Source organism: Croceicoccus marinus, from assembly GCF_001661675.2.
In the GTDB taxonomy this organism is placed as follows: domain Bacteria; phylum Pseudomonadota; class Alphaproteobacteria; order Sphingomonadales; family Sphingomonadaceae; genus Croceicoccus; species Croceicoccus marinus.
Map to the genome: position 1 here is coordinate 2,519,205 of NZ_CP019602.1, position 115,343 is coordinate 2,634,547.

102 protein-coding genes and 4 pseudogenes (1 of these 106 only partly in view) are annotated in these 115,343 nt (G+C 64.2%); 53 read left to right on the forward strand and 53 right to left on the reverse strand.

The genetic code is table 11. The features are described 5' to 3' along the window. The 5 genes in view from polA to arfB are tightly spaced (each overlapping or abutting the next) and all read left to right on the forward strand, a layout consistent with a single transcriptional unit that may run on beyond the window. A protein-coding gene (polA, locus tag A9D14_RS11965; RefSeq protein WP_066849094.1) for a DNA polymerase I crosses the window boundary here: on the forward strand, positions 1-480 show its final stretch. It extends 2,412 nt beyond the left edge of the window; 480 of the gene's 2,892 nt are visible here — the last part of the coding sequence; its start codon lies off the left edge, out of view; it ends in the stop codon at positions 478-480. Continuing rightward, on the forward strand, positions 477-1,139 hold the full coding sequence (locus A9D14_RS11970) for an aminotransferase class IV (RefSeq protein WP_066846743.1): 663 nt from the start codon (positions 477-479) through the stop codon (positions 1,137-1,139). The genes polA and A9D14_RS11970 overlap by 4 nt, the downstream gene beginning before the upstream one ends. Continuing rightward, entirely contained in the window at positions 1,136-2,347 is a 1,212-nt protein-coding gene (locus A9D14_RS11975; RefSeq protein ID WP_066846745.1) for a pyridoxal phosphate-dependent aminotransferase, read from the forward strand. Before A9D14_RS11970 ends, A9D14_RS11975 begins: the two co-directional genes overlap by 4 nt. After that, entirely contained in the window at positions 2,344-3,045 is a 702-nt protein-coding gene (locus tag A9D14_RS11980; RefSeq protein WP_066846748.1) for an RluA family pseudouridine synthase, read from the forward strand. Before A9D14_RS11975 ends, A9D14_RS11980 begins: the two co-directional genes overlap by 4 nt. Beyond that, positions 3,027-3,443 (forward strand): alternative ribosome rescue aminoacyl-tRNA hydrolase ArfB, encoded by a 417-nt coding sequence (gene arfB / locus A9D14_RS11985; RefSeq protein ID WP_066846751.1) that lies wholly within the window; start codon positions 3,027-3,029, stop codon positions 3,441-3,443. Before A9D14_RS11980 ends, arfB begins: the two co-directional genes overlap by 19 nt. Here arfB and murA read toward each other — a convergent pair. Next, positions 3,440-4,723: a UDP-N-acetylglucosamine 1-carboxyvinyltransferase gene (gene murA / locus A9D14_RS11990; protein ID WP_066846754.1), complete on the reverse strand. Its 1,284-nt coding sequence runs from the start codon at positions 4,721-4,723 to the stop codon at positions 3,440-3,442. The genes arfB and murA overlap by 4 nt on opposite strands. Positions 4,724-4,864: 141 nt before the next feature. Between murA and galU the strand changes: the two genes are divergently transcribed. Beyond that, entirely contained in the window at positions 4,865-5,758 is an 894-nt protein-coding gene (gene galU / locus A9D14_RS11995) for a UTP--glucose-1-phosphate uridylyltransferase GalU (RefSeq protein ID WP_066846757.1), read from the forward strand. A 153-nt stretch (positions 5,759-5,911) separates the two neighbouring features. After that, positions 5,912-7,252, forward strand: coding sequence for a PAS domain-containing protein (locus tag A9D14_RS12000; protein WP_066846760.1), 1,341 nt, complete (start codon positions 5,912-5,914; stop codon positions 7,250-7,252). A gap of 84 nt (positions 7,253-7,336) precedes the next feature. Here the strand turns inward: A9D14_RS12000 and A9D14_RS12005 are convergent, their stop codons facing one another. The 12 genes from A9D14_RS12005 to hisS form a co-directional block, all read right to left on the reverse strand. Then, on the reverse strand, positions 7,337-8,083 hold the full coding sequence (locus tag A9D14_RS12005) for a M23 family metallopeptidase (RefSeq protein ID WP_066846763.1): 747 nt from the start codon (positions 8,081-8,083) through the stop codon (positions 7,337-7,339). Between the two features lie 208 nt (positions 8,084-8,291). Beyond that, the gene (locus A9D14_RS12010; protein WP_066846765.1) at positions 8,292-9,080 is read right to left on the reverse strand and encodes a ferritin-like domain-containing protein; all 789 of its coding nucleotides are present in this window, start codon (positions 9,078-9,080) and stop codon (positions 8,292-8,294) included. Continuing rightward, a complete protein-coding gene (locus A9D14_RS12015; RefSeq protein ID WP_066846768.1) occupies positions 9,080-9,580 on the reverse strand; it encodes a peroxiredoxin in 501 nt (166 codons plus the stop codon). The genes A9D14_RS12010 and A9D14_RS12015 overlap by 1 nt, the downstream gene beginning before the upstream one ends. Positions 9,581-9,582: 2 nt before the next feature. Next, on the reverse strand, positions 9,583-12,303 hold the full coding sequence (gene glnE / locus A9D14_RS12020; protein WP_066849095.1) for a bifunctional [glutamate--ammonia ligase]-adenylyl-L-tyrosine phosphorylase/[glutamate--ammonia-ligase] adenylyltransferase: 2,721 nt from the start codon (positions 12,301-12,303) through the stop codon (positions 9,583-9,585). 57 nt (positions 12,304-12,360) lie between these two features. After that, a complete protein-coding gene (locus A9D14_RS12025) occupies positions 12,361-14,061 on the reverse strand; it encodes a bifunctional metallophosphatase/5'-nucleotidase (RefSeq protein ID WP_066846771.1) in 1,701 nt (566 codons plus the stop codon). Between the two features lie 42 nt (positions 14,062-14,103). Further along, on the reverse strand, positions 14,104-14,790 hold the full coding sequence (locus A9D14_RS12030; RefSeq protein ID WP_066846774.1) for a lysozyme: 687 nt from the start codon (positions 14,788-14,790) through the stop codon (positions 14,104-14,106). 72 nt (positions 14,791-14,862) lie between these two features. Further along, the gene (metK, locus tag A9D14_RS12035; RefSeq protein ID WP_066846777.1) at positions 14,863-16,122 is read right to left on the reverse strand and encodes a methionine adenosyltransferase; all 1,260 of its coding nucleotides are present in this window, start codon (positions 16,120-16,122) and stop codon (positions 14,863-14,865) included. Between the two features lie 69 nt (positions 16,123-16,191). Then, on the reverse strand, positions 16,192-17,796 hold the full coding sequence (gene lnt / locus A9D14_RS12040) for an apolipoprotein N-acyltransferase (RefSeq protein WP_083987900.1): 1,605 nt from the start codon (positions 17,794-17,796) through the stop codon (positions 16,192-16,194). Between the two features lie 52 nt (positions 17,797-17,848). Further along, positions 17,849-18,544 carry a DUF4167 domain-containing protein gene (locus tag A9D14_RS12045; RefSeq protein ID WP_066846780.1) on the reverse strand — a complete coding sequence of 232 codons (696 nt, stop codon included), beginning with the start codon at positions 18,542-18,544 and terminating at the stop codon, positions 17,849-17,851. Positions 18,545-18,818: 274 nt separating this feature from the next. Continuing rightward, positions 18,819-19,685 (reverse strand): peptide chain release factor N(5)-glutamine methyltransferase, encoded by an 867-nt coding sequence (gene prmC, locus A9D14_RS12050; protein WP_066846782.1) that lies wholly within the window; start codon positions 19,683-19,685, stop codon positions 18,819-18,821. Beyond that, positions 19,682-20,749 carry a peptide chain release factor 1 gene (gene prfA, locus A9D14_RS12055; protein ID WP_066846785.1) on the reverse strand — a complete coding sequence of 356 codons (1,068 nt, stop codon included), beginning with the start codon at positions 20,747-20,749 and terminating at the stop codon, positions 19,682-19,684. Before prfA ends, prmC begins: the two co-directional genes overlap by 4 nt. A 7-nt stretch (positions 20,750-20,756) precedes the next feature. Continuing rightward, positions 20,757-21,980, reverse strand: coding sequence for a histidine--tRNA ligase (gene hisS / locus A9D14_RS12060; protein ID WP_066846788.1), 1,224 nt, complete (start codon positions 21,978-21,980; stop codon positions 20,757-20,759). Between the two features lie 111 nt (positions 21,981-22,091). On the opposite strand from hisS, the gene A9D14_RS12065 reads away from it, so the two are divergent. Together A9D14_RS12065 and ppa are read left to right on the forward strand one after the other, a co-directional pair. After that, positions 22,092-24,065: a M61 family metallopeptidase gene (locus A9D14_RS12065; protein ID WP_066846792.1), complete on the forward strand. Its 1,974-nt coding sequence runs from the start codon at positions 22,092-22,094 to the stop codon at positions 24,063-24,065. Positions 24,066-24,293: 228 nt separating this feature from the next. After that, entirely contained in the window at positions 24,294-24,833 is a 540-nt protein-coding gene (gene ppa / locus A9D14_RS12070) for an inorganic diphosphatase (RefSeq protein ID WP_066846794.1), read from the forward strand. A gap of 75 nt (positions 24,834-24,908) precedes the next feature. Here the strand turns inward: ppa and A9D14_RS12075 are convergent, their stop codons facing one another. Together A9D14_RS12075 and A9D14_RS12080 are read right to left on the reverse strand one after the other, a co-directional pair. Then, positions 24,909-26,285, reverse strand: a complete 1,377-nt coding sequence (locus A9D14_RS12075; RefSeq protein WP_066849097.1) for a mechanosensitive ion channel family protein — start codon at positions 26,283-26,285, stop codon at positions 24,909-24,911. 13 nt (positions 26,286-26,298) lie between these two features. Further along, entirely contained in the window at positions 26,299-27,642 is a 1,344-nt protein-coding gene (locus A9D14_RS12080) for a TldD/PmbA family protein (protein ID WP_066846799.1), read from the reverse strand. Between the two features lie 103 nt (positions 27,643-27,745). On the opposite strand from A9D14_RS12080, the gene lptB reads away from it, so the two are divergent. From lptB to ctrA, 3 genes are all read left to right on the forward strand, one after another. Continuing rightward, positions 27,746-28,678, forward strand: a complete 933-nt coding sequence (gene lptB / locus A9D14_RS12085; protein WP_232468540.1) for an LPS export ABC transporter ATP-binding protein — start codon at positions 27,746-27,748, stop codon at positions 28,676-28,678. Positions 28,679-28,716: 38 nt separating this feature from the next. Further along, positions 28,717-30,183: an RNA polymerase factor sigma-54 gene (gene rpoN / locus A9D14_RS12090; protein WP_066846802.1), complete on the forward strand. Its 1,467-nt coding sequence runs from the start codon at positions 28,717-28,719 to the stop codon at positions 30,181-30,183. Between the two features lie 238 nt (positions 30,184-30,421). Continuing rightward, a complete protein-coding gene (ctrA, locus tag A9D14_RS12095) occupies positions 30,422-31,117 on the forward strand; it encodes a response regulator transcription factor CtrA (protein ID WP_066846804.1) in 696 nt (231 codons plus the stop codon). 71 nt (positions 31,118-31,188) lie between these two features. Here ctrA and phbB read toward each other — a convergent pair whose 3' ends face one another. Further along, complete coding sequence (gene phbB, locus A9D14_RS12100) at positions 31,189-31,911, reverse strand: acetoacetyl-CoA reductase (protein ID WP_066846805.1); 723 nt, start codon at positions 31,909-31,911, stop codon at positions 31,189-31,191. A 183-nt stretch (positions 31,912-32,094) separates the two neighbouring features. After that, on the reverse strand, positions 32,095-32,868 hold the full coding sequence (locus tag A9D14_RS12105) for a Rho GTPase-activating protein (RefSeq protein WP_232468542.1): 774 nt from the start codon (positions 32,866-32,868) through the stop codon (positions 32,095-32,097). A 699-nt stretch (positions 32,869-33,567) separates the two neighbouring features. Here A9D14_RS12105 and A9D14_RS12110 point away from each other — a divergent pair. Genes A9D14_RS12110 through holA form a run of 4 tightly spaced genes read left to right on the forward strand, consistent with a single transcriptional unit; the run spans position 33,568 to position 38,078 of the window. Then, on the forward strand, positions 33,568-33,966 hold the full coding sequence (locus A9D14_RS12110; RefSeq protein WP_332459784.1) for a DUF3576 domain-containing protein: 399 nt from the start codon (positions 33,568-33,570) through the stop codon (positions 33,964-33,966). Positions 33,967-34,010: 44 nt separating this feature from the next. Continuing rightward, positions 34,011-36,533, forward strand: coding sequence for a leucine--tRNA ligase (leuS, locus tag A9D14_RS12115; protein ID WP_066846809.1), 2,523 nt, complete (start codon positions 34,011-34,013; stop codon positions 36,531-36,533). Further along, positions 36,533-37,057 carry an LPS assembly lipoprotein LptE gene (gene lptE, locus A9D14_RS12120; protein WP_066846811.1) on the forward strand — a complete coding sequence of 175 codons (525 nt, stop codon included), beginning with the start codon at positions 36,533-36,535 and terminating at the stop codon, positions 37,055-37,057. The genes leuS and lptE overlap by 1 nt, the downstream gene beginning before the upstream one ends. After that, positions 37,044-38,078: a DNA polymerase III subunit delta gene (gene holA / locus A9D14_RS12125; RefSeq protein WP_066846814.1), complete on the forward strand. Its 1,035-nt coding sequence runs from the start codon at positions 37,044-37,046 to the stop codon at positions 38,076-38,078. The genes lptE and holA overlap by 14 nt, the downstream gene beginning before the upstream one ends. A 10-nt stretch (positions 38,079-38,088) precedes the next feature. Here the strand turns inward: holA and A9D14_RS12130 are convergent, their stop codons facing one another. From A9D14_RS12130 to A9D14_RS12140, 3 genes are read right to left on the reverse strand one after another with little or no spacing between them, the layout of a single operon-like run. Continuing rightward, complete coding sequence (locus A9D14_RS12130; protein ID WP_066849107.1) at positions 38,089-38,652, reverse strand: LptA/OstA family protein; 564 nt, start codon at positions 38,650-38,652, stop codon at positions 38,089-38,091. A gap of 10 nt (positions 38,653-38,662) precedes the next feature. Then, entirely contained in the window at positions 38,663-39,307 is a 645-nt protein-coding gene (lptC, locus tag A9D14_RS12135; RefSeq protein WP_066846816.1) for an LPS export ABC transporter periplasmic protein LptC, read from the reverse strand. Positions 39,308-39,332: 25 nt separating this feature from the next. Continuing rightward, positions 39,333-39,953, reverse strand: a complete 621-nt coding sequence (locus A9D14_RS12140; protein ID WP_066846819.1) for a ribonuclease D — start codon at positions 39,951-39,953, stop codon at positions 39,333-39,335. 119 nt (positions 39,954-40,072) lie between these two features. Here A9D14_RS12140 and A9D14_RS12145 point away from each other — a divergent pair, with 119 nt between their 5' ends. After that, entirely contained in the window at positions 40,073-40,750 is a 678-nt protein-coding gene (locus tag A9D14_RS12145; protein WP_066846822.1) for a uracil-DNA glycosylase, read from the forward strand. A 157-nt stretch (positions 40,751-40,907) separates the two neighbouring features. Here A9D14_RS12145 and A9D14_RS12150 read toward each other — a convergent pair whose 3' ends face one another. The 4 genes from A9D14_RS12150 to A9D14_RS12165 all read right to left on the reverse strand — a co-directional run bounded on the left by A9D14_RS12150 (position 40,908) and on the right by A9D14_RS12165 (position 49,799). Then, the gene (locus tag A9D14_RS12150) at positions 40,908-42,344 is read right to left on the reverse strand and encodes a glutamate synthase subunit beta (RefSeq protein WP_066846825.1); all 1,437 of its coding nucleotides are present in this window, start codon (positions 42,342-42,344) and stop codon (positions 40,908-40,910) included. 11 nt (positions 42,345-42,355) lie between these two features. Beyond that, on the reverse strand, positions 42,356-47,008 hold the full coding sequence (gene gltB / locus A9D14_RS12155) for a glutamate synthase large subunit (RefSeq protein ID WP_066846828.1): 4,653 nt from the start codon (positions 47,006-47,008) through the stop codon (positions 42,356-42,358). Positions 47,009-47,212: 204 nt separating this feature from the next. After that, positions 47,213-48,415, reverse strand: a complete 1,203-nt coding sequence (locus A9D14_RS12160) for a hypothetical protein (protein WP_157668218.1) — start codon at positions 48,413-48,415, stop codon at positions 47,213-47,215. 139 nt (positions 48,416-48,554) lie between these two features. After that, positions 48,555-49,799 (reverse strand): polyhydroxyalkanoate depolymerase, encoded by a 1,245-nt coding sequence (locus A9D14_RS12165; RefSeq protein WP_083987904.1) that lies wholly within the window; start codon positions 49,797-49,799, stop codon positions 48,555-48,557. A 260-nt stretch (positions 49,800-50,059) separates the two neighbouring features. On the opposite strand from A9D14_RS12165, the gene A9D14_RS12170 reads away from it, so the two are divergent. The 8 genes from A9D14_RS12170 (at position 50,060) to ribA (ending at position 56,455) form a co-directional block, all read left to right on the forward strand. Continuing rightward, on the forward strand, positions 50,060-51,907 hold the full coding sequence (locus A9D14_RS12170) for an ABC transporter transmembrane domain-containing protein (protein ID WP_083987905.1): 1,848 nt from the start codon (positions 50,060-50,062) through the stop codon (positions 51,905-51,907). Positions 51,908-51,974: 67 nt separating this feature from the next. After that, positions 51,975-52,229, forward strand: a complete 255-nt coding sequence (locus tag A9D14_RS12175; protein ID WP_066846843.1) for a GlsB/YeaQ/YmgE family stress response membrane protein — start codon at positions 51,975-51,977, stop codon at positions 52,227-52,229. Positions 52,230-52,348: 119 nt separating this feature from the next. Then, positions 52,349-52,594 (forward strand): hypothetical protein, encoded by a 246-nt coding sequence (locus A9D14_RS12180; RefSeq protein WP_066846846.1) that lies wholly within the window; start codon positions 52,349-52,351, stop codon positions 52,592-52,594. A gap of 150 nt (positions 52,595-52,744) precedes the next feature. After that, complete coding sequence (locus A9D14_RS12185) at positions 52,745-53,062, forward strand: hypothetical protein (protein ID WP_066846849.1); 318 nt, start codon at positions 52,745-52,747, stop codon at positions 53,060-53,062. A 221-nt stretch (positions 53,063-53,283) separates the two neighbouring features. Then, complete coding sequence (gene rpmG / locus A9D14_RS12190) at positions 53,284-53,451, forward strand: 50S ribosomal protein L33 (protein ID WP_047822680.1); 168 nt, start codon at positions 53,284-53,286, stop codon at positions 53,449-53,451. A gap of 222 nt (positions 53,452-53,673) precedes the next feature. Beyond that, entirely contained in the window at positions 53,674-54,258 is a 585-nt protein-coding gene (locus A9D14_RS12195) for a LolA family protein (protein ID WP_232468544.1), read from the forward strand. A 321-nt stretch (positions 54,259-54,579) separates the two neighbouring features. Further along, positions 54,580-55,374 (forward strand): exodeoxyribonuclease III, encoded by a 795-nt coding sequence (locus A9D14_RS12200; protein WP_066849110.1) that lies wholly within the window; start codon positions 54,580-54,582, stop codon positions 55,372-55,374. Positions 55,375-55,381: 7 nt separating this feature from the next. Continuing rightward, on the forward strand, positions 55,382-56,455 hold the full coding sequence (gene ribA, locus A9D14_RS12205) for a GTP cyclohydrolase II (RefSeq protein ID WP_066846855.1): 1,074 nt from the start codon (positions 55,382-55,384) through the stop codon (positions 56,453-56,455). A 237-nt stretch (positions 56,456-56,692) separates the two neighbouring features. Here the strand turns inward: ribA and A9D14_RS12210 are convergent, their stop codons facing one another. The 8 genes from A9D14_RS12210 to A9D14_RS12245 all read right to left on the reverse strand — a co-directional run bounded on the left by A9D14_RS12210 (position 56,693) and on the right by A9D14_RS12245 (position 66,996). Further along, positions 56,693-57,367: a potassium channel family protein gene (locus A9D14_RS12210; RefSeq protein WP_232468546.1), complete on the reverse strand. Its 675-nt coding sequence runs from the start codon at positions 57,365-57,367 to the stop codon at positions 56,693-56,695. Further along, positions 57,360-58,688 (reverse strand): TrkH family potassium uptake protein, encoded by a 1,329-nt coding sequence (locus tag A9D14_RS12215; RefSeq protein WP_066846858.1) that lies wholly within the window; start codon positions 58,686-58,688, stop codon positions 57,360-57,362. Before A9D14_RS12215 ends, A9D14_RS12210 begins: the two co-directional genes overlap by 8 nt. A 175-nt stretch (positions 58,689-58,863) precedes the next feature. Further along, complete coding sequence (locus A9D14_RS12220) at positions 58,864-59,388, reverse strand: Flp family type IVb pilin (RefSeq protein ID WP_157668219.1); 525 nt, start codon at positions 59,386-59,388, stop codon at positions 58,864-58,866. A 91-nt stretch (positions 59,389-59,479) separates the two neighbouring features. After that, on the reverse strand, positions 59,480-61,258 hold the full coding sequence (recQ, locus tag A9D14_RS12225; protein ID WP_066846864.1) for a DNA helicase RecQ: 1,779 nt from the start codon (positions 61,256-61,258) through the stop codon (positions 59,480-59,482). A gap of 56 nt (positions 61,259-61,314) precedes the next feature. After that, the gene (gene metH, locus A9D14_RS12230) at positions 61,315-63,948 is read right to left on the reverse strand and encodes a methionine synthase (protein WP_066846866.1); all 2,634 of its coding nucleotides are present in this window, start codon (positions 63,946-63,948) and stop codon (positions 61,315-61,317) included. A gap of 20 nt (positions 63,949-63,968) precedes the next feature. Further along, positions 63,969-65,045, reverse strand: coding sequence for a homocysteine S-methyltransferase family protein (locus tag A9D14_RS12235; protein ID WP_083987906.1), 1,077 nt, complete (start codon positions 65,043-65,045; stop codon positions 63,969-63,971). Next, positions 65,042-65,947: a methylenetetrahydrofolate reductase gene (gene metF / locus A9D14_RS12240; protein WP_066846871.1), complete on the reverse strand. Its 906-nt coding sequence runs from the start codon at positions 65,945-65,947 to the stop codon at positions 65,042-65,044. Before metF ends, A9D14_RS12235 begins: the two co-directional genes overlap by 4 nt. Continuing rightward, on the reverse strand, positions 65,944-66,996 hold the full coding sequence (locus A9D14_RS12245) for an ArsR/SmtB family transcription factor (protein ID WP_066846873.1): 1,053 nt from the start codon (positions 66,994-66,996) through the stop codon (positions 65,944-65,946). Before A9D14_RS12245 ends, metF begins: the two co-directional genes overlap by 4 nt. A 128-nt stretch (positions 66,997-67,124) precedes the next feature. Between A9D14_RS12245 and A9D14_RS12250 the strand changes: the two genes are divergently transcribed. The 3 genes from A9D14_RS12250 to A9D14_RS12260 all read left to right on the forward strand — a co-directional run bounded on the left by A9D14_RS12250 (position 67,125) and on the right by A9D14_RS12260 (position 68,007). Next, entirely contained in the window at positions 67,125-67,442 is a 318-nt protein-coding gene (locus A9D14_RS12250; RefSeq protein WP_066846875.1) for a hypothetical protein, read from the forward strand. Further along, complete coding sequence (locus A9D14_RS12255) at positions 67,442-67,678, forward strand: hypothetical protein (protein ID WP_066846877.1); 237 nt, start codon at positions 67,442-67,444, stop codon at positions 67,676-67,678. Before A9D14_RS12250 ends, A9D14_RS12255 begins: the two co-directional genes overlap by 1 nt. Before the next feature lie 74 nt (positions 67,679-67,752). Next, positions 67,753-68,007, forward strand: coding sequence for a hypothetical protein (locus A9D14_RS12260; RefSeq protein WP_066846879.1), 255 nt, complete (start codon positions 67,753-67,755; stop codon positions 68,005-68,007). Here the strand turns inward: A9D14_RS12260 and A9D14_RS12265 are convergent. Then, positions 68,001-68,273 (reverse strand): ribbon-helix-helix domain-containing protein, encoded by a 273-nt coding sequence (locus A9D14_RS12265; RefSeq protein WP_066846882.1) that lies wholly within the window; start codon positions 68,271-68,273, stop codon positions 68,001-68,003. The genes A9D14_RS12260 and A9D14_RS12265 overlap by 7 nt on opposite strands. An 82-nt stretch (positions 68,274-68,355) precedes the next feature. On the opposite strand from A9D14_RS12265, the gene trmB reads away from it, so the two are divergent. Both trmB and A9D14_RS12275 read left to right on the forward strand, forming a co-directional pair. Next, positions 68,356-69,057 (forward strand): tRNA (guanine(46)-N(7))-methyltransferase TrmB, encoded by a 702-nt coding sequence (trmB, locus tag A9D14_RS12270; protein ID WP_066846885.1) that lies wholly within the window; start codon positions 68,356-68,358, stop codon positions 69,055-69,057. A gap of 136 nt (positions 69,058-69,193) precedes the next feature. Next, the gene (locus A9D14_RS12275; protein WP_066846887.1) at positions 69,194-69,955 is read left to right on the forward strand and encodes a sulfite exporter TauE/SafE family protein; all 762 of its coding nucleotides are present in this window, start codon (positions 69,194-69,196) and stop codon (positions 69,953-69,955) included. 483 nt (positions 69,956-70,438) lie between these two features. On the opposite strand, the gene A9D14_RS12285 is transcribed toward A9D14_RS12275, so the two are convergent. Further along, a complete protein-coding gene (locus A9D14_RS12285; RefSeq protein ID WP_066849117.1) occupies positions 70,439-70,633 on the reverse strand; it encodes a YdcH family protein in 195 nt (64 codons plus the stop codon). A 274-nt stretch (positions 70,634-70,907) separates the two neighbouring features. Here A9D14_RS12285 and A9D14_RS12290 point away from each other — a divergent pair, with 274 nt between their 5' ends. The 6 genes from A9D14_RS12290 (at position 70,908) to ftsH (ending at position 78,600) form a co-directional block, all read left to right on the forward strand. Next, positions 70,908-71,063 carry a YdcH family protein gene (locus A9D14_RS12290; RefSeq protein WP_083987907.1) on the forward strand — a complete coding sequence of 52 codons (156 nt, stop codon included), beginning with the start codon at positions 70,908-70,910 and terminating at the stop codon, positions 71,061-71,063. A gap of 148 nt (positions 71,064-71,211) precedes the next feature. Continuing rightward, entirely contained in the window at positions 71,212-73,485 is a 2,274-nt protein-coding gene (gene ptsP, locus A9D14_RS12295) for a phosphoenolpyruvate--protein phosphotransferase (RefSeq protein ID WP_066846893.1), read from the forward strand. 221 nt (positions 73,486-73,706) lie between these two features. Further along, positions 73,707-74,543 carry a helix-turn-helix domain-containing protein gene (locus A9D14_RS12300; protein WP_066846897.1) on the forward strand — a complete coding sequence of 279 codons (837 nt, stop codon included), beginning with the start codon at positions 73,707-73,709 and terminating at the stop codon, positions 74,541-74,543. Between the two features lie 118 nt (positions 74,544-74,661). Continuing rightward, positions 74,662-75,576: a tetratricopeptide repeat protein gene (locus A9D14_RS12305; RefSeq protein ID WP_066846900.1), complete on the forward strand. Its 915-nt coding sequence runs from the start codon at positions 74,662-74,664 to the stop codon at positions 75,574-75,576. Continuing rightward, positions 75,557-76,576 (forward strand): tRNA lysidine(34) synthetase TilS, encoded by a 1,020-nt coding sequence (tilS, locus tag A9D14_RS12310; protein ID WP_232468558.1) that lies wholly within the window; start codon positions 75,557-75,559, stop codon positions 76,574-76,576. The genes A9D14_RS12305 and tilS overlap by 20 nt, the downstream gene beginning before the upstream one ends. A gap of 86 nt (positions 76,577-76,662) precedes the next feature. After that, a complete protein-coding gene (ftsH, locus tag A9D14_RS12315; RefSeq protein WP_066846902.1) occupies positions 76,663-78,600 on the forward strand; it encodes an ATP-dependent zinc metalloprotease FtsH in 1,938 nt (645 codons plus the stop codon). 61 nt (positions 78,601-78,661) lie between these two features. On the opposite strand, the gene A9D14_RS12320 is transcribed toward ftsH, so the two are convergent. The 3 genes from A9D14_RS12320 to rpoZ form a co-directional block, all read right to left on the reverse strand. Continuing rightward, the gene (locus tag A9D14_RS12320; RefSeq protein ID WP_066846905.1) at positions 78,662-79,135 is read right to left on the reverse strand and encodes a GNAT family N-acetyltransferase; all 474 of its coding nucleotides are present in this window, start codon (positions 79,133-79,135) and stop codon (positions 78,662-78,664) included. Beyond that, a complete protein-coding gene (locus A9D14_RS12325) occupies positions 79,132-80,181 on the reverse strand; it encodes a DUF3667 domain-containing protein (protein WP_066846916.1) in 1,050 nt (349 codons plus the stop codon). Before A9D14_RS12325 ends, A9D14_RS12320 begins: the two co-directional genes overlap by 4 nt. A gap of 116 nt (positions 80,182-80,297) precedes the next feature. Beyond that, positions 80,298-80,642 (reverse strand): DNA-directed RNA polymerase subunit omega, encoded by a 345-nt coding sequence (gene rpoZ / locus A9D14_RS12330; RefSeq protein WP_066846919.1) that lies wholly within the window; start codon positions 80,640-80,642, stop codon positions 80,298-80,300. Between the two features lie 122 nt (positions 80,643-80,764). On the opposite strand from rpoZ, the gene A9D14_RS12335 reads away from it, so the two are divergent. The 4 genes from A9D14_RS12335 to A9D14_RS12350 all read left to right on the forward strand — a co-directional run bounded on the left by A9D14_RS12335 (position 80,765) and on the right by A9D14_RS12350 (position 83,737). Continuing rightward, positions 80,765-81,949: a phospholipase D-like domain-containing protein gene (locus tag A9D14_RS12335; RefSeq protein WP_066846921.1), complete on the forward strand. Its 1,185-nt coding sequence runs from the start codon at positions 80,765-80,767 to the stop codon at positions 81,947-81,949. Between the two features lie 278 nt (positions 81,950-82,227). Next, positions 82,228-82,785 carry a hypothetical protein gene (locus tag A9D14_RS12340; RefSeq protein ID WP_066846926.1) on the forward strand — a complete coding sequence of 186 codons (558 nt, stop codon included), beginning with the start codon at positions 82,228-82,230 and terminating at the stop codon, positions 82,783-82,785. After that, a complete protein-coding gene (locus A9D14_RS12345; protein WP_066846927.1) occupies positions 82,785-83,084 on the forward strand; it encodes a transcriptional regulator in 300 nt (99 codons plus the stop codon). Before A9D14_RS12340 ends, A9D14_RS12345 begins: the two co-directional genes overlap by 1 nt. A 110-nt stretch (positions 83,085-83,194) precedes the next feature. Next, positions 83,195-83,737, forward strand: a complete 543-nt coding sequence (locus A9D14_RS12350; protein ID WP_066846931.1) for a hypothetical protein — start codon at positions 83,195-83,197, stop codon at positions 83,735-83,737. A gap of 107 nt (positions 83,738-83,844) precedes the next feature. Here A9D14_RS12350 and A9D14_RS12355 read toward each other — a convergent pair whose 3' ends face one another. The 3 genes from A9D14_RS12355 to dapB all read right to left on the reverse strand — a co-directional run bounded on the left by A9D14_RS12355 (position 83,845) and on the right by dapB (position 86,217). Next, positions 83,845-84,702 (reverse strand): MipA/OmpV family protein, encoded by an 858-nt coding sequence (locus A9D14_RS12355; protein ID WP_066846934.1) that lies wholly within the window; start codon positions 84,700-84,702, stop codon positions 83,845-83,847. A 109-nt stretch (positions 84,703-84,811) separates the two neighbouring features. Continuing rightward, positions 84,812-85,489: an endonuclease III gene (gene nth, locus A9D14_RS12360; RefSeq protein ID WP_066846936.1), complete on the reverse strand. Its 678-nt coding sequence runs from the start codon at positions 85,487-85,489 to the stop codon at positions 84,812-84,814. Beyond that, positions 85,489-86,217: a 4-hydroxy-tetrahydrodipicolinate reductase gene (gene dapB, locus A9D14_RS12365; protein ID WP_066846939.1), complete on the reverse strand. Its 729-nt coding sequence runs from the start codon at positions 86,215-86,217 to the stop codon at positions 85,489-85,491. The genes nth and dapB overlap by 1 nt, the downstream gene beginning before the upstream one ends. 35 nt (positions 86,218-86,252) lie before the next feature. Here dapB and A9D14_RS12370 point away from each other — a divergent pair. From A9D14_RS12370 to A9D14_RS12385, 6 genes and pseudogenes are all read left to right on the forward strand, one after another. After that, positions 86,253-86,711 (forward strand): annotated as a pseudogene (locus A9D14_RS12370) (Sir2 family NAD-dependent protein deacetylase); the annotation flags it as partial. A gap of 112 nt (positions 86,712-86,823) precedes the next feature. After that, positions 86,824-87,963 carry a site-specific integrase gene (locus tag A9D14_RS19540; protein ID WP_157668220.1) on the forward strand — a complete coding sequence of 380 codons (1,140 nt, stop codon included), beginning with the start codon at positions 86,824-86,826 and terminating at the stop codon, positions 87,961-87,963. 44 nt (positions 87,964-88,007) lie between these two features. Next, on the forward strand, positions 88,008-89,087 hold the full coding sequence (locus A9D14_RS12375; protein WP_066846942.1) for an IS5 family transposase: 1,080 nt from the start codon (positions 88,008-88,010) through the stop codon (positions 89,085-89,087). A 305-nt stretch (positions 89,088-89,392) separates the two neighbouring features. Then, complete coding sequence (locus A9D14_RS12380) at positions 89,393-90,919, forward strand: site-specific integrase (RefSeq protein WP_083987908.1); 1,527 nt, start codon at positions 89,393-89,395, stop codon at positions 90,917-90,919. Then, positions 90,916-93,375 (forward strand): hypothetical protein, encoded by a 2,460-nt coding sequence (locus tag A9D14_RS19545; RefSeq protein ID WP_157668221.1) that lies wholly within the window; start codon positions 90,916-90,918, stop codon positions 93,373-93,375. Before A9D14_RS12380 ends, A9D14_RS19545 begins: the two co-directional genes overlap by 4 nt. Continuing rightward, positions 93,368-93,829: a hypothetical protein gene (locus A9D14_RS12385; protein ID WP_066846945.1), complete on the forward strand. Its 462-nt coding sequence runs from the start codon at positions 93,368-93,370 to the stop codon at positions 93,827-93,829. The genes A9D14_RS19545 and A9D14_RS12385 overlap by 8 nt, the downstream gene beginning before the upstream one ends. 118 nt (positions 93,830-93,947) lie before the next feature. Here the strand turns inward: A9D14_RS12385 and A9D14_RS12390 are convergent. Together A9D14_RS12390 and A9D14_RS12395 are read right to left on the reverse strand one after the other, a co-directional pair. Next, positions 93,948-94,406, reverse strand: a pseudogene (locus A9D14_RS12390) (integrase core domain-containing protein); the annotation flags it as partial. A gap of 57 nt (positions 94,407-94,463) precedes the next feature. Further along, a pseudogene (locus tag A9D14_RS12395) lies at positions 94,464-94,727 on the reverse strand (transposase domain-containing protein); the annotation flags it as partial. A gap of 72 nt (positions 94,728-94,799) precedes the next feature. Between A9D14_RS12395 and A9D14_RS12400 the strand changes: the two are divergent. Then, entirely contained in the window at positions 94,800-95,879 is a 1,080-nt protein-coding gene (locus A9D14_RS12400) for a transposase (protein WP_066846364.1), read from the forward strand. 146 nt (positions 95,880-96,025) lie between these two features. On the opposite strand, the pseudogene tnpC reads toward A9D14_RS12400, so the two are convergent. The 4 genes and pseudogenes from tnpC to A9D14_RS12420 all read right to left on the reverse strand — a co-directional run. After that, positions 96,026-97,429, reverse strand: a pseudogene (gene tnpC / locus A9D14_RS12405) (IS66 family transposase); the annotation flags it as partial. Positions 97,430-97,489: 60 nt separating this feature from the next. Then, on the reverse strand, positions 97,490-97,831 hold the full coding sequence (tnpB, locus tag A9D14_RS12410) for an IS66 family insertion sequence element accessory protein TnpB (RefSeq protein ID WP_066846946.1): 342 nt from the start codon (positions 97,829-97,831) through the stop codon (positions 97,490-97,492). Then, positions 97,828-98,202, reverse strand: coding sequence for an IS66-like element accessory protein TnpA (gene tnpA / locus A9D14_RS12415; protein WP_066848315.1), 375 nt, complete (start codon positions 98,200-98,202; stop codon positions 97,828-97,830). Before tnpA ends, tnpB begins: the two co-directional genes overlap by 4 nt. 285 nt (positions 98,203-98,487) lie before the next feature. Next, on the reverse strand, positions 98,488-99,576 hold the full coding sequence (locus tag A9D14_RS12420) for an IS5 family transposase (protein WP_066849123.1): 1,089 nt from the start codon (positions 99,574-99,576) through the stop codon (positions 98,488-98,490). A gap of 77 nt (positions 99,577-99,653) precedes the next feature. Between A9D14_RS12420 and A9D14_RS19550 the strand changes: the two genes are divergently transcribed. Together A9D14_RS19550 and A9D14_RS12425 are read left to right on the forward strand one after the other, a co-directional pair. Next, the gene (locus A9D14_RS19550) at positions 99,654-100,208 is read left to right on the forward strand and encodes a hypothetical protein (RefSeq protein WP_157668223.1); all 555 of its coding nucleotides are present in this window, start codon (positions 99,654-99,656) and stop codon (positions 100,206-100,208) included. 174 nt (positions 100,209-100,382) lie between these two features. Continuing rightward, positions 100,383-100,829: a hypothetical protein gene (locus A9D14_RS12425; protein WP_232468566.1), complete on the forward strand. Its 447-nt coding sequence runs from the start codon at positions 100,383-100,385 to the stop codon at positions 100,827-100,829. Between the two features lie 136 nt (positions 100,830-100,965). On the opposite strand, the gene A9D14_RS19555 is transcribed toward A9D14_RS12425, so the two are convergent. From A9D14_RS19555 to A9D14_RS12455, 6 genes are all read right to left on the reverse strand, one after another. Beyond that, positions 100,966-101,268 carry a MafI family immunity protein gene (locus A9D14_RS19555; RefSeq protein WP_157668224.1) on the reverse strand — a complete coding sequence of 101 codons (303 nt, stop codon included), beginning with the start codon at positions 101,266-101,268 and terminating at the stop codon, positions 100,966-100,968. A gap of 442 nt (positions 101,269-101,710) precedes the next feature. Then, positions 101,711-102,700 (reverse strand): phytanoyl-CoA dioxygenase family protein, encoded by a 990-nt coding sequence (locus tag A9D14_RS12430; protein ID WP_232468568.1) that lies wholly within the window; start codon positions 102,698-102,700, stop codon positions 101,711-101,713. A 15-nt stretch (positions 102,701-102,715) separates the two neighbouring features. Next, complete coding sequence (locus tag A9D14_RS12435) at positions 102,716-103,801, reverse strand: TylF/MycF/NovP-related O-methyltransferase (protein ID WP_157668225.1); 1,086 nt, start codon at positions 103,799-103,801, stop codon at positions 102,716-102,718. 1,131 nt (positions 103,802-104,932) lie between these two features. Then, on the reverse strand, positions 104,933-105,526 hold the full coding sequence (locus A9D14_RS12440; protein WP_157668226.1) for a hypothetical protein: 594 nt from the start codon (positions 105,524-105,526) through the stop codon (positions 104,933-104,935). 621 nt (positions 105,527-106,147) lie between these two features. Continuing rightward, complete coding sequence (locus A9D14_RS12450) at positions 106,148-106,792, reverse strand: hypothetical protein (RefSeq protein WP_087910515.1); 645 nt, start codon at positions 106,790-106,792, stop codon at positions 106,148-106,150. Between the two features lie 155 nt (positions 106,793-106,947). Continuing rightward, positions 106,948-108,507, reverse strand: coding sequence for an integrase catalytic domain-containing protein (locus A9D14_RS12455; RefSeq protein ID WP_083987911.1), 1,560 nt, complete (start codon positions 108,505-108,507; stop codon positions 106,948-106,950). A 149-nt stretch (positions 108,508-108,656) separates the two neighbouring features. Here A9D14_RS12455 and istA point away from each other — a divergent pair, with 149 nt between their 5' ends. The 4 genes from istA to A9D14_RS12475 all read left to right on the forward strand — a co-directional run bounded on the left by istA (position 108,657) and on the right by A9D14_RS12475 (position 113,960). After that, complete coding sequence (istA, locus tag A9D14_RS12460) at positions 108,657-110,159, forward strand: IS21 family transposase (protein WP_066846961.1); 1,503 nt, start codon at positions 108,657-108,659, stop codon at positions 110,157-110,159. Continuing rightward, positions 110,156-110,992, forward strand: a complete 837-nt coding sequence (istB, locus tag A9D14_RS12465; RefSeq protein ID WP_066846964.1) for an IS21-like element helper ATPase IstB — start codon at positions 110,156-110,158, stop codon at positions 110,990-110,992. Before istA ends, istB begins: the two co-directional genes overlap by 4 nt. 93 nt (positions 110,993-111,085) lie before the next feature. Further along, a complete protein-coding gene (locus A9D14_RS12470; protein WP_083987911.1) occupies positions 111,086-112,645 on the forward strand; it encodes an integrase catalytic domain-containing protein in 1,560 nt (519 codons plus the stop codon). 277 nt (positions 112,646-112,922) lie between these two features. Further along, positions 112,923-113,960 (forward strand): IS110 family RNA-guided transposase, encoded by a 1,038-nt coding sequence (locus A9D14_RS12475; protein ID WP_066849131.1) that lies wholly within the window; start codon positions 112,923-112,925, stop codon positions 113,958-113,960. Between the two features lie 310 nt (positions 113,961-114,270). Here A9D14_RS12475 and A9D14_RS12480 read toward each other — a convergent pair whose 3' ends face one another. Then, a complete protein-coding gene (locus A9D14_RS12480; RefSeq protein ID WP_066561326.1) occupies positions 114,271-115,092 on the reverse strand; it encodes an IS5 family transposase in 822 nt (273 codons plus the stop codon). Positions 115,093-115,343 lie beyond the last annotated feature (251 nt).

A 115,343-nucleotide genomic window follows, 5' to 3' on the forward strand; every position in this document is an offset into this window, starting at 1 on the left:
GGCCGCCTCGGCACCGATGCGGAGGAGGCGCAGGCCGTGATCGACCGCTATTTCGAACGCTTCCCCGGCATCCAGAAATATATCGTACATACGCTGGAGCGGGTGCGCGAGACCGGCTATTCGGAAACGCTGTTCGGGCGAAAGACCCATTTCCGCAACATCAATTCCAAGAACCCCAACGAACGCGCCGGCGCCGAACGCGCCGCGATCAACGCGCCGATCCAGGGCACCAGCGCCGACATCATCAAGCGCGCGATGGTGCGCATGATGCCCGCGCTGCATGACGCCGGGCTCGGCCATGCCAGGATGCTGCTGCAGGTGCATGACGAACTGGTCTTCGAACTGCCCGAAGGCGACGTGGCCGCCGCCTCTCCGGTGATCGAGCGGGTGATGGCCGACGCCGCGCTGCCCTCGGTCGAACTCTCGGTGCCGCTGGGGATCGAGATCGGTACCGGCCACAGCTGGGGGGCAGCGCATTGAGCATCAACCAGCCCTTGCCTCTGCCCGCACTCGCGCCCGACACGATGCTGATCGAGACGATGGGATACGATCCGCAAAAGGGCGTGCCGATGATCGAATTCCATCTCGAGCGGCTGAAGGAAAGCGCGTCGGAGCTGGGCTTCGAATGCGATCGCCATGCCATCAGGAACGAGGTGCAGGCGGTCTGCTTCACCCACCGCGAACCGGCACGGCTCAAGATCGAACTGCAGCGCACCGGCCGTTTCGCGATCCGGCTGGGACGGCGTCCGGCCCCCATGGCCGAACCCGTGCCGGTGTCGCTGGTGACGCTGGACGTCCAGCCCGGCGATCCGCGGCTGCGCCACAAGACCAGCGAGCGCGATTTCTATGACGCAGCCCGCCGCCAGGCCGCCGCCAGGGGGGCAGAGGAAGCCATCCTGGTGCGTCCCGACGGGATGGTGACCGAGGGCAGCTTCACCAGCGTCTTCGTCGAACGCGGCGACATGCTGCTGACCCCGCCGCTCGGGCTTGGCCTGCTGCCCGGGGTCCTGCGCCGCTCTCTGATCGAGGACGAGCGCGCGAAGGAAGCCGAACTGCGGGTCGAGGATCTGGACGAGGGGCTGATGATCGGCAATTCTCTGCGGGGCCTGATGCGCGCCCGGCTGATTGCCCCCGCATGAGCCAGCCGCAACTGTCACAGGCCCTGCAGCGCATCCAGCCGTCGCCGACCACGGCGATGACAGACCGCGCGACGGCCATGCGCGAAGCGGGGCGCGACATCATCTCGCTGTCGGTGGGCGAACCCGATCTGCCCACCCCGCCCCATGTCATCGCGGCGATGCAGCAGGCGCTGCGCGATGGCCAGACGCGCTATACCCCGGTTGGCGGGACCAGCGCGATGAAGCGCGCCGCCGCGCTGCATTTCGCCCGCGACCTGAACATCGCGGCCACCCCCGCCAACACCACGATCAGCGCGGGCGGCAAGCAGGCGATCTTCCACGCGCTTTGCGCCACGATCGATCCCGGCGACGAGGTCGTGATCCCCGCCCCCTGGTGGGTCAGCTATCCCGAGATTGCGCGCTTCGCCGGTGCGACGGTCGTGCCGCTGCCGACCACGCCCGCCAGCGCCTTCCGCTTCACGGCGCAGGCACTTGAGGCTGCGATCACCCCGCGCACCCGCTGGCTGCTGTTGAACAGCCCGGGCAATCCGACCGGCGCGGTGTTCCCGGCGGACGAACTGCGCGCCATCGCCGAAGTGCTGGACCGCCACCCCCGCGTGCTGGTGATGAGCGACGATATCTATGCCCCGCTGCGCTATAGCGGCGGCGATCATGCAACCCTGGCCGCGCTGCGCCCCGACCTGGCGGCCAATGGCGACAAGGGCCGCGTGCTGACCATATCGGGCGTATCGAAAAGCCACGCGATGACCGGCCTGCGCATCGGCTTTGCCACCGGCCCCGAATGGCTGATCCGCGCGATGGAACGGCTGCAGTCGCACAGCAGCGGCAATCCCTGTTCGATCAGCCAGGCGGGCGCGGTCGCCGCGATGGAGGGGCCGCAGGACTTCCTTGCCGATTGGCGCCAAATTTTTCGCCGCCGCCGCGACCTGGTGTGCGCAGCGGTTAACGCCATGCCGGGCCTGTCGACACCGGTGCCCGACGGGGCGTTCTATTGCCTGGTCGATGCAGCGCCGCTAATCGGCGGCGATATGCCCGACGATGGCGCGCTGGCGCTGCATCTGCTGGACCACGGGGTCGCCGTCGTGCCGGCCTCTGCCTTTGGCGGCGCGCATTGCGGGCTGTCCGGCTTCCGCATCAGCTTCGCGGCGGGCGAGGACACATTGCGCGAAGCCCTGCAACGCATCGAAACGGCGGTCACCAAGCTATGAATACTATCGAAATCCTGTTCGAGGACGGCGAAGCGCTGGTCATCGACAAGCCCGCCGGCCTTCCTGTCGAGCGTCCGCGCGCGGGCGGGCCTAGCCTTGAAGATCATCTCGACACGCTGCGGCTGGGATTCCAGCGCGAACCCGTGCCGGTGCACCGGATCGACACCGACACGTCGGGCTGCCTGCTGCTGGCGCGCAATCCCAAGGCGCTGAAACGCTTTTCCGCCGCGTTCGAGGCGCGGGCGGTGACCAAGCACTACATCGGCCTGGTCGCGGGCGAACTGGCGGATGAAGAGGGCACCATCGCGCTGTCGCTGTCCAAGATCAGCAGCGCCGAAAAGGGCTGGCGCATGATCGCGGCGAAAAAAGGCAAGCCTTCGGTCACCCACTGGAAGAAGCTGGGCGTGAAGGATGGCGTCACTGCGGTCGCTTTCGCGCCGGAAACCGGCCGCACCCACCAGATCCGCATTCATGCATTGGCAGGTCTGGGTTTCCCGCTGCTCGGCGATCCGGTCTATGGCGATGGAAAGGGCGCAGGCCGCACCATGCTGCATGCGTCCGAACTGGTCGTGCAGCGCGAAGGCAAGGACCCGATCAGCGCGATCGCACCCTTGCCCGCCGATTTCGCGCGGCTCTGCCCCGACATTCCGGAATCGATCGAATGGCCAGCGGGTAAAGAATGGCCGGCGGAGGCATAATCGATCGGGCCCACGCACTGGTCGAGGAGCGGTTCGTCACCGCCTCCGGCCCTGGTGGGCAGAACGTCAACAAGGTGGCGACCGCGGTGCAGCTGCGCGTCAATATCTATGCGCTGAACCTGCCGCAGCCCATCTTCCACCGCCTTCAGCGCATCGCGGGCAGCAAGCTGACCGCCAGCGGCGACCTGCTGATCGAGGCGAAGCGTTTCCGCACGCAGGACGCCAACCGCAGCGACGCGCGCGACCGGCTGACCGAACTGCTCGAACAGGCACTGGTGCAGCCGAAGAAGCGCGCCAAGACCCGCGTAAACCGCGTGGGCAAGGTGAAGCGGCTGAAATCGAAGAAGGAGCGCGGCGAGGTGAAGGCGAAGCGTGGGGCGGTGAAGAGCTGGGATTAATCCCCGCCAACGCGCTCCACCTGCGCGCCGACCAGTTGCAGCTTTTCCTCCAGCCGTTCGTACCCTCGGTCGAGGTGGTAGAGGCGGTGCACTGTCGTCTCGCCCTCGGCGGCCAGCCCCGCGATCACCAGCGACATGGATGCGCGCAGGTCGGTCGCCATCACTTCCGCGCCGGTCAGTTTCTTCACGCCATGGACCACCGCCGTGCGGCCGTTGGTCTCGATATGCGCGCCCATGCGGTTCAGCTCGGGCACGTGCATGTAGCGGTTCTCGAAGATGGTCTCGTTCAGCACGCTGGTACCCTCGGCGAGACACAGCAGCGCCATCATCTGCGCCTGCATGTCGGTGGCAAAGCCGGGGAACGGCGCGGTCGAGATGTTGATGGCTTTCAGCGGGCCGTTGGGGGCAATATGGATGCCGTCCTTGCGCTCCTCCACCACCACGCCAGCATTGCGCAGCGCATGGGTGGTGGCGCGCATGTCGTGCGCGTCGGCGCCCTTCAGGAACACCTCGCCCCCGGTGATCGCGGCGGCACAGGCATAGCTGCCCGCCTCGATCCGGTCGGCCATCACGCGATAGGTCGCACCGTGCAGCCGGTCGACGCCGTGGATCGTCAGTTCCGATTCGCCGATGCCCTCGATCTCGGCCCCCATCGCGGCAAGCAGGCGGCACAGATCGACGATCTCGGGCTCGCGCGCGGCGTTTTCCAGCCGCGTGGTGCCCCTGGCCAGGACCGCGGCCATCAGTGCATTCTCGGTCGCGCCGACCGAAACGACCGGGAAGGTGAAATCGCCGCCCGGCAGCCCGCCATCGGGCGCATGGGCGCGCACATATCCTGCGGCCAGCTCGATCTCGGCCCCCATCGCTTCCAGCGCTTTCAGATGAAGGTCGATGGGCCGGTTGCCGATCGCGCAGCCGCCCGGCAGCGACACGGTCGCCTCGCCCGCGCGGGCCAGCAGCGGGCCGAGCACCAGGATCGAGGCGCGCATCTTGCGCACGATGTCATAGGGCGCGACCGTGCTGGTCAGCCGCGTCGCCTGCAGCGTCATCACCCGCCCGAAATCCTGCGGCCGCGAACCGGCGATGGCGGTGGACACGCCGAAGCCGTTCAGCAGATGCTGGAACTGGTCGATGTCGGCCAGCCGCGGCAGGTTGCGCAATGTGACCGGTTCCTCGGTCAGCAAGGCGCAGGGAAGCAGGGTGAGAGCGGCATTTTTCGCGCCGGAAATCGGCAGCGTACCCGAAAGGCGCTTGCCGCCTTGAATGACTATCTTGTCCATCGGCCCGCTTTAGCCCGAAATAGACCGATCGCAAGCCGTATGGGAGCACCGTTCCACCGGACACAGACTTGCAACCTTCATGGCCCAATGCCTAGAAAACACGAGATTTCGCTTTTGCAGCACAAAGGAACGATGGCACCCATGCCCGAAACCGCCCCTACGCCTGGCCGCAAGCCTATCCGCAAGGCCGTCTTCCCCGTCGCCGGTCTCGGCACGCGCTTCCTGCCCGCCACCAAGGCGATTCCCAAGGAATTGCTGCCCATCGTCGACCGCCCGCTGATCCAGTACGCAGTGGACGAGGCGCGCGAGGCCGGGATCGAGCAGATGATCTTCGTCACCGGCCGCGGCAAGACCGCGCTGGTCGAGAATTTCGACATCGCCTTCGAGCTCGAGGCGACCATGAAGGAGCGCGGCAAGGATTTGTCGGTGCTCGACCCCACGCGCTTCCGGCCCGGCGACCTGATCACCGTGCGCCAGCAGGAGCCGATGGGCCTGGGCCACGCGATCTGGTGCGCGCGCGCCATCGTCGGCGACGAACCCTTCGCCATCCTGCTTCCCGACGAGCTGATGTGGGGCAAGCCCGGCTGCATGAAGCAGATGGTCGAGGCCTATAACGAGGTTGGCGGCAATCTGGTGTCGGTGCTGGAAGTGCCGCACGACCAGGTCTCGTCCTATGGCGTGATCGATCCGGGCGCGGCAAGCGGCGCCCTGACCGAGGTGAAGGGGCTGGTCGAAAAGCCGCCCGTCGACCAGGCGCCGTCGAACAAGATCGTGTCGGGCCGCTACATCCTTCAGCCCGAGGTGATGAAGACGCTGGAAACGCAGGGCAAGGGCGCCGGCGGAGAGATCCAGCTGACCGACGCCATGGCCAAGATGATCGGCAACCAGCCGTTCCATGCGGTCACGTTCGAGGGCAAGCGTTACGACTGTGGGTCCAAGACCGGCTTTGTCGAAGCGACGCTGGCGCTGGCGCTGGAACGCGACGACATGGGCGCCGAAGTGCGCGCCATTGCCGAGCGGCTGCTGGCCGAGTGATGTTGCGTCCGTTCCGATGCGGTATCTGACTGTTCCGCTTCGGGAATTAGGGACTTACCCCTAGGTCGACATTCGGATTGCCTTGGCTAGCCATGCCCACAGCATGGCCGCGGGCCGCACTTGAAGCGGCCCGCGATAAAAGGCCTGTCTACAATGGCTACGCCGACCGAAACGACCGGTGGGGAACATGCAAACGGAACGGAGGCCACCGCTACCGATACGCGGACGGGCGCGACCGGATGGGCACGCCTTCCGCGGATCGAAGGCCGCTGCCTGACCGTCCTGCTGATGGCGATCACGGTGCTGGCCGCTGCGGCGATCTTCGCCCAGTCGGTCCTGCCCCCGATATGCCTTGCGACACCGCTGGCGGTGCTGGTGGCGCTGACGGGTGGACTGCGGCGCACGCTCGCCGCGACTGCGATCATCGCGGGCGTGGCATTCCTTGCCGCCCGGCTGGACCTGGGTCCGATCACCGATGCGTCCATGTTCATGGCGTTCTGCGCCGTGCTGGCCGCCACGGCGCTTCCTCTGGCGGGCTGGGCCGATCGCGCCCGGCGCGACCGCACGGCCCTGGCCATCGCCCGGGACGAAAGCCAGCGGCTACGCGACACGATCGACGAGGTGATCTTCGAGATCGACCGCGCGGGGTGCTGGTCGTCGCTGAATGCGGCATGGGAACGCATCACCGGCTTCAGCCGCACGGAAAGCCTGGGCCGCCCGGTCGAGGATTTCCTCGAAGCACTGGAATGCGATGCCGAGCGCGAAAGGTTCAGCCGCCTGATCAGCGGCGAGCGCGGCCTCGTCACCTCGCTCCACACGATCCGCCGCCCGGATGGCGACACCCGCCATGTCGAGGTCAGGATGCGCGGCGCCTTCGACCTGCAGGGCCGCCCCGTGGGGCTGGTCGGCCATATTCGCGACATCACCCAGGCCGCCCGCTATCGCCACGCGCTCGACGATGCGGAGCGCCGCTTCTCGACGCTGGCCAATGCCGCCCCGGTCGGGATCTGGCGCACCAATGCGCGCGGTGACACCCTGTTCGTCAATCATGCCTTCAAGCAGATGACCGGGCTGCGCGATGGGCAGTGGGAAGGATCGCACTGGATCACCGCCATCCACCCCGACGACTTCGAACGGGTGGTGACCATGTGGAAGGCCGCGCTAAAGGCCGAGGCCGCGTTTCGCGCCGAATGGCGCTGGCGCGGACCCGATGGCGCAGTCGTCTGGGTGGCGACCAGCGGCGCTCCGCAACTGGACGAGGATGGTCGGTTGACGGGCTATATCGGCATGAACGTCGATATCACCGAACAGCGCGGCGCCGAGGCCCAGCTTGCCGAGAACGAGCACCGCATGCGCGCCGTGTTCGAAAGAATCGGCGGCGCCGCCGATCCGGCTGCCGATCAGGCACAGTGGGACGGGCTGGCTACCCAGCTGCGGCAGATGACCGGGCCGCAAGGCCGCCGCCCGGCCAGCCGCAAGATGTGGGCGGCCTGAAGCCTGGCCTTGCGATGGCGCACGAAAAAGGGCCCGGCAGATCCGCTCTGCCGGGCCCTTTTTTCTTGGCTCGAATCGTTTCGCTTACTCGGGACCGCCCGCGCCGGTGTTGGTGGCCGAAGCGAAGGCTTCCATGAAGGTGTCGGCGTGCAGATAGGGGGTCGGATCGACCGCTTCGCCCGCGATGCGCACTTCGTAATGAAGATGCGGGCCGGTCGAACGGCCGGTGCTGCCGACGAAGCCGATCAGGTCGCCCTTCTTGACTTCCTGCCCGGGGGACACGTTCAGCTTCGACATATGGCCATAGCGGGTCTCAAGGTCGCCGCCATGCTCGATCTTGATGAAATTGCCATAGCCGCCGTACCATTCGGCCATGTCGATGGTGCCATCGGCGGTCGCATAGATCGGCGTACCGGTGGGCGCGGCCAGGTCGATGCCCTTGTGATTGGCCCGGCGCCCCGTCACCGGGTGATCGCGCAGACCATAGTCGCTGGTGAAGCGGGCAGTCGTCAGCGGCATGCGCGACGGGATGTTGATCGCCTGGCGTCCGACTACCGGTACAGGCACTTCCTGGGCCACTTCCACCGACTTCCAGCGGGCGAACAGGTTGCGATAGCGCGGATCCGATTTCTCGGCACTGGTTTCGGCGGTCGTCGCATTGACGGTCGAGGCAACCTCGGTCGAAGCGGCAGCCGCCGCCATGGTTGCGGTATTGCTTCCGGGCTGCGCCAGCGCAGCGGTCGGGGTCATCGCCGCCGACAGCGTCGCGATGGTGCCCAGCGCAACGAAACGGGCGCTACCGAGAAGAAAGAAACGATTACAACCAAGCATATTGCCGAACCTCTGTTTCTCGGCATCGTGCCCCCAAATTCCGTCCGGGCTGACGATGCCGGGTGATCCCTCCGGCACAGCTCTGGCGAGGCCCGGTCCCATCGAAGGGCACGCATCCGGATCAACGCAGACAAGCTGCTTCAAAATTTCGAGAAGGTCGGAACCCCCCGCCGTTCTCATGCGTACTGGCTAGGGTAAAAAAGGTTAATCAGACAATACCAGCGCGGAACCCGCGCGATAGACCGGCAGACTCCCGCGCTGAGTCGTTGAACGGTGGCTTAATCGTTCCCTGGAAGCAGCTTTTCACAAGAAATTGCCATTTTTCGACAGGGTCTTCGTCTCTGTCACGGCACAGTTGAACGAAATGGCTGGTTCCGAAACGCACGTGGCGAATCTCGTCGTCAAGGATTCGCGACAGGATTCGTGCCCCGTTCTCGTCACCTTGCGCGTGCACCCGGTCCCGCATCGCGGGCGTGATATCCAGCCCCCGCGCTTCCAGCACCATCGGCACGATCGCCAGCCGCGCCGCCACATCGTGCTTCGTCTCGCTTGCCGACTCCCACAGCCCGCCATGCGCGGGCAATTCGCCATACGCGCTGCCCAGCGTCTTCAGCTTGCGGTCGAGCAAGGCGAAATGCATCGCCTCGTCCGCGGCGACCGACAGGAAATCACCGACAAAGCCGGGGTCCATCTGCCCACCGAACCGCCCCGCCATGTCGAGCGCGAGGTCGATGGCGACGAATTCGATATGCGCCAGCGAATGCCACAGCGCGATGCGCGCCCTGTCCGATCCGCCGCGCCCGCGCTTGGGCATCCGGTTCGGCGGCAGCAGTTCGGGCCGTTCGGGGCGCGCAGGCTCGTCGGGCATGGCGATGTCGAAACGCGCCGCCAGACGTCCCAGTCGCCAGTCGCGTGCAACTTCGCGCGCGGCCATCGCCTTGGCGCTCGGCTCGCCCGTCAGCAGCGCATCGCGGATGGCCTGCGCCACGCTGCGCATCAGCCCAGCGCCTTCGCCGCCTCCAGCACCGCTTCGGCATGGCCCTTGACCTTCACCTTGCGCCAGACCTGCGCGATGGTGCCGTCGGCGTTCACAAGGAAGGTGGTGCGCTCCATCCCCATATAGGTGCGGCCGTACATGCTCTTCTCGGTCCAGATGCCCAGCGCTTCGGCCAGCCCGTCGGTGCCGCTGTCCGGCGCCGTATCGCTGGCGAGCGGTATCGTCAGCGCCTGCTTCTCGATGAATTTCAGATGGCTTTTGGGCGGATCCTTGCTGACGCCCAGCAGCGCGATGCCGGCCTTGTCGAAATCGGGCTTCAGCGCCGAGAAATCCTTCGCCTCGCTGGTGCAGCCGGGGGTGTTGTCCTTGGGATAGAAGAACAGCACGGCGGGCCTGCCCGCGAAATCGGCGATCGACACGCTGCCGCCATCGGGTGTTTCCAGCGAATGCGCGGGAAAGGCATCGCCCTCGCCGGGCCGGTCGGTGCTGGTGGCGGTCATCGTCAAAGCTCCAGTGTTTCGTCGAAGGTTTTCGCCCAGGCCTGTGCCACCGCGTGGCGCGCCTTGTCGAGCGCGGCGAGCAATGCGTCCCAACCGTCCTCCTCTTGGCAATCGGCCTCAAGGCAATTGGCGACCAGCACGCCGCGCGCGGCCTCGGGCAGTTCCATGCCGTCGGGCGCGACCAGCCGCAGCGATACGAGCAGCCGGGTCAGCAGGTCTTGCGCCGCCACCAGATCGCCCGATACCAGCCCTGCCCCCGCCAGCGCTGCCACCGCCGCGCGCAGATGCGGGTCCAGGAACGCGCCGTCCGGCCCGCCCCCTTCGCGCAATTGCAGGTAATGGGTCAGGAATTCCAGGTCGACCAGACCGCCGCGCAGCAGCTTGACGTCCAGCGGGCCCGCGGGCGGCTTGTGGCGCGCCATCTCGGCCCGCATCTCCAGCACCGCGCCTTTCAGCGCCGCCGGATCGCGCTTCATCGCGACCAGCTCGCGAACGAAGCCCGCCAGCACCTCGGGCGCTTCGGGGGGCCCATGCAGCACGCGCGCACGCATCAGCGCCATGTGCTCCCACGTCCAGGCCTGCTCGCGCTGATAGCGGGCGAAGCTGTCGGTGCTGACCGCCAGCAGCCCCTGCGCGCCCGAAGGACGCAGCCGCGTATCGACTTCGTACAGCGCCCCTTCCGCCGTCGGGACGGACAGCGCAGCGCTGACCCGCTGGGCCAGCCGGTTGAAATATTGCGTGGCGCCCAACGGCCTGCGCCCGCGCGATTCCGCCGCATAGTCGCCGGTAAACAGATAGACGAGGTCGAGGTCGCTGGCATGGGTCAAGACGCCGCCGCCCAGCCGCCCGAAACCCAGCACGACCAGCTGGCCGCCTTTGATCCTGCCATGCTCCTCGGCGAAATTATCCGCCGCGGCGCCGGCCAGCACGTCGATGGCGGCCTCTGCCGTGCGCGACAGGCCCGCGGCGATTTCCAGCGGGTCATGCGCGTGGTCGATCAGTTGCACGCCCAGCGCGAAGCGCCGCTCGCTGACTTCGCGGCGCACGCGGTCGAGCAGCCGCTCGTAATTCGGCGCATCGGCGTGATATTCACGTTTCAGCGCCTCCACCGACGGCGGCAGGGCAAAGGCGGTGCGGTCGATCAGCGCGTCGAGCAAGTCGCTGCGCCGCGCCAGCGCATCGGCCAGCGCGGGCGACAGCGCCAGCACCCGCGCCAGCGTGTCGAGCAGGCCGGGCCGCGCGGCCAGCAGCTTGAACAGGTTGAAGGCCGAGGGGAGCCTTGCCAGCATCTGTTCCCAGCGCGTGATCGCCCGCTCCGGCAAGGGCGCCCCCGCCAGCGCGGCCAGCAGCGCAGGCTCGATCTCGGCAAAGGCGGCCAGCGCGGCATCGGATCGCAGCGACTTGACCCTTCCGTCCTTCCAGCCCGCGATCCGCTCGGCCAGCGCGGCAGGTTCGTCGAACCCCAGCTGCGCCAGATGCGCCGGAGCGGAGGCCGCCGGCTGGGCCTTCCCGCCATGCATCTCGAGCAGATGGTCGAACCGCTCCGCCACCTTCGTCGTCACATCGTCCAGTTCGGCGACCAGCGCCGCGCCGTCGGCAAGCCCGTCCAGCCGCGCGACATTATCCATTTCCTCCTGCGTGGCAGGCAGCGCATGGGTCTGGCGGTCGCGCACCATCTGCAGCCGGTGCTCGATGACGCGCAGCCGGTCATAGCTCTCGCCCAGTTCGTTTGCGTCGGCTGCACCGATGATCCCGGCTTGCGCCAGAGCGTCCAGCGCATGCCGCGTGCCGCGCACCCGCAATTCGGGGATGCGCCCGCCGTGGATCAGCTGATGGGTCTGGGCATAGAACTCGACCTCGCGGATCCCGCCGCGACCGCGCTTGAGGTCGTATCCCGGCCCGGGGCGCGGCGGACCGTCATAGCTTTCGCGGATCCGCCGAACGAGGCGCGAAATCTCGTCGATGGCGCCGAAGTCCAGCGACTTGCGCCATACGAACGACCGGATCGCATGGAGGAACCGCTCGCCCGCCGCGACATCGCCCGACGCGCTGCGCGCCCGGATGAACGCCGCCCGCTCCCACGCCAGAGCCGAGCTTTCGTAATGCGTCAGCGCCGCATCATAGCTGATGGCAAGCGGGCTGACCTCGCTCGCCGGACGCAGGCGAAGATCGACGCGCAGCACGTAACCTTCCGCCGTTGCCGATCCCATGGTCTGAACCAGCCGCCGTGCTGCCATTTGCGCGGCTTCTGCTGGCTCGTCACGGTCGCGGCGGGGGATGGTTTGGGGATCGTAGAGCAGGATAGGGTCGATGTCGGAGGAATAGTTGAGCTCTCCCGCCCCCTGCTTGCCCAGCGCAAGCGCCACCATGCCGATCGGCGCATCGCCCCACACGTCATAGTCGGGAACGCGGGCTCCGACCGCATCGCGCATCGCGGTGTCGAGCGCGCGATCCGCAAAACCGCTGAGTTCCGCCATTACGCGCGAAAGCGGAAAGGCGCCTGCCAGATCGCCCACGCCCAGCACCAGTGCCAGGGCGCGCCGCTGCCGCCGCAGGCGCACGCCGACATCCGGATCGCCGCGCGCCAGCGCCAGCTTCAGCGCCGCCTCCGCCTCGCCGCGGGCAAGCAGGGCGGCGATATCCTCCTCGCGCCCCAGCAGGTCGGACAGGAACGGGGCATGCGTGCGTGCACGGTGAAGCGCGTCATCCCATTCGGCGGACATTATTTCCTCTACCATCGGCCTGATGTGGCGCGCCTGGCGGCTGCAGGCAAGCCGCGGCTATTCGCCGATGATCGTGATCCGGTCGGTCGCGGGCAGTTCCCGCCCGCCTTCGCCATCGATCCAGGCCTCGAACGCGTCGAGGTCCACCGGGCCGATCGTCTTGTCCTCGGGCTGCGAGAATACCGTGAAGCGGTCGCCGCCGCCCGCGAGGAAATTGTTCACCGTCACCCGGTAGCGGACATCGGGATCGATCGGCTGGCCGTTCAGCCGCAGGTCCGACACGCGCTGCCCCGCCGGCTTCGTCCGGTCGAGCGTATAGGTAAAGCCTTCGGACACCGACAGGATCTCGGGCGAATCGGGCATCGTGAACTGCTGATCGAGCGCGGCGGCGATCTGCGCACCGGTCAGATCCATCGTCACCAGCACATTGCCGAACGGCTGCACCGCATAGATCTGCCCAAAGGTCACGGCGCCGTCCGCGCTTTCGGGCACCAGGTCGGCGCGCACTCCGCCCTCGTTCATGAAGGCGATCTGCGCGCCGTTCGCGCGCGTCGCGGCGAGCTGCGCGTCCGCGATCAGATTGCCCAGCGCGTTTTCCCAGCCATCCTCCCTCGCCGGACCGGATATGCGCCCCGCGGGCCGCTCGGACGCCGCGCGGGAAGCATCCTGATAGCGCGCGACATAGGCTTCGATTTCGGGATCGGGCGCGAAACGGCGGAAGTTCGGATCCTCGGACTGGACCAGCACCATTTCGGCAGCCTTCACCCGCACGTCATGCTGCGCGGGATCGACCGTCACCACCAGATCTGCGACCATGCCCGACCCATAGCCGGTGCTGGTCACCAGAAAGTCGCGCGCCGGATCGAACTGGCTGTATTCGCAGATGTAATAGCGATGCGTATGGCCCGATATGACGAGATCCACGCGCGGATCCAGCCGCTTCAGAATATCGTCGAGCGGGCCGATCGCGCCGCCGCAATCATCGCCCGCATCATAGAAACCGTCGCGTTCGAAACCCTGGTGGATGGCGACGACGATCGCATCCACGCCCTGTTCCAGCAGCCGGGGCACCAGTGCATTGACCGCATCCGCCTCGTCGCCAAAGCGCAGCCCCTCGATCCCGGCGGGCGGCACCAGCGCGGGCACGTCGCGCAGCGGCAGGCCGATGACCGCGACGGCCACTTCGCGCTCTCCCGAACCGAAGCGTCTGATGCCATAGGCGGGCAGCAGGGCGGATCCGCCGGGCATCGTTACATTGGCGGCAAGGAACTGGAAATTTGCGCCCCTGAACGGATTGTCGATCTGGCATGGTTGGCGCAGGCCGAACTGCTCGCAGCCGCCGTTCTGCATGCGCAGCAATTCGCGCCAGCCGCGATCGAGTTCGTGATTGCCGACCGCGTTGAAATCCAGCCCGATGCGATTCATCACCTCGACCGATGGCTCGTCGAGGAACAAAGAAGAGACGAGCGGGCTGGCACTGATCAGGTCGCCGGCCGAGATCACCAGCGAATCGCTGTTCTGCGCCCGCAATTGCCGCACCGCCGTGGCCAGCACCGCCGCGCCGCCGACCGGGGAATCGAATACGCTGCCATCCGGCGTCAGTGGCCCGGCATCGCTCTTGCGCTTATGCGGCAGCAGATTGCCGTGGAAGTCGTTGATGGCGATGATCCGGACGGTAACCGGGGCCGGCGAAGGGGCCACGCTGGCGCAGGCAGCAAGACCGAATGCAAGCAGCGAAGCGAAAAGGGGGCGAATCATGCCCCCCTGTCTAGCGGCACCGCAGCACGGCGCCAGTGGCGATCAGCCGAACCCGAAGATCCGGCGCAGCCATGACAGCTGCGGCTCGGCGTTGCAGGCCGAAGCGGAGGGCGCGGCGGGTTCGGGGGCAGCCGGTGCTTCGGCCGGCGCGTCGCCTTCATCTGCCAGCACATTGGCCAGCAGGTCGGCGACCGCTACGCGCTTGCCGTTGACCGGGCGATAGGACGGCTTGGCGACCGCATAGACCAGCGCCTTGCCGTCCTCGCTCCAGATGCCGTCGAAGAACAGTGCCTGCTCCTTGCGGCGGCGGCCCAGCAGCGAAGCGGGCTTGGCCCAGTTGAGCATCGCCGCGCGGGCACCTTCGCGGTCGCCCGCCATGACCAGCTTCATCCATTCGGCCCGCGCGATGCCGCCTGTATTCCAGTGGAACGACAGCGCGGCGGCCAGCTCATGCTCCGGCGGCCGGTACGAGCCGAAGGCGGCCAGGACGGCGGGCAGGTAATTGCGGCGCAGCGCCCAGACGAACACCGCCATGCAATGCGACAGCGACTGCGGATTATCGCGATAACGCCCGACCTTGTGGCCCGACGCATCGGTCAGCCCGACACTCCATGTCCAGACGCCGACCGAATCGAGATAGGCTTCGCAGACGATCCCCTCATGCGCGATCAGTTCGGCGGCGATGCGCGGCGTGATGTCGGGGGCGGCGGGGTCATAGGGCTTGGACATGAAGGGCGGCTCCTTGCTGGAAGCCGCCCTGCTGCCCGTCTGACGGTGAGTAGGAAAATAAAAGCTGGCGGATCAGGCCGTGACGGGGGTCTTCAGCGCTGCCTTCAGCTCCTCGACCAGGTCGGTCTGTTCCCATGGGAACATGCCGTCCGCAGCCGTCCGGCCGAAATGACCATAGGCCGCCGACGACCGGTAGATCGGGCGATTGAGCTGCAGCCGCGTACGAATACCGCGCGGCGTAAGCCCGCCCAGCGATTCGATTCCGCGGATCGCATCTTCCAGCGCGGCATCGCTGACGCCCTCGGCGCAGGTGCCGTGCGTATCGACATAGATCGACAGCGGATGCGCCACGCCGATCGCATAGGACAGCTGCATCGTGCAGCGCTTCGCCAGGCCCGCCGCGACGATGTTCTTGGCCAGATAGCGCGCGATATAGGCCGCCGAACGGTCGACCTTGGTCGGATCCTTGCCCGAAAACGCGCCGCCCCCGTGCGGAGCCGCGCCGCCATAGGTGTCGACGATGATCTTGCGGCCCGTCAGGCCAGCATCGCCGTCGGGTCCGCCGATCTCGAACGCGCCGGTCGGGTTGATGTGATAGACCGTTTCGTCGGACAGCAGGTTGTGGGGCATGATCTCGGCCACGACCTTCTTCACATAGGCCTTCAGCTCGGCTTCCTTCTCGCCGGTGTGATAGCCCGGCTTGTGCTGGGTAGAGACCACGATGGCGGTACAGGCGGAAGGCTTGCCGTCCTCGAACCGCAGCGTCACCTGGCTCTTGGCATCAGGCTCAAGGAACGGCGCGTCGCCCGATTTGCGGTCGTTTGCTAGCCGCTGAAGGATCTTGTGGCTGTAATCCAGCGTCGCCGGCATCAGGTCCGGCGTCTCGTCGCAGGCAAAGCCGAACATGATGCCCTGGTCGCCCGCGCCTTCGTCCTTGTTGGTCGCCTCGTCAGCGTCCACGCCCTGCGCGATCTCGGCCGACTGGCCGTGCAGGTGATTTTCGAACGTCAGCGTTTCCCAGTGGAAACCGGTCTGCTCGTAACCGATCTCCTTGACGGTGCGTCGTACCGCCGCCTCGATCTCGTCACGCGCGCCGGGGGCCCAGTAGTTGTTGAACTTCCACTCCTCCCGGTCCTTGTCGTACATCGGCTTGCAGCGGATCTCGCCCGACAGCACGACGCGCTGGGTCGTCGTCATCGTCTCGCACGCCACGCGCGCTTCCGGATCCTTTGCGAGCATCAGGTCGACGATGGCGTCGGATATCTGGTCCGATACCTTGTCGGGGTGACCCTCAGAGACGCTTTCCGAGGTGAAGAGGAAGTTCTGACGCATGGATTGTCCCGGTATTGTGAAGGGCGCGCGGCGCCCGGATGCACGTATAAAGAGTTCTTTATATCTGCATTAAACCCCGCGCCGCCGCAAGGCAACAAGCGCAATCCCAAAGAGTAACAGCCCCCAGGCCAGCGAAAGCCCCAGTCCCAGACGGGCGAAGGGCGTGGGCGACAGGGCGGGCGGCACCTCGCCCTCGATCGCGGCGGCCTGGTGGCGCGGGACATGCGCGCGGACTATGCCGCCCGCGTCGATCACCGCGCTGATCCCGGTGGTGGTTGCGCGCATGACGGGCAGCCCCTCCTCGATCGCGCGCAGCCGTGCCTGCGCCAGGTGCTGCGGCGGTCCCCACGCACCGAACCAGCCGTCGTTGGATGGATTGATGATGTAATCGGGCCGGTTTTCAGGATCGACGACCTCGCCCGAGAAGATGATTTCATAGCAGATCTGCACGCCCGCCTTGCCCCAGCGCCCCAGGTCGAGCGTCCGCGGTCCGGGACCGGCGCGGAAGTCCAGCGTGCCGGGCACCAGGCGCGTCAGGCCGATCGGTTCCAGCAGCAGGCGAAGCGGCAGATATTCGCCGAACGGCACAAGGTGCGCCTTGGCATAGCCGCCGACGATGTCCCCGTCGGGAGCGATCGCGGTCACCACGTTTTCCGCGCCCGTCGCCCGGTATTCCTCGGGCGAGATGACAAGGTCGATGGTACCGGTCAGCAGCAGCGAACCCGGACCGAGCAGGGTCGCGATGCGCGCGCGGGCAATCTCGGGATCGGCGGCGAAGGTCGCCTGCTGGTAATAGCGGCGCGGATAACCCGGCCGCAGATAATCGGGCACGCCCGATTCGGGCCAGATCACCAGCCGTGTCTCATCCTCTGCTGCGGGCAGGCCGGACAGCTGGACCGTCTTGACGAAATTGCGCTCGAACCACGGCGGCTCGTTCAGGACTTCCTGCCGAATGTCAGGCTGGACCAGCCGGAACGCTAGCGTGCCTGGGCGCTGCCCAACCATGGGCCAAGGTGCCAGCATCATCGCGACCGGCAGTGCGGCAAGGATCACTGCCGCAAGCGAAACACGCAATCGCCGGACGGCAAGCCACCAGCATCCCGCCAGAAGCACGACGAGGCCGGAAAGCGCATAGGTACCAAGGAATTGGGCCGTGATCGCCAGCCCCGGCCGTTCGAACCCGCCAACCGCGATCGCCGCCAGCGGGTTCCAGGCAAAGCCGGTGAAGACCGTGGCGCGCAGGAACTCGCCCAGGATCCACAAAGACGCGAAAGCGAACAGGAAAGCGACGGGAGAAAGACGATCCCGCGCGCGGCGATGAATGGTCAGTCCCCATGCCGCCAGCATCGTGAGGCCCGGATAGACCGCCAGGAACGCGGAAAGCAGGACCACGCCGACCCAGCCGAGCCATGCCGGCATCGCCGCCTGATAGGTGAATGCGGTGGCGATCCAGTTGAGGCCGAGTGCGAAATGCCCCAGCCCGAACAGCCAGCCGGTACGAAACGCCCGCCCTGCGGTCGGTGCGCTGAAGCCCAGCGCGATCAATCCGGCCAGCGCCGCAAGCGCCACCGGCCACCAGCCGAGCGGCACGAAACCGGTCGCCGAGGCCAGACCGCAGCCAAGCGCAACCGCCGGCCTGGACCAGCGCGCGCCGGTCACAGGCCGGGCGCGCATGGGCAGAACTTTCGCTTTGGTCGCTTGCATGCCGGAACGGCCCGCCGGTGGCTTAGCCGTTCACGGCCTGCTGCATGTCGCTGTCGTCGCTTTCCGCGGCTTCGGATGCCTTGGGCTTGCGCGGACGGCGCGTACGCTTGGGCTTTTCGGCCGCCGCGTCGTCGGATCCGGTGTCGCCGATCGCGGGCGGCAGCGCCTGCGGATCGAGGCCGCCTGCGTTGTCGACCGACCCTTCCGTCTCGTCGCTGTCGGCGGTTTCGTCGCTGCGCGAACGACGCGGGCGGCGTTGGCGATTGTCGCGGACGAACGGATTGTCGTCGGACGAATCGCGGCGCGAACGATTGTCGCGGTCGCCATCGTTGCCGCGACTGTCGTTTGCGCGGCTATCGTTGCCTCGATTGTCACCGCCACGATTGTCGCTGCCGCGGTTGTCGTTCTCGTCGTCGTTCGAATCGTCGTCGTTGTCGCGGTCGCCGCGCGCGTCGTCGCGCTTCTGGCGTTGCTCGTCCTGACGCGGTTTGCCGTCGGCGATGACGCGGAAATAATGGTCGGCGAACTGCAGATAATATTCGGCCTGGACACGATCGCCGTTGCGCGATGCTTCCTCGGCAAGCTTTTTATACTTGTCGAGAAGTTGCGGCGCATTGCCGCGCGCCCGGCTGTCGATCCGGTTCAGATTCTGCCCGCCACCCTGCGACCGATTATTATTGCGGCCACGGCGGCGGTTATTGCCACGATTGCTGTTCAATTGAGTTCTTTCCTCTGTCCGGCGCGCTGCGGAATTGCCGCTCGCGTCGCTAACTCAGCCGGAAAACCCGAAGCCAAATGCGCCGGGTAATGCCTCCTCCTTCAGCGGCATGACGCTACGAAGAGCGCCAGACCGCCCCCTCCGTCTTGCCGAAGCCGCATCACTGCGACCGCGGTCTCACAGATAAAGAGGAGTGAAAAACGATGGGACTATAGCCGTCCGATCGCTCGTCAGAGGCAGGGTTATCGATAAAACCGCTCAGTGCCAAGTGTTTTTACCCGGCATCCCCCGATTCGTGCCACATCGAGACTGCACGGGGGCGGTGCGCCAGATCCTGATGGACCTCGGCCCGCAGGCCAGCGGCTTCGGCGATGCCGCTTACCGCCTCGCCCTGGCGCGAGCCGATTTCGAACGCCGCCCATCCGCCGGGGGCCAGCAGTTGGGAAAGCGCGGGTATCAGGATGCGGTAGTCATCCAGTCCGTCCTTCCCGGCGAACAGGGCGCCATGCGGATCGCTCGCCGCGACATCGGCGGCCAGATCGGGATCGCCCGTCCCGACATAGGGCGGGTTGGCGAGGACGAGATCGAAGCGGCCCAGGTCGTCCATCCAGCCGCTGCGCGTCCAGTCTCCAGCCATCATCCTGGCACGATTCGGCACCTTTTGTGCCGCCATATTGCCGCGCGCGACCGCCAATGCGGCAGGGCTGCGTTCTATCCCCACGCCTTCGGCCTGCGGCCAGACCGACAGCGCCGCCAGCAGCAAGGCGCCCGATCCCGTTCCGCAATCGAGGATGCGCCGCGGCGGGCGGCTGGCCAGTTTCTCGCGCGCGATGTCGATCAGCAGTTCGGTATCGGATCGCGGCACCAGCACGTCGGGCGTCACCCGCAGGGTCAGGCCATAGAACTCGGTCTCGCCGGTCACATGCGCCAGCGGCTCGCCCCTAGCACGGCGGGCGACCAGCGCATCGAATGTGGCGGGCGCGGGATCGGCCATGTGGCGCAGCAGCACATCCGATCGCGAACAGCCGAGGGCATGCGCCATCAGCCATTCGGCCTCGAGCCGGGCGGCATCGGTGGCGGAGGCCAGAAGCGCAGCCGCCTGACGCAGGGCGGCGGCGACGGTGTCAGCCACGCGGCTTATCCATTCTGCGCGGCAAGGCGTTTCGCCTGGTCCTCGGCGATCAGCGCGCCGATCAGTTCGCCAAGGCCGGTGCCTTCCAGCACTTCGGGCAGCTTGTGAAGCGTCAGCCCGATGCGGTGATCGGTCACGCGGCCCTGCGGGAAATTATAAGTGCGGATGCGTTCCGACCGGTCGCCGCTGCCGACCATCGCCTTGCGCGCCTCGGCCTCCTCGCCGTGGGCTTCCTCGCGCATCTTCTCGTACAGCCGTGCGCGCAGCACCTGCATCGCCTTGGCGCGGTTCTTGTGCTGGCTGCGCTCGTCCTGCTGGGTGACGACGAGGCCGCTGGGAAGATGGGTGATCCGCACCGCCGAATCGGTGGTGTTGACGTGCTGTCCGCCAGCACCGCTGGCGCGGTAGATGTCGATCTTGAGGTCGCCCGGATCGATCTGCACATCGACCTCGTCCGGTTCGGGGAGCACGGCGACGGTGGCGGCACTGGTGTGGATGCGCCCGCCGCTTTCGGTGACGGGCACGCGCTGCACGCGGTGGACGCCGCTTTCGAATTTCAGCTTGGCGAACACGCCCTGCCCGCTGACATTGGCGACGACTTCCTTGAAGCCGCCGATGTCGCTGGCGTTCGCGCTGATCGTCTCGACCTTCCAGCCCTGCTCCGCGGCGAAGCGTTCGTACATGCGGAACAGGTCGGCGGCGAACAGCGCAGCCTCGTCCCCGCCGGTGCCGGCGCGAATTTCCAGCATGGCGGGGCGGCTGTCGGCGGCATCGCGCGGCAGCAGCGCGACCGCCAGCTTCGCCTCGGCAGCGGGCAGTTCGCGTTCGATCCGGTCGATATCGTCAGCGGCCATCGCCTTCATCTCGGGGTCGGACAGCATGGCGCTGAGTTCGGCGAGTTCGGCGCGCATCGCGGCCACGTCCGCCGCCTCGCGCGCGACGGGTTCCAGCTCGGCATAATCGCGGCTGGCGGTCACGAAGGCCTCGCCCTCCAGCGTGCCGGACGCGAGCCGCGCTTCAAGCTCGGCAAAGCGCTGCGCGATCTGGGACAGGCGTTCGTCAGAGACATTCATGGGCAGATCAGTCCGCCAGCGCCTGTTCGATCCGCGCGGTCGTCTCGTCCTCGGCACGGATGCGGCGGGCAACCTCGCCCTCGCGCAGGGCAAAGGCGACGATGGCCCCGGCCCCGATCTTCACCGCCTTGTCGAAGCGTTTGCGGGGGCTGCCGCTGGCGATCATCTCGGCCGAAATGCCCGCCCGGCGCAGCCTGCCGATCGCGGCAGTCGCTTCGCGAATCGCGGCATCGTCCTCGGCCACCACGATGGCGTCGGCGACGGCGCCCGTGTCCCGCTCGCCCACCAGCATCGCCAGCCGCTCGATCCCCGCGGCCCAGCCGACCGCCGGCGTCGGCGGACCGCCCAGCGCCTCGATCAACCCGTCATAGCGGCCGCCGCCCAGCACGGTGCCCTGCGCGCCCAGCCGGTCGGTCACGAATTCGAAGGCGGTGTGGCGGTAATAATCCAGCCCGCGCACGAGCGAGGCCGCGCGCGTCCACGCCACGCCCGCCGCGTCCAGCCCATCGGTGACGGCGCCGAAGAAATCCTGCGCCTCGCCCGATAGATAATCGTCGATTCGGGGTGCGTCGCCGACGAAGACCTTGTCGCGCGGATCCTTCGAATCGAGGATGCGCAGCGGATTGCGCTGCAGCCGGTCCTGCGAATCCTCGGACAATTCGGCACGATGCGCCTCGAAATATTCGACCAGCGCGGCGCGCCATGCATCGCGGCTGTCGGCATCGCCCAAAGTGTTGAGTTGCAGCGTCACCCCGTCCGCGATGCCCAGTTCTTTCAGCAACTGGTCGGCAAAGGCCAGCAATTCGACATCTGCCTGAGGCTCAGCCGCGCCGATGATCTCGGCATCGATCTGGTGGAACTGGCGGTAGCGGCCCTTCTGCGGGCGTTCATAGCGGAACAGCGGCCCGTGGGTCGCCAGCCTGACCGGCGCATATTGCTTCCAGCCGTTGGTCAGATAGGCCCGCGCGATCCCGGCAGTGAATTCGGGCCGCAAGGTCAGCGATTCGCCGCCGCGATCCTCGAACGAATACATTTCCTTCGAGACGACATCGGTCGTCTCGCCCAGCGAGCGCGAGAAGACCGGCGTCTTTTCGAACACCGGCATCTCGACGCGGCGAAAGCGGTACAGCCTGCGAAGCCGCTCAAACGTGGCGACCACGAAGGCGAAGCTCTCGGCTTCCTCGAAGATGTCCTGGGTGCCGCGGATGGCCTGGGGAATTTCAATGGTCATGATGGCTGCGCCCTTAGCGGCAAGCGGGGGCGCTGAAAAGCCGCCGCGCCCGCGAACAAGCGATGCGATGAAGGTTGCATTTGATACGACGAAGCGTCAATTCAGCAGCCCATGACGACCATCACCCTCCGCGCGCGCGCTGCGCTGCTCGCTTCCGCTCCCATGCTCCTTGGCATTCTCCCGCTCGCGATCGCGCCGGCCCAGGCGCAGGCGGTCCGCTCCGCGCCGACCGCGATGCCGATCGCGCCCAGCGTGCCCGATGCGGTCGACACGCCCTATCCCGGCACGATCCGGATCGACGTCGACGCGACCGACCTTGCCCACCGCGTGTTCCGCACGAAGCAGGTCATCCCCGTCGCGCCCGGCACCCGGACGCTGACGCTGCTCTATCCCGAATGGCTGCCCGGCCATCACGGCCCCGACGGCACCATCGATGCGCTGAACGGCCTGCGCTTCTACGTCGACGGCAAGCCGGTTCCGTGGACCCGCGACAATGTCGAGGTCTATGCGTTTCACATCGCCCTGCCTGCAGGCGCGCGCGAGGTTACGGCGGAGATCGTCTATACCTCGCCCGTCACCGGCAGCGAGGGGCGCGTCGTGATGACCGACGATCTGATGAACCTGCAGTTCAACCAGATGACTTTGTATCCCGCGGGCCATTACGTGCGCCAGATCCGGGTGAAGCCCAGCGTTACCATGCCCGAAGGCTGGGCGACCGCCACCGCTCTCGACGGGCAGACGCAGGTGGGCAACGTGGTCAGCTTTGCCGAGACCGATTACCAGACGCTGGTCGACAGCCCGATCTTTGCGGGCCAGCACCACAAGAGCTGGACCATTGCCGACGGTGTCACGATCGAGGCTTTCGCGCATGATCCCGAGGATCTGGTCATGCCCGAGGGCGAGCAGGAAGCCCTGTCGGCGATGATGGACGAGGCCTATCTGCTGTTCGGGTCGCGTCCGTTCGACCACTACGAATTCCTGATTGCGCTGTCGGACGAGCTGGGCGGCATCGGTCTCGAGCACCACCGCTCGACCGAAATCACGCTGAGCCCTGGCACGTTCAAGAGCTGGGAGGACGGGCAGTATCCGCCCGAGTTCGGCTTCTCGGTCGACGTAATCCCGCATGAGCTGGTGCATAGCTGGAACGGCAAGTACCGCCGCCCGGCGCTGAGCTGGACGCCCGATTACCGCCAGCCGATGCGCAACGACCTGCTGTGGGTGTACGAGGGGATGACCCAGTACTGGGACCTGCCGCTGGCCGCGCGTTCGGGCGTCAACACCAAGGAAATGACCTTGGGCGAGATCGCCTCGGCCGCGGGTAGCTATACGATCGAGCCGGGCCGCGAATGGCGCGCGCTGGTCGATACCACCCACGATCCGATCACGGCCAATCGCAAGCCCAAGCCCTACTCCACCTTCTCGCGCGGGGAGGAATATTACAACGAGGGCGCGCTGATCTGGCTTGAGGCGGACATGATGATCCGCACCGAGACCAATGGCGCGAAATCGCTTGAGGATTTCGCGCGGCGTTTCTTCGCGGCGCAGGACGGCGATTATGGCGAGCGGACCTACAGCTTCGACCAGCTGGTCGCCGATCTCAACGCGGTCTATCCGCATGACTGGGCCAGCTTCCTGCGCGAGCGGGTCTATACCGCGGGTGCCCCCGCCCCGACGCGCGGCATCGAGCTGGGCGGATACGAGCTGGTGTTCAAGGAAGAACCCAACCCGTTCCGGGCGGGCATCCAGGAAGAATACGACTATCTGCACCTGTATTATTCGCTGGGCATGTCGGTAAACGACGACGGCAAGGTGCGCGGCGTGGTGTGGGACGGGATCGCGTTCGACAACGACATCATCACGGGCCAGACGATCGAGGCGGTGAACGGCACCGCCTATTCGCCCGAGGTGATGAAGGACGCGATCACTAAAGCGAAGGACGGCACCTCGATCGAGCTGCTGGTGAAGCGCGGCGAGGACTATCGCACCGTCTCCATCGACTATACCGGCGGGCTGCGCTGGCCATGGCTGGTGAAGGCCGGCAAGGGCGAGACGCTGCTGGACCGGTTCCTCGAATCGAAGCGCTGAACGGGCGGACCGCGGTCAGGCCCTGCCTGGTCTGTTCGCGGCCGCGGCAATTCGGCGCAGCCGCCGGGCGGTGGCCGGCAGAGGGTTGGCGAAGCGGGGTTAACCCCCTTGGCCATGGCGCATCGCGGCGCTAGAGGGCGCAGGCAATTCAGCAACTGGTGGACCGGCTTGTGCATCGCAGCGCGGCGGTCTTCCGGATCAGATCATAGCAGCGAAGGCCAAGAACCCATGCGTATCGACATGATCCCCACCGGGGATAATCCGCCCAACAGTCTGAATGTCGTGATCGAGGTGCCGACGGGCGGCGAGCCCGTGAAGTACGAGTTCGACGAGGATTCGGGCGCGCTGTTCGTGGACCGCATCCTGCACACGCCGATGCGCTATCCCGCCAATTACGGTTTCGTGCCGCACACGCTGTCGCCCGATGGCGATCCGCTGGACGCGCTGGTCGTGGCGCGCAGCCCGTTCATTCCGGGCTGCGTCGTGCGCGCCCGTCCGATCGCCGTGCTGAATCTCGAGGATGAGCATGGCGGCGACGAGAAGCTGGTCTGCGTGCCGGTGGATTCGACCTTCCCCTATTACACCAAGGTGGAAGAGCTCGACGATCTGCCCGAGATCGTGCTGAAGCAGATCGAGCATTTCTTCACGCACTACAAGGATCTGGAAAGCGAGAAATGGGTGCGCGTCGGCACCTGGGGCGGCGCCGAGGAAGCGCGCCGCGTCATCCGCGAAGCGATCGAGCGGGCCAAGGACGCCAAGTCCGCCTGATCCGCCCGATCACCAATTCACGAGTTCAGGGGAGCCGTCCGGACCGCCGGGCGGCTCCTTTCGTTTCGGGCCCGCCTATTCGATGGGCCGGCCCGAATCGAGCAGGTCGTCGCCGGTTTCCGCGCGTTCGCGGTCGACCAGCTGGGCGACATGGGATTCGGGGCGCAGATCGGTCGCGGCATTGTCGATGGTCCGCTGCTGCCGCGCCGCAGGCGAAGGCGAGCCTTCGCCCCGTTCCGGTGCGATGGTGGTGACCGGCGCGCTGCGCGGGTCCATGCGCAGGCGGTAGATCGGCTCGGGCAAGGCGAAGCCTGCATCCTCCAGCGCCAGCTTGCCCGCGCGGATCGCAAGGCTGCGGCCCTTCAGGAAATCGGTCTCCTCCTGGTCAAGCCAGGCGAGGAAGCGGATCACGATGTTCGAATCGCCCACCTGCATGATGTGGGCGACGGGCGCCGGATCGCTCAGCACGAAGTCCAGCGCGCACAGCGCCTCGACGCCCACCTTCATCGCATCGACGGGATCGTCGTCGGCATCCACGCCCAGGTCGAATTCGAACCGCCTTTGCGGATTGCGGGTGTAGTTCAGGATCACCGCCTTGAAGACGGTGGCGTTGGGGATGCGCAGATGATTGCCGTCAAGCGTCATCAATATGGTCGCGCGGCTGGTGAGGCGCACCACGCGCCCCTCGTCATCGCCGATCACGACATGGTCGTTGGCCCGGAACGGCTGGCGCAGCGACAGCATGACCGACGAGATGTAATTGTCGATCGTGTCGCGCACGGCAAAGCCGATGGCGATGCCGATCACGCCGCCGATGCCCAGGAGCGCCCCCAGCAGCGCCGTCGCGCCCAGGATTTTCAGCGCCAGATAGATGCCGAACAGCACGCCGACAAATTGCACGGCGCTTCCCAGCAGCTCGGCGACGAAACCGTTGGGCGACACGCGCCGCCACAGCGACCGGCGATTGGACAGCCAGCTCGTCAGCCAGATCACGAAAATGGCCACGACCAGCGCCACGCCCAGCAGCGGCAGAGCGCGCAGCAGGCCGCGCGCCTGGCCCATGATGGTCTCGACCGCGGGGGCGATATTGGTCGAGACGGCGACATCGCGCTCGATCTGGTTGTCGACGGTGACCACGCCCGCGACCCGGCCCGCGATCGCGGCGGCCTGCTCGACCTGTTCGGGCTGGGCGACGGTGCCGGACAGGGTGACGACGCCCTGCTCGACCGCGACCTCTACGCGCGAGAGCGTGTCGATGGCCGCATAGATGCCGCGGATGCGCTCGGCGATGCGCTGGTCCTCGTTCGCGTCGCGCTCCGCCTCGATCGCGCCATTGGCGGCGGGTTCGGCAGTTTCGGCGGCGGGTTCCTCGGCAGCGCCGGCCAGTATCGCGGCCGCACCGGCGGGAAACGAGGACAAAAGCAGGAGCGGCGCCGCGAGCGCCGTTACCATGCGCCGCATCGCCCTAGTCCCCCGCAACCGTCATGCCGTCGATCCGCAGGGTGGGCACGTTGATGGCCTGGATGATCTCGAGGTCGTCGGCGGCTCTCATGCGGGCGAACATGTCCTTCATGTTAGCCGCGATGGTGATTCCCGCAACCGGGCCCGCGACCTGCCCGTCGACGATGCGAAAACCCGATGCGCCCCGGCTGTAGTCGCCGGTGACCACGCTGAAGCCCTGGCCGATCAGCTCGGTTACCCAGACGCCGTCGGCGATGTCGGCGATCATGTCGGTGACGCTTTCCCTTCCGGGCAGCAGCGTCACGTTCGAGGCCGCCACGCCGGGCGATCCGCCGCCGCCGCGCGCGGCATGGCCGGTCGGCCTGCGCCCCAGCTTGCGCGCCGATGCGGAATCGAGCAGCCAGCCGGCCAGCACGCCATCCTCGACCAGGCGGCTGGCCGCGGCGGGCAGCCCTTCCCCGTCGAACGGATGCGACCGCATGCCGCGCGGCAGCAGCGGATCGTCGGCGATGGTGATGCCCGGCGCGAAGATCCGGTGGCCTTCGCAGTCGGCAAGAAAGCTCGCCCCGCGCGCGATTTCCGATCCCGAGATCGCGTGGACCAGATGCCCGATCAGCGAGCGGCCGACGCGCGGATCGAACACGACCGGCATCTGCCCGCTCTTCATCGAGGCGGGATTCAGCCGCTCGACCGCTCGGCTGCCTGCCAGCCGCCCGATTTCGGCTGGGGGAAGCAGGTCTTCGCCATGATGCGCCGAGCGCCAGGCCATGCCGCGCTCCATGCCGCTGCCCTGGCCAGCGACGACCGCGCCGGACCGCGAATGGTTCGCTTGTTCATATGCGCCAGCGAAGCCGTGGCTGGTGACCAGCGCGACCACGCCCCTGCCATAGGAGGCGCTGGCCCCCTCGCTGTTGGTCACGCCGGCAATGGCGCGCGCGGCATCCTCGATCTCGAGCGCGGTCTGGCGCAGTGCCTCGGGGCCGGGCGCATCGGACACGAGATCGAGATCGGCAGGCGTGCCCTGCATCAGCATGTCTTCGGGGGCCAGCCCGGCGAACGGATCTTCGGGCGCGCCGCGCGCCATCAGCACCGCGCGTTCGGCCAGCTCGTCCAGCGATGCGGGATCGAGCGCGCTGGAGCTTACCGTCGCGCTGCGCTTGCCGACGAAGACGCGCAGGCCCAGGTGCTCCGCCTCGGACCGGTCGACGCCTTCCAGCGCGCCCAGCCGCATCTCCACCGATTGCGAGCTTTTGCCCAGATAGACGGCATCGCCCGCATCGGCGCCCAGCGCTTTCGCACGCGCGAGCAGAGCGGCGCAGCGGTCCTTGGCCTCGTCGGGCCTCAACATTCCGGAAATCCTGTCATGATCGAGGCGATAGGAGGGCAAGGTCCGGCGGGCAAGGCCATGCCCGCTGCGGCAGGCGAAATCGCCGCTTTTCGCGCTGATCGGGATGCAATTACCCTGCCAGTCGGTCCACTATGGTCGGCAACGGGGCTTCAATCGGCGCGCCAAGATGGTATTGAGGGGGCATGACGCGGCGCCCGGCACCGGGCACGCACGACAGCAACGGCATTTTTCGGCGGGAGCCTGTATCATCGACACGCAAACCACGCTCGACCCCTCGATCGACCCGGCGGAGACCGCGGCCCCGCCCGTTCCGCAAGGCGGGCTGGAAGTGGTGTCGATCGCCAAGAGCTATGACAAGCGCACGGTCCTGTCCGACATCTCGCTGACGGTGGCGAAGGGCGAGGTGCTGGGCCTGCTTGGCCCCAATGGCGCGGGCAAGACGACGTGCTTCTATTCGGTGATGGGGCTGGTTAAGCCCGATTCGGGCCGCATCCTGCTGGACGGCGAGGATATCACCAACCTGCCGATGTATCGCCGCGCGATCCTGGGGCTGGGCTATCTGCCGCAGGAAACGTCGATCTTTCGCGGCATGACGGTGGAGCAGAACATTTCCTGCGTGCTGGAACTGTCCGAACCCGATGCCGCCAGCCGCGCGCGCGAGCTGGAGCGGCTGCTGGACGAGTTCGGCCTGACGCGGCTGCGCGAAAGCCCCGCCATGGCGCTGTCGGGCGGTGAGCGCAGGCGCTGCGAGATTGCCCGCGCACTGGCCGCCAAGCCATCGATCATGCTGCTGGACGAGCCCTTTGCCGGCATCGATCCGCTGTCGATCAGCGACATTCGCGATCTTGTCATCGACTTGCGGAACCGCGGCATCGGCGTGCTGATCACCGATCATAACGTGCGCGAGACGCTTGAGATCGTGGACCGCGCCGCGATCATCTATGGCGGGCAGGTGCTGTTCGCGGGAAGCCCGGAGGATCTGGTCGCCAATGACGAAGTGCGGCGCCTCTACCTGGGCGAAGGCTTTACGCTGTGAGCTGATCGGCCCGACACGATGATCCTCGACCTTCAGCCATGACCCTCGCGCCCCGCCTCGATCTGCGCCAGTCGCAATCGCTGGTGATGACGCCGCAGCTGAAGCAGGCGATCGGCCTGCTGCAGCTGTCGAACCTGGAGCTTGAGGCGGTGCTGATGGATGCGGCGTCGGCCAATCCGCTGCTGCGCGTTTCAGGGCAGGAGGGCGAGAAGGAAGCCAAGGCCGACCCCAAGGCGGAGGAGCCTGCGGAAGCGGGATCGGCGGACGGCGAAAGCGCGCTCGACATTTCGGCAGAGCTGATCGACCGCGACCGCGACACCGGCGACTTTCCGGATTTCGGCTCGACCGGCGGCGGTTTCGATGGCGAGTTCGGTAATGATTTCGCGCCCGGCGGCGGGCCGACCCTGTCCGAACATCTGCACGACCAGCTTTGCATGGCGCATGGCACGCCGGTGCAGCTATTCATCGCGCGCCAGATCATCGGGCGGCTGGACGAGGCGGGCTATCTGACCGTCCCGCTCGAGGAGCTGGCCAACGACCTGGGCGTGTCGGTGGATGACGCGGAAGCGGCGCTGCGCATGGTCCAGTCGCTGGAGCCGACAGGGGTAGGCGCGCGCGACCTGGCCGAATGCATTTCGCTGCAACTGGCGGAGCGGGACCGGCTGGATCCCTGCATCAGCCTGATGCTGAACAATCTGGACCTGCTGGCACGGGGAAACCTGGCGCAGCTGAAGCGCATGTGCCGCGCGAGCGACGAGGATATCGCCGAGATGATCGCCGATATCCGCAGCTGCGATCCCCGTCCGGGGCATGTCTTCGGCGTCGAGCCCCCGCCTCCGGTCGTGCCCGACGTGCTGGTGCGCGCCGATGGCGTGGCGGGCTGGCTGGTGTCGCTCAATCGCGAGAACCTGCCCCGGCTGGTCGTCGACCGCGCCTATCACGCGCGGGTCAGCCCTTCGTGCCGCGACAAGGCCGCCAGCAGCTGGCTGGGCGAGCAGCTTGCCGATGCGAACCGGCTGGTACGCGCGCTGGATCAGCGGCAGCGCACGATCCTGACCGTCGCGCGCGAGATCGTGAAGCGGCAGGAGGGCTTCTTCCTGCGCGGCGTGTCGGCCCTTGTGCCGCTGACCCGCCGCGAGGTGGCCGAGGCGACGCAATTGCACGAATCCACCGTCAGCCGCGTCACCGCCAACAAGTTCCTGCATTGCACGCGCGGCTGCTTCGAACTGCGCTTCTTCTTCGCCTCGGGCGTCAGCGCCTCGGGCGGCGGAGAGCAGGAGGGCGACCAGGGCGCCGCCTCTGCCGAGGCGGTGAAGGCCGCGATCAGGGCGCTGATCGATGCGGAGCCTGCCGACGGCATATTGTCCGACGATGCGCTGGTCACCGAACTGAAGAAGCAGGGCTATGAAATCGCCCGCCGCACCGTCGCCAAATATCGCGAGGCGGCGGGGCTGGGATCGTCGGTCCAGCGGCGCCGTCAGAAGGCCCTTGCCCGCGCGGGATGAGGAAGGAGCGGCAGCACCATCAAACTATTGCTTTACTCGATTCGGAAACTGCCCGGATCGATTCGAATTGTGGATTCCGGCCCGGAACCTGTTGCAATCATGACTCAAATTTTTCCGTTAAGAGGTTTTAAGGTTTATTAACCTTTCTGGGTCACTTTTCGTATGGTTAACTGAAGATCGCGTTTACGGTTGGCGTCCAACAGGGTGGATGGGCCGACCATGAAGGGGCTGAAATCATATGCGTATCCTGCTGATCGAAGACGAGCCGACCACGGCCAAGGCTATCGAACTGATGCTCACGACCGAGGGGTTCAACGTCTACCAGACCGACCTAGGGGAAGAGGGTCTCGATCTGGGCAAGCTGTATGACTACGACATCATCCTGCTGGACCTGAACCTGCCCGACATGCACGGCTATGACGTGCTGAAGAAGCTGCGCGTCGCCAAGGTGCAGACGCCGGTACTGATCCTGTCGGGCATTGCCGAAATGGATTCCAAGGTTCGCAGCTTCGGTTTCGGCGCCGACGATTACGTCACCAAGCCGTTCCACCGCGAAGAGCTGGTCGCCCGCATCCATGCGGTGGTGCGCCGTTCCAAGGGCCATTCGCAATCGGTCATCCGCACCGGCAAGCTCTCGGTCAATCTCGACACCAAGACGGTCGAGGTAGACGGCGCGCGCGTGCATCTGACCGGCAAGGAATATGCGATGCTGGAACTGCTCTCGCTGCGCAAGGGCACGACGCTGACCAAGGAAATGTTCCTCAACCATCTGTATAACGGGATGGACGAGCCCGAGCTCAAGATCATCGACGTCTTCATCTGCAAGCTGCGCAAGAAGCTGGCTACGGCCTGCAACGGCGATAACTATATCGAGACCGTGTGGGGTCGCGGCTATGTGCTGCGCGATCCGGGTGCGGAGGCGCAGGCGGCCTGATCGCCGCGACAGTCTTCATGAAAAAAGGGGCAGGCCAGCGCGGCCTGCCCCTTTTTCGTTGCGCGATCGGATCAGTACATGTGCTGGCCGCCGTTGATCGACAGCGTCGAGCCGGTCACGAAAGTCGCATCCTCGGTACAGAAGAAGGCGACGCCGCGCGCAATCTCGTCCGCGTGGCCCAGCCGGCCGACCGGGATCTTGGCGATGATCTTTTCCAGCACCGGTTCCGGCACGGCAGCGACCATGTCGGTATCGATATAGCCTGGCGCGATCGCGTTGACGGTGACGCCATATTTGGCGCCTTCCTGCGCAAGCGCCTTGGTGAAGCCGTGGATGCCGGACTTGGCGGCGGCGTAATTGACCTGGCCGTACTGCCCCGCCTGCCCGTTGACCGAGCCGATGTTGACGATCCGGCCCCATTTACGTTCACGCATGCCAGGGAAGGTGGCCTTGGCCATGTTGAAGCACCCGCCAAGGTTGATACGCATCACCTCGTTCCAGTCTTCCCAGCTCATCTTGTGGAGGACGCCGTCGCGGGTGATGCCCGCATTGTTCACGACGATGTCGATATCGCCGACCTCGGACCTGATTCGCTCGCATCCCGCGATCACGGCGTCGTGATCGCCGACGTCGAACTTGTAGTTCGGAATGCCGGTGCGCTCGGTAAACTCCTGCGCCTTTTGCTCATTCCCGGCGAAATTGGCGGCCACGGAATAGCCCATGTCCTTCAGCGCAAGGCTGATACCTTCGCCGATGCCCCGGGTGCCGCCCGTGACGACTGCCACTCTGCTCATTATAGCTTCCCCTTCAGTGCTCCTCACTCTCCGGCACCAAGCCTAGGCACTCGCCAGAAAGGCGGCAAGCGGATTTGCATGCCGCTTTAACCATCGGTGCAACAGCGATTTTACAGGGACGCGACAGAAACTCTCGCGCAGCGCGAGAAGAACAGGAGGGCCGATCAGGAACGCCGGCGCGTATCAGAAGCGGAAGCGCGTTCCGACATAGACGGACTGGTTGTCCTGCTGCCCGTCCGCAAGCGAACCGATCCGCTCACGCTCTGCCGAATAGCGCACGCCTGCGGTCACGCGCAGGTTGCCCGTCACGCGGTAGGAACCGCTGACATCGACCGATTGCTCGCCATCCGCGAACGTGCGCGGAGCGCGGCCAGCCACGACGCCTTCGTGAAGTTCGACCACGCCACCGAAACGGCTGTCGCCAGACTTCTTCTTGGCAGGGGTGAAGCGCGACAGATCCGGCGCGTCGATCTCGCGCACGCCTTCGGGAAGAAGATTCTTGCCCAGGCCAGGCTCGACCGCGTCGGCGATGTTGGGGGCCTGCGCGAAACTTTGATAACCGCGCGCCATGCCCAGGTTGAACGCCACCGGAGCAACACCGGGAACGCTGATCCCGGGATCGCCGGCCGACTTGCGCTGCGACGCCGCGCGGGCGATCTGCGAATCGACACGCACCGCCACCGTGACGGCGCGGCTGGCTGCTTCCTTCACACCGGCAGGCGTAAAGCGGAACATGCCCGCGTCGTCCTTGCCGCGTTCACGAATGGAAGCCAGCGATGCCAGCAGGCGCGGATCGGCCGAGGCCGGCGTGAAGCCGCCCAGGTCGCCGCCCGCCGCGATGCTGACGCTGCGGCGCGAATCGTCGGCGGCGACGAGATCGGAGACGGCAGCGACGGCGGGCGGAAGCGCGGCAAGAAATGCGCAAGCGGCCGCAGCGGCCATCGCCGCACGCGCCACGCGCTTTCTGCTATGAGCCCCCACCGACACGGTCACGTCAACCTCAATTCATTCCCTGCGATCCGCAACGGGCCGGAGCCCGTGAGGAACCATTTTCCAGGCAGATCCCATGGACCACCTGACCGACGCGTTAACCGCCTTATACCACACGAGCGGGCATTTGCCGCGAAACCCTCGCCCGCTTCCCAGTCCCCCTTCGCAAAATTTGCGGCGACTCGGAAAGCCAGGCGCAAGATGCGGAATGCGAAGCTGTGTATAAAACCAAAAAGCAATGGCTGCAAAGCGATTTACCCTGCCTGCCGCGACTCTTGATGGTTGCTGTTGCATGAAATCGACAGCGGGGCTTTTAGATCCCGGCTCTCGACCGTCGCGTTCGAATGGTAACGCTCCCATCCCTGCGAAGCATCCGCCCTTCCCGCACCGCGTCCAGCGTCCCGTTCAGTCGCCGGTTCAGGCCCCTGTTCAGCCCAGTGTCACACAGGCTGGTGCTGAAAGCTTGCCCGCCGTGCGATCGCGGTGATAGAGCAGCCCCGCCCTGCCGGATGCGCGCCAAACGCGCATCGTCAATTCGGGGCAGAGCAAGCAGAACAGGAAGAATTTCGCATCATGACCGCGACCCCCTCGCTCCCCGCCAATACGGACGTCGCCGCTGGCGCGAACTGGCGCCGGATTTCCGCTCGCGCCGTGATGGCCGCGGGCATGATTGCCGCGCTGGCGGCCTGCGGCGGGGACAGCAAGCGGGTCGAAACCGACCTGGCCGCGTCCAACGTCACCACGATCGGCATCAACGCCTATCTGTGGCGCGCCAGCCTCGACACGCTGTCGTTCATGCCCATGCTGCAGACCGACAGCGCGGGCGGCGTGATCGTGACCGATTGGTACTCCAACCCCCAGAACCCGGCCGAGCGCATGAAGGTGACCGTGTCGATCCTGGACCAGGACCTGCGTGCCGACGCCCTGCGCGTGAACGCCAGCCGCGAGGTGATGAGCGGCGGCCAGTGGGTCGGCGCCCCGGTTCAGGCCGCGACCGTCCAGAAGCTGGAAGACATCATCCTGACCCGCGCGCGCGAGATGCGCCGCGATGCGTTGATGGGCTGACGCTTGCAGGTATCGCGGGCAGGCATCAGGGCAGGTATCACTCAATGACCGAAGAGCGTTTCGATCCGTCCAGCGCCGACGGACGCTGGCAGCGCGCCTGGGACGAGGCGGGGATCTTCCGCGCGGACAGCGCCAGCACCAAGCCCAAAAGCTATGTGCTGGAGATGTTTCCCTATCCCTCGGGCCGCATCCATATCGGCCACGTGCGCAATTACACGATGGGCGACGTGCTGGCGCGCTTCAAGGCGATGACCGGGCACGAGGTGCTGCACCCGATGGGCTGGGACGCGTTCGGCATGCCCGCCGAAAACGCCGCCATGGAAAAGGGCGTGCACCCCGGCGGCTGGACCCGCGACAACATCGCCAACATGAAGGCGCAGCTGCAACGCCTTGGCTTTGCGCTGGACTGGAGCCGCGAGTTCGCGACCTGCGACGCGGAATATTACGGGCAGGAACAGGCACTGTTCCTGAAGCTGTACGAAGCGGGCCTGGTCTATCGCAAGGAATCGGCGGTCAACTGGGATCCGGTCGACATGACCGTGCTGGCGAATGAGCAGGTGATCGACGGGCGCGGCTGGCGTTCGGGCGCGCTGGTCGAGAAGCGCAAGCTTTCGCAGTGGTTCCTGAAGATCACCCAGTTCGCGGACGAGCTGCTGGAAGGGCTGGATGGCCTCGACAAATGGCCCGAGAAGGTCCGGCTGATGCAGGAAAACTGGATCGGCAAGTCGACCGGCCTGCAGGCCCATTTCAAGGGCAGCAATTTCGACGAGACGATCGAGGTCTATACCACGCGCCCCGACACGATCTTCGGCGCCAGCTTCGTCGCGATCGCGGCGGAACATCCGATCGCGCATGCCGTGGCCGCGACCGACCATCAGGCGCAGCAATTCATCGAGAAGTGCCGCGCGGGCGGCACCACCGCGGCGGAGCTGGAGACGGCGGAGAAGCTGGGTTACGACACCGGGCTGACCGTCGCGCATCCCGTCACCGGCCGCGATCTGCCGGTGTGGATCGCCAATTTCGTGCTGATGGACTACGGCACCGGCGCGATCATGGCGGTGCCGGGGCATGACCAGCGCGACTTCGAATTCGCGACCAAATACGGCCTGCCGATCCCGCGCGTCGTCGCGCCGAGCGCCGACGAAGCGGACAAGCCGTTCGCCGGCGAGGCGGAAGCCGGCGAAGGGGTGATCGTCAATTCGGACTTCCTGACCGGCCTGCCGGTGGAGGACGCCAAGCGCGCCATCATCACGCGCGCCGCCGAGGACGGCTGGGGCACGCCCAAGACGCAATACCGCCTGCGCGACTGGGGCGTTTCCCGCCAGCGTTACTGGGGCACGCCGATCCCGTTCATCCATTGCGACAGCTGCGGCGTGGTGCCGGTGCCCGAAGACCGGCTTCCGGTCGTCCTGCCCGAGGATGTCGATTTCAAGACTCCCGGCAACCCCTTGGAGCGCCATCCGACCTGGAAGCACACCGATTGCCCGAAATGCGGCAGCGCGGCGCGGCGCGAGACCGATACGCTGGACACATTCGTCGATTCCAGCTGGTATTTCCTGCGCTTTGCCAGCCAGCCGGGCGACAAGCCCTTCGACAAGGACGAGATCGCGCAGTGGCTGCCCGTCGGCCAGTATATCGGCGGGATCGAGCATGCCATCCTGCACCTGCTCTATGCAAGGTTCTGGACACGGGCGCTGGCGCATTGCGGGTTGATCGACGTGAAGGAGCCCTTCGCGCAATTGTTCACGCAGGGCATGGTCACGCATGAGACCTATAGCCGCGAGGAAAACGGCCGGACCGTCTATTACGCCCCCGCCGAGGTGAACCGGTCCAGCGACAGTGCTGTGCTGGTCGATGGCGGCCAGCCGGTCGAGATCGGCCGCGTGATCAAGATGTCCAAGTCGAAGAAGAACGTCGTCGACCCGGACGAGATCATTGCCCAGTACGGCGCGGATGCGGTGCGCTGGTTCATGCTGTCGGACAGCCCGCCCGAACGCGACCTGCCGTGGAGCGAAGCGGGCATCGAGGGTTGCGGCCGCTTCGTACAGCGGCTGTGGCGCCTGTTCGGCCAATACGACGCCAACGCCACCGGCGACGACAAGGCGGTTGCGCGCAAGCAGCACCAGACCGTCGCCGCCGTGGCCGAGGATATCGAGGCGCTGTCCTTCAACAAGGCGGTCGCCCGCATCTACGAGCTGACCGGCGTGGTCGAAAAGGCTGCCCCCAGCACGAGCCGCAGCGAAGCGATCCTGTCGCTGATGAAGCTGGTCTCGCCCATGATGCCGCATTTGGCCGAAGAGGCATGGTCGCGCGCCGGACAGGCCGGGCTGGTGGCGCAAGCCGCATGGCCCGAAGTCGATCCCGCCCTGCTCGAGGAGGACGAGGTCACCGTCGCGGTGCAGGTCAAAGGCAAGCTGCGCGATACGCTGACCGTGCCCAAGGGCCTGCCGAAAGAGGAACTGGAGGCGCTTGCCCTCGCCAGCGAGAAGGTCCAGCGTAACCTTGAAGGTGCCGAGATCCGCAAGGTGATCGTGGTGCCCGACCGCCTCGTCAATCTGGTCATCTGATGCGTATTTCCGCCCTGCTGCCAGCCCTTGTCATCGGTGCCCTCGCGGTGCCGCTGGGCGGCTGCGCGCTTGCGCCGGTCTATGCAGGTGGCAGTTCGGGGCCAGTGGCGCAGGGGCTGCACGCGGTCGATGTCGCGGCGATTCCCGGACAGGCTGGCTGGCTGATGCGCGACGCACTGCAGCAACGCATGGGTACCGAGGGCGGCGGTTCACGCTATCGGCTGGACGTGGTGCTCGACGACCAGCTGACCGGCCTTGGCCTGCTGGGCGACGACACGATCGGGCGCGAACGCCGCACATTGCGTGCGCGTTATCGGCTGGTCGACCTGTCGAGCGGCGAGACGCTGCTGGACGCGACCGACGGGGCGGACGCTGGCATCGATGTCGTTTCCAGCGAATATGCGACCATCGCCGCCGAGCAGACGGCGCTGGAAAACCTTACGCAGGATGTCGCCGACAGCATCGTGACGCGGATCGCGACCACCCTGCGCCAGCAGATGCGGCCTTCAGTTGAAGATCAATAACGGCAAGTTCGCGCAGACCGCTCCGCGCGCCGTTGGTTCGGCGAAGGTCTTCTTCTTCTGCGGACCGGACGAGGCAGGCGCGCATGGCGCCGCCGCGCGCATCGTCGAATTGCTGCCGGACCCCGGCGAACGCGTCGATATCGAGGGGAGCGAGCTGAAGCGCGACCCCGTGCGCCTGTCGGACGAGACGCGCTCCACATCCCTGTTCGGCGACCGGCGGCACATCATCGTGCGCGCGCAGGGAGAGGAAGCGCATGATGCGCTGAAGATCCTGACCGACGCGCCCGAGGCAGAGGTGGCGCAGGGCTGGCCGGTGATCGTGATCGCCAGCGGCGCGACCGACAAGTCGCGCAGCGCGAAGCTGCTGGAAAAGCGCGACGATGCGCTGGTGGTGATGTTCTACCCGCCCGATTTGCGATCGGTCACAGCAGAGGTTCGCAGGCTTGCCGATGGCGCGGGGCTGCGCATGGGAGCCGAACTGGCGCAGCGGATTGCCGCATCGGTGGCGCTCGATACGCGCATGGCGGCCGCCGAAGTCCACAAGCTGGCGCTGTATCTGGACGCCGACAGCCACGCCCCGCGCAGCGTGACGGCAGAGCATATCGACGCCATCGGGGCCGAGACCGAGGACGACGGCATGATGCCACTGGTCGATGCGGTAATCTCGGGCGATGTGGCGCGGCTGCCGCATGAACTGGCGCGGTTCCGCCAGCATGGGCTGAACCCGGTGGGCACGGTTCTGGCGATGGAGCGGCGGGTGGCGCAGCTTGCCCAGATCGCGGCGCGGATCCGGCCCGGCGAGAACATCGCCAAGGCGGTCGAGAACGATCCGCGCATCTTCTTCAAGGAACGCGCCGCCATCGCGCGTCAGATGCAGCAATGGCACGGTCCGAAGCTGGCGCGGCTGAGCGACCGGCTGATCGCGCTGCACCGCGCGCTGCTGGCCGACAGCCAGGCCGCGCCGCTGCTGTTCGCGGCAGGCTGTACCGAAATCGCGCGCGCTGCGGGCGCCCGCCGCTAGGGCTGCGCGACTAGTTTTCGGGGACCGAGAAGCTGCCCGAGACGCGCCCGTCATTATTGCGCGATCCGCCCACCGCCGAAGAGCTGCCCGCGCTGCTGCCGTCCACGCTGGACAAACCGGTGTTCAGATCGATCACCAGCCGCCCGCCGTTCAGCGTGTCGCCGCCGCGCCGCAGCGCGACGTCGCCGACCAGCGTGATCGTGCGGCGATTGAAGTCATAGACGCCGACATTGCCGCGCGCGGTTTCATTCCCGCGATTGACGGTGACGCCGCCCGTCGCGGTGATCCGCTGGATCCGCAGCGTATCGGTATCGGTGTAATTGACGATGGTGCGCCCCGCCGTCAGCCGCAGGTCGCCCTGGTTGACGACGACATTGCCCGACAGCACGACGCGGTCGGCGCGGTCCTGCAGCTCGATCCGGTCCGCCGCATAGTCGACCGGCTGGCGCGAATTGAAACCCGCGATCGACTGTGCCGACAATTGCTGCGCGCCCAGAACGGCGGCGGCGGTCATGGCAAAGCCGATGGCAGTGCGCTTCGCGATCCGGCGAACGGAGATAGTCTGGTCGTTCATCATATTCCCATCACGGCGTCGTCACCGAACCCGGCTCCATGCGAAGCCTGGCGTCCCCGATAAGCGAAACGGTACGCTCCTGCAAATCGGCCTCCAGCCGGTCGGCGGAGAACGTGCCCATCGGCACGCGCCCGTTCACGCGCCCGTCGCCCACCAGCCTGCGTTCGGGCAGCATCACCGATACGTTGCGCGCGATCATGCGATAGCCGTCCGACGCGGTGAAATTGACCGCGCCGGGAAAGCGCACCGCTTCGCGGTCGAGGTCGTAGGTGCCGTTCTGCGCGGTCAGCACGGCGGGCCCCTCGTTCATCAGCAGGCGTGCGGTCAGATCGTTCATCTCGACCAGACCGCGTTCCTTCGTGCGCTGCGTCGCGCTGCCGGCCTGGACCGAGAAAGGCCGGCCGCTGTTGTCGGCGCCGCGGTACATCGCATTGTCGACCATCATCCGGTTCTCGGTCAGTTCGACGCGGTTGCGATCCAGCAGGAAGCTGACCTCGCCCTGCGAGGCGACCGGTGCCAGCACCATCAGCGCCACCAGCACGCCGATGCAGATCGGCAGCGCGACCAGCAGGAAACGGATCAGCCGGTCGTGCGCGCCGCCCGGCGCCGCCTGCACGCGGCGATTGTGGCGGACGATGGTTGCCTCGGCGCTCATGCTCTATCCGTTTCCCCGAGGCGCATCATGCCTCGTGGCTGAAGATGTCCTTGTCGCCCCAGCCTTCAAGGTCCAGCAGCGCGCGGGCGGGAAGAAAATCGAAACACGCCTGGGCCAGACCGGTACGATGCTCTCTCTCAAGCCGGGTGCGGAAGATCGCCACCATCTCGTGCAGGAAACGCACGTCGCTGGCGGCATAGTCGCGCTGCGCGTCGCTCAGTTCGGGGGCGCCCCAGTCGCTCGACTGCTGCTGCTTCGAGATGTCCTTGCCCAGCAGTTCGCTGACCAGGTTCTTCAGGCCGTGGCGATCGGTATAGGTGCGCGTCAGCTTGCTGGCGATCTTGGTGCAGAATACCGGCGCGGCCATCACGCCCAGATAGTACTGGATCGCGGCCAGGTCGAAGCGGGCGAAATGATAATATTTCTCACGCGAAGGATCGGCCAGAACGGCACACAGATTGGGCGCGTTATACGAGCTGTCGGGGCGGAAGCGAACCAGATGCTCGTCCCCCTGCCCGTCGCTGATCTGCACGAGGCACAGCCGGTCACGCGGCGTGACAAGGCCCATGGTTTCGGTGTCGACCGCAATCGGTCCGGGCGCGAGAACCCCTTCGGGCAGGTCCTCCTCGTGTAGATAGACTGTCATAATTATGTCCTTAGGGCTGAACGCCGGTTTGGGAAAGGGGAGAGAATCGGCCGCTGCGGGGGAAATCGGTGCGCCCGGTGCTGGCGCGGACGGGGCGGCGGGCGCTAGGGGATTGGGCCATGATCGATACTATCCCCTCAAGCTGGGCTCCCATCCTCGACCCGGTCCTGTCGGCTGCGCCGGCTCGGCAGCTGGACAGTTGGTTGCGGGCCGAGGAAAACGAGGGGCGCATTATCTATCCGCCGCGTGGACAGAGGATGAACGCTCTGGCGCTGACCCCGCCGCAGGACGTGAAGGTCGTGATCCTGGGGCAGGACCCCTATCACGGGCCGGGGCAGGCGCACGGTCTGGCCTTTTCGGTGCCGGAGGGAATGAAGCTGCCGCCGTCGCTGCGCAATATCTACAAGGAACTGGAGAGCGATCTGAGCACCGCGCCGCGTGCGGACGGCGACCTGACGCGCTGGGCGCGGCAGGGGGTGCTGCTGCTGAACAACACCTTGACGGTGGAGGCCGCGAAGGCGGGTTCGCATGCGGGGCGCGGCTGGGATGCGATCACCGATGCCTGCGTGCGCGCCATCGCCGAGGCCGATCTGCCCAGCGCCTTCATCCTGTGGGGCAGCCATGCGCAGCGGAAGGCGCGGCGGATCCCCGAACTGGGCGCATCGTCGCACCATCTGATCATCGAAAGCCCGCATCCCAGCCCGCTTTCGGCGCATCGCGGGTTTTTCGGATCGCGCCCCTTCAGCCGGGCCAATGATTTCCTGCGCGAACAGGGACGCCGGCCGATCGACTGGTGACGCCCTCGCCCTCCGCGTAGGACCGTAGGCTTTCCGGCTGCTGCTTCGGACGGGCCGCGCAAGACACTGATCGCGGGCGGCAATGCCCGGCCGCGAATCGGCAAGCACGGCCCGCGTCACCATCGGCGCCCGGGCCGATAGCGACGCGGCAAACCCGCTATTCCGGCAGGTCGCTGGCGCCCATCAGCGCCTCGTCCACCGAGCGCGCGCATTGGCGCCCCTCGCGGATGGCCCAGACGACAAGGCTCTGCCCGCGGCGCATGTCGCCGCATGCCCAGACATTGTCCTCGCTGGTCTTGTAGCTGCGCGTGTCCGCCAGCACATTGCCGCGCGGATCGTATTCGACGCCCGCCTGGTCCAGCATGCCGCCCTTGCGAGCGCCGACGAAGCCCATGGCCAGAAGGATGAGATCGGCCTTCAGCGTGAATTCGCTGCCCGGCACTTCCTTCATCTCGCGCCCCTGCCATTCCAGGCGGACGCATTCCAGGCCGGTGACCTTGCCGTTTTCGCCCACGACACGCTTGGTCAGGATCGCCCAGTCGCGCTCGACGCCTTCCTCGTGGCTGGACGAGGTGCGCAGCTTGAGCGGCCAGTGCGGCCAGGTCATCATCTTGTCCTCCTTTTCGGGAGGTCTGGGCATGATCTCGATCTGGGTGACGCTGGCCGCGCCCTGCCGGTTCGACGTGCCGACGCAGTCCGAACCGGTGTCTCCGCCGCCGATCACGATGACATGCTTGTCGGTCGCCACCAAGGTGCCGCGCGGAGCCGCACGCTCTTCGCTGTCGCCCGCGTTGCGCTTGTTCTGCTGGGTCAGGAATTCCATCGCGAGGCGTACCCCGCTCATCTCCGAACCGGGAATGTCCAGCGTGCGCGCATCTTCCGCGCCGCCCGACAGCACCACCGCGTCGAAGTTTTCCTTCAGCGTCTTCATCGAGATATCGACGCCCACCTCGGTGCTGGTGCGGATCGAGACGCCTTCAGCCTCCATCTGCGCCGCGCGGCGATTGATGAGGTGCTTTTCCATCTTGAAGTCGGGAATGCCGTAGCGCAGCAACCCGCCGATGCGGTCGCTCTTTTCGAACAGCGTGACCGAATGGCCCGCCCGCGCCAGTTGCTGGGCGCAGGCCATGCCTGCGGGGCCCGAACCGACGACGGCCACCGACTTGCCGGTCTTCTTCTCCGGCGGATGCGGGACGATCCAGCCTTCCTGCCAGCCCTTGTCGACGATCGCGCATTCGATCGACTTGATCGTCACCGGCTGGTCGACGATGTTCAGCGTACACGCGGCCTCGCAAGGCGCGGGGCAGACGCGGCCGGTGAATTCGGGGAAGTTGTTGGTGGAGTGCAGGTTGACCAGAGCCTGCTTCCAGTTCCCTTCATAGACCAGGTGGTTCCAGTCCGGGATGATGTTGTTCACCGGACAGCCGTTGTGACAATAGGGAATGCCGCAGTTCATGCAGCGGCTCGCCTGCCCCCTCAGGGCCTGCGGGTCGTGCGGGACCACGAATTCCTTGTAATGCTCCAGACGCTCCGTCGGCGCCTCGTAAGAACGATCCTGGCGGTCCAGTTCCAGGAAGCCGGTTTCCTTGCCCATCGATAGTACCCTTATTCCGCCGCGACAGATTCGGCTTCCAGACGCTCGGCTTCGAGCATCTTGAGCGCGTTCTCATAGTCGCGCGGCATCACCTTCACGAAGCGGGTGACCGCATTGTCGAAATCGTCGAGAATCGCCTTCGCCCGGCTGCTGCCGGTGTGCAGCACATGCCGCTCCAGCAGGATGCGGATGCGCGCGCTGTCGAAATACAGCGGATCGCCCATTCCGTAATTCTCGACCGAATGGCCGCGCTGTTCGGGGCGCTGGCCGCGGGGGACGTCCTCGTCGGTCTTCTGAACTTCTCGCAGATCCACCATCTCGGTGTTGCAGCGCTTCGCGAACTGACCGTCCTCGTCATAGACATAGGCGATGCCGCCCGACATGCCCGCCGCGAAATTGCGCCCCGTGGGGCCCAGCACCAGCACGACGCCGCCGGTCATGTATTCGCAGCCATGGTCGCCGGTGCCTTCGACGACCGCGATCGCTCCCGAATTGCGGACCGCGAAACGCTCGCCGCCGACGCCGTTGAAGAACGCCTCGCCCGCGATCGCGCCATAGAGCACGGTGTTGCCGACGATGATGTTGTTCGTCGGGTCGCGCTCCATGCCGTCCGGCTGCTTCACGATGACGCGCCCGCCCGACAGCCCCTTGCCGACATAGTCGTTGGCATCGCCGGTCAGTTCCAGCGTGATGCCATGCGCCAGCCACGCGGCAAAGCTCTGCCCCGCGACGCCGGTGAAAGACACGCGGATCGTGTTGTCGTCGAGCCCGGCATGACCATAGCGCTTCGCGACCTCGCCAGACAGCATGGTGCCGACGGTGCGATTGACGTTGCGGATCTGGCGCTCAAGCCGGACGCTTTCGCGCTTTTCCAGAGCGGGGGCGGCGGCCTTGATCAGCTCCTGATCCATCGCGGCTTCTAGCCCGTGGTCCTGCGTCTCGGTACGATAGAGCTCGTGCCCGGGGGCCGGCTTGACCTGGTGGAGCAATTTCGACAGGTCGACGCCATGCGCCTTCCAGTGCGAGACGGCGCGCTTCATGTCGATCCGGTCGACGCGGCCGACCATTTCCTCGACCGTGCGGAAGCCCATTTCGGCCATGATCTGGCGTAGTTCCTCGGCGACGAAGAAGAAATAGTTGACCACATGCTCGGGCAGGCCGGTGAAGCGCTTGCGCAGTTCCGGGTTCTGCGTCGCCACGCCCACCGGACAGGTGTTGAGGTGACACTTGCGCATCATGATGCAGCCCGCGGCGATCAGCGGGGCGGTGGCGAAGCCGAACTCGTCCGCGCCCAGCAGTGCGCCGATCGCGACGTCGCGGCCCGTGCGCAGTCCGCCGTCGACCTGGACCGCGATACGCGCGCGCAGATCGTTGAGCAGCAGCGTCTGCTGCGTTTCGGCAAGACCGATCTCCCACGGGGAACCCGCGTGGGTCAGCGAGGTCAGCGGGGATGCACCCGTGCCGCCCTCGTATCCCGAGATGGTGACATGGTCGGCGCGCGCCTTGGACACGCCGGCGGCCACCGTGCCGACGCCCACTTCGGACACCAGTTTGACCGAGATGCGCGACGACGGGTTCACGTTCTTCAGATCGTGGATCAGCTGCGCCAGATCCTCGATCGAATAGATGTCGTGATGCGGCGGCGGCGAGATCAGGCCCACGCCCGGCGTCGAGTGCCGGGTGGCGCCGATGGTCTTGTCGACCTTGTGGCCGGGCAGCTGGCCGCCCTCGCCGGGCTTGGCGCCCTGTGCCATCTTGATCTGGATGTCGTCGGCATTGACCAGATATTCGGTCGTCACGCCGAACCGGCCCGATGCGACCTGCTTGATCGCCGAACGCATCGAATCGCCGTTTTCCAGCGGGGTGAAGCGCTTGGGATCCTCGCCGCCCTCACCCGTGTTCGACTTGCCGCCGATCCGGTTCATGGCCATCGCCAGGGTCGTATGCGCTTCCCAGCTGATCGAGCCATAGCTCATCGCGCCGGTCGCAAAGCGCTTCACGATCTCGGCGGCGGGCTCCACCTCGTCCAGCGGGATCGCCTTGTCTGCCTTCTTCAGATCCATCAGGCCGCGGATCGTCAGCAGCCGTTCTGACTGCTCGTTGATCGACCTGGCGAACTCTTCATAGTTCCTGAAGTCGTTGCCGCGCACGGCGTGCTGCAGGTTCGCGATATTGGTCGGCGTCCAGGCGTGCTCCTCGCCCCGGACGCGATACTGGTAGATGCCGCCGACATCGAGCATCTTCTGATAGATCTGCTCTTCGGAATAGGCGGCGGTGTGGCGGCGCACGGTTTCCTCGGCGACTTCGGCAAGGCCGACGCCCTCGATCGTGGTCGCGGTGCGGGTGAAATACTTGTCGACGAAGGCGGTCGAAAGGCCGACCGCGTCGAAGATCTGCGCGCCGCAGTATGACTGATAGGTGCTGATCCCCATCTTCGACATCACCTTGCGGATGCCTTTGCCGATAGCCTTGATGTAGTTGTATTCCACATCTTCGGTCGACAGCGGCGCCTCGCGGTGGACGCGAATGCTCTCGAGCGTCTCGAACGCCAGATAGGGGTTGATCGCTTCGGCGCCGTAACCCGCCAGCACGCAAAAATGATGCACTTCGCGCGCTTCGCCGGTTTCGACGACAAGCCCGGTCTGCATGCGCAGGCCCTGGCGGACGAGATGATGGTGCACCGCCGAGGTGGCCAGCAGCGCGGGCATCGCGATGCGGTCCGGCCCCTGCGCGCGGTCCGACAGGATCAGGATGTTCTTGTCGGCCAGCACCGCCTCGGTCGCGGCCCAGCACATTTCCTTGATCGCCATCTCCAGCCCCTCGGCGCCGGTGCTGGCGTCCCAGGTCATGTCGATGGTGCCAGTGCGGAACGCGCCGTCGAGGCCCGATTCGACCGAGCGGATCTTGGCGAGATCGCTGTTGGTCAGGATCGGCTGCGTGATTTCAAGCCGCTTGTGCGTGCCCGCATCGCGGCCCAGCAGGTTGGGGCGCGGGCCGATCATCGACAGCAGGCTCATCACCAGCTCCTCGCGGATCGGGTCGATCGGCGGGTTGGTCACCTGCGCGAAGTTCTGCTTGAAGTAATCGTAGAGCAGGCGCGAACGCTTGGACAGCACCGCGATCGGCGTGTCGGTGCCCATCGACCCGATCGGATCGTCGCCGTTGTACAGCATCGGTTCGAGGAACTTGGAAACGTCCTCCTGCGTGTAGCCGAACGCCTGCTGGCGGCGCAGGAACAGCTCGCTGTCCTCCGTGGGATCGATCGGCGCGTCTTCCGCCTCGATCTCGACGATGTCGAGGTCTTCCAGCTTGTACTGCGCGTCGCGCAGCCACTTTTCGTAGGGATGCGCGTTGGACAGGTCGGCCTTCAGCTCCTCGTCCTCGACGATGCGGCCTTCCTCGAGGTCGATCAGCAGCATCTTGCCGGGCTGGAGGCGCCACTTGCGCGTGATGTCGGCTTCTGCGAACGGCAGCACGCCGCTTTCGGACGCGAGGCAGACGAGATCGTCCTTCGTCACGCAATAGCGCGCCGGGCGCAGGCCGTTGCGGTCCAGCGTGGCGGCGATCTGGCGGCCATCGGTAAAGGCGACCGAAGCGGGGCCGTCCCACGGCTCCATCAAGGCGGCATGATATTCGTAGAATGCGCGGCGTGCCGGATCCATCTCGTGGTTCTTGGCCCACGCCTCGGGGATCAGCATCATCATCGCATGGGCCAGGCTGTATCCGCCCGCCAAAAGCAGCTCGAGCGCATTGTCGAGGCAGGCGGTGTCGGACTGGCCATGCGGGATGATCGGCCACATCTTGTCGAGATCGGCGCCCAGCAGCGGCGATTCCATGGTGCGGCGGCGCGCGTTCATCCAGTTGACGTTGCCGCGAACCGTGTTGATCTCGCCATTGTGGGCGATCAGGCGGAACGGCTGCGCCAGCTTCCAGCTGGGGAAGGTGTTGGTGCTGAACCGCTGGTGCACCAGCGCCAGCGCCGATGTGCAGTCGGGATCGCGCAGATCGTCGTAGAAGCTGCCGACCTGGTTCGCCAGCAGCAGCCCCTTGTAGACGATGGTCCGGCTGGAGAAGCTGGGCATGTACAGTTCGGTCAGGCCGGGCAGACCGTGCTTTTCAGCCAAGGTCGCCAGCGGGTTCTGCGTCTGCTTGCGGATCGAGAGCAGCTTGCGCTCGAACGCGTCCTGATCCTCGCAATTGCCGCCGCGGGCGATGATCGCCTGGCGGATCACGGGCATCTGTTCCAGCACGGTCTTGCCCAGACCGTCGAGCGTGGTCGGCACGTCGCGCCAGCCGATCAGCTGTTGGCCTTCCTTGCCGATGAACTTCTCGAACTGCGCCACGACGAAGTCGCGCGAGGGCTGGTCCTGCGGCAGGAAGCACATCGCGACGGCGTAATCGCCCGCGGGCGGAAGCGTCCTGCCCTCACCCTCCGCCCATTTGCGCAGCAGCGCGTCGGGCATCTGGATCAGGATACCCGCACCATCGCCCAGAAGCGGGTCGGCGCCCACCGCGCCGCGGTGGTCCAGATTCTCCAGGATGGTCAGGCCTTGCTGGATAATCGCATTCGATTTCTGACCTTTGATATGGGCGACGAAGCCCACACCACAATTGTCGTGTTCGTTACGCGAGTCGTAGAGGCCTTGAACCGGCGGAAAACCCATTTTCACCTATCCTGTCGGGGCCCGGACATCGATGCCCGGCGTTTATGCGCGAATCAGCCCGCCCTTGAAAGGGCGCAGATATTGCGCGTTCGTTCCCAATGACGACAGGAAGCACTCTTTGCAACTCTGCAGAAGGAAATCTTCTGTCGAGTGGAAACAAAACCGCCGAAAACCGGCGGTTTCACAGCATCTTGTAGGGCGCTATCAGACCCGCTTCAACTCCTCGAGAGCCTCTCGCAGGCGAAAATCCTGGGGTCCGGCACCGTTGGGGATCAGCTGGCGCACACGATCGGCATCCAGCAGCGGCATCGGCGACAGGTTCGCCTCGCCCGGACGGTGGGTCGGGGCCTGCGGGCGGGCCTTGTGCGTCTTGCCCAGCCCGATCGCCATCAGCGAGCCATAGCCCGCGCCATCGTCGTCCGCGTCCTCTTCCTCGTCCGCCTCACCCGCGAACCAGTCGCTTTCCATTCCGCCGGTCAGACCGGGCGCGAAGCGGGGGGCGCTGTGACCGTCATGGCCGGTATCACGCTGACCGGTGTCGCGTTGGCCGGTGTCGCGTTGGCCGGTGTCGCGTTGGCCGGTGTCGCGCTGAAGCGAATAGACGCGGGCGGTCTCGATCGGCTTGGCGGCTTGCGGCCAGGGCTCGGCTTGCTCCGGCTCATAGGGCTCGGACTCAGCCTCCATCGGCGCCTCGACCGGTTCGGATCCGTACGCGAAGCCATGCTTCTGCGGTTCGGCGGCTGCCGGCGGCGCGGTTTCGGCAGGCGGATGATCGTCATGGGCGGGGCTGGCCAGCTTTTGTGTGGCGGATCCGGGCGGGGTCCAATCGTCCTCCGCGTCCCAGTCGTCGGCCAGGGCGGCGTCTTCGTCGGCGCGAACAGCGTCTCCCGGCAGGGCGAAGCGCGCAAGATCGTCGCCGTCATCCTCGAACTTCACCGGCGATTCGATGTCGGCGTAGAAGCCGGTGTTCGGAATCCGCTCGAAAGTAATCTCGTCGTCCTTGGGCGCGGGCGGAATATGGCTGAGATCGTGCTTGGGCAGGCGCTGGCCCGTAGGCGGCGCCGACAGGCGTTCGAGCGGCGTGCCCGTCTTCTTCGCATAGCCCTGCCCCTCGGCAAGGTGGCGGCGCAGGCGCGGGACCGAGGCAGCCGCGTCTTCGCGCGTGCCGACAGCCTCGCCAACTCCTTCGGGCAGGACCCCGGCAATCGCCGCACCGACCAGCAGGCCGAACACCAGGCCCAATGCCGCAAGCGCCATGGCCGCCATGACCGGCGTGACCCCGGCTTCCGCGCCCAGCCCGACATCGGCCAGCAGGCCGGTCAGCACCGTGGGCGGCATCTGCAGCCCGGCAAAGGCCCCGCCGACGGCGCCGCCGGCACGCAATACGAAGGCAATTATGCGAGTCATTCCGTTCATTCGTCCATCATGCACCGGGGCGCACGAAGGCATCTTAAACGGACAAAGTAAACGCGGGCATAATCCGGTGGCTCGCTTCCTCAAGGTCTGGGAAGCCAGGCCACCGTAAACAAAGGGGGATTTGCGTCCGCTAGGCGACCGCCTTCAACCTTGCGCGGGAATGATCTGCCATCCACTGCTCCACGATGGGCGCGATCTGACCGCGCCATTTCGAGCCGTTGAAGATGCCGTAGTGACCGACATCGGGATGGAGGTGATATTTCTTGAGGTCGTCGTCCAGCCCCGGCGTCAGCTTCAGCGCCGAGCGTGTCTGGCCCACGCCCGAAATATCGTCGCGCTCACCCTCGATGCACAGCAGCGCGGTATCGTGGATCTTGCCCAGGTCGATCTTGCTGCCGCGATGGGTCAGCAGTCCGCGGGGCAGCAAATATTCCTTGAACACCGCGTTCACAGTCTGGAGGTAGAATTCCGCCGTCATGTCGCAGACCGACAGATATTCGTCATAGAACGTCTTGGTCGCGTCGGCGCTCTCTCCGTCGCCCGCCACCAGATGCTTGAACATGCCGTAATGGCTCATCAGATGGTTGCTGAGGTTCATCGACATGAAGCCGGAAAGCTGCAGGAAACCGGGATAGACCTCGCGGCCCGCGCCCGGATAATGCATTGGCACCGTCTGGATCAGATATTGCTTGAACCAGTGCATCGGACGACCGACCGCCATCTCGTTCACTTCGGTCGGCCCTTCGCGCGTGTCGATCGGGCCGCCCATCATCGTCAGCGTGGCGGGGCGGCACGGATTGTCCTTTTCCGCCATCACGGCAGTCGCCGCAAAGGCCGGGACCGAGGGCTGGCAGACCGCCATCATGTGCGCGCCGGGGCCGATATGCTCAAGGAACTCGATCACGTAGTCGATATAGTCGTCGAGGTCGAACAGCCCTTCCGACATGGGGACGAGCTTCGCGTCGGCCCAGTCGGTGATATAGACTTCTGCGCCGTGGAGCATGCGCTCGACCGTGCCGCGCAGCAGCGTGGCGTAATGCCCGCTCATCGGCGCGACGATCAGCAGCCTGGGCGCGTCGGAGGGCAGTCCGCCATGTGTGAAGCGCTTGAGATTGCCGAACGGGCGGAACAGGACGTCCGCCTCGGTCACGTCATGCGTCTTGCCGTCGACGGTCACGGTGGGGATGCCGAAAACCGGCTTGCCGCGCGGTTCGGCGGCATGGGCGAACACTTCCAGCGCGGAGGAAATGCTGGGACCCATGCCGATCGAACCCATCGGATTCTTCGGATGGTTGAGCCATTCGGCGGTCACCGAAGCCATGGTGGTCGCCGAAGCGCGCCAAGCCTGCTGGATTTCATAAAGCGAATAGAGCACGTATCAATTCTCCTCGCCGTCCCGTTCCCCCTGCAGCGCGATCCACGCATGTGCAACAAGGGCGGCTGGTCCATCGGCAACGCCGGGCGGAACAGCCGCAATAGACGGCCAATGCCCGCACAGTGTAGATCGTTCCCGAGCCGCGTTGCAATGCAGCAATTCCGGTTCGCCTCGTATTCCGGTCGAAGGAAGCATAATTGCGCGGGGATCAGTCGGCGATAGCGCTTCAATCCCCGTACGCTTTGGTCTAGTCGGCTGCCATGACCGAGCAGACCAGCCTTACGCGATCGGCAGAACCGGCGGGGCAGCCGCCTTCGCCGCCGAGGTCGGGGGATCCGCATGTCGATGGCGCCGACGACGCGGCGGCAAAGCCGTCGCGCGCGATGGGGCCGCTGTGGATGCTGGTGAGGGCGGCGTGGCACTATCCCGGCCACATGGCGGGCGCCGGGCTGGCCCTGCTCACCACCTCTGCCGCGACGCTTGCGATCCCCTCGGGCTTCAAGCTGGTGATCGACCGCGGCTTTGGCGATGGCGAGATCACGCGCTGGTTCCAGTATCTGCTGATCCTGGTGCTGGTGCTGGCGATCGGGACGGCGTTCCGCTTCTATCTGGTGTCGTGGCTTTCCGAACGGGTCGTCGCCGATCTGCGGCTGAAGGTTTACGATAATCTCGTCACCCTGCCACCCTCGTTCTACGAGGATAACAACCCGCGCGAGATATCATCGCGCATGACTTCAGATACCGCGATCATCGAACAGGTGGTCGGATCGACCATCTCGGTCGCGCTGCGCAATGCGCTGACCGCGATCGGCGGCACGATCTACATGTTCATCCTGGCGCCGGGGCTGACGGTGTGGCTGCTGCTGGCGATCCCCGCGGTGATACTGCCGCTGGTGCTGATGGGACGCAGGGTACGGCTGCTGTCGAGGTCGAGCCAGGACCGTATCGCGGACCTGGGCGCGATGGTGAGCGAGGTGCTGGGCGGCATCCGCATCGTGCAGGTGTTCAACCAGGAACGGCGCGAGGCGGCCCGCTTTGGCGGCGCGGTCGAGCGGTCGTTCGAAACCGCCCGGCGGCGCATCCTGATGCGCGCCCTGCTGACCGCGCTCGCCATGGGGCTGGTGCTGGGCGCGCTGGTGGCGCTGATGTGGCGCGGCGCGCTCGACGTGCAGGCGGGCACGATCACCGGGGGCACCATCGCGGCCTTCGTCATCACGGCCGGGCTGGTCGGCGGCGCTTTCGGTTCGCTGGCCGAAGTCTATGGCGAAGTCCTGCGCGCTGCCGGTGCGGCGCAGCGGCTGGGCGAACTGCTGGCGACGCGCGCGGTCATCGCCGCTCCGGCGCGTCCGCAGGCGCTGCCCAGTCCTCCGCGCGGATCGGTCGCGTTCCAGAACGTCACCTTCCGCTATCCCACCCGGCCCGACGATAAGGCGCTGCGCGACTTCACCCTGACCGTCGAACCGGGAGAGACGGTCGCCGTCGTAGGACCGTCGGGCGCCGGCAAGTCGACCCTGTTCCAGCTGATCGCCCGGTTCTACGACCCGCAGTCCGGCAGCGTACGCGTCGACGGGATCGACCTCACCCGTGCCGACCCCGGGGAACTGCGCCAGCGCCTTGCCCTGGTACCGCAGGAAAGCGTGCTGTTCGCTGCGAGCGCCCGCGACAATCTGCGCTATGGCGCGTGGGACGCCAGCGACGAGGCAATCTGGGAAGCCGCCCGCGCCGCCAATGCCGAGCAGTTCCTGCACGCCCTGCCCGACGGGCTGGACACGTTCATCGGTGACAGCGGCGCACGGCTTTCCGGCGGCCAGCGCCAGCGCGTGGCGATTGCCCGCGCCCTGCTGCGCGATGCGCCGCTGCTGCTGCTGGACGAAGCGACCAGCGCGCTCGACGCGCAGAGCGAGAAGCTGGTGCAATCGGCGCTCGAAACGCTGATGAAGGGGCGGACCACCATCGTGATCGCGCACCGGCTGGCGACCGTGCGCGCTGCGGACCGCATCGTGGTGATGGAAAACGGCGCAATCGTCGAGCAGGGCACGCATGCACAGCTGGTCGAACGCGACGGCCTCTATGCCAATCTGGCGGCGTTGCAGTTCGAATCGGAATAGGCAGCGGCGGAACCAAGCGCCCGGCCTTGGGGTTTCCTTGACAAACGCAGTTCAAAGGAAACTTACGATGGGTATCATCATCATGATCATCGTCGGGGGTATCATCGGCTGGCTTGCCAGCATCGTGATGCGCACCGACGCGCAGCAGGGAATCCTGCTGAACGTGGTCGTCGGCGTCGTCGGCGCACTTATAGCTGGCCTTGTCGTCGGCGGGAATACCATCATGAACGGATTCAGCCTTTCGGCTCTTCTTTTCTCGTTCCTGGGTGCGGTCGTGCTGCTTGCGATCGTCAATCTGTTCCGTCGCGGCCGGGTGCGCTAATCCACCTGAAAAATAGACATAGGTAAAGATAACCGGCCGGGACGAAGGAACCTTTCAACGTCCCGGCATTTTTTAGGCCGAGCCGGCTTTATGGCCGGACCATTCGAGGGGAACGACTGATGAAGAAGCTTATTGCCACCGCCAGCGCCGCAGCCCTCGGCCTTGCGCTTGCCGCGTGCGATAGCCCTGCCGAAAACCAGATGGAGGACCAAGCCGAAGCGGTCGAGGACCAGACCGAGATGCAGGCTGAATCGCTTGAAGACGCCGGCATGGAACAGCAGGCCGACATGGTCGAGGAACAGGGCGAAGAACGCTCCGACATGATGGAAGAGCAGGCAGACGACATGGGCGCCGCTCCGCAATAAGTCGTCCACAAGACCGATTGGCGGCGTCGATCCCCGGGATCGGCGCCGCTTTTGGTTTCGGCGCGGAACCAAGCCTGTTTCCAGCACTTGATGATGGGTAGGACAAAGGCCGCAACAGCGCCGGCCCCGATCTTTGGAGAGAGTTTCGCCATGGGCACCAATGTCGCAGAAATGGTTCGCGGTGAGCGCGAGATGGAAGAAGTCGTCGCATCGCGCTACCGCGCGTTTCGCGCCACGTCGCCGGACAGGGCGGTCGATATCATCCCTACCGACCCGGTCGAAGCGGACCGTTTCGATTCGATGCGTGCACACGGCGTGATCCGCGGTGCCGAGGGCGGCTTCTATCTCGACGAGGATGCGCTTGAGCGCGTACGCAAGAACCGCAAGGGCTGGCTGTTCGGCAGCGCGGGCGTCGCAGCGGTCGTGGGCGTTATCGCGGGCGTCCTTGTCGGCCGCCGCCAACGCTAGAAGGCCGATCGGGCGGCCGGACGGCAGCGCGAGAGGCCACGGATGGCTTGACTTGTGCGGTCATATCCAGCAAAGGCCGCCACGCTTTGGCAAGGTCTGCCGGTGATTCCGAGAGCAATCGCCGCTATCCTGCCACGAGAATCGATTCTCAGACTTGAACCGGAACACAGCGCGGTAATGCCCTTGGGTGCTGCCCGCATCAGTATATTTAGGAATACGCCATGGCGAAGCCCGCAACCGTCAAGATCCGGCTGGTCTCCACCGCCGACACCGGCTTCTTCTATGTCACGAAGAAGAACCCGCGCAACATGACCGAAAAGATGGTGCAGCGTAAGTACGACCCCGTCGTACGCAAGCACGTCGATTTCAAGGAAGCCAAGATCAAGTGATCTTGCGCGCGGGCGGCGCTTGCCGGCCCGCGCTCCTGCCTGTCGCGCCTCTGCCGACTGGCGAGGATGCCGATCTATGCAATGTCGGCCTGCGGAACCTGCCGGTTCACCACGGGTTCAATGGCGACACGCCATGACACCGGGATGATTTCGGCAATGTCTTCAAATATCCGCCGCGGGCGCCTGCTTGCTTATGCTGCCCTCGCTTCGTTGGCGGCACCGATGTCCTTTGCGCTTCCGGCAGCCCCCGCTGCTGCGCAGGCGGAAGGTGATCTCTCTCGCGCCGTCACCGCTCTTCGCGCGATCAAGACGATGAGCGCGGACTTCACGCAGGTCGACCGCAACGGCCAGCAACTCACCGGCAAGATGGTGCTCAAGCGGCCCGGCAAGATCCGCTTCGAATATCAAAAGGACGTGCCCGTCCTGATCGTATCCGACGGTTCGCGCCTGACCATGCTGGACTATGAAGTCCGGCAGAAGCAAGTCTGGCCGATCAGCAACAGCCCCTTGGGCGCGCTGCTCGATCCCGGCAAGGACGTGATGCGGTTCGGCAAGCTCATGCCCACGCGCCACCCGGACCTGGTTAGCGTGCAGGTGAAGGATCCGAAGCACCCCGAATACGGCACGATCACGCTGATCTTCAATCGCGACGCCTCGGCCCCCGGCGGGCTTCAGCTGGAAAGCTGGGTTTCGGTTGATTCGCAGAACAAGATCACCAAGATCTTCCTCAGCAACCAGCGCTATGGAATCCCTGTCAGCGACGGCACTTTTGCCTTCAAGGACATTCGTCCTAGGCAGAAACGCTGACCGTTCGCTCTCTTAAGGGCTAATTAACGGTCAATTGTGCGGGTATAGCGACGAACGCCTCTTTTCCTGACCCTTTCGTTCATCTATCCGACAGGCGTTCGGGCGTAGATATATCCGAACAAGATGCGAGGGAATCGGGTTTCCCCCCTGTTGCCCGCCCCAACAAACCGCATCTTGCCGAGCGTGACGAACGCGAATGGCGACCCCCGACCCAATGCCCCCGGGTCGGGGGTTTTGCGTTTCCGGCGTCCCTGCAAACCTCTCCATCTACCCGCATCGTGACGATTGGACTTTGCCGCGGAAGGCCTTATGGCCCGCTGCATGGTTACCGTTGCCACCTGGAACATCAATTCCGTCCGCCTCCGCCTCGATCAGGTCGAGCGCTTTCTTGCCGAGCAGCAGCCCGACGTGCTGTGCCTGCAGGAGATCAAGGTGGCCGAACACCTCTTCCCGCATGCCGCGTTCGAGCGCATGGGATATGTCCACCGCGCCGTGCATGGGCAGAAGGGCTATCACGGTGTCGCGACCGTCTCGAAACTACCGCTCACCGAACTGAGCCGCCATGACTGGCAGGACAATGGCGAGGCCCGCCATGTCGGCGTGGAAGTCGGCGGCGCGGGCAAGGGCCTGCTGATCGAGAATGTCTACATCCCCGCCGGCGGTGACGAGCCAGACCGCGAGGTCAATCCCAAGTTCGGCCAGAAGCTCGACTTCCTGGAACGCATGGCCCACTGGGCCGACACCGTCGATCGCCCCAGCCTGATCGTCGGCGATTTCAACGTCGCCCCGCTGGAACATGACGTGTGGAGCCACAAGGCGCTGCTCAAGGTCGTCAGCCACACCCCGGTCGAGGTCGAGGCGCTTGAGCGTTTTCGCATTGCGCATGGCTGGGTCGACCTGGGCCGCGAATATGTGCCCGCCGACCAGAAGAGCTTTAGCTGGTGGAGCTATCGCAACAAGGACTGGAAGGCGTCCAATCGCGGGCGCAGGCTGGACCACATGTGGGCCTCTCCCGAACTGGCGCCGCAAGCGCGGGGGCATCGCGCGCTGACGGAGTGCCGCGACTGGGAACGGCCTTCGGACCATATCCCGCTGGTCACCCGTTTCGAGCTGTAGGCCCGACATGGCCGCCCCCTCCCCTTCCCGCCGGACGGCGCAGGCGGTCGATGCGCTGCGCCATGGCTGGCCCGTGCGGATCGCGGGCGGCGACGGCACGCTTTGCCTGCTGGCGGCCGAAACGGGCCATGACGCGGGCGGAACCTGTGCGGACCGGCTGCTGGTTTCGGCTGCGCGGGCCGCGACGCTGAAGCTGATCAACCAGAAGGACGCCGCCGTGCCCGACGCGCCCGCGCTGATCCGCGCGGCGGAGCCCTTTACCCTGCAGGCCGCGCGCCAGCTGTCCGATCCCTCGCGCGATCTGGCCAATCCGCTGGCGGGACCGTTTCGCGCCCAGCCGCTGGAAGCCGCCGAGGCCGCCAAGGCGGCGATGGCGCTGGCACGGATCGCGGGGATCCTGCCCGCCTTCCTGGTCGCGCCCGAACCTGCGGGCGAAGCGGTGGAGCTGTCCGCCGGCGACATCGCGGCGTTCGAGGATCCGGCCCGCCTCTCGGTTCAGGCCCGCGCCCATCTGCCGACCCGGGCGGCGGAATCGGCGGAGATCGTCGCCTTTCGCGCACCCGACGATCTGCGCGAGCATGTGGCGCTGGTCATCGGCAGCCAGACCGCCGAGCGCGTGCCTTTGGTGCGGCTTCACAGCGAATGCCTGACCGGCGACGTGCTGGGCAGCCTCAAATGCGATTGCGGGCCGCAGCTTGATGCCGCGCTGGCCGCGATGGCGCAGGAAGCGGCGCAGGGCGGCTGGGGCGTGCTGCTCTATCTGCGGCAGGAGGGGCGCGGGATCGGGCTGATCAACAAGCTGCGCGCCTATCGCCTGCAGGACCAGGGGTTCGACACGGTGGACGCCAACAACCGGCTGGGCCTGCCCACCGATGCGCGCGATTTTCCGGTCGCGGCGCGCATGCTGGAACTGCTGGGCGTGCGGCGCATCCGGCTGCTGACCAACAACCCGATGAAGGTCGACACGCTGGCAGGGCTGGGCATCGAGGTGGCCGAGCGCGTGCCCCACGCGCTGCCGTCGAACCCGCATAATGCGCGCTATCTGGATACCAAGCGGGACCGCACGGGGCACCTGTTGTAGCGCACCGGTTGAGGCCCACCCTGGTTGACACAGGCGACACATCCTACAACCGCTGTCACCTGCCGCTGACCCGCGGAAATGCGCGGGTTTCGCACCGCCGGTTGACACCGCGGGGGCCCCGGAAAAACGGGCGGGGAAAATTCGACGATGGGAAGGAGCCTGATCGCGTACGGCTAGCGCGGCGGGGCCATGTAGGACAGGAAAAATCCGGCGTGTGCTGGCCCCTGGGGCTGGCCGTCAGCGCTGCCTGAGGTTGTGGATCGCCGAGAAGCGTTCGATATCCTCGATCCGGCCAGACACGACCAGCTCGTCGTCGGGAAAGATGATGGTGTCGGGCACGGCATGGATGAAGTCCTGTCCGGTGCGCTTGACGCCCACGACCGTCACGCTGAACTTCTTGCGGCATTCGCTGGTCATCAGCGGAAGGCCGACAATCGGATCGGGCGCCTTCAGCCGGGCGATCGCGAAATCGTCGCCAAAGGCCAGGAAGTCCAGCAGCCGTTCGTTGAGGAGATGCGCGACGCGTTCGCCCATGCGCTGTTCGGGGAACACGACATGGCGCGCGCCGGTCCGTTCCAGGATGCGGGCGTGCTTGTCGTTGTTGGCCTTGGCCCAGATATTGGCAATGCCAAGATCGCATAGCGCCAGCACCGCCAGCACGCTTGCCTCGATATCGGTGCCGATGGCGACGACCGCGGCTTCGAAATCGGCGACGCCCAGCTGGTCGAGGGTCGCCATCTCGGTGCAGTCCGCCTCGACCACCTTGGTCAGCTGGCCCGCGAATTCGTGCACCAGCCGAGGATCGGTGTCGGCGCCCAGCACCTCGTGCCCCATGCGTTCGAGGGTCAGGGCGACCGCGCCGCCGAACCGGCCCAGCCCGATCACCAGCACGGGTTTTCGCTTGTCAGCCAACAATGGGATTCTCCTCGGGATAACGGTAAGGGCGTTCGCGCCGGCCCAGCGCCAGCGCGGTGGCGACGGTGATGGTGCCCACGCGCCCCACGAACATCAGCGCGCACAGCACCAGCAATGCGCTGGGCGGCAGGTCGGCGGTGATGCCGGTCGACAGCCCCACCGTGGCAAAGGCCGAGATGCATTCGAACAATATGTCGCCGAGCGGCAGGGCGCTGACCGACGCGATATAGGTGGTCGCGGCGAAGATCAGCGTGGCGGCCAGCACGGTCACCGACAGCGCCTGGCGTTCGACAGCGCGGCCGAAGCGGCGCTGGAACAGCCCCGCGTCGCGGCGGCGCAGGGTTTCCGACAGCACGATGGCGAACAGCACGAAGAAAGTGGTAACCTTGATGCCGCCCGCGGTTCCGGCGCTGCCGCCGCCGATGAACATCAGGAAGAAGTTCACCATGATCGTCTGATCATGGAAGGACCCGACGTCCAGGCTGTTGAACCCGGCGGTGCGCGGCATCACCGCATGGAACGCGGCATTAAGCGCCTTGGCCCCCGCGCCCATCGGCCCCAGCGTGTCGGGATTGCTCCATTCCATCGCCAGTATCGCGGCGAAGCCCAGCGACAGCAGCGCGATCGTGCCGGTGACGGTGATGCGCGAATGAAGCGACCAGCGGCGCCAGCGCAGCCGGTGCGTGCGCAGGTCCTGCATCACCGGGAAACCCAGTGCGGCGAGGATCACCGCCACCATGATCGGCACAAGGATGAAGGGATCGGCCTGGAAGCCCATAACGCTGTCGGAAAAGCTGGAGAAACCGGCATTGTTGAACGCGCTGACCGCATGAAACAGCCCGTGCCACAGCGCGGCGGGCAGCGGCAGATCATAGGCGGTCGCAAAGCGGAGCGCGAGGATGGCCGCCGTGATCCCCTCTACCGCCAGGGTGACCGCGAACACCAGGCGGAGCACCGCCGCGGCATCTCCGCCGCCCAGCAGGCTGCGTTCCACCTGCGTCGCCATGCGGTCGCGCAGGCCGAAGCCGCGCCCCGCCATCAGCCCGAACAGGGTGGCGGCGGTCATGATGCCGAAGCCGCCGACCTGGAACAGCAGCAGGATGACGCCCTGGCCGAAAGCGGACCAGTAGACCGGCGTGTCGGTCACGATCAGCCCGGTCACCGCCACCGCCGATGTCGAGGTGAAGAGCGCGACCAGGACGGGCGCGCGGGTGCCGTCCGCCGTGGCGAGCGGAAGGCTGAGCAGGATCGTCCCTGCGGCGATCAGCGCGAGGAACAGGACCGGGATCAACCGAATCGGATCGCGCAGGCTCAGCATCGAATCGCCCTTGGGCGCGAATGGCTTACGGGTAAAGGGCTTTGCCGCGCCGCCGGTTCAGAGGAGGTTTGGCGATGGTCGGATGATGGGGGGCCGGATGATGGGGGGCCGGATGATGGAGGGGCTTCCCGATGGAGGGGCCGGCGATGAAGGGGCTGGCGATGGAGGGGCGGTATCAGCCGGGGCCGTCCTCCGCATCGCCGTCGTCGTCGCCGTCGGGATCGAGGTCCGGCTCGGGGTCGGGGCTTATGCCGCCGTCGCCGCCGGGGATCTGCTCGCCCGAACCCGGTCCGCCGCCCCCGCCCGCACTGCCGCCTTCCGAACCGCCGCTACCTGAATCGCCGCTACCCGGGCCGCCGCTGCCCGCGCCGTCCGGATTGCCTGCCCCGCCGCCGCTGCCCGAACCGCCCGTGCTGCCGCCGCCGCCGCTGCCGCCGGATGCGCCGCCCGAACCGCCATCCCCCGACGCACCGCCGCCCGAACCGCCCGCACTGCCGCCGCCCGAAGCGCCATCGGCGGGATTGTTGGTTTCGTAGATGCCATTCGCCACATTGCCGATCGCATGTTCGATATTCGCGCCCAGTTGAAACGAGGCATATCCAAGGCCAATCACCATGACGCTGAGAACAAGTGCGTATTCCGCCGAGGATCCGCCGTCAGATTCGTGAAAAAACCTGTCAGTAAAGGGACAAATTTTCATCGAATCACTCCTGCGACAAGGGATGCGATGCTTATGGCACAGGTCGCCGCGATGCGGGAAACTTCGCGATTATTGGGGGGCCTCTGCCCGATTACGAATGCTGCTGGATCACGTCGAGGAAGTCCTCGCCATATTCGTCCAGCTTGCGCGCGCCGATGCCGGGAAGTTCGCCCAGCTCGTCCAGCGTCTGCGGGCGCAATCCGCACATGTCGCGCAGCACGCTGTCGTGGAAGATCACATAGGGCGGGACGCCATTGTCCTTGGCAAGGTCGCGGCGAAGGCTGCGCAAAGCCTCGAACAGCGGGTCGCCGATGGGGTTTGGCGTGGCATCGCCGCCGCGCCGCTTCGTGCGCTGGCGCCGGGGCGGGAGGACGAGGTCCAGCGGCACCTCGCCCTTCAGGAACGCGCGGGCGTCGGGGCCCAGCATCAGCCCGCCATGCTCGGTCGGGAGCAGCGCACCGCGGACCTGCAGCGCGCGGCTGACGGGTTTGAGCATCGCGGCTTCCTCGCCCTCGACGATGCCGAAGACCGAGAGGCTTTCGTGCCCGTTCTGGCGGCTGCGGTCGGTGGACTGGCCGGTCAGGATGCTCTCGACATAGCCCGCGCCGAACATCTGGCGCGTGCGCGCGACGGCGGAGAGATATTTCTGCGCGATCACCGTGGCGTCGATCGACTTGGGCGGGGACAGGCAATTGTCGCAATTGCCGCAGGTTTCGGGCGGGCTCTCGCCGAAATGGCGCAGCAGGATCGCGCGGCGGCAGCCGGCGGTTTCGACCAGTGCGCCCAATGCGCCGAGGCGGGTACGCTCGCCCGCGATGCGGTCCTCGCCCATTTCGCCCAGCCGCATGCGCGCGCGGGCGAAATCGTCGGCGCCCCAGAACAGATGCGCGACCGATGGGTCTCCGTCGCGGCCCGCGCGGCCGGTTTCCTGGTAATAGGCCTCGATCGACTTGGGCAGGCCTGCGTGGATCACGAAGCGCACATCGGGCTTGTCGATGCCCATGCCAAAGGCGACGGTGGCGACCATCACCATGCTTTCGGATGCGACGAAATCGTGCTGGTTGCGGGCGCGCGTCTCTGGCGGAAGGCCCGCGTGATAGCAGCGGGTTTCGCGGCCCGATCTTCCCAGCGTTTCGGCCAGCCGCTCTGTCGCGGCGCGGGTCGGGGCATAGACGATGCCGGGGCCGGGCTGCGCGTCCATGATCTGCTGGATCTGGCGCGCAAGGCTGTCGCGCGGGGTGATGTGATAGCGGATATTCGGCCGGTCGAAGCCCGCGACGATCAGGCCGTCTTCCGGAATACCGAGCTGGGTCAGGATGTCGGCCCGCGTATGCGCGTCCGCCGTTGCCGTCAGCGCAAGGCGCGGGACCTGCGGAAACGCGTCCATCATCGGGGCGAGCAGGCGGTAGTCGGGGCGGAAATCGTGGCCCCATTCGGAGACGCAATGCGCCTCGTCGATCGCAAACAGGGCGATGCGGCACTGGGACAGCAGTTCGCGGAAATGCGGCTGGCTGGCGCGTTCGGGTGCGACATAGAGGAGGTCGAGATCGCCGTCTCGCAGGCGCTGCACGGTTTCGGCGCGGTTCTCGTCCACGCTGGTGAGGGTGGCGGCGCTTATGCCGTTCGCCTCGGCGCTGCGCAGCTGGTCGTGCATCAGCGCGATCAGCGGGCTGACGACGACGCAGGTGCCGTCCAGCATCAGGGCGGGCAGCTGGTAGCACAGCGACTTGCCCGCGCCGGTCGGCATCACCGCCAGCGTGGAGCGCCGGTCCAGCACGCGGTCGACCACCTGGCTCTGCACCCCGCGAAAGGCGGAGAAGCCGAAAGTGCGTTTGAGGGTGTCGAGCGCGCCTGCCAAGTTCTGGGCCATGGGGGACGCCATGACAGATCGCGCCCCCGCATGGAACGGCTGCGGGCGGATATTCCTCAGTCCAGGTTCGGGCGCAGCCAGCGTTCGGCGGTGGCGAGGTCGATGCCGCGCCGCGCCGCATAGTCCTCAAGCTGGTCGCGGCCGATGCGGGCGACGCCGAAATACTGGCTTTCCGGGTGCGCGAAGTAAAAGCCCGATACTGCCGAGGTCGGCCACATCGCGTTCGATTCGGTCAGCGTGATGCCAGCCCGGTCCTCGACCTGCATCAGGTCCCACAGGATGGGCTTGAGCGAATGGTCGGGGCATGCGGGATAGCCGGGCGCGGGGCGGATGCCGCGATATTGCTCCTTGATCAGCGCCTCGTTGGTCAGCTGTTCCTGCGGGGCGTATCCCCACAGCGTGGTGCGGACATGCTGGTGCAGGCGTTCTGCGAAAGCCTCGGCAAAGCGGTCGGCCAGCGCCTTCAGCAGGATGTCCGAATAATCGTCATGCGCCGCGCGGAAGCGGGCGGAGTGGTCGTCGATCCCGTGGATGGCGACCGCGAAACCGCCCAGCCAGTCGCCCGCGGGGTCGACGAAATCGGCAAGGCAGAAATTCGCGCGTTCGCGCGATTTCTTCACCTGCTGGCGCAGGAAGGGAAGCCGCGTGCCGTCTTCCAGCACGACATCGTCGCCATCGCGCCTGCACGGCCAGAACTCGCACACGCCGCGTGCGGTAAACCATTGTTCCGCAATGATCTGCTGCAGCATTTTCTGCGCATCGGCGAACAGGCTGCGCGCGCTTTCGCCCACCACCTCGTCGTCGAGGATCGCGGGGTAGTTGCCCGCCAGCTCCCATGCGCGGAAAAACGGCGTCCAGTCGATATGGTCGGCGAGATCCGCCAGGTCCCAGCTGTCGAATACGTGATTGCCCGGCTGTGCGGGTGCGGCGGGCTTGTCGGCCATGTCGGCGGCAAAGCCGTTATCGCGCGCTTCGGACAGCGGCAACAGGGCGCTTTGCCCCTTGCCCGCGCGCTTGACGCGGACATCCTCGTACTCGTCGGCGATCTTCACGACATAGGGGTCGCGCTGGGTGTCGGACAGAAGCTGCGAGGCGACGCCGACCGCGCGGCTGGCGTCGAGCACGTGGATCACCGGCCCCGCATAGGCGGGATCGATGCGCAGCGCAGTGTGCACCTTGCTGGTGGTTGCGCCGCCGATCAGCAGCGGGATCGCCATCTCGGCGCGGGCCATCTCCTCGGCCACGGTCACCATCTCGTCCAGCGAAGGGGTGATCAGGCCCGAAAGGCCGATGATGTCGGCATCGTTCTCGTTCGCGGCCTTCAATATGTCGGGCCATGGCACCATCACGCCGAGGTCGATGACTTCATAGCCGTTGCACTGCAGCACGACGCCGACGATGTTCTTGCCGATATCGTGCACGTCGCCCTTTACCGTCGCCATGACGATGCGGCCCTTGGGCCGTGCGCCCTCTTCCTTCTCCGCCTCGATATAGGGGATCAGGTGGGCAACGGCCTTTTTCATGACGCGGGCGGATTTGACCACCTGCGGCAGGAACATCTTGCCGCTGCCGAACAGGTCGCCGACGACATTCATGCCGTCCATCAGCGGGCCTTCGATCACCTCGATCGGGCGGCCGCCGCGCTCTTCCACGGCGGCGCGCATTTCCTCGGTATCGTCGACGATATGCGCGTCGATGCCCTTGACCAGCGCGTGTTCCAGCCGCTTCTCGACCGCATAGCCGCGCCATTCGGCGGCCTGTTTCTCCGCCTCCGGGCTCTTGCCCTTGTAGCTTTCGGCCAGCGCGATCAGCCGTTCGGTCGCGGTGTCGAAACCGCTGTCCGCCGGGGACCCTCGCATCAGGATCACATCCTCGCACGCGTCGCGCAGCACGGGATCGATCTGGTCGTAGACGTCGAGCTGCCCGGCATTGACGATCGCCATGTCGAGGCCAGCGGGGATCGCGTGATAGAGGAACACCGAATGCATCGCGCGGCGCACCGTCTCGTTGCCGCGGAAGCTGAAGGACAGGTTCGACAGCCCGCCGCTGAAATGCACGTGCGGGCAGGTCTTGCGCAGCACCGACACCGCCTCGATGAAGTCGAGCGCGTAGCGGTCATGCTCCTCGATGCCGGTCGCGACCGCGAAGACATTGGGGTCGAAGATGATGTCCTCAGGGGGAAAGCCGATACCGGTGAGGAGCTTGTAGGCACGCTCGCAGATCTCGATCTTGCGCTGCTTGGTGTCGGCCTGGCCGGTTTCGTCGAAGGCCATCACCACGACCGCCGCGCCGTAATCCATGCATTTGCGCGCGGCATCCAGGAAGGGCGCCTCGCCCTCCTTCATGCTGATCGAATTGACGATGGGCTTGCCGGAGACGCATTTTAGGCCCGCCTCGATCACCTCCCACTTGGACGAATCCACCATGATCGGCACGCGCGCGATATCGGGCTCGGCGGCGATCAGCTTGAGGAAGGTGGTCATCGCCTCGACCGCGTCGAGCAGGCCCTCGTCCATGTTGACGTCGATGATCTGCGCGCCGTTCTCGACCTGCTGGCGCGCGACTTCGACCGCGGCGGGATAGTCGCCCGCCATCACCAGCTTCTTGAAACGCGCAGAGCCCGTGACATTGGTGCGCTCGCCAATATTGACGAAGCGGCTTGCCGCTGCGGCAAAGTCCTGATCAGACATGATATTTCCTGTTTGGCCGCCTAGGCAGCCATGATGAAGGGTTCAAGTCCCGCCAGCCGCGTCTTGCGCGCCGGTTCGGGGATCTGGCGCGGGGCGATGCCCTTTACCGCTTTGGCCATGGCCGCAATATGCTGCGGCGTCGAACCGCAGCATCCGCCCAGCACGTTGACCAGCCCGCGCCTTGCCCAGTCGAGCACATAGCCTGCGGTGGTGTCGGGCATCTCGTCATATTCGCCCAGCTCGTTCGGCAGGCCCGCATTGGGATAATGCATGGTGCAGCAATCGGCGATCTTGGCGAGCGCGGCGACATGCGGGGCCAGCTGCGTCGCGCCGAACGAGCAGTTCAGCCCGACCGTCAGCGGATTGGCATGGCGCACAGCGTACCAGAACGCCTCCACCGTGTGGCCCGACAGATTGCGGCCCGACAGGTCGGTCAGCGTCATCGACAGCATGATCGGCACTTCGCGGCCCAGCGCCTGTTCCATCTGGCGCACCGCCATGATGCCCGCCTTGGCGTTCAGCGTGTCGAACACCGTCTCGATCAGGATGAAATCCGCCCCGCCCTCTACCAGTGCCTCGCACTGTGCGCGGTAAATTTCTGTCAGATAGTCGAAATCGATCTCGCGGTAGCCGGGATCGTTGACGTCGGGCGACAGCGAGAGCGTCTTGTTGGTCGGCCCGATCGCGCCCGCCACGAAGCGGGGACGGCCATCCTTGTCAGCAAACTCGTCGGCCAAGCGCCGCGCCAGAGCCGCGCTTTCGCGGTTGATGTCGGCGACGAGGTCTTCGGCCGCGTAATCGGCTTGGCTGATCTTGTTGGCGCTGAACGTGTTGGTCTCGGCAATGTCGGCCCCGGCCTCGAAATAGGCGCGGTGGATCGATTCGGGCACCTCGGGCCTGGTCAGCGCGAGGATGTCGTTATTGCCCTTCTGGTCCTTCGCCAGGCCCAGGTCGCCTGCGTAATCGGCCTCGACCAGCCCCTTGGTCTGGATCTGCGTGCCGAACGCGCCATCGGTGATCAGGATGCGCTGCGACGCCTGTTCCAGGAAGGCGGCGCGGGCCTTGCTTGGCCGAATGCTTTGGAAGGTCATCGTCATGCTGCATTCTCCTGCACCAGCGCAGCTTCCCGTGGGCGCATGCCGAGAAGATGGCACACCGCATAGGAAAGCTCGGCGCGGTTGAGTGTGTAGAAATGGAAGTCGCGCACGCCTTCTGCATAGAGGGTGCGGCACATTTCGGCGGCGATGGTGGCCGCGACCAGCTTGCGCGATTCGGGCCGGTTGTCGAGCCCTTCGAACAGTTCCTCCATCCATTTCGGGATTTCGGCACCGCAGGCATCGGCGAACTTGCGCGTCTGGGCGACGTTGGACACCGGCAATATGCCCGGCAGGATCGGCGCGTCGATCCCCTGCGCGGCGGCAAGGTCGCGGAAGCGCAGGAATTTCTCGGGCGCGAAGAAGAACTGGGTGATGGCGCGCGATGCGCCCGCATCCAGCTTGCGCTTCAGATTGTCGATGTCGGCCTGCGAATCCTGCGCCTCCGGGTGGGTTTCGGGGTAGGCGGCGACCGAGATGTCGAAGGGCGCGATGTCCTTGAGGCCCGCGACCAGGTCGGCAGCGCTGGCATAGCCGCCGGGATGGGGCACGAAGCGGTCGCCCATCGTCGGCGGATCGCCGCGCAGGGCGACGATATGGCGCACGCCCGCGTTCCAGAAGCCTTCGGCCACCTCGCGGATCTCGTCCCGGCTGGCGTCGACGCAGGTCAGGTGCGCGGCGGTCGGCAGGCCGGTTTCGCGGATGATGCGCGCCACGGTGCCATGGGTGCGCTCGCGCGTGCTGCCGCCCGCGCCATAGGTGACCGACACGAAATCGGGCCGCAGCGGCGCGAGCGCGAGGACGGTGTCCCACAGCTGCTCTTCCGACTTGTCGTTCTTGGGTGGGAAGAATTCGAACGACACGTCGATGTCGCCGGGCAGCGAGGCGAAGAGGGGTTTGCTCATGGTCGGGTTCGCACTTTCGTGTCGCCGCCGCGCCGGGTTCCGGCGGTTTTGGCGGCAATCTGGGGAATAAGGTCGCGGCGGGTGCCGGTCCAGATGCGGACGGTAAGCTCCTCGCCTTTCAGCGATGCGGTGTCGCCGAGGACGAAGCCTGCGTCGCCCAGCAGCCTGTCGATCTGCGCGTCGGTAAAGCCCAGGCGGGCATGGGCGTCGCGTTCGCGCAGTTCCTCGAACGCATGGGCGGCGAAATCGACGATGGCCACGCGCCCGCCGGGGCGGGTGACCCGTGCCGCTTCGGCCAGGGCCAGTTCGGGCAATTGCGCGTAATGCAGCACCTGGTGGAACAGCACGGTGTCGAAGCTGGCATCGTCGAACGGCAGGTCGGTGAAATCGCCCTGCAACAGGTCCAGCCGCGCGGGCGGCAGGTCCTGCAGCCGGGCGCGGGCGACGCGCAGCATGTCGTTGCTCTTGTCGATGGCGCTGACGTGGCTGGCGAAGGGGGCGAACAGTTCGGCGATGCGGCCCGTGCCGGTCCCGATGTCGAGCATGCGGCCCAGCGGCGCGGCATCGCGCGCGGCGGGATCGATCCGCAGCAGGCCCGCCAGCTTCGCCTCGACCCGCTTGTCGTCGCTGTGGAGCGAGCGCAGCCGGTCCCATTCGTCGGCGTGGCGCGCGAAATAGAATTCGGCGCTCGCCTCGCGCGCGGTGCGGATTGCGGAGAGGCGGCGCATGTCGCCGGCGCAGAGCTCGCCGAACGCCTCGTCCTCGCGCTCTGCCGCAGCCAGCATCCGGTCTGCCGCAGCCAGCATCGGCGAATCGCTGTCGTCCAGCCGGGTTTTCAGGAACACCCAGCTGCCCTCCTTGCGCTTTTCGACCAGCGCGGCCTCGGTCAGGATGCGGATGTGGCGCGAGATGCGCGGCTGGCTCTGTTCCAGCACTTCCGCCAGTTCACCCACCGCCAGCTCCATGCGCGAGAGCAGGCGCAACAGGCGCAGGCGCGAGGGATCGTCGATCGCGCGCAGCAACTCTGTCAAAGGCGGGGCGGTGGTCATGGACAGAGCATATAAAGAAAGCTTTATATGTTGGCAACGATTGCCTGCGTGGTCTTGCGCGCCTAAATTCCGTCCGCGCCCGACCGGCGCCCAGTTCAACGGTCCCAGTTCAACGGAGTGACCCCGAGATGAAGATGATGATTGCCCGTGTCGCGCTTGTCGCCGCGCCTGCCCTGCTGCTTGCCGCCTGCGGATCGACCGACGAGGCTGATGCACCGGCAGAGGCCGACAATGTCGAGATGCCCGCTGCCGAAGTGATGGCGCAGCCCGGCATGGAAGGCGATGCCGCCATGGATCCCTCGATGGCCGACATGACCGACGAGGATGCCGCCGCCGCCGCAACCACCGAACCTGTCGAGCCGGTCGTCGACCCGACCGCCGAAGCCGCCGCCGATGCGGCCGACGATGCCGCCGCCGATCTGTCGGCAGCGATGGAAGGCGAATAATGCCATCCCGCCTCGCCGCATCGGTCTGCGCGGCCTTCCCGGCCCTGCTGCTGACCGGCTGCGGCGAGGCGATCGGCGATCCGCCGGCCCCCGACGCGACCGAGCGCGAGGTGCTGGCGGACGCGGCGGAGATGTTGCCTGAGCCGCCAGCCGCGCCCGATGGCGATGCGCGGGAGGGTGCTGCGCCGTTGCGGGGTGAGGCTGCGCCGTTGCGGGGCGATAACGCGCCGGAATGATCTTACGAATGGCATGATGATCTGAAACGAAGCCGAGGCTGGCGCGTTGATGGGGCAAAGAAGGAGAATTCCAAATGGCTTTGCTTAAACTCGCCGCCCTGGGCGCAATCGGTTATGCCGGTTACCGCTATTACCAATCCAGCCAGAACGATTCGCCCGCCGCTTTCGCGGGGGGCCAGCCGCGCGACTATGACAAGACCGACGAGGTGACGCCGGTTCGCGATTCAGGCCCCGCATCGATGCGCGACAAGCCGCGCCGCGACTGGACCAAGACCGACGAATCGAGTGACCAGAGCTTCCCGGCCAGCGATCCGCCGGCGAATTACTGACCCCGGTCGGTGACGCCGCCGGGTCGGGCCATGCGCCCTGCCTGACGCGTCACCAGCCACACCCGGATCGCACTGGCGAGCCCCGGCGGGGTTTCGCTGGCGATGCGTTCGGCGTCTATCCGCGCGACAATCGCGTTGATCGGCGCCTTTTCGCGTTCGGCCTCTTCAAGCAGCATGTCCCAGAACACCGGTTCCAGGCTGATCGAGGTCTTGTGCCCGGCGATTTCGACCGAGCGTTTGACCGGCGGGTGGTAGAGCGGCGTCATGTCCGGGGCGCATAGCGCAGTTGCGCGCCGGGTGCACTCTCGCACTCGACGAGCGGGCGTTCGGGCGCTAACGGCCTCGCCCATGACTGCGCACAAGGAAGGCGATCCCACCACGCTCAGCCGGCTGTATGGCCGGTCGAAAGGCAAGGCCCTGCGCGCGTCGCAGCAGGAACTGGTCGACAATCTGCTGCCCCGGATCGCGGTGCCGAACGAGGGTCCGGTGTCATCGCGCAGCCTGTTCGGCGACGACCGCCCGCTGCATTTCGAGATCGGCTTCGGCGGGGGCGAGCATCTGGCCTATCGCGCCGACCTGCTGCCCGATCACGGCTTCGTGGGTTGCGAGCCGTTCCTGAACGGCGTCGCGCAGGCGCTGACCCATGTACGCGACGATGCGCTGGGCAATGTGCGGCTGCACATGGGCGATGCGCTGCAGGTGCTGGCGCGCGTGCCGGACCGGGCGCTGTCCTTCGCCTATCTGCTGCATCCCGATCCCTGGCCCAAGGCGCGCCATGCCAAGCGGCGCATGATGAACGACGGGCCGGTCGAACTGATCGCGGCCAAGCTGAAACCGGGCGGCGAGTTTCGTTTCGGCACCGACCACCCGGTCTATCTGCGCCACGCGCTGATGGTGATGCAGCGTCATGCGGACACATTCGAATGGCTGTGCGAGACGCCCGCGGATTTCCTGACCCGCCCGGGCGGCTGGCCCGAGACGCGTTATGAAGCCAAGGCGCGCCGGCTGGGACACGAGGTGTGGTATTTCCGCTATCGCCGGCGCGGCTGACGGCGTGCTCGCCGATGGGTGGAGCGGCGGGTCGGGCAAGATATTTCGCCTTTCACCCCCTCTCACAAAATTGTTTCGCTTAAATCGGGGCTGCCGATAATCTTCCGTTCCGGTTCCATTGCCGGGATGTAATTAGATGGCCGCTGAATTTCTGGCCGACCTCGTTCCCTTCATCATCGTCGGATTTGCCGCGCAGCTGGTCGACGGCGCGCTGGGCATGGCGTTCGGCGTCATCTGCAATTCGCTGCTGGTGGGCGTGCTGGGCTTTCCGCCCGCGCTGGCGTCGGCCAAGGTGCATCTGGTCGAATGCTTCACCACCGGGGCGAGCGGGATCAGCCATCTGGCTCATCGCAATATCGACAAGTCGCTGTTCTTCCGCCTGGCGGGAGCGGGCGTGCTGGGCGGAGTGGCGGGCGCCTATCTGCTCAGCAACATAGACGCGGCGATCGTGAAGCCGATCGTGCTGGCCTATCTGGCGATCATCGGCCTGTGGCTGATCGTGCGCGGCGTGCTCTATCCCCCAGAGGCGAAGCCGGCGCGCTTCGTCGCGCCGCTGGGGGCCGTGGGCGGTTTCCTCGACGCGGCGGGCGGCGGTGGATGGGGGCCGGTGGTCACCTCTAACCTGCTGGTGCAGGGCGTGGAGCCGCGCCGCGTGATCGGCACGGTCAGCGCGGCGGAGTTCTTCCTGACGGTGGCGATCTCGATCACCTTCATCTCGCAGATCGGGCTGGCGGATCTGGCGGGCGCGACATTGGGGCTGGTGATCGGCGGCGTGTGCGCGGCCCCGATCGGCGCCTATGCCGCCAAGCGCATTCCGATCAAGCCGCTGCTGATCTTCGTCGGCGTTGTGCTGACGATCACCAGCATCGTGGGCATCGTGACGGCGCTGCGGGGGTGATGGGTGGGAGCGTTTGCCCGGGAGCGTCGATAGAAAGCCGACCGCTGGGGCATGCGAGGTTGCGGAAGGTCGGCTATCGGTAGGGCCGGCCGGTTGGCTTGAATGGCCGGAATGGGGTGGGAAGCGGACATTAAAGACTTCGGGCCAATAGCATCCCGGCAAACCAAGCGATGCCGCTCATTGCGACCAACCCAAGAATCGCTTGAACCACAACCAGCCCCCATTGGTCACCCGTAATGACCCTTAAGGCCGCAACGTAGGCGAGCGCTATCGTAAGAGCGGCCCAAAGCAGCGCGGTATTGTCGTAGGCGAGTGCAACCCAAAGGAGGATAATCACTCCAACAACTACCAGCGTAGTGTTTAACAACGTCCGTCCCATGCTTGCGGATGTTGGCCGTTTTGCTGCACGTCAGCAACCGGTCGTATCCGGGCTGGCAGCTTTCGATAAAACCTGGTGCTTAGCGGACCCGCAGCACTGACATCCTAAGCAATGATATCCGGGATCAGCGCGTCCTCCAGCTGCAGGATCTGGTCCTTGAGCAGGAGCTTGCGTTTTTTCAGGCGGGCGACGCGCAGCTGGTCGGTCGGGTTTTCCGACAGGGCGGCGATCGCGGCGTCGAGGTCGCGGTGCTCCACGCGCAGAATTTCCAGCCGCTTGCGCATCTCGTCTTCGGTCATGGCCATGCTCATGCCCCGTTCGCCGCGCGCAGGCAACGGCTGTTGCGGCCTGTCGCATCTGCGCGGGACTTTCGTCGCGATCATCCCGGATTGCCCCTTCGCAAGATGACAGATTTATGATTGTCTTGGCGCTGTCGGCAATGCGACCGCCACGAGTCGCCGCCGGCCGCTTAAGTTGGCTTCGATCATGAGGGGACCTTGGCACGGGGAAACGAACCCGCGCCCGGGAATCGACCGCCAGATCCGAAACACGCGAACGCAGGAGACTGACTTCATGGAATCCACGCACATCAGCGCGCTCAACACCAAGCACGCCGGACTTGAACGGCAAATCCACGAGGAAATGACGCGGCCCGCGCCCGATGCTGCGAAGATACAGGCTCTCAAGCGAAAGAAGCTGAGGATCAAGGAAGAGATTGCGCTGAACTAGGCGCTCTTCGCTGACAGACATTGGCGCCCCCGGCATCCGAACTGGATTTCCGGGGGCGTATCGATTGCGGCACCGGGGGCACGGACGCAGCGCGGGACGCGCGCATTTGTGATTTGGCGCGGGGGCGGCTTTGCTATAACCGGAAGCCATGCCATCAGCCGTTTCAGCAGCACGACAGATCCTTACCAGCCTGCACGAGGTGATGGCCTCGCGCCATAACGCGCAGGCCAAGCTGAACCAGGTGGTCGAGCTGATCGGCGAAAGCCTCCATAGCGAGGTGTGTTCGATCTATCTGCTGCGCGAAGGCATGCTGGAACTGTTCGCCACGCGCGGCCTGAACCAGGACGCGGTCCACGTCACGCGGCTGGCCATAGGCGAAGGCCTGGTGGGATCGCTGGCCGAGCATGTCGAGACGCTGAACCTGGCCGAGGCGGCGGCGCATCCTGACTTTTCCTATCGGCCCGAGACGGGGGAGGACAAGTTCCACTCGTTCGCGGGCGTTCCCATCGTGCGGATGGAGCGCGCGGTCGGCGTGCTGGCGGTGCAGCATGTCGAGCCGCGCCGCTATGAAGAGGTCGAGATCGAGGCGCTGCAGACCGTGGCCATGGTGCTGTCGGAGCTGATCGCCAATGCCGGGCTGATCGACGATGCCGATACGGTCGCGGCCAGCCCGATGCTGACCGATCCGCGGCAGGTGTCGGGCCTGTCGCTGGTCAAGGGGCTGGCGGCGGGGCATGCGGTGTTCCACCAGCCGCGCATCACCATCGAACATGTCGTGGCCGAGGATACCGAGGCCGAGCGTGCGCGCGTATTGTCGGCCTTTGACAAGATGCGCGAGCAGATCGAGACCATGTCGAACCAGGCCGAGTTCGGCGTGGGGGACGAGCATGACGAGGTGCTCGAGACCTACAAGATGTTCGCCTATGACGAGGGCTGGACTCGCCGCATCAACGAGGCGATCGATTCCGGCCTGACCGCCGAGGCCGCGATCGAGCGCGTGCAGCAGCGCACCCGCATGCGCATGCGCCAGATCGACGATCCGCTGCTGGCCGACCGGATGCACGATCTTGAGGATCTGGCCAACCGCCTGCTGCGCATCGTGTCGGGGCAGGTATCGACCGCCGCGCGGCTGGGCCTGCGCGACGATACGATATTGATCGCGCGAAACCTGGGCCCGGCGGAACTGCTGGAATATGACCGGCGGCGGCTGAAGGGCGTGATCCTGGAGGAAGGATCGCTCACCAGCCATGTCGTCATCGTGGCGCGCGCGATGGGCGTTCCCGTGCTGGGCCGGATAAGGGGTCTGCGCGGCATGATCCGCGAGGGGGACCTGATCCTGGTCGACGGGGCGCAGGGCATCGCCAATGTCCGCCCGACCCAGTCGGTGGTCGAGGCGTTCGAGGCGCGATCGGCCCGCAGCCGCGAGCGGCAGGCCCGCTATGCGGCGCTCCGCGATGTCGAACCCTTCACGAAGGACGGCGAGCGGATCAATTTGATGATCAACGCCGGGCTGCGCGACGACGTGCCGCTGCTGAACCTGACCGGCGCGGACGGCATCGGCCTGTTCCGGACCGAGTTCCAGTTCCTGGTGTCCGCCGCCCTGCCCCAGCGCGACCGGCAGACGCGGCTCTACCGCGACGTGCTGGACACCGCGGGCGACAAGCCGGTGATCTTCCGCACCGTGGATGTTGGGGGCGACAAGTCGCTGCCCTATCTGCGCGCCGAGGGCGAGAACGGCGACGAGAACCCGGCGATGGGCTGGCGCGCGCTGCGCCTGGCGCTTGAGCGCGAGGGGCTGATGAAGGCGCAGGCCCGCTCCCTGCTCGAGGCATCGGCGGGCCGCACGCTGAACGTGATGTTCCCGATGGTGTCCGAACCGTGGGAATTCGATGCGGCCAAGGCCGTGTTCGACGCGCAGATCGCCTTCCTGCGCGGCCGGCGCAAGGTACTACCCGAACAGATTCGCTATGGCGTGATGCTGGAAGTGCCCGCGCTGGCCGAGATGCTGGACGTGCTGGCGCCCAAGCTGTCGTTCATCTCGATCGGCACCAACGATCTGACCCAGTTCCTGTTCGCCGCCGACCGGTCGAACCCCAAGCTGGCCGAACGTTATGACTGGCTGAACCCGTCGATCCTGCGCTTCATTCGCCGCGTCATACGCACGCTGGCGGGTCAGCAGATCGACATCACCGTCTGCGGCGAGATGGGCGGCCGCCCGCTGGAGGCGCTGGCGCTGGTCGGCATCGGCATCCGCCGCCTGTCGATCACGCCCGCATCGATCGGGCCGCACAAGGCGATGTTCCGCAAGATCGACACGCGCGAACTGACCGAGCAGATGGAACTGTGGCTGAACGAACCCGTCGGCGACCTGCGCGGCGCGCTGACCGAATGGGCGGACGAGCGGGACATCGACTGGGAATAGGGCCCCCGGATCGGCGTGCGCCGGGGTCTGTCATTGAAGCTGCTGGCAAAATTTTGCGCCGAATCGCATTTCTGCTGGGAAAGATCGTGGGGGGCGGGGTGCAATCGCCCGCGCAATATCGTATCGCATGGCCGTGCAAGCAGGATTTGCTGCGCGGCATGAAGCCCAGCAGCACCCCGCCAGCCAGGAACCGACCCGTCGGTGCGAGAGGTTAGGGACGAGTGGACGAGAACGAAATCGACGAAAGGGCCCCGACCGGCAGGACCGTGTCCGACACGCTGCGGCAGGAGCGTGAGCGACAGGGCATGAGCCGCAAGGACCTGTCCGATCGCACCAAGATTTCCGAACGACATCTGATCGCCATCGACGAAGGCGATTTCTCGGCGATGCCCAGCCGGACCTATATCATCGGCTTCGTGCGCAGCTATGCCAATGCGCTGGGGCTTGACGCCCCGGTGCTGGTGCAGCGCCTGCGGGACGAGATGGGGATGGCCGAGAAGGTTCGCCCCGAGCGCAATCTCGACCACATGGAGCCGGGCGATCCCGAACGCAATCCGTCGGGCAGGCTGACCTGGATCGTTCTGGCCGCGGTGATCGCGGTGATGGTAATCGTCGTGGTAGCGTGGCGCGGGCTGTTCATGCCCGCCGCGCAATTGCCCCCGCTTGAGGACGAGCAGCAGCAGGCCCCCGTCGCCGCTGCCCCGCAGCCCGCGCAGGCCGACGCCGCCGCCGCAGACCCCGCATCGCAGGAAGTCGTGTTCACCGCGACCGTCGACGGGGTCTGGGTGAAATTCTACGACCGCAGCGGCAGCCAGCTGTTCCAGAAGCAGATGGCCCTGAACGAAAGCTTCACCATCCCGGCCGATGCCGAAGGTCCGCAGATCTGGACCGGCCGCCCCGAAGCGCTGCGCATCACCGTCGGTGGCCGCGCGGTGCCGCCGCTGGCCGAGGAGCAATCGGTGGTGCGCGACATACCCGTCGATTCCGCCGCGCTGCTTGCCCGGCCGGCCGGCCCCGGCCTTCCGCAGCCCGGTGCCGCCGGCACCACGGGCGGCTGATCCGCCGGGCCGGCGTCACGTTCATCCGCGGTTCCGGCGCCCGGTGCCACTATTCCCTTTTCGTGTCATGACTTCCACGAGGTTGCCTTTCATGTTCGCCAGCCCGCGTTCCCCCCTTATGACGGCCCTTCCCCGATCCCTGTCCGGTTCCTGGCGCCGCACCGCCCTGTTGCTGGGCGGCGCGATGGCGCTGACCCTGCCGGTCGCGGCCCCCGCCTCGGCGCAGGACGACGTGCGCATCCGCAAGCTGGAACAGGAAGTGAAGGCGCTGCAGCGCAAGGTCTTCCCCGGCGGCAGCGGCCCCTATTTCGAGCCAGAGATCGTCGCTCCGCAGGCGCAGCCGGTGGGGCCCAGCAATACGGCGGGGCCGGTCACCGACCTGCTCGCGCGCATGGACGCGGTGGAATCGGCGCTGCAGAGCCTGACTTCGCAGGTCGAGATGAACTCGAACACGCTGCGCCTGATGAACGAGCGGGTGCAGTCCCTGGAAGCAGCGGCAATGCCGCCCGAACCGATGATGCCCGTTCAGGATCCAGCTGCCGCCCCCCCCGCCTCAGGGGCCGCCACGGGCAGCAATATCGCGGCGATGACCGGCGGAGCGACCGCGGCGACGGTCGCCACGGTCGACAAGCCCTCGACCGGCGACGACGCCGACGATACCTATGTCTATGGCTTCCGCCTGTGGGAAGCGCAGCAATACCCCGCCGCCCGCGAGCAGCTGCAGAAGGTGGTCAACGTCTATCCCAACCATCGCCGGGCCAGCTGGGCGCGCAACCTGATCGGCCGCTCGTGGCTGGACGAGGGGCAGCCCAGCAAGGCGGGCGAGGTCTTCCTGCAGAACTATCTTGCCGACCGCAGCGGCGAGCGGGCACCGGACAGCCTGCTCTATCTGTCGCGCGCGACCCTGGCGCTGGGCAACAAGGCGAAGAGCTGCGAGGCGCTGGCCGAATTCCGCCGCGTCTATCCGGGCGAGGCAAATGGCCGCCTGTCCTCGCTGGACCTGCAGACGGGGCGTGAGGCGGGATGCAATTGATACGCCGGACGATCTGCCAGATCATCTGAACGCCGACGCGGCGCGCTTCGCCCGCGATTGCGCGCCGCTGGCCGCGCCAGATGCGCGGATCGGCCTGGCCGTATCGGGCGGGCCGGATTCGCTGGCAATGCTGGTGCTGGCGGCACGGGCCCTTCCAGATCGCGTCGAAGCCGCCACCGTCGATCACCGATTGCGCCCCGAAAGCGCGGATGAGGCCGCGATGGTCGCGTGCATCTGCGCCGATCTGGGCGTGCCGCATGCGACGCTGACGGTCAGCGTCGAGCGCACCGGCAATATCCAGGCGAATGCACGTGCGGCGCGTTACCGGGCGCTGGGCGATTGGGCGCGCGAACGCGGGCTGGCCGCGGTGGCGGCCGCGCATCATGCCGACGACGAGGCGGAAAACCTGCTGATGCGGCTGAACCGCGGCGCCGGGCTGAAGGGGCTGGCGGCCATGCGCGCGGCAAGGCCGATGCCGATGGCCGGCGAATTTGTACTGATCCGCCCGCTGCTGGGCTGGCGGCGGTCGGAGCTGGCCATCGTATGCGAGCGGGCCGGTCTGACACCCGCGCAGGACCCGTCGAACGAGGACGACCGATACGATCGCGCGCGCATCCGCGCGGCCATGGCGCGGCAGGACTGGCTGAACCCTTGGCACCTGGCACAAAGTGCCAAGCATCTGCGCGAGGCGTTCGACGCGCTTGAGCATTTCGCCGAGGCAGAGATCGCATCGCGAGTCGAACGCGGCGCGGCCGGTGCGCTCTACCGCCCCTCGCCCGATCCCTTCCCCCGCGCGGTCCGCTACCGCGTGGTGGAGCGGCTGTTGGAGGCGCTCGGCACGGCCCGCGGCGCGGCGCGCGGGGCCGAGATCGAGCGTCTGCTGGCCGCCCTCGAATCGGGGGGCGGCGGCACGCTGGGCGGGCTTTATTGCGTCTCGCGGCGCGGCCGCGATGGCCCGGAATGGACGTTTACCCCGGAACCGCCCCGAAAAACCGGCTGAATCGTGGTCAGACTGCCCTTTCGTTTGCTTGCCATTCACCATCACGCGCCTATCTTGGGTGCCTGAAAGGATTTCCGGCAGAAACCATGAACAAAGACGAACAGCCGAACGGCAACCCCTGGCTGAAGAGCCTGATGATCTGGGGCGGGATTTTCCTCGCGCTCCTGCTCGTGGTTTCTTTGTTTGGAGAACGCGGGGCGACCCAGGGCACGCAGATCCGCTATTCCGACTTCCGCGAACAGGTTGCCGAAGGCAGCGTGCGCGAAGTGCAGATCGCGCCCGATCGCATATCCGGCACGCTGAAGAACGACCAGCCCTTCACGACGACCCCGGTCCCCGGCGATGCCGGGCTTACCGAATTGTTGCAGGAGAATGGCGTCGAATATACCGGCGCGGAGCCGGAGCAGCAGAGCCTGCTGCTGATCATCCTGTTCAACTCGCTGCCGTTCCTGCTGATCCTGGGTATCGCGTTCTTCGCGCTGCGCCAGGTGCAGAAGGGCGGAGGCGCCGGCGGCGCGATGGGTTTCGGCAAGTCCAAGGCCAAGCTGCTGACCGAACGCCAGGGCCGTGTCACCTTCGACGACGTCGCCGGCATCGATGAAGCGCGCGAGGAGCTGGAGGAAATCGTCGAGTTCCTGAAGGACCCGTCGCGCTTCTCGAAGCTGGGCGGCCAGATTCCAAAGGGCGCCTTGCTGGTCGGTTCGCCCGGTACCGGCAAGACACTGCTGGCCCGCGCCATCGCGGGTGAGGCGGGCGTGCCGTTCTTCACCATTTCGGGTTCGGACTTCGTCGAGATGTTCGTCGGCGTCGGCGCAAGCCGCGTGCGCGACATGTTCGAGCAGGCGAAGAAGAACGCGCCGTGCATCCTGTTCATCGACGAAATCGACGCGGTCGGCCGTTCGCGCGGCCATGGCCTCGGCAATTCGAACGACGAGCGCGAGCAGACGCTGAACCAGCTGCTGGTCGAGATGGACGGTTTCGAGGCCAACGAGGGCATCATCATCATCGCGGCGACCAACCGCCCCGACGTGCTCGACCCCGCGCTGCTGCGTCCGGGCCGCTTCGACCGCCAGGTCGTGGTGCCCGTGCCCGACATCGACGGGCGCGAGAAGATCCTGGCTGTGCACATGAAGAAGGTGCCGCTGGCCCCTGACGTCAATTCGCGCACGATCGCGCGCGGCACGCCCGGCTTTTCGGGTGCCGACCTTGCCAATCTGGTGAACGAGGCTGCGCTGCTCGCCGCCCGCCGCAACAAGCGGCTGGTCGCGATGCAGGAGTTCGAGGACGCCAAGGACAAGGTCATGATGGGCAGCGAGCGCCGATCCATGGTCATGACCGACGACGAGAAGAAGATGACTGCCTATCACGAGGCTGGCCACGCGCTCGTCTCGCTGAACGAGGCGGCGTCGGACCCGATCCACAAGGCGACGATCATCCCGCGCGGCCGTGCGCTGGGCATGGTGATGCGCCTGCCGGAGCGCGACAGCTATTCCTATCATCGCGACAAGATGCACGCGAACCTTGCGGTCGCCATGGGCGGACGCGTGGCGGAGGAGATCATCTTCGGGCATGACAAGGTATCGTCGGGCGCGTCCTCCGACATCCAGTATGCCACCGATCTGGCCCGCAACATGGTCACCAAATGGGGCATGTCAGACAAGCTGGGGCCGCTGCAGTACGAGCAGAGCCAGGAAGGCTATCTCGGAATGGGGCAGACCCAGCGCACCTTTGCAGGCGCGGAGACGAACAAGCTGATCGACGCCGAGATCAAGACGCTGGTCGAGGATGCCCACAGGCGCGCGACCGAAGTGCTGCAGACGCAGGAGGACAAGCTCCACCTGCTTGCTCAGGCCATGCTGGAGTACGAGACGCTGACCGGTGAGGAGATCGACCAACTTCTGGAAAATGGCCGGATCGACCGGCCCGGCGCGCCGAGCGGACCGTCGCGGCCGATACCGGCAAGCGGCTTCGGCGTACCCAAGGCAGGCAAGCGCTTTTCGGGCGAAGGGCCGCATCCGGCCTGATTTGGCGGAATTGCAAATCGATGGAGGGCGGGCGGCTTCGGCTTCCCGCCCTCTTCTCGTTTCAGCGCAGGTCCAGATGCAGGAACTGGTTGAAGGGGCTGGCGATATAGTCGGCAAACGCCTCGCCATTCGTGAAGCCGTGTTTGCGATAGAGAGTGAGCGCCGCCTCGAAGGCGGGGCCGCTGCCGGTTTCGAGGCTGAGGCGATCGAGCCCCTCGCCGCGTGCGATGGCGTCGATTGCGTCCAGCAGCGCCGCCGCCGCGCCCTGCCGCAGATGATCGGGATGGGTGCGCATCGATTTTATCTCGCCCCGCCCGCCAGCCAGCCGCTTCAGCGCGCCCATCGCCGCCAGCCGTCCATCCTGGGTCCAAGCGCCAAGCAGGGTCAGTTCCGGGCCCGACAGGCCGGTCAGGTCGAGCGCGAAGACCGAGCCAGGCGGCGAGTTCCGGTGCATCGCCGCCAGGTGCAATTCCAGCAGATCGCGGAACTGCGGGTCGTCCAGCGCAACCGGGCCTATGGCAAAGCGCGCATTCATCCCCAAATGCCCAGCAGAAACAGGATGCTGAGGAACAGGATCAGCACCAGCGACACGAACACCAGCGCGGCCGATGTGCGAACCAGCGCCCCGGCCCGGGTCAGCAGGTAGCCGTAGCGCAGCTGCTTGTAGATATGCAGCACCGGCACTGCGGTGCACAAGGTGGTGACGATCCAGCCTGGCGCGCCCGCCACGGCGAGCAGGCTCGCGACGATGAACAGCAGCGACATGAACGCGATCGAATAGGTCACGAAGACCGAGTGATCATACATGCCGAACTGCGGCTTCCAGAAGAACATCAGCCACATGAACGGCAGCGACAGCGGGATCAGCAGCCATGAGAACTTGTACCCGCTCGACTGCAGCTTGTAGATCATCAGCGACGGGTTCTCGCGCCACTTGGTCAGGCCCTTGTCGATCTGGGCGATCCCGGTGCCGCCAAGGTTGAACCGGGCCGTTTGCTCCCCGCTGAAGCCCTGCAGCACGTTGCGTGCGGTTTCAAGGTTCTCGACCCGGGTGGCGGCGATGGCATAGTCCTCGCTGCCTTCCTCCAGCGTGGCCAGCCTGGCGCGCGCGGCTTCGAGCTCGGCTTCTGCGTCCTCGATCGAAACGGGCACGTCGCCTTCCGCGGTGCCGTTGCGCAAATCGGTCGGCACCGACAGGCCCACCATCGAAAAGACCGCGAACATGGCGAAGACCGAGAACAGGAACAGCGCTATCGGCGAGACGTGGCTGCGGCGCTTTCCGTCGATATATTCGCGGGTCAGATGGCCCGGCTTCAGCACCAGCATCGGCAGGGTGCGCCAGATCTTGCCGTCGAGATGCAGAACGCCGTGCATCATATCGTGCAGGAATGCCCCGACCGTGCGGTGCAGATGCGCCTCCTGGCCGCATTCGTGGCAATGCGATCCGACCAGCTGCGTGCCGCAATTGAGGCATGTAGTCTCGTGGAAATGACCGTCGCCGGCGTTCGGCTGAGGCCCGGCAGCGCGGCTGTGGCTGCCGCCCATGGCCGTCCCGCCGATGCCATCGGATATGTCGTTCACCAGAACCCCCTCGCTAGTCCCGGCCTTGCCTTATAGCGGGTGGCGGCGGATCGTGAACATGAAAAGGGCCGCCAGATGGCAGCCCTTTTCCTTAACTCGCAATGTAACGCCCAGGATCAGCCGTCGTAATCGGACCCGATCGAGGTGTTGCGCGTCGGCGCGGCAGCGGTGAGGCGCAGCGCCTCGGCCGAGCGCGACAGCGAGCCGACTTCATCGACCTCGTCATCGTCGTCCACGGCGACCTTCTGCATGCCCTGCACCAGGGTTTCCTTGAGGTCCTTGGGCTTCACCGTCTGCTCGGCGATTTCGCGCAGCGCGACGACCGGGTTCTTGTCGCGGTCGCGGTCGACGGTCAGCTCGCTGCCCGCCGAAATTTCGCGCGCACGCTGGGCAGCCAGCAGCACGAGGTCGAAACGGTTCGGGATCTTGTCGACGCAATCTTCGACGGTAACGCGCGCCATAGGGCACCTCGGGTAAAAAGTTGGTCCTGTCGGAAAGCGCGGCGAATAGGCAAAAGCGCCCCGCGAGTCAAGGAAAGCCGCCTCTTGCCCTGCCCTGCGCGAGCGGCCATCATCGCGCCTGCATGAACAGGGCCCAGCCGATCAGCACCGAAGCGCAGCCCTGGCGGGACCCGCCGCCCTTCCACGTCAGCGCGCAGGGCCACCGGCTTGGCTTCCATCCGGCGGGCCGCGACCGGCTTCAGGCGTTGCTGCAGCTGATCGAGGGGGCGGAGCGCTCTCTTCGCATGTGCTTCTATATCTTTGCCGAGGACGAGGTGTCGTACCTGGTGCGCGATGCGCTGATCGCGGCGGCACGGCGCGGGGTGCGGGTGACGCTGATCCTCGACGGGTTCGGGGCCACCGCCAGCGAGCAGTTCGTCGAGCCGTTGACCGAGGCCGGCGGGCGAACGGTGCGCTTCATGGCGCACTGGTCGCAGCGCTATCTGATCCGCAACCACCAGAAGATGGTGGTCGCGGACGAGGCGCTGGGCATGATCGGCGGCTTCAATATCGAGAACGACTACTTCCAGCCGCCCGCGATGAACGGTTGGAACGACCTGGCCGTCACGGTCGAGGGCGAGGCAGTGCAAGCGCTGGTGCGCTGGTACGACCTGCTGCTGGAATGGACCGCCAATACGAAATCGCGCTGGTCGGGCATAAGGCGGATCGTGCGCGGCTGGGACGCGGGGCACGGACCGGTGCGGCTGCTGGTGGGCGGGCCGACCCGCGGGCTGTCCAGCTGGGCGCGCTGCGTGTCGCAGGACCTGATCGAGGGCGACCGGCTCGACATGATGATGGCCTATTTCTCGCCGCCCAAACGGCTGCAGCGGCGGATCGGCAAGATCGCGGAAAAGGGCGACACGCGGCTGGTGATGGCGGGCAAGTCCGACAACAATGCCACCATCGGGGCGACGCGGGCGCTGTACCGCTATCTGCTGCGGCACCATGTGCGGATCTGGGAATTCGAGGCGTGCAAGCTGCACACCAAGCTGATCGTGCTGGACGATGCGGTCTATATCGGCAGCGCCAATTTCGACATGCGCAGCCTGTACCTCAACCTGGAACTGATGCTGCGGATCGAGGATGCGGCGCTGGCGGACCGGATGCGCGATTTCGTGGCGCAGCACCTGCCCGCCAGCAAGGCGATCACGCCCGAACTGCACAAGCGGCAATCGACCTTGTGGAACCGCTTTCGCTGGCGGCTGAGCTGGTTTCTGGTCGCGGTGATGGACTATACCGTGACGCGGCGGCTGAACCTGGGGCTGTGACCGGCCGGCATCCGGCGCGGCGGTTGACACAGGCGACATCTCCTACAACCGCTGTCACCCGGCGCTCTGCCCCGGAAATGCGCGGGTTTCGCCCGCCCGGTTGACACCATGGGGGGTGCGGAAAAATCCTGACGATGGGAAAGAGCGGTACCATTGCCTTTTGCCGCGCAACCGGCGTGTAGGACAGCGATATTCCGTCTTTCCTTTGCAAAGCACTCTGCTTGACAGAGCATCGTTATCTGTTACTCTATCCCGCAGAGCAGACAAGGAGAGAGCACATGATTTCGCAGCAAGAGGCGAGTTCCGTCCTGCGGGACGTCGAGGCGACCCAGACCCGAACGGTCCGGTCGGGGCTTTATGCCGCCGCCAGCCCGCATCTGCTGCTGTGGGGCGCCGTCTGGGCCTGCGGCTATGCGCTGTGCCAGTTCACCGGGGCCGAGCAATGGCCGATCGTCTGGGGAGTGCTGACCGCGACCGGCGTCGCGGCCGCCTTCCTGCTGAGCTGGCGGCAGGGGCGCGGCCATGACCGCCGCGACCGGTCGGTCGGCGCGATCGCGATCATGACGCTGACCGTGGGCCTGTTCATCATTGCGAGCCTGGTGCTGTTCGCGCCGGTCGATCCAAGGGCGGCGCTGGCCTTTCCGTCGCTGGTGATGGGGCTGGTCTATATCATGATGGGCTATTCCGCGATGCCGCGGCTGGCGGTGGTCGGCGCGGGAATCGCGGCGGTGGTGATGGCGGGGTTCCTGCTGGCGCCGGAGTGGACCGCTCTGTTCGCGGCGGCGGCCGGAGGCGGCGGGCTGATGCTGGGCGGGTTGTGGCTGCCAGAGGTGTGATGGAAGGCTTCGACGACATCATCCACCAGCCGCTGCGCCTGCGGATCATGGCGGCGCTGCATGCCGCGCGAAAGTTCGAACCGCTGGAATTCGCGCGGCTGAAGCGTCTGACCGGAGCGACCGACGGCAACCTCGGCAGTCACCTGAATGCACTGGAAGGCGCGGGCTATCTGGCGATCACCAAGGATTTCGTCGGCAAGCGCCCCCGCACCCGCGCCGCGATCACCATGGCAGGCGAACGCGCGTTCCGCGGCCACACCGATTGCCTGCGCGACCTGATCGACGAGGCGCGGGAGTGAGGTAGGGGGCAACGGGGTATCGCCATGCTTCCGAGGCGGGAGTTTCCCGGGAAGCGGCCACCGCGACACGCATAATCTTTCCGAAACCGGTTTGAAATATCATCCGTTCGATGAACGCAATACCCGAACAGCCTGTGCCGATTCCGATCGCGAACAATTGGGGCGCGATCTATACTGCGGTGAACGCATGGCGCGGTGAGTGCATGCACCATTTCTCAAGCGTGGAACTCGCTGTCACGCGTACACTTCTGGCATTGGAAGCAGCCAGGCCGGACGACACGACCATCCAGCTGCGCCATCTGATCGGGCAGCGTTTCGAGGATCTGGCCAAAGCTATCGGACCCGGTGGTCCGTTTGCGCATGAAGGTGGCGGCGCGGCAGGCTATCTGGCGCATTTTCGCGAGAGGCAGGAAGCATTCCGCGCCTGGCTTTGTCACGGGAATATCTCGGTTTCGGTAGATTCAAGCGGGCACTGGGTATTGGTGCTACGCACGCTGTCCATCCGAGGGCGCCAGGCGGAAACCGGACTGGACGTGATTGACCAGTCGACTGCCGAAAGACGTCTTCAGGAACTCAGAACTGATGGTCGGAAGCTGACTGCAGCGCTGGGTAATTTGCGAGAAGCGGCCGCCACCAGGCAAGCGGCGAAATGATCGGGAATGTGCCGGACCGAAAATCTGCCATTGGCCTGCAATCGATGATCGCCGCCTGCCATTCATTGCCGCGGCAATGCCATCGGCTTCTTCGCGCTACCGCCCCCCTAAAGGTTGAACCGGTAGCCATAGCCGACGCCCACCGACATCTGCAGGCGCTGGCCGCGTTCCTCGATCAGGGGGGAATTGCCCGGTTCGCTGCCCAGATATTCGACATTGCCGAAAGCGCTGATCGCGCTGCGGCGGCTGAGCGGCTGGACCAGGCTGGCGCCTGCGCCCCATGACAGCACGCCGCCGTCGGCGTCGTAAACGGGGAGGCCGGTGCCCGCCGATTGCGCTTCGTCGATGCCGAAGAATGTGTCGTTGAAATCGCCGCTGACCAGATTGAGCCGCGGGCCGACGCGCAGGCTGGCCAGCCCCAGCCGCTTGCGATAGTCGAGCGATGTATAGGCCACCACCCCGTCGTGGCCGCCGAAGCCCTTCAGCACTTCGGCGCGGGCTTCCCATTGGCCGTCCGACCCGAAGCGCTTTTCGGCGAAGCCGCCGATCTCGGCCGAGGCGTTCACGTCGCCCATGCCGCGCAGATCGTTGCTGCGCCCGAAGATCTGGAAGGGCGATCCGCCGTTCTCCTCGCTGCGGCCAAAGCGGATCTTGGCGAGCGGGCCGATCTTCCAGCCGTCGCCCCGGATCGCGTTCCAGCCCACCCCCTCGGGGATGGAGGCGAAGAACTTGTCGCCATATTGCACGCGCACGTCGGGCACGAGCGAGAGCGACATGTCGTTCGACCCCAGCCACGACGGCGTCAGCAGCGCGGCCCCGCGCAGGCTGACGACCCATTCGTCCGGTTCCTCGACGGGCCGCCCGCGCACTTCGGGCGCGAGGATTTCCTGGCCTGCCGCCGGCGCGGCCAGCGCGGCAGATGCCAGCAAAGCGGCCCCTGCGGCCAGTGCGGAATTGCGCGTCATCGTCCTTGGACCTCGCTGTCGGTTTGGGGTCATCGGTTTGCGATCAACAGCTTACACGCTAGCAGATCGGCTGGCGCTTCCAAAGCGGGGGCCTGCCACCTGGGTGCGGTCAGCGCCCCCTGGGCTTGTCCAGCACCTTGTCCCTGTACCCGCACAGATCGACCACCGGGCAGCGCCAGCATTCGGGCGTGCGCGCCTTGCACAGATAGCGGCCGTGCAGGATCAGCCAGTGATGCGCGCCCATGCGGAAGGGTTCGGGGACCTTCTTCTCCAGCTGCGCCTCGACCTTGTCGGGGGTCTTTCCTTTCGCCACGCCGGTGCGGTTGCAGACGCGGAAGACATGAGTATCGACCGCGAAGGTCGGCTGGCCGAACGCGCAGTTCAGCACGACATTGGCGGTCTTGCGCCCGACGCCGGGCAGCCTGACCAGCGAATCGCGGTCGCCGGGCACGGTGCCGCCGAAATCGCCCACCAGCATTTGCGACAGGGCGATCACGTTCTTCGCCTTGGAATTGAACAGGCCGATGGTCTTGATGTGCTCCTTCAGCCCGTCCTCGCCCAGGTCGAGCATCTGCTGCGGGGTCTTTACCTCGGCGAACAGTTTCCTCGTCGCCTTGTTGACGCCGACATCGGTAGCCTGCGCCGACAAGGCGACCGCGACGACGAGCTGGTAGTCGTTGCCGAATTCCAGCTCGGTCTGCGGGTCGGGATTATCCTCGGCCAGCAGGCGGAAGAATTCGAACACCTCCGCCTTGTTCTTCGGTGCGTGGCCCCGTCGTTCTGGCATTACAGGCCCAGCAAATCGTTCATGGTGTAGCGGCCTGCGGGCTGGCCGATCAGCCATTTGGCGCCCTTGACCGCACCGCGCGCGAAGATCGCGCGGTTCTCGGCGCTGTGCGAGATGGTGATGCGCTCCTGCTCTCCGGCCAGGATGACGCTGTGTTCGCCCGCCACCGTGCCGCCGCGCAGCGCCGCGAAGCCGATCGCGCCGGTCGCCCGCGCGCCGGTGTGGCAGTCGCGCCCGCTTTCGGTGTGGGCGGCAAGATCGATGCCGCGTCCCCTGGCGGCCGCCTCGCCCAGCAGGATCGCGGTGCCCGAGGGGGCGTCGACCTTCATGCGGTGGTGCATCTCGACAATCTCGATGTCCCAGTCGTCGCCCAACCGCGCGGCGGCCTGCTCGACCAGAGCGGCGAGCATGGTGACGCCCAGCGAGGTATTGCCGGTCTGCAGCACGGGGATGGTGCGCGCCGCCGCGTCGATGGCGGCGTGGTTGTCCGCGCTGAGCCCGGTGGTGCCGATCAGCAGCGGGATGCCCGCCTTTACGCAGGCATCCAGCGTATCCGCCAGCGCGCCCGGCGTGGAGAAATCGACCAGCGCATCGGCCTTGCCCGCCAGCGCGCCGACGTCGTCGCCCCGGTCGGCGCCGCCCGCCCGTGTCTCGCCCGCCTCGTCTATGGCGGCGGCCAGCGCCTGCCCCATGCGCCCTGCCGAGCCGACGATACCGATAGCTGCCATTGCATTCTCCTTGGTCGGCGTGCTTCATGGCGGTCATGGAGCGAGTTCGCAATATCGTGATCCTGACCGGCGCGGGTGTATCCGCCGAAAGCGGGATCGACACGTTTCGTTCGGCAGGCGGGCTGTGGGAACAGCACCGGGTGGAGGATGTCGCCACGCCCGAGGGCTTTGCGCGCGATCCCGACCTTGTGCTGCGGTTCTATGACATGCGGCGCGAGGCGATCCAGCAGAAGCGGCCCAACCCGGCGCATGACGCGCTGGCGCGGCTGGACGGCGCGTGGGACGGCGATCTGCTGCTGGTGACGCAGAACGTGGACGATCTGCACGAGCGGGCGGGCGCGGCGAATGTGCTGCACATGCATGGCGAGCATTTGAACGCGTGGTGCACCGCCTGCGACCTGCGCAGCCCATGGACCGGGCCGCTGATCACGCGCCCGCCCTGCCCCGAATGCGGCGAAAGCGCGCTGCGACCCGATGTCGTGTGGTTCGGCGAAAGCCACCGGTTTCATATATGTTGCATTTTCGCAATTCCGTTCTGCAACAAGCAAAATTCTAAAGACCGGTTTTAGCTGTTGTAGTCGCGGTTCGTTTAGGGCCTAATGCGGTATGCCGCGTCTGCGCCTTCGCTCCCCTGATCTACCCCCGTCGCTTTCCGCGTGGGTGTTAGTTGACCAAGAGAGCCGACCACGATTCTGGGCAACCGTTTGGGAAGGAATTCTCACCAACGGAAAAGACGGCACAGCTGCTCGTCACCTCGCGAATGTCGAACGGTTCTACCAAGCAGCAGCCCGAACTTTGGGTAGCGACTCCCTAGATCGAGTCATCGCGTCTCGGGATTTTCAAAGCCTCGAAAGCTGCCTCAGTGCCTATCTCTCCAGTCTTCAGAATAGCGCAGCTAGGCGCCGCGTCGATCTTTCCGATCCATGGCAGTCGGCTTTGCGTTTTGTCACGGACGTATTGCGTCATTTAGGCGTCGATGAAGCCGATGAGGTGCAGCGTCTCGAAGCGCGCCTGACGCGCATTGAGGCTCTATATTCCCAGATAGCACCGAAGAAAAAGAAGGCGGCCGCACCAATTCGCGCACTTCCGGCCATAGTGGTGGAAGAGTTATACGAGATTTTTGACCCACTGTCTCAACGTAACCCCTTTAAAACTGTTCAGATCAGATCACGGAATTACCTTCTATTCATATTATACCTACATTTAGGTTTGAGAAGGGGTGAGGCACTTCTCCTGTCGGCTTCAGCAATAAGATCTGACTACGACCTGATAACGGGGCGGGAATATCGTTGGATCAACGTAACGACTCTGGAAGGGGAGGATCCACGTTATCTCCAGCCTGCTTTAAAGACGGAGCAGTCGCAACGGCAACTGCCGGTAACCCCTGAACTAGTTGCCCTTTTTGACAACTACGTCGGAAATTACAGGATCCATTCGAAATACGGCCATCTGTTTATATCGCAAAAAAAGACCCCACTCGCGCTACAGACAGTGAACGACATTTTTAACGTGGCTACTACTTCACTGTCTCCTGCGGCGAAGGCGGCCCTAGAGGTCCGGGGTTGGGCAAAAATCCCGGCAAGGGGAAAGGGAAGCCAAGACGAGCGAGAGGGGAAGAGATGGATTTCACCACATGACCTTCGCCATACCGCTGCGGTCCTGCGTTTGAAGCGGTTCGTTGACAGCGGAGATGAGATGGAGAAAGCCATCGGCAAGCTGGACACCCGTAATAACCTCTCGCTTTGAGACCGCTGCTGTGATTCATTCGGTGCATTGTAAGGAGAGCATCGATGCAGCCACGCAGCCTGTTTTCGCTGGCGGAGCACCTAGACCGGCTGAGCAAGGACGGCGATCCGCTCGAGGTTTTGGCGGGCACGGTGGATTTCGAGCGTTTCCGGCCGCTACTGACCCGCGGCCTAGGGTATAGCAACGGCGCAAAAGGCGGTCGGCCGCCGTTCGATCCGGTCGCGATGTTCAAGGTGCTGGTGGTTCAGGCACAGCATAATCTGTCGGATGCGCGCATGGAGTTCATGATCCGCGATCGCTTGAGCTGGATGCGCTTTTTCGGCTTCGATCTGGGTGGCGCGATGCCCGACGAGAACACCATCCGTCACTATCGCAACCGGCTAACCGGGAGCGGGACGCTCGAGGCATTGATGCAGGCGTTCGAGCGGCAACTGCACGAGGCAGGTTATCTCGCCATGGGCGGCCAGATCGTGGATGCCACGCTGGTGCCCGCGCCCAAGCAGCGCAACACCGAGGACGAGAAGGCCGCCATCAAGGCGGGCAAGTCGGCGAAGCAGATCTGGCGCGGCAAGCCAAACAAGGCGCACCAGAAGGATGTCGACGCGCGCTGGACGGTGAAGATCGGCGGCAAGATCCGATATCGCCCGGATGGGACACCGCTGCCGCAGATCGCCACGCCGGTGTTCGGTTACAAATCCCATATCAGCATCGACCGCCGCTTCGGCTTTATTCGCAGGGCAGCGGTGACATCGGCGGCGCATAGCGACGGGCGTCAGTTGCGCTGCGTGATCGACACCAGCAACACCGCCAGCGACGTCTGGGCCGACAGCGCCTATCGCAGCCAGAAGAACGAGACATGGCTGGCGCGCAACATGCTCACGAGCCGCATCCATCGCAGAAAGCCCAAGGGCAAACCGATGCCCGAGCGCATCGCGCGCGCCAATGCCGCGAAATCGGCCGTGCGGGCCAAGGTGGAGCACGTCTTTGCGCACCAGAAGAATCGCTATGGTCTATTCATCCGGACCATTGGGCTCGCCAGGGCGCAGGCCAAACTTACGCTGGCCAACCTGGTCTACAATTTCGACCGCCTGATCTTCCACGAGCGGCGGGCAGCCACAGGATAGGTGCGCCTGAATGCAGGAAATGGGCTGACCAGCGACGAAAATACAACCTCAGAAGGCCCAGCGCCGTCATGAAATGGCACTCCTCACGCTACGCACCTCAAGCCGCCCAATCACGCGGCCAAAATCAGAGTTGTTGCGGGTGTCCAGCTGCGAGTATTTTTTGGCTGGTCTTATAAATCCGCCATGCCATCCCATTACGCGCGAGCTTACTGGCAGACTGACGCGGCCGACGTGTCGGATAATCGGTTTGAGCGACACGTTGACGCTCTTCGAGAATTAGACGCCTCCCTCATTGAGTATGATAAATGATGGAACCGGCGCCCCAACATTCACCTACTCCGATAGAACGCCCGGTCAAGGTTGCGCAGCTACTTAACCATCTACCGTCATTGCCGAGCAATCTTCGATATTACGATAGTGTTCAAGACAAGCACCACACGTTAAAGAATTACCCGGAATGGAAAACCCTAAGCCTTTGCATAGATGGCCGAACGCGAGGGCATGATTTCAGTCACTTCGGTGAAGATACTGCGGTTCTGTTCCGCTACGTAATAGCAGATCTTTTTTCCCGCGTTGATGCAAAGACGGTGTCGACGCATTTAGGGAATTTAAAAAACGTCAAATTTAGCGAAGAGCTTATTGTTAAGGCGTCAACGCTTTCGCCAGCGGAGTTTCGATCGTGGTGGATCGAACAATGCGCTACACAATTGTCGGAACGAAAGTGTGGCGCCTTCAAGGCGGTCCTCCGTAGCTTTTGTCGATTAGTCATAGGGCATTGGAATTCAGACTATCTAAAATTTGTTTCTGGGCTGCCGTCGCCACCCAAGAATAGATATGCGGCCATCGATGCTGGCACCTGCTTCGTGCCCATTCACAGCCAAGCAAAATTAACAGATTGGCTCGACGAACTAGCGGTGGAAACAGCATCTAACCCATTGGGTGCCCGCTTAAAGCGCCTGCGTGAGGCATGCGGACTTACGCTGGGTTATCAGCTCGGATTGCGTCCAGTCCAGATCGCCAGCGTCAAAGAGGACGACGTGTCGATGCGAGATGGCCGAGTTTACGTTCGCATTCTAGTAGCAAAGCAACGCGACAAAGCACCTTTCCACGTCACGCGAAGGCTCAAGCCAGAGTGGTCCGCCTTCTGGATCGAATTTGCACGCCGCCGCCCCAATATGATACCTGGCCTTCACGCGCACCCGAACAGTTTCCTTGGATTACCACCTGAAAGAATTTCCCGCGAATTCACAGATGCAGTGGAGCGGATCACCGGGGAGAGGTGGACCCCGAACGACTTTCGGCACAGTGCGGCACAGCGGCTTGCAGACGCAGGTGCCTCACATGCCGAGATCCAAGACTTCCTGATGCATGGCACTGATGGGGCCGCGAACGCTTACTTTACAGGTTCGGCCGCACAAGCCGAAAAGATCAACCAGGCTATGGGACTGTCACAAGTCTACCAAGCCGTTGCGGAAATCGCGCGGATTGGAATGATAGACAGACAAACACTGGAAACGCTTCCGGAAGACCAACAAATTGGCGGCGCGCCGCATGGGATCCCAATTGCGGGTATCGGTGCCTGCCGTCTTGGGCAGTCTCAATGTACAAAAAACCCAATATTGAGTTGCTACGGATGCCGGAGTTTCCTGCCCTTGAACGATCCGCCAGTACATCAGGAAGTCGCTAATGATCTTAGAAATGTGGTCAAAGAGTTTCTTGCGGTCGCAAGCGATGTGGATGCATCGCCTGCCTTCGGGCAATTGCGCCGCACTATCGAAGCCGCTGATCGCGTAGCGGCTCAGGCAACGGCCTCGAGGCAAGTTTCCGGATGACTGCCGCTCTTCGTCAATTCATCGACACTGCTCGCAGGCTTGCGTTGGAGCGGGGCCTTTCTTGGAATCCGCCATTCGACGAGAACGGCGTTATCGATCATGAACACAGATGGAACCTGAGCGGCCTGCTCGCCTCCCCTTCACCTGTTTGGTTCTCAAGCTTCGGCTGGCGGCCAAAGATGTTGAAGGCGCTAGAGAGTCTTGATCTGGAAAGCATTTGCGCGCGCCCGAAGCAAAATTTCCTCGAGGCGGCTTGGCGTGAATTCTGTCAAGCCGCCTTGATCGACCTAGTCTTAGTTCAAAACCAGGCGCCACACGGCACTTACCGTTTGGCAAAGACGGTAAAGCTTCTGGCGTGGGTTGCGGGGGATGGGGGCCCAGCAGACATCACGGGAGATCACGTCCGCCTCGCATATAATATTGCCCTCAGGATGGGGGATGTGGAAGCCGCAAGGGTGTTCCCTGGCGTTGTACGCAAGCTCTTCGACCATCAACACCTGGCATTGAGGCCCAACCTCGCGTCGAGCTGCACCCCTTATGCGGACGCTGATTCGTTGGCAGCACAGGCTCTTACTGACGCAGCCAACGCTCGCACAAATTCGAAAGGCTATCGCAGCAACTCGATTCTGAAACATCCAAATGAACGGAAAGAAGCGTCGAAGCTCCCAGACCACCGTGCCTTTTGGGAGTTGTGTCGTATCGTTTTTACTGAGGAACCCCGCTCCCTTCATGACCTTCAACTTTTTGCATGCGCCAGGTTGCACATCATTACGGGTCTGCGCGCGGCGGAGATTGCTCTTCTTCCATATAACTGGGAGAAATGGCGCGAGTGGACCGACATTGATGGAAATCCAGCAGGTCTAAAAGGTGGCATCACAAGATCGCTTGCCATCCGCCATTTTGCTGGAAAGCAAGGTGCAAAATCAAAGGGAGGCGGAACACGTCAGCTTGTGCCGAAGCTACAAGATGTCCCCAAAATGTTCGAGGACATTGTGTTAGACACGCTGCACGAGGTTGAAAATGCCACCCTGCCGCTCCGCCGGACATATGGGGACCAAATCGCATCAGGAAGACTATTTCCTGACTTGCCAATAGATGCGCTCGTACCAATTTGGGAGGTATACGTACGAGTGTTTGGAAACATTCAGATCGCATCCCATCCAATTCCAAAAGAGCTGCTAACTCGGTACAAGCAAGGCTCGTTTCATAATAACTTCGAAAAACGCAATTTTCGCTTCGATCCTTCAGCGCTGGATGAAATCAGGTTCCAGCAAATGCGAGCCCTAGGCCTGGCGGATAGCAATATTCCGACGGAACCGCTGAACTGGAAGATAGGCCAATACTTTAGCGACAGCAGGTCAAAGATCTCTTCATCTTTTTTTCGTGATGAGACCGGCTCGTTTTTCCGACCTGAGCGGGCTGAATGGGGACGTATCCATTTTCGCGTAGGTGAGGTAGAGGCAGAACTTAGTCGCAAGGGCTTCAGAAAAACGCTCTTGGAGCCTAGCATGCCGGTACACTCGGAAGATGCAATTGCGCCGCATCAATTTCTCTTTTTAACCGCTTATGATAAAGGTGGCATCAGGACAGATACGAATACCTTTGATGCTGCAAAATTCTTTGCTGTTCGCCGCTTCAATACCGATGAAGTTACACTAGCCTTAGGCAATAGTAAAAATATTAGACACTTAACATTATTTTCTAGATACGGCCGCAATGACGAAGACAGGAGTCTTTATTTAGAGACTCACTCACTACGCCATCTTCAGAATACAGAGCTATTTAGGAAGGGACTGGCAGACGCCATAATCACCAAGCGATTTGACCGCGTCAGCGTACAGCAGTCGTATGTATATGACCATCGAAGTCTCGCGGAACATTTGGATAACATCGACATATCAGATGATATCGAAGAGCGCTTAGGCGCAAAGGCCAGCACCACTTATAGGTTGATCCTGTCTGGTCGGGTTTCAGGACCATTAGTTGATCGTTTCCAAAAAATTCAGGTGGAAGAGGGGGATGACCAAGCATTCGAATTTTTAGTGGCTGAGGCAGACGGACTTCATGCGACTCCCTACGGATTTTGTCTAAATTCTTTCACTGTCGACCCCTGCCCCAACCACTTGGAATGCTTCAACGGTTGCCTCCACTTGGCGCGGACAGACTTACCATCCGAGCAACAAAGGCTGACCACCCTCAGAGCCCGAACTGCCAATATCCTCCAGAAAGCGCGTGATTGTCCTGGTGGAAGCGTAGGTCGCCGCAATCAGATTGCGCATGCGCAAAATCGGCTGGACAATATCGATAAAGCGCTTGCCACTGCTCCGGGAGACCAGCCATTTCCCGATGGTTCTGATCTTTCAAATCCAGTGGATGTGATTGCTAGAGCCACAACGGTTGATCGTGCGCCCCCACTCAACGACTTCAATTCTAGCCCGGACGCAGCGGATGGGTAACTCAGCTCGAACGCTCCAGATTCTCGAGGAGACTCTCGAAGTCATGGTGCTGGAAAATGAGAAGATCACAGCGCGTGCAGTTATCGCGCGTATGGACGGCGTGCTGAAGCACCCATCTGACATCACGCGCAATGCTGAAAGAGGTAGACTTTTTAACAAGTACAAGGACCGGCAGGAGCGGGTTCGCGCCTTGTTGAAGAGCAGGAACGGAAGATCAGCCCAAAGCCTGTCCACCGAGATCGCTAGGCTTTCCGCAGAGGTCGAAGTGCTTAGGTCCGAAAGGAGCCTGCTAATCGCCAGCCACCGGGTGGCAATTCTCGCGGTTGGGGAACTAGGTGGAGCGTCGGCTTGGCTGAAGTTTTTTAAAGGATACAACTCGGCAGTGGAGCATCTCCAGGAAATCGGAGCTATTCCCGAGAACGAAACCGACATTAATAAAAAGATAGACTTGTAAAGGCTTTTGTAAACGTGTGGCCGAGGCGGTTCATAGTCACCTGAATCCAAAGTTCGGCTCATTGTTTTTTGGCAGAAGCGTGAGGTGGTGCCTGGTCTGAGCCCGAAGTTTCTACCAGTTACGAGTAGAGCCTTGGGCCGTTTTGATGCCCATGCTTGGGCGTGATGGCAACAACCGTATCGGGGGCATGCCCCCGATACGGTTTGCCGCTTAATCCTGCCCCGATCTCGGTCGGAGTTCTGTTTCCGAGGCTCGAGTGGGGCCGGAAGTGGTTGTAGTCGTGTCGCCATGCCTCCAACTCCTGGCGGGCATGGGCGAGGCTGGTGAAGATCGTCTCGTTCAAGAACTCATCCCGCAGCCGCGCGTTGAAGCTCTCGATGAACCCGTTCTGGTATGGCTTGCCCGGCGCAATGTAGTGCCATTCCACATTGCGCTCCTTGGACCAGCGCAGGATCGCCATGCTGGTGAGTTCTGTCCCATTGTCGCTGACAATCGTGTGGGGCCGCGCCATCCGATCAAAGACCGCTGCATCGAGCTCCCGCCCGACCCTAGCGCCGGAGATCGATGTGTCGGCGATTAGTCGTATCCATCCGGTGAAGGCCGCGGTGTGACGCCGGCCGAGGCGTAGCCGAAGTTACGCGGCGATTGCGTCGGGGAGCGGCGCCCAGTTCCATGGCAGAAGCTCGTCGAGCCTGGTGGCGGGGTGATCGGCAATGCGGGCGAGGACATCGGCGAGCCAGGCCTGCGGATCGACGTCATTGAGCTTGGCGGTCTGGATCAGCGTGTAGATGATGGCGGCGCGTTGCCCGCCGCGGTCGGACCCGCAGAACAGCCATGCCTTGCGGCCGAGCGGGATGCAGCGCAACGCGCGTTCGGCAGCATTGTTGGTGAGGCAGATGGACACCCGCAAAAACCCCTCGCTTTGAGGCACGTGCTGTGATTCACTCGGGGCATTGGAAGGAGAGCATCGATGCAGCCACACAGCCTGTTTTCGCTTGCGGAGCACTTGGACCGGCTGAGCAAGGACGGCGATCCGCTGGAGGTTTTGGCGGGCACGGTTGAGTTTGAACGCTTCCGGCCGCTTCTGACCCGCGGGCTTGGCTATAGCGATGGCGCCAAGGGCGGTCGCCCGGCCTTCGATCCCGTGGCGATGTTCAAAGTGCTGGTGGTTCAGGCGCAGCATAATCTGTCGGATGCGCGCATGGAGTTCATGATCAGAGATCGCCTGAGCTGGATGCGCTTCTTCGGCTTCGACCTTGGCGGCGCGATGCCGGACGAGAACACCATCCGTCACTATCGCAACCGGCTCACCGAGAGCGGCACGCTTGAGGCGTTGATGCAGGCGTTCGAACAGCAACTGCGCGAGGCAGGATACCTGGCGATGGGCGGTCAGATCGTCGATGCCACGCTGGTGCCCGCGCCCAAGCAGCGCAACACCGAGGACGAGAAGGCCGCGATCAAAGCCGGCAAGTCAGCCAGGCAGATCTGGCGCAGCAAGCCGAACAAGGCTCACCAGAAGGATGTCGATGCACGCTGGACGTTGAAGATCGGCGGCAAGGTCCGCTATCGTCCCGACGGCACCCCGCTGCCGCAGATCGCCACACCCGTGTTTGGCTACAAGTCGCATATCAGCATCGACCGGCGCTTCGGCTTTATTCGCAAAGCAGCGGTGACATCGGCCGCCGACAGCGACGGGCGCCAGTTGCGCCGGGTGATCGACACCGCCAACACCGCTGGCGATGTCTGGGCCGACAGCGCCTATCGCAGCCAGAAGAACGAGACATGGCTGGCGCGCAACATGCTCACGAGCCGCATCCATCGCAGAAAGCCCAAGGGCAAACCGATGCCCGAGCGCATCGCGCGCGCCAATGCCGCGAAATCGGCCGTGCGGGCCAAGGTGGAGCACGTCTTTGCGCACCAGAAGAATCGCTATGGTCTATTCATCCGGACCATCGGGCTCGCCAGGGCGCAGGCAAAACTCACGCTGGCTAATCTCGCCTACAACTTCGACCGCCTGATCTTCCATGAGCGATGTGCAGCCACGGGATAGGTGCGCCTGAAATCGACAAAAAGGCCCGGAAGCCCAAAGACATCACCGAAAATTGGCCAATCCAACCTTTCCAATAGCGTCTCTCGCGGCAATCCCCGCAACCCGCCCAATCACGGCGCCAAAATCATGGTTGTTGCGGGTGTCCAGATCCTGCCGTCGTCAAGGAAGCGGGTGAACGCGTCCCAGCGCTTCAGCATGTAGAGGCAGGCCTTGGTCAGATCATGGCCGCGCGACAGCTTGGCCACCTGCGCGGTGAGCCAGGTGTGGAGCTCGGACATCAGCGGTGCGCTGAGTTCCTGGCGAACGGCAATCCGCTCGGCCGGAGCCGTGCCATTGATGCCCCGCTCGATATCGAACAGGGCGTCGAGGCGCTGCACGGCTTCCAGCGCGATCGGATAGGTCATGCTGCTGCGCTGGCCACGGCTCTTCTTGCGGGCTGAGCTTACGACATCGGCCAGCTCGAAGAACTTGCGGCGCGCATGGGCAAAGCATCCAGCTTCCAGCACGGGACCGGGATCACGGCCTTCGCGATAGAGCTCGTTGTAGCCGCCATAGGCATCGGCCTGCAGGATACCGGACCATGCCGCGAGATGGGTCTGCGGGTGCTCGCCGCGCCGATCGCGCGAGTAATGGAACAGGGCAGCTGGTGGATCAGATCCGGCGAACGGGCGATCATCGCGAACGTAAACCCATAATCGAGCCGTATCGGTCTTGCCCCTGGCCATGACCGGCACGGTGGTATCGTCACCATGGATGCGGTCCGAAGCAAGGACGTGCGCTTCAATCAGCTTGTAGAGCGGCATCAGCGCATGGGCAGCCGCGCCGACCTGATCGGCGAGGGTCGAGACGCTGAGCGGCACGCCTTCGCGGGCAAAGCGCTCGGCCTGCCGGTTGAGCGGTTGGTGCTGCCCATACTTCTCGAACAATAGCATCGCCAGGAAGCTTGGTCCGGCCCATCCGCGCGGGACGACATGGAACGGCGCAGGGGCCTGCGCGATCTTCTCGCAGTCCCGGCACGAGAACTTCTCGCGCACCGTCTGGATCACCTTCCACGAGCGCGGGATCACCTCGAGCGTCTCGGTGACGTCTTCGCCGAGCTTGGAGAGCCGATCCCCGCCGCAGGCCGGGCAGGAACATGGGGCGGGCACCACGACGCGCTCGCGCGGCAGATGATCGGGAAACGGCTTCCTTGCCGGGCGCTTGCGCTCGAGGGCGGTGACGGTGGTGGTCCTGGCTGCCGCTTCCTCGGCGATCAGATCGTCCTCAGCGGCATCAGCCTCGAGATCTTCGAGCTGCAGCTCCATCTGATCCAGCAGGCGGCGGCTGCGCTCGGCGCTGGCGCCATACTGCTCGCGCCTGAGCTTGGCGATCTGCAGCTTGAGGTGGGCGATCACCGCTTCGATGGCGCTCTCGCGGGCATGGGCGTTGGCCAGTTCGGCTGCGACAGTGGCGGCGTGCTGCTCGGCCTCCTCGGCTCTGCGGGCCATCGTCGCCACCAGCGCCTTGAGCGCTTCGACATCGTCCGGAACGGGCGAGATGGCGGCTTCCATGACGCAGAGTGAATCACGTGGGATGCCCTGCTGCAAGAGCAAAATGCCACCTTCTGACGATTATCCTGCGCTCTGCGGCCGCCACGTATACTGCGGGTTGCGCCAGTCGATCCCCTCCAGCAGGCAGGCCAGCTGGGACGGGGTCAAGGATACCGTTCCGTCCTTCGCCGAGGGCCATACAAACCGGCCCTTCTCGAGCCGCTTGGCATAGAGCGACATGCCGATCCCGTCGTGCCAGATGATCTTGATCAGCGATCCCGCGCGGCCGCGAAACACGAACAGATCGCCGCTATGAGGATTACGCTTGAGACCCTGCTGCACCAGCAGGGCCAGGCCCTGCATGCCCTTCCGCATGTCCGTGTGGCCCAGCGCGATCCACACCCGCGCGCTCGGAGGGATCATCGCAGAGCCTTCAATGCGGCAGCAACCAGCGCCGGTGATGCCGCAGGATAAATGCTCAGCCGCTTGCCGCGCGGCAGATCAATGATCATCACGGGGTGCTCGACCGTGCTGGTCGCCGCTGCGTCCTCATCCACCACCGCTTCGGCAAACACCGGCGCCGGCAACGCCTCGGATAAGCTGCTTGCCCGTTCGCCTGCCTCGCGCAGCTTGCGCCGCCAGGTGTAGATCAGCGCCGAAGAAATATCGTGACGTCGGCACACCTCGGCAACGCAGGCGCCCGGCGCGAAAGCATCGGAAAGTATCCGCAGCCGCTCTTCCTCGCTCCAACGTCGGCGCCGCTCTGGCCCCGAAAACACCGTCACCTGACCCATCGACCACTCCATAAGCGCGCTCACAAGAGCACGCTAAAGAGCGCTCAATACCTACCCAGACAAGGCGGTCCCCGCCGGATGGATACGATTAGTCGGACGCACTCTCGGCTATAATCATCAACCACGGCGAAGATCCGGAACCTGGACACCTCGAAGAACCGTTTGTTTTGGTCAAGATGGCGGCAGGAGGGGGCTGATGACAGCCTTGGGGCGGTGAGGGTCGGCCTTTGACCTCATTCCCTTAGTTTTCTGGGCTGGAGCGCCACTCGGCACCCCGTTTTTGCGCTATGCTGGCGCACCTCGCCCCTCAAGCCAGGCGAGGCGCTGGAAGTTATAGGCTAGGTTCGCCATGCCGATCTTGATGCGCGCGCGGGCGATGCCGATGGTGCGGATGAACAGGCCCATGCGGTGCTTCTGACCAGCGAACACGTGCTCGACCGCTGAGCGGACAGCGGAGCGCCTGGCATTGGCCCGGGCGATGTGCTCGGGCAGCGGCCGGCGCGGCATCCGCCGCTGGTGGATGTTGCTCTTGAACATGCCGCGCTCGAGGAACGCTTCGTTCTTCTTCGACCGATAGGCCGTGTCCGCCCATACGCCTGAGCCGGTGTTTTGCTTGCTGATGAGCTCGGGCAGCCGCGCCCCGTCATGGGCGTTGGCCGCGCTGGCATCCCAGGTCCTGATCAGCCCATGCGCTCGGTCGATGCCGATGTGGTTTTTGTAGCCGAACATCGGGATGGCAAGATCGACCGGCTTGAAGCCCTTGGGGTCGCCGCCCTCCTTCACCTTGGCCTTGGAGTATTTGACCGTCCAGCGCGCATCGCGATCCTTCTGCCGGACCTTGGCAGGCCTGGTCTTCCAGCGCTCCGGGATCTTGCCCTCTTTGATTGCCGCTTTCTCTTCGTCGGTGTTGCGCTGCTTGGGAGCCGGCACCACGGTCGCATCGATGATCTGCCCGCCCATCGCCAGATAACCGCGTTCAGTCAGCGCCGCATCGAAGCGCGCAAAGAGCTTGTCGATCGCCTTGGCCTTCACGAGCCGCTCGCGGAACAGCCACACTGTGGTCGCGTCCGGGACCCTGCCATCGAGCCCTAGCCCAAGGAACCGCTGGAACGACAAACGATCCTTGATCTGGAACTCGCATCCCTCGTCAGAGAGCGAGTAAAGCGCCTGCAGCACCAGGATCTTGAACATCATCACCGGATCGAACGGCGGCCGGCCTCCCTTGCACCGGTCGCTCCGTCGGAGCGCCGCTATCAACGGACCGCGGAACACCTCGAAATCCAACACCGCTGACAAACGCTCCAGCGGATCTCCCGCCGCACTCAGCGCCGCATACCGATCCGACAGATCAAAGAAACCAGGCTGACCCACCATCATCACTCCGCTCACTGCAAAGGTGATTGAATCAGATCAGCCCATCAAAGGCGAGGGTTTTTCGAGGCATCCAGATTATGCGCGATACGATCCTCTTGATCATTCTCTCGGTGTCGATACCGGGTTGTTCGGAAAAAAATCTTTTTGACCGGCGACCCTCTTCAGACCGTGAACTTAAAGAGCAGGACGTCGGCTTTGGATGGAATGGCGTTTCAAAAGATATGGGTCCACACTATGTGGGTCTGACTATCCACCCCAACGATCGTTACGAATTTGAGTTAGGAAAGTATCGATCAAACGGCAGCACGTTTGGATCCAAAGACTCCCAAATTCTTCGAAAATATACGGGAATGCTACGTGCTTCCGACGCCTCTGAATTGCGAAGAGAACTAGCTCGATTGGAGCCGCCTGCCGGTTCCGGTTACTATGCCACGATTCCCGGCTGCCCATATAGGCCGCACTCTGATATCGAATACTACGTAGCCTTTGGATCAGGAGATAAGATCGACTTGGCGGCGGTCGAGAAAAGCTGCGCAACAGGTAAGGCAGCAGAGGCTCGACATATCTTAAACGGAATTGCCGCCAAATTTCGAAAGATCGACGACGACTTTCCAATCAAAGGCGTCAGCTAACCACCCCGAACTCGCCATCAGCGGAATTCTGGGGGGCTGCCAAAAGCTGCCCGGCAGCAAACGACCGGTTTCGGTCAAACTCGATTGCGGTTAAGTCAGACTATGCTTGCACTAAATGATCCGCGTTGGGCCACTTTATCGCACGCCTATGGAAGTGCCCAAGACATACCGGAGATGCTCCGCGTTCTGGGACAGGATGCGGGCCGCATAACCTCTATCGACAGCGAACCGTGGTTCGGGCTCTGGTCTAGTCTTTGTCATCAAGACGATGTGTTCGAGGCGTCTTATGCGGCCGTTCCACACGTTGTGGAAATTGGCACCAACGCCAATGGCCCTATTAGTTTCAGCTTTTTTCAGTTCCCTGCTGCGGTCGAGGTCGCGCGGAAGAGCGGACGAGGCCCTGAAGTGCCATTTGATCTGAAATTTGCCTATTTTGCAGCCACCAAGAAAATCGACGATCTAATCGCTGCACATCGGAACGAGGATTGGGATATCGACACGCTCTTGTCGGTGCTCGCCGCGCAGGCTGTGGCGAAGGGAAATCACCGAGTTGCAGCAGCTATCATGAATTTGGACGACGTGCTGATACAGCGCTTAATAGATTTCGATTTCGCTAACTGATCAGCGACCGGTATCCACCCTGATCAGCTTGAGGGCGTGCATTTTGGCTTCGCATTGAATAACATCCGCCAGTTGTCAGTTCGGCTCCAACAAGCACGCCCAGAAAAAGGCGTTGACCAGACCTACCTAAACAAAACTATCTCTCATTAACAAATTTAGAGAAAGCATTCCAAAAACCATCGTCAAATACACTTTCTATATTCAGGCCAAGATCTTGCCCCAAAATAAAATATTTTTCCTTTTCGGCCTCACTTAAAACTATTTCCGCGTCTATTAGCTCGATAAACAGGCCTTCGAACGCCATTTCATATTCTCTATGAGTTAGGTATTCTTTTACAAATCTAATCGTTTCCAAATCGAGATGTTTTGAAAATTTCGTAAGCAGTTCTCCAATACTTTTTTCAGCTTGGAGCCACTGATGCTTCGAAAGGTTGGCCATAGACACACCTATGAATTTGGAAACGAGACTTACATTCTAGACCGCCATTCATACGGCATCGGAGCGGCGAGATCATGTTACTCTAAAGTTTAGCTCTGTTGGCTTAACGTCCGTTATCCACCCCGTTCCGGTCTCAAATGTAGCATTAACCAATCGCCAAAACCTGACAATTCTGGACGATTGCGGACCGACAGCTTCTGGGCATTTTTTTGTCGAAAGCGGACGATCACCTTTGTTGATCGCTTTGCTTGATGTGCGCACGTAGATAGAGAGCCGACCCACGTGGCAATGCCGACATCCCGATGGCGTCTGGCACCATGTTGATCATTGTCGCCTAACCACTGCTCGCTCCCAATAGAAATGCCAGCTCAGCAGCGTTTTTCCTCTGGCCATTATCCGAAGGCGACCTCCGGTGTGCGAGCAAAAAGCCCGTACCTAAGAGCTATATCTGCCTGAAAACACGGTTCGCTAAGCTCCCCACTGCCCCAAGCCTAGAGCGGGGGCGGTTTCGATGATCGGGACCGTCAACGACTTCGCCCAGATAGGTGTTCGGCTTTGGTGTCTGGTCGGCAATCGAGACGAGATTGCGAAGAGCCAGTCGGCCAAGCGCTTCGTCGGAAAAGGCGGGCGTGTAATAGATGCAGTCGTCGAAGAAATAATGCGTGACCTGCGACCAGCGCGTCAGCGTCCGGTCGGTCTGTCGGCTGCCGCCGTGGAGCAGGTTGGCCGTCCAGATGAGCGCCTGCCCCTTGCGTGCCAGAAAAGGCTCTGCGCTCTTCCCATTGGCGTCGCAAAGGGCCTGCCATGCGTCGGCATAGGGGTCCTGCGCCGAATTAAGTTCGCTGCCATATCCACGCCGCCCTATCATGCCGTTCGTGATGATCGGCCAGCGGTGCGATCCCCGGACGTAGAACAGCGGTCCTGCTTCGGCGGGAATATCCTCCATCGCAAGCCAGACGCCGCACATGAACCGTTCGGGTAGGCTGGAGAAATGCACAGAATCCGTATGCGCTGCCTGCTGCGTTCCGACCGCGAAATTCAGGGTCTGGAACGGAAAGGCGCGGCGGCCATAAAGCTTTGATAAGAGGTTCAGAATAGCGGGATTGGATGCGATCGCGTGGACGTCCTCGTCGGTCGTCCATGCGTCCTGAATGCGCGGATCACCCTTTGTCTTTTCCGCCGCGGGATCGTCCAGCGGGATGTCGTAGCGGGGTCCCAGATTGCGCTTGATCCGATCGATCCGTGCATCGATTTCGGGGTCGGGGAAGTCGACGACGCCAAAGCCATCGGCGTGCAGCGATCGGGCCAGCGTCTTTTCCTGCTCCGTAAACCCTTCCAGCGTCTCGCTTTCGAATACCGGGGATTCGATCAGGGGGACGCCGGGAAACAGCCGGGCCGATTTCGTTTCCGGACTTGCGGTTGATTCTGGCACTTGAATGGCTTGCCTTTAATTCAGCACTTCCGTGCGAAGCATGCGTAGCAGATCTTGCAACGCACCGTGATGCATGACCGGGATACCGCCCGCACGGGGCCAGAAGGCTCCGGTATGCCCGTGCAGATAATGCCCCGTCAGCGGGCGGCCCAGTTCCTCGAACCGGTCGAGCACGGGCGGGATGGGATTGTCGGGACGCGGCGCGTTCGCGATCTCTCCTTCCGAAAACATGTCGGCGGTGCATTCATGGCTGAACAGGCTGCCCTTGGGGTCGAGGCGATCGGCGACGACCACGAGGTCCCTGGCCGACACTTCGAGGTCGACGTCCATCCACAGGCACATTAGATGCGGCGGCCGGTATTGGCGGAACGTGTCGGCGTAGAAGCCCTTGTGAAACGTCACCTGCTCTAGCGATCCCATGCGACGGATATTCTCCGTCACCTCATCTAGGCTGCCGGCATAATCGCCTTCGGTATAGCCGCTATGCTTGGCTTCCGGCAGGCCCTCGAATGAATCGAAGATATGCATCTTGAGGCCGAGCTGCTTGCAGGCAAAACTCAGCATAGAAGAGCTGAACCCCTTGAAGCAGCCGAACTCCGCAAAATCGCCTTCAATGCCATGGGCCTTAAGGACATAAAGCTGATGCGCGATGGAGATGATCTCGGCCACCGAATTGGGCTTGCCGTGAAAATCGGCCGAGCCGGGCCGTGCCAGCTTGTTGGCGGTGGGGAAAAACCGGTCGACGAAAATGAAATGCGAGGAGACCGCCTGCAGATACCGGACATAATCGGCGAGCGCAGGCAGCTCGCGCAGAGAGGGCACGAGGAGGATCCTGCGCAGTGCATGAACGAACCGCTTTTGCCCGGAGAGCGAGCCGAGATCGCCCACCACATCGGGCGCAAAGACCGCGACGATGTCAATGACCTCCGGAGGAAACGGGCCGACGATTCCGGACTTCGGCGCGGAGGCGAGCTTCTCCAGAAGGGCGCCGCCTACAAGACTGGCCGTGCCCAGCCAGGCCTTGGGTGCCAGCGTTCCGCCTCCGCGCGCCATGATCTTCACGTCGACCACGCGGTCCTGCGCAATCGCGCTTTCGGGCACTTCCAGCGTAAAACCGCTGAAACGCGCCCTTCGATAACCGGGCAGCTTGCTTTCGACATCGGGGCGTTCACCGCCCGTCATGGTCGAGGACGCCATCCTGCCGTCTATCCATGCCTCGATCTGCAGGTCCTTGCCGTGACGCGCGGCGGCCCAACCCGAGAACCGGTTAAGCGCATTGGTATCAAGATGACCTCTCGTCCCCGCCATGCGGCTCAATTGGCGCACCAGACCTCTTGGGCGTTTCATGGATATTCCTTGTTGAGATTTGGCGACCGACTGACATCCAAGGACGAAAGTATGCAGCCTCGATGGAATGCTGCGACCTGCACTGGAAAAGCCAGCTTTGGCAATTCGTTATGTCGCCCCTAATCTCAAATCAAGTGTCCCATAGCTGAAAACAGGCCGCTAATGCCGCCTTTGCACGAGGTTGGGTCGTTCAGGCATTCCAGTCCGAACGCCATGCTGCTGCTTAACGTCCCGCCGGTCGCCAAGACGGCCGGTTTTAGGGGAACGCATCGGGTGGTCGATTGTAGGCTATGTCGGCGGTTGCTGATCATTGCGCCCGGGGGGCGTTCTAATGTCAGCTTTCCTTGCTTCGGGCCCAAACACTGCCGGCCCGTAGTCGCCCACTTCCGTCGGCTGACAGCGGTTCTCCGCTGCCACTTTTGCGGCAGGAACGGGGTGGATTGAGGACATTGACCATCCAAACCAGACCCTACTATGATTTGACATGGTCACTACCACTCTGATTGTTGATGGTATGATGTCGGGCACCGGCATTTGAGATGCTATTGATGGGGGCTATGTGGAGCCCTTTGAACTCAACATTTCTCCTGGATTGGCGAGAACCCTTTCGCAATGGGTGTCTGAATATCGCGCTGCTAGCATTGGTGGCCTTAGCGACTCAGATATCATTGCCGCATTGGACGAGAAAGGCCTATCGCTCAGAAGCCAGATTGCTGATGAATTGCCTAATCAGGTCGTGGGCTACTACTCCGATGCGCGATTGAGACGGCTGGACAGTTTCCCGCACGTGTAATGTCCGCAATCGGTCGTTTGCTGCCGGGCAGCTTTTGGCGCCGCCTAGAATGTCGCTGATGGCGAGTTCGGGGTGGTTAGCGGTCACTAGTTTTAATCGCCATTCAAGGGAGGCTTTGCCTCACGAAGAACTGTGGTCGGGTCGTTGACGAACCTGATTGCTCTGGATTGCATCATCACCCTCAGCAACGGCTCGTAGCATGGCTGGATGACAGCCCCGCCATCTCTTGCAACGAAAACACATGAAAGGTCACGCGCAAGCGCGCATACGCCATTCATCAAGGTTGGAGTTGGGTCTCTGACATCCAAGCGACACTGCACGAGTTCGATCCAACAAGCATCAAAATGCACTTGGATGTCGTGCGCGCGCTCATCGCCCCAAATGCGAAGTCCATCTGCCCAAGACTGCTTCTCTGGAAGCAACTGATTGAGGCGAGCATAAAGCAAATTTGTGTCCTGCAAAGCGAACCCAAACTTTACGCCATTAAGCTGATTGCGGTCTGTTCGAACTACATACACTTCCGCGTTCGTCACCGCAAAAGCAGGGACCAAATCAAAGACGAATTGCCAAAGCGCCATTCTTAGTATGGTATCATTTGCCGAAATGTCCGCAATCGGTCGTTTACCGACAGGCGGCTTTTGGACCAAAAACGCAATTAGCTGCCAGTCCGCTTTCGGGAAGCTCACCGACCAGTCAGTATGACCGAAATAGGGTGGTTAGCTGACAATAGCTCGATTACCAGAAAGCAATGAGAATTGCTCCAATTGTGGCCGCTGGGGTCTTAGCTTCATGCGGTATGCCTTCGGACAGCCTGCTCGTCGCTGACTTGATCATCGAATGCCCTTTGGTGCCAACTGATGAAATGAGAGACGTCCTTATCTCCTTCGCAGAACGGAACAGTCAAAAAGCGGATGTTCAGGAAATCTCGCCGTCCTACCTCCGAATGCACATGGATGGGGCCGGCTTCGGGCACAGTATTTTCGTCGAGCAATGGACGCTTGAGGGAAACTCAGAGAACAATAGATGTAGCTCTCGATCCTCAGTTTGCGTAAATGCCATGGTCTTCGCCGGTGGCTCGATACCGGAAGACGAGCTGACCGAGAATACGGCCCGTCAAAGGCAGGTTGCGCATCTGCTTGAGGAGGCCCTTACCGGCACATGTGAACGCTAGTGTCCGCAATCGGTCGTTTGCAGACATTCCGCTTTTGGACCAAAAACGCAATTAGCTGCCAGTCCGCTATTGGGAAGCTCGCCGACCGATCGGGATGACCGAAATGAGTTGGTAAGCGGACGTGTCGACACTGCCATCAGCAGAGGTCGCTCGCAAGCCTTTCGTCGATGTTCGGCACACTAAGATCAAGTAATTCCTCAGCTTGTGTACCGACGAAAATTGCCGCAAGATTACCGAGAGCATCGTAGTGACAAGGGTGGTTGCCCATGCCTGAAGTTGTCATGCCGCCTCGTTTGCGTTCGAAGCCTAAGGGTGTTCCGTCCGTGAACATGCTAAGACTGCCCCAATAGTTGTCTGTCTGAGCATCCCATCTCTTCGTCAGATGGTCGAAGTCCGACTGATCCACTTGAAGGGTCCGCTTACTCACTGATCCAGTCTCGCGTTCAAGAACCGCCAACTGGCCGGATACCCGGCCATTTGTCTTTGAAAGTGAAACGGCCATCCACCGATCCCCAAATGAAGGCATTGCCACGAAACGCAAGCTGTCATCGGAAAGGGCCGATAGCGGCGTTAGGTTCGCGAGCAGGTCTTCACCCTCGTCTAAGACGATATTCTTGGAGTGAGACGACAATGGCCCGTAGGTGGTCGCTCCCATCGCGCGAAGCATAGGTCGGGCGACAAAAACGTATGCGAGCACGAACAGCACTAGCAAGGCAACTGCTAGGATACCGGGCTTCCGCTTAAAAAAATTAGTCAGGACCATCGCGCCGACTTTAGGCATTGATTGAACGTCCGCAATCGGTCGTTTGCAGACATTCCGTGTCGCGCGACATTCACGGTGAGAAACGTATTGCCTCACGGAGAGATGTTCCCGACCGATGTTTCGGTTGCCTCACCTAAATGTTCCCTTAGCAGTCTTGTATTCCGTCAGCCAGATTAAGGGAATGTGGGGCGAGAGCCGGCGGAGCGTAGCGCAGCCGGCTCTCGCCCCACATGTGCAAAAATTTCGCCAGTCTCGGTCCGGGGGCCGAAGACCAGGCGCTGTGCTTCATCGGCTCGCCATATCTTGAGGCGGCGCTGAATGGTCCGCAAAAGCTTGTCTGGATATTGGCCAGGGTGCTCCCGCTGCAAACGTTCCATAAGTTCGCGCCCTGTCCGCCATGGCTCGGCCTGATACCAGGCGTGGAGCTGATCTGTGACGGCCACCACCGGGTCCGGCCGGCGTCGACCGCGCTTGGGTTGCGGTTTTGCTCGAGCCGTTGGTCTTGCCTCTCCGACCTGCCAGGCAGTCCGCAAACCCGCAAAGAACTGATCAAGCGTTGTGTCATTCGCCACGACGGCCTCGCCGGGTTTGTCGGCCAGCACGACAAGCCGCTCCTGACAGTCGCGGATTTGGCGCAGCAACTTCACGGGATCCAGGCGTTCCAGTGTTTCGGCGAGCTGAGCGCGAACGGCATCGGTCGTCCTGGGGTCATCGATCAGGCGTTGGGCTGGCGTCGCTGGCGTATGATATCGTTTCGTCACCTTAGCGCCGTCGCGGCGCTTTTCCGCGAGCTTGAAGGATGGCTGGAAGAAGTTCCCGTAAAACCGTTGCAAAGCATACAGTTCGGCCAACACGCTGGTCGCCGCGATACCCTCGAAGCGGCGATAACCCACTATGCGGCGCACAATGGCCCCATTTTTCTGTTCGACCCAAGCCTGGTCATTCTTGCGGTAGGGTCGGCAACGGGTGAAGGTGATTGAGTTCGCCGCGCACCAGTCGCGCACCGTCGGATTGAGGAAGACGCTGTCATTGTCGGTGTCGAAGCCAAGCACCACCATCGGCAGCTGTCCGCGCAATTCGTTGAGCACCGCCACAAGTAAATTTTGCTCGCGGAACAACAGTGGCGCGCATTCGGTCCAGCCGGTGGCGATATCCGTCAAAACCAGTGTTTGTGCAAAGCTTCCTTTCGCCACTGGCCCGCTATGCGAGACCAGATCCGCCTCAAAATGACCGGGCGCCGGATCGTCCCAGTCGTCGAATGTCCGGATAGGGATACTACGCCGTAGGGCGGATTGACCGGCAGTCCGGCGCCGCGGGGCGCCCGTCGCCGTCGCGCGGCGATCCTTCAAGGCGCGGTCGATCGTCGCCGGGCTCATCTGCAACAGTCGCTCTTTCACTTCACTGTCGAGCTCTAGATGACCGCTGCGTTCCATCGCGCGCACCAAAATCGGAATCATCACCTTCAATCGTTTCGAACAGATCCGGTCGGAGGCCTCCCACAGCACCGTCAGCGCCTCACGGACCGCATCATTGTAAATGCGTTGACCAGGACGAGAGCTTTGGCGCGCGGCCCGCTCTGCTCGCATCAGACGCATCCCATGCTTGCGGCAATGGCCTGTGATCCGGACAAATTCATCGAGTATGCGGCTCTTTTCCCCGCGCCCTGCTGACCGATATCGATCTCGGACCGCCGAGATCAACTCCTCCCGTGTTGCCATGCTCACCTTCCTCATTCTGATTCTCCCGACGCCGCTGGCTCGAGAACATTTCCGATGAGGCAACACTCATTTCAAAGGAGCATTTCTGGCGAGGCAATGCGGGAGGCCGGAGATGATCGCGGCGTCAGCTATGGTTGGGTTTTCCCGGGAGGAGGACCTGCCGTGTGCCTGGCCGTCACATAACCGATCATCAGATGAGGCTTTTCATGAACATCAGAAGGAACGATCCCGTCACCATTGCCGCGGCGAAGGCGGGGTTCAGCACGGCGACGGGTTACCGGCTATTGGAGCGGGCCACGCTGCCTTCTCAGGCGAAAACGCCGCGAGAGCGGCGACGTCCCGATCCGCTCGCCGGGATATTCGAGGAAGAGGTTGTGCCGCTACTGGAAGCCGCGCCCGCTCTTCGCCCAATCGCGATCTTCGAGGAACTGCGCCGTCGGCACGGCGATCTGCCGTTTGCGCGTCGGACACTGGAGCGGCGGATCAGGGGCTGGCGGGCGCTTCATGGGCCTGAGCGCGAGGTCATGTTCCGCCAGGTGCACGAACCCGGCCGACTCGGCTTGTCGGACTTTACCGCAATGGCCGATCTGGGCGTCACCGTTGTCGGCGAGACGTTGGAGCATATGCTCTATCACTTCCGGCTTATCCATGGCGGCTTCGAGCATGCCCATGTGATCCTGGGCGGCGAGAGCTTCGTCGCGCTCGCCGAAGGGCTTCAGAATGCCTTGTGGTCGGCAGGCGGCGTGCCCCGGCTCCACCGCACCGACAGCCTGTCGGCGGCGTTCCGCAATATCGGCGCCGATGCCCGTGCCGACCTTACCCGGCGGTACGATGCGCTGTGCCAGCATTACGGGATGGAGCCGACCCGCAACAACACTGGCGTGGCCCACGAGAATGGCTCGATCGAGAGCGCCCACGGCCACATCAAGGCTGCGATCAGGGATGCCCTGCTGCTAAGGGGCAGCAGCGACTTCACCGACCTTGCCGCCTACCGGCGGTTCATTGACGAGGTCGTGACCGCACGCAACCGGCGTCATGCCCCCTCGATCGATGCGGAGCGCCGCGCCTTGCAGCCGCTGCCTGACGTGCGCACAAGTGATTACGAGGAAGTTCTGGTCACCGTCACTTCGTCGGGCGGGTTCACGCTGCGCAAGGTGTTCTACACCGTTCCTTCGCGTCTGATCGGCCACCGGCTCAGGGCCCGGCTTTACGATGACCGGATCGACCTGTTCCTGGGCGGCACCCGGCTGATGACGCTGGTGCGCGGCCGCGCCGGCAGCAAAGGCAAACATGGCCATATCGTCGATTACCGGCACGTCATCCACTCGCTCAGGCGCAAGCCAATGGCGCTCATGGGACTGGTCTACCGCGATAGTCTGTTCCCGCGAGAGGCCTACCGGCGGATGTTCGAGCACCTGTTGGAATGCGAAGGAGAACGCAGTGCCTGCCGGATCATCGTCGACCTGCTTGCCATGGCGCACGAGCGGGCCTGCGAGGCGGAACTGGCGGGCCTTCTCCAAGCAGACCTTGTCGCACGGCGAACCCCGGACATCGCCGCCTTGCGCGCCCGGTTTTCGCCAGATCCGGCAGCGCTGCCCGAAGTGGTGGTCGAGCTCGGCGAACTGGCTTCCTACGACAGCCTGATTGGCCTTGGAGAAGCGGCATGAGCGCGGATCCGGCGATCGACGCCCAGCGGCTCAGCCTGATGCTGAACGAACTGCGCCTGCCCGCGATCAAGCACATATGGGGTGACTTCGCCGCGCGGGCCGATAAGGAAGGCTGGCCTGCGGCCCGGTTCCTTGCCGCGCTGGCCGAGCACGAAATAGCCGAGCGCGACCAGCGGCGAATGGAGCGCCACCTGAAGGAGGCCCATCTTCCCGCCGGCAAGACCGTCGACACCTTCGCGTTCGATGCCGTGCCGATGATCTCCAGGGCGCAGGTCATGGCCCTGTGCGCAGGTGACGGATGGCTCGAACAGGGCGCCAATCTGATCCTGTTCGGACCACCAGGCGGCGGCAAGACGCATCTGGCTTCCGCCATCGGCCTTGCTCTTGTGGAAAATGGCTGGCGGGTGCTGTTCACACGAACATCCGATCTTGTGCAGCGGCTTCAGGTCGCACGCCGCGAACTTGCGCTGGAATCCGCGTTGGCGAAGCTCGATAAATACCATCTGCTGGTGCTCGACGACTTCGCCTACGTCAGCCGCGACCAGGCCGAAACCTCGGTCCTGTTCGAACTGATCAGCGCCCGATACGAAAGACGCTCACTGCTCATCACCGCCAACCAGCCCTTCGGCGAATGGAACCGGGTCTTCCCCGATCCCGCCATGACGCTCGCCGCTGTCGACAGGCTCGTTCATCACGCGACGATCTTTGAGATGAACGTCGAAAGCTATCGACGAAAAACCGCTGAAACCCGGCGCTCAGGACCAGGACGACCCGCAGCGTTCACAACGCCAAAGGTCCTGGAGGCCGTCCGCGACAATCAGGACGACCGATAAACCTTGCCGCATTGCCTCGCCAGAAATGCTCCTTTGAAATGAGTGTTGCCTCATCGGAAATGTTCTCGAGCCAGCGGCGTCGGGAGAATCAGAATGAGGAAGGTGAGCATGGCAACACGGGAGGAGTTGATCTCGGCGGTCCGAGATCGATATCGGTCAGCAGGGCGCGGGGAAAAGAGCCGCATACTCGATGAATTTGTCCGGATCACAGGCCATTGCCGCAAGCATGGGATGCGTCTGATGCGAGCAGAGCGGGCCGCGCGCCAAAGCTCTCGTCCTGGTCAACGCATTTACAATGATGCGGTCCGTGAGGCGCTGACGGTGCTGTGGGAGGCCTCCGACCGGATCTGTTCGAAACGATTGAAGGTGATGATTCCGATTTTGGTGCGCGCGATGGAACGCAGCGGTCATCTAGAGCTCGACAGTGAAGTGAAAGAGCGACTGTTGCAGATGAGCCCGGCGACGATCGACCGCGCCTTGAAGGATCGCCGCGCGACGGCGACGGGCGCCCCGCGGCGCCGGACTGCCGGTCAATCCGCCCTACGGCGTAGTATCCCTATCCGGACATTCGACGACTGGGACGATCCGGCGCCCGGTCATTTTGAGGCGGATCTGGTCTCGCATAGCGGGCCAGTGGCGAAAGGAAGCTTTGCACAAACACTGGTTTTGACGGATATCGCCACCGGCTGGACCGAATGCGCGCCACTGTTGTTCCGCGAGCAAAATTTACTTGTGGCGGTGCTCAACGAATTGCGCGGACAGCTGCCGATGGTGGTGCTTGGCTTCGACACCGACAATGACAGCGTCTTCCTCAATCCGACGGTGCGCGACTGGTGCGCGGCGAACTCAATCACCTTCACCCGTTGCCGACCCTACCGCAAGAATGACCAGGCTTGGGTCGAACAGAAAAATGGGGCCATTGTGCGCCGCATAGTGGGTTATCGCCGCTTCGAGGGTATCGCGGCGACCAGCGTGTTGGCCGAACTGTATGCTTTGCAACGGTTTTACGGGAACTTCTTCCAGCCATCCTTCAAGCTCGCGGAAAAGCGCCGCGACGGCGCTAAGGTGACGAAACGATATCATACGCCAGCGACGCCAGCCCAACGCCTGATCGATGACCCCAGGACGACCGATGCCGTTCGCGCTCAGCTCGCCGAAACACTGGAACGCCTGGATCCCGTGAAGTTGCTGCGCCAAATCCGCGACTGTCAGGAGCGGCTTGTCGTGCTGGCCGACAAACCCGGCGAGGCCGTCGTGGCGAATGACACAACGCTTGATCAGTTCTTTGCGGGTTTGCGGACTGCCTGGCAGGTCGGAGAGGCAAGACCAACGGCTCGAGCAAAACCGCAACCCAAGCGCGGTCGACGCCGGCCGGACCCGGTGGTGGCCGTCACAGATCAGCTCCACGCCTGGTATCAGGCCGAGCCATGGCGGACAGGGCGCGAACTTATGGAACGTTTGCAGCGGGAGCACCCTGGCCAATATCCAGACAAGCTTTTGCGGACCATTCAGCGCCGCCTCAAGATATGGCGAGCCGATGAAGCACAGCGCCTGGTCTTCGGCCCCCGGACCGAGACTGGCGAAATTTTTGCACATGTGGGGCGAGAGCCGGCTGCGCTACGCTCCGCCGGCTCTCGCCCCACATTCCCTTAATCTGGCTGACGGAATACAAGACTGCTAAGGGAACATTTAGGTGAGGCAACCGAAACATCGGTCGGGAACATCTCTCCGTGAGGCAATACGTCTTCTCACCCAGATCGTCGCGCCACACATTCCGCTTTTGGCCAGAAGTGTCGCAAAGCTGCCAGTCCGCTTTCGGGAAGCTCACCAACCGGTCGAAATGACCGGAACGGGTGATGGGGTGGACGCCCCCCGGCGGCATCGATGTGCCATGGTGGAGGTGTTGATCACCACCATTAAGGAGGCGTCCATGTCGGAAGTTAGCACGATTGGGTTGGATATCGGGAAGACTGTTTTTCATGCGCACGGGGCGGATGCGAGCGGACGGATGATATTCAGCAGGCGGCTTACCCGGGCCAGACTGCTTGCGTTCTTCGCCGATCAACCGCGCTGCCTTGTTGCGCTGGAGGCATGCGGGGGCGCGCATCACTGGGCGCGGGAGCTGGCTTCGCTCGGCCATGACGTGCGGCTGATCCCGCCTGCCTATGTAAAGCCGTTCGTAAAGCGCTCCAAGAACGATGCTGCGGATGCGGAAGCGATCTGCGAGGCAGCGCAGCGACCCAGCATGCGCTATGCAGCGATCAAGACCGAAGCGCAGCAGGCCGCGGGCATGGTGTTCCGCACCCGCGATCTTCTGGTGCGTCAGCGCACCCAGCTGATCAATGCGATCCGCGGGCATCTGACCGAGTTTGGATGGGTAGCGCCCAAGGGACCTTCGCATATATCGGTGCTGGCCGGTTTGCTTGACGAGAGTGAAGAGCTCGGCGCCTCGCTTCCCGAAGCGGCACGGACGATGTTTGTCGTCATGACCGAACAGCTCGAGCAATTGAACAAGCAGATCGCACTGCTCGATAAAGAGATCGCAAGACGTGCCCGCGAGGATGCATCGGCTCGCCAGCTTATGACCATCCCCGGCATCGGCCCGATCACCGCAATCGCGATCCTCGCTCTCGCGCCGCCGCCCGAGAGCTTTGCCAAGGGCCGCGACTTCGCAGCCTGGCTAGGGCTTACCCCAAGGCAGCACTCGAGTGGGGGCAAGGAGAAGCTCGGTTCGATCTCGAAGATGGGCGAGCGCACGCTTCGACGATTGCTGATCATCGGTAGCAGCGCGGTCGTGCTTCATGCCAGCAAGCGCGGCGCACCGGCAGGATCGTGGCTGGAGCAGATGATGGCAAGGAAGCCGCGCATGCTGGTAACGGTCGCCCTGGCGAACAAGACAGCGCGGATCGTGTGGGCCGTGCTCACGAAGAACGAAGAATACAAAGCTCCGGTCGCAGCTGCGGCATAGCCGCAAGCGGACCAGAGGTCGTCGGTAGAGGCAAAAGATCGAAGGAGGGTATGGCACCACAGTCGGCGAGACGGGGCCGGAAGAACCAGGGCTTTCCACTGTGCCACGAGCACGCCGTGGGTGATGTGGTTCCGGTCCGCGAACTCCCATACGGGCCAGCGGCTAGACCGCATCAACAGGCCGGACAGATGGCAGCATCCGACTACCGCCGATACCCGAATTTACCGCTTGCTTCTTCAGGGGCGCCCACAGATGGAAAGCTGCCGTTATCCATCTCTTAGAGTCTGATTCAAAACTAACCGATGTGATTTCATAGCCTTGTGATGCGGCGCGTGAGGAGCTGGATCGATGCGATGAACAGCCACGCGGTTGCCGAGGCGATGGTCTGCTCGAAGTCCTTTGCGAGACGCCGGTTTCGGTTGAGCCATGCCAAAGTGCGCTCGACAGCCCAGCGGCGTGGGAGAACCACAAAGCCCTTTGCTTTGTCGGACCGTTTGACGATTTCGATGGTCCACTTACCAACCCTGCGCAACGCCTGACGGAGCTTGTCGCCAGCATATCCGCCATCGGCGAAGACATGCCGTAGCCACGGGAAGCGATGGATGATTTCGGCGAGCACCAGCGGTGCGCCATCACGATCCTGGATGTCGGCGGTGTGGATTACCGCATGAACGAGATTTCCATCGGTGTCGGTGAGGATGTGGCGCTTGCGTCCCTTGATCTTCTTGCCTGCGTCATAGCCCCGTGGGCCGCCACTTTCCGTGGTTTTGACGCTCTGGCTGTCGATCACTCCGGCGCTTGGCGACGCCTCGCGGCCTACAGCTTCGCGCCCGATCAGCAACAGGACATGATTGAGCGACAGCCACAGCCTGTTATCACGCCACAGGTAGAACCAGCGCCGCACCGTCGAGACTGGCGGAAAGCAGGGCGGTAGCATCCGCCATGGCAGTCCGCCCCGCAGCAGATACAGGATCGCTTCGACAATCCGCCGCAGCGGCCACTTGCGAGGGCGGCCAACATGAGAAGGTGGCGGGAAGAACGGCTCCAGCACCGCCCATTCGGCATCGGTCAAATCACTTGGCAATGCCAGTTCCGCGCGGGCATACAGTGCGCGAGTGGTGTCGGTCCACATCGTTGATTTCCTTTGGTTCGTTGCAAAACCGCTGAATCAACGACTTGGGTAAGCGTCAAGCTAACCAGCTGATACCACTCAACTTAATTTCGGATCAGGCTCTTAGATTGGCCGAAACCAACCTTTTGTGCACCCAGTCGCGCGGCAATCCTCGATAGTCAAATTGTAACGCCCATCATCGAAATACCAGAGGGTAACTTGAGCAGATTTCTGTCCATCGATCTGACATTGTCCGAGATATAGTGACGAAT

Coding starts and splice junctions, on each gene's coding strand:
- A9D14_RS12335 (WP_066846921.1), top strand. CDS start 80,765: ATGAACAGGGCCCAGCCGATCAGCACCGAAGCGCAGCCCTGGCGGGAC.
- prfA (WP_066846785.1), bottom strand. CDS start 20,749: ATGAATGTCTCTGACGAACGCCTGTCCCAGATCGCGCAGCGCTTTGCC.
- A9D14_RS12075 (WP_066849097.1), bottom strand. CDS start 26,285: ATGGTAACGGCGCTCGCGGCGCCGCTCCTGCTTTTGTCCTCGTTTCCC.
- A9D14_RS12275 (WP_066846887.1), top strand. CDS start 69,194: ATGGCCGCTGAATTTCTGGCCGACCTCGTTCCCTTCATCATCGTCGGA.
- A9D14_RS12000 (WP_066846760.1), top strand. CDS start 5,912: ATGGCTACGCCGACCGAAACGACCGGTGGGGAACATGCAAACGGAACG.
- A9D14_RS12170 (WP_083987905.1), top strand. CDS start 50,060: ATGACCGAGCAGACCAGCCTTACGCGATCGGCAGAACCGGCGGGGCAG.
- A9D14_RS12245 (WP_066846873.1), bottom strand. CDS start 66,996: ATGACCACCGCCCCGCCTTTGACAGAGTTGCTGCGCGCGATCGACGAT.
- rpoZ (WP_066846919.1), bottom strand. CDS start 80,642: ATGGCGCGCGTTACCGTCGAAGATTGCGTCGACAAGATCCCGAACCGT.
- A9D14_RS12290 (WP_083987907.1), top strand. CDS start 70,908: ATGGAATCCACGCACATCAGCGCGCTCAACACCAAGCACGCCGGACTT.
- A9D14_RS12110 (WP_332459784.1), top strand. CDS start 33,568: ATGATTGCCGCGCTGGCGGCCTGCGGCGGGGACAGCAAGCGGGTCGAA.
- A9D14_RS12180 (WP_066846846.1), top strand. CDS start 52,349: ATGAAGAAGCTTATTGCCACCGCCAGCGCCGCAGCCCTCGGCCTTGCG.
- A9D14_RS12350 (WP_066846931.1), top strand. CDS start 83,195: ATGAACGCAATACCCGAACAGCCTGTGCCGATTCCGATCGCGAACAAT.
- A9D14_RS12375 (WP_066846942.1), top strand. CDS start 88,008: ATGCAGCCACGCAGCCTGTTTTCGCTGGCGGAGCACCTAGACCGGCTG.
- lnt (WP_083987900.1), bottom strand. CDS start 17,796: ATGCGCGCCCGGCCTGTGACCGGCGCGCGCTGGTCCAGGCCGGCGGTT.
- A9D14_RS11980 (WP_066846748.1), top strand. CDS start 2,344: ATGAATACTATCGAAATCCTGTTCGAGGACGGCGAAGCGCTGGTCATC.
- metH (WP_066846866.1), bottom strand. CDS start 63,948: ATGTCTGATCAGGACTTTGCCGCAGCGGCAAGCCGCTTCGTCAATATT.
- A9D14_RS19545 (WP_157668221.1), top strand. CDS start 90,916: ATGACTGCCGCTCTTCGTCAATTCATCGACACTGCTCGCAGGCTTGCG.
- A9D14_RS12200 (WP_066849110.1), top strand. CDS start 54,580: ATGGTTACCGTTGCCACCTGGAACATCAATTCCGTCCGCCTCCGCCTC.
- A9D14_RS19540 (WP_157668220.1), top strand. CDS start 86,824: ATGCCGCGTCTGCGCCTTCGCTCCCCTGATCTACCCCCGTCGCTTTCC.
- A9D14_RS12130 (WP_066849107.1), bottom strand. CDS start 38,652: ATGAACGACCAGACTATCTCCGTTCGCCGGATCGCGAAGCGCACTGCC.
- A9D14_RS12145 (WP_066846822.1), top strand. CDS start 40,073: ATGATCGATACTATCCCCTCAAGCTGGGCTCCCATCCTCGACCCGGTC.
- phbB (WP_066846805.1), bottom strand. CDS start 31,911: ATGAGCAGAGTGGCAGTCGTCACGGGCGGCACCCGGGGCATCGGCGAA.
- hisS (WP_066846788.1), bottom strand. CDS start 21,980: ATGACCATTGAAATTCCCCAGGCCATCCGCGGCACCCAGGACATCTTC.
- A9D14_RS19550 (WP_157668223.1), top strand. CDS start 99,654: ATGCGCGATACGATCCTCTTGATCATTCTCTCGGTGTCGATACCGGGT.
- A9D14_RS12220 (WP_157668219.1), bottom strand. CDS start 59,388: ATGAAAATTTGTCCCTTTACTGACAGGTTTTTTCACGAATCTGACGGC.
- A9D14_RS11975 (WP_066846745.1), top strand. CDS start 1,136: ATGAGCCAGCCGCAACTGTCACAGGCCCTGCAGCGCATCCAGCCGTCG.
- nth (WP_066846936.1), bottom strand. CDS start 85,489: ATGCCAGAACGACGGGGCCACGCACCGAAGAACAAGGCGGAGGTGTTC.
- murA (WP_066846754.1), bottom strand. CDS start 4,723: ATGGACAAGATAGTCATTCAAGGCGGCAAGCGCCTTTCGGGTACGCTG.
- ftsH (WP_066846902.1), top strand. CDS start 76,663: ATGAACAAAGACGAACAGCCGAACGGCAACCCCTGGCTGAAGAGCCTG.
- leuS (WP_066846809.1), top strand. CDS start 34,011: ATGACCGAAGAGCGTTTCGATCCGTCCAGCGCCGACGGACGCTGGCAG.
- A9D14_RS12195 (WP_232468544.1), top strand. CDS start 53,674: ATGTCCTTTGCGCTTCCGGCAGCCCCCGCTGCTGCGCAGGCGGAAGGT.
- A9D14_RS12285 (WP_066849117.1), bottom strand. CDS start 70,633: ATGACCGAAGACGAGATGCGCAAGCGGCTGGAAATTCTGCGCGTGGAG.
- A9D14_RS19555 (WP_157668224.1), bottom strand. CDS start 101,268: ATGGCCAACCTTTCGAAGCATCAGTGGCTCCAAGCTGAAAAAAGTATT.
- A9D14_RS12475 (WP_066849131.1), top strand. CDS start 112,923: ATGTCGGAAGTTAGCACGATTGGGTTGGATATCGGGAAGACTGTTTTT.
- A9D14_RS12010 (WP_066846765.1), bottom strand. CDS start 9,080: ATGCGCAGCGTGGCGCAGGCCATCCGCGATGCGCTGCTGACGGGCGAG.
- rpmG (WP_047822680.1), top strand. CDS start 53,284: ATGGCGAAGCCCGCAACCGTCAAGATCCGGCTGGTCTCCACCGCCGAC.
- istB (WP_066846964.1), top strand. CDS start 110,156: ATGAGCGCGGATCCGGCGATCGACGCCCAGCGGCTCAGCCTGATGCTG.
- recQ (WP_066846864.1), bottom strand. CDS start 61,258: ATGGCCCAGAACTTGGCAGGCGCGCTCGACACCCTCAAACGCACTTTC.
- arfB (WP_066846751.1), top strand. CDS start 3,027: ATGGCCGGCGGAGGCATAATCGATCGGGCCCACGCACTGGTCGAGGAG.
- tnpB (WP_066846946.1), bottom strand. CDS start 97,831: ATGATCCCTCCGAGCGCGCGGGTGTGGATCGCGCTGGGCCACACGGAC.
- ptsP (WP_066846893.1), top strand. CDS start 71,212: ATGCCATCAGCCGTTTCAGCAGCACGACAGATCCTTACCAGCCTGCAC.
- A9D14_RS12175 (WP_066846843.1), top strand. CDS start 51,975: ATGGGTATCATCATCATGATCATCGTCGGGGGTATCATCGGCTGGCTT.
- gltB (WP_066846828.1), bottom strand. CDS start 47,008: ATGGGTTTTCCGCCGGTTCAAGGCCTCTACGACTCGCGTAACGAACAC.
- ctrA (WP_066846804.1), top strand. CDS start 30,422: ATGCGTATCCTGCTGATCGAAGACGAGCCGACCACGGCCAAGGCTATC.
- A9D14_RS12005 (WP_066846763.1), bottom strand. CDS start 8,083: ATGCTTGGTTGTAATCGTTTCTTTCTTCTCGGTAGCGCCCGTTTCGTT.
- A9D14_RS12080 (WP_066846799.1), bottom strand. CDS start 27,642: ATGTTGAGGCCCGACGAGGCCAAGGACCGCTGCGCCGCTCTGCTCGCG.
- A9D14_RS12160 (WP_157668218.1), bottom strand. CDS start 48,415: ATGACTCGCATAATTGCCTTCGTATTGCGTGCCGGCGGCGCCGTCGGC.
- metK (WP_066846777.1), bottom strand. CDS start 16,122: ATGCGTCAGAACTTCCTCTTCACCTCGGAAAGCGTCTCTGAGGGTCAC.
- lptC (WP_066846816.1), bottom strand. CDS start 39,307: ATGAGCGCCGAGGCAACCATCGTCCGCCACAATCGCCGCGTGCAGGCG.
- tnpA (WP_066848315.1), bottom strand. CDS start 98,202: ATGGGTCAGGTGACGGTGTTTTCGGGGCCAGAGCGGCGCCGACGTTGG.
- glnE (WP_066849095.1), bottom strand. CDS start 12,303: ATGTCCGCCGAATGGGATGACGCGCTTCACCGTGCACGCACGCATGCC.
- metF (WP_066846871.1), bottom strand. CDS start 65,947: ATGAGCAAACCCCTCTTCGCCTCGCTGCCCGGCGACATCGACGTGTCG.
- A9D14_RS12345 (WP_066846927.1), top strand. CDS start 82,785: ATGGAAGGCTTCGACGACATCATCCACCAGCCGCTGCGCCTGCGGATC.
- A9D14_RS12385 (WP_066846945.1), top strand. CDS start 93,368: ATGGGTAACTCAGCTCGAACGCTCCAGATTCTCGAGGAGACTCTCGAA.
- A9D14_RS12320 (WP_066846905.1), bottom strand. CDS start 79,135: ATGAATGCGCGCTTTGCCATAGGCCCGGTTGCGCTGGACGACCCGCAG.
- A9D14_RS12450 (WP_087910515.1), bottom strand. CDS start 106,792: ATGCCTAAAGTCGGCGCGATGGTCCTGACTAATTTTTTTAAGCGGAAG.
- ribA (WP_066846855.1), top strand. CDS start 55,382: ATGGCCGCCCCCTCCCCTTCCCGCCGGACGGCGCAGGCGGTCGATGCG.
- A9D14_RS12065 (WP_066846792.1), top strand. CDS start 22,092: ATGACGACCATCACCCTCCGCGCGCGCGCTGCGCTGCTCGCTTCCGCT.
- A9D14_RS12150 (WP_066846825.1), bottom strand. CDS start 42,344: ATGGGCAAGGAAACCGGCTTCCTGGAACTGGACCGCCAGGATCGTTCT.
- A9D14_RS12380 (WP_083987908.1), top strand. CDS start 89,393: ATGATGGAACCGGCGCCCCAACATTCACCTACTCCGATAGAACGCCCG.
- A9D14_RS12470 (WP_083987911.1), top strand. CDS start 111,086: ATGAGGAAGGTGAGCATGGCAACACGGGAGGAGTTGATCTCGGCGGTC.
- A9D14_RS12480 (WP_066561326.1), bottom strand. CDS start 115,092: ATGTGGACCGACACCACTCGCGCACTGTATGCCCGCGCGGAACTGGCA.
- A9D14_RS12425 (WP_232468566.1), top strand. CDS start 100,383: ATGCTCCGCGTTCTGGGACAGGATGCGGGCCGCATAACCTCTATCGAC.
- A9D14_RS12250 (WP_066846875.1), top strand. CDS start 67,125: ATGAAGATGATGATTGCCCGTGTCGCGCTTGTCGCCGCGCCTGCCCTG.
- ppa (WP_066846794.1), top strand. CDS start 24,294: ATGCGTATCGACATGATCCCCACCGGGGATAATCCGCCCAACAGTCTG.
- dapB (WP_066846939.1), bottom strand. CDS start 86,217: ATGGCAGCTATCGGTATCGTCGGCTCGGCAGGGCGCATGGGGCAGGCG.
- A9D14_RS12400 (WP_066846364.1), top strand. CDS start 94,800: ATGCAGCCACACAGCCTGTTTTCGCTTGCGGAGCACTTGGACCGGCTG.
- A9D14_RS12025 (WP_066846771.1), bottom strand. CDS start 14,061: ATGATTCGCCCCCTTTTCGCTTCGCTGCTTGCATTCGGTCTTGCTGCC.
- galU (WP_066846757.1), top strand. CDS start 4,865: ATGCCCGAAACCGCCCCTACGCCTGGCCGCAAGCCTATCCGCAAGGCC.
- A9D14_RS12420 (WP_066849123.1), bottom strand. CDS start 99,576: ATGGTGGGTCAGCCTGGTTTCTTTGATCTGTCGGATCGGTATGCGGCG.
- lptB (WP_232468540.1), top strand. CDS start 27,746: ATGCAATTACCCTGCCAGTCGGTCCACTATGGTCGGCAACGGGGCTTC.
- A9D14_RS12185 (WP_066846849.1), top strand. CDS start 52,745: ATGGGCACCAATGTCGCAGAAATGGTTCGCGGTGAGCGCGAGATGGAA.
- trmB (WP_066846885.1), top strand. CDS start 68,356: ATGACTGCGCACAAGGAAGGCGATCCCACCACGCTCAGCCGGCTGTAT.
- A9D14_RS12260 (WP_066846879.1), top strand. CDS start 67,753: ATGGCTTTGCTTAAACTCGCCGCCCTGGGCGCAATCGGTTATGCCGGT.
- A9D14_RS12305 (WP_066846900.1), top strand. CDS start 74,662: ATGACGGCCCTTCCCCGATCCCTGTCCGGTTCCTGGCGCCGCACCGCC.
- A9D14_RS12255 (WP_066846877.1), top strand. CDS start 67,442: ATGCCATCCCGCCTCGCCGCATCGGTCTGCGCGGCCTTCCCGGCCCTG.
- A9D14_RS12015 (WP_066846768.1), bottom strand. CDS start 9,580: ATGACCGCCACCAGCACCGACCGGCCCGGCGAGGGCGATGCCTTTCCC.
- A9D14_RS12265 (WP_066846882.1), bottom strand. CDS start 68,273: ATGACGCCGCTCTACCACCCGCCGGTCAAACGCTCGGTCGAAATCGCC.
- A9D14_RS12030 (WP_066846774.1), bottom strand. CDS start 14,790: ATGTCCAAGCCCTATGACCCCGCCGCCCCCGACATCACGCCGCGCATC.
- A9D14_RS12355 (WP_066846934.1), bottom strand. CDS start 84,702: ATGACGCGCAATTCCGCACTGGCCGCAGGGGCCGCTTTGCTGGCATCT.
- A9D14_RS12455 (WP_083987911.1), bottom strand. CDS start 108,507: ATGAGGAAGGTGAGCATGGCAACACGGGAGGAGTTGATCTCGGCGGTC.
- rpoN (WP_066846802.1), top strand. CDS start 28,717: ATGACCCTCGCGCCCCGCCTCGATCTGCGCCAGTCGCAATCGCTGGTG.
- lptE (WP_066846811.1), top strand. CDS start 36,533: ATGCGTATTTCCGCCCTGCTGCCAGCCCTTGTCATCGGTGCCCTCGCG.
- A9D14_RS12215 (WP_066846858.1), bottom strand. CDS start 58,688: ATGCTGAGCCTGCGCGATCCGATTCGGTTGATCCCGGTCCTGTTCCTC.
- A9D14_RS12340 (WP_066846926.1), top strand. CDS start 82,228: ATGATTTCGCAGCAAGAGGCGAGTTCCGTCCTGCGGGACGTCGAGGCG.
- A9D14_RS12235 (WP_083987906.1), bottom strand. CDS start 65,045: ATGACGATGACCTTCCAAAGCATTCGGCCAAGCAAGGCCCGCGCCGCC.
- A9D14_RS12140 (WP_066846819.1), bottom strand. CDS start 39,953: ATGACAGTCTATCTACACGAGGAGGACCTGCCCGAAGGGGTTCTCGCG.